Below are 85,679 nucleotides of genomic sequence, written 5' to 3'. Positions count from 1 at the left end.
TCTTTAAAGAATTAATGATTTTTGCGATCTTTTTTAGAAACCAGCGTAATGAGGGAGAAAGTATGCCGTGAGAAAAAGAAGGGGAAGCTTTTTGCTTTTGCAGCCATTGGTCTTGATGTTTGAACGGAAACTGGCAGTGGTAAGGGGAAGGCTACATATTTTTGATGTTTCCGTTTCGCGATAGTTTTTTCCTATTTGAAATGCTTCTGCAATTTTTGTAAGTATATCTCCTGTTTCTAAATGACGATCGCTGAAATTTTCCATATTTCGTACATTTTTATCTTCTAGCACTTGCCATAATTTATCGATTGCTTGAAATCCCTCTGTTGTGTTTTGAATAAGACCAAGGTTTAAAAGGCGATTAATAGATTTGTGAATGTTTTTAGTTTCTGAATTGACAAGTTTGAGGATATCAGAAAAAATTTTAGCACCAAGTATAATAACAGTATAGACAGCGCGTAGTGTCGGTGAGGTCATGGCAAAAATGAGCGAATTATAAGAAAAATGCTTTGGCTGTATTGCACATGGATATCAATAGAATATTATTCGTGCAGAATGTAGCTACCTTACGCTTGTCTATCCCATAATCCTTTAAGCTATGAGACAATTTGCAACGGCGTTTACAGAGCAATCTTTAAAGACCATTTTGAGCTTTTTTGCCGCAGAGTGTGTTACAAAATCATAATTGAGCCATTTATGGCGAAGTGTTTTGCGCACCCTTGTTGTGCCCCCAGTAGCAAAAATTATATGTGACATTGAAGTTCCTTATTTTTTAGTTTGCATAAGGCAAAGGCAAGAAGCAAAGGCGGAGACACCAACAATCATGCAAAAGGTGAAAGCGATGTGATTGTTGAAATGGCTGATGATCCATCCACTTGTCCATGAGCCGGCAGCTTGGCCAATATTTGAAATAACAAGAATATAACTAAAAAGAACACTGGCAGAGAGGGATGAGGTTGTTTTCCTTGCTTGATAGTATATCTCTGGAATCATGACAGATTCATAGACACTGTAGGCAATTAACGCAGTCACAGCGGTAAAGACGCCACCCATAAGGAAAAATGCAGCGAAACTTCCCATAAGCCATAATAGGTAGAAAGTTGATTTATCAGAAAGGCTGAGATGTTTATTGATTATTCCTTGCCAGATACAAATACTGATGCCAACAATTGAAAAGAAAATTCCACTATAAGGGGCGAGATTGCTGTCAAATTTACTGAGAAGTGTTGTGGTGGTGATGAAAATTCCCATGAGGAATGCACAAAGCAAAGCCGTGACCAGCAAATAAGCAATAGAGCGATTATATATTATTGTTTTTAAAGAAGAAAGAAAAGAATTCTTTATTTTTTTGTTCTTTTCAAGAGATAATTTTTTATGGGGGTAGTGATAAACAATTTGAATGGATAAAACACAAAGATACAAACCAATGAGTGCAAAAAAAGCCATCAAAAAAACTGATGCGTTGTATTTTATGGCACTCGTTGCAACAAGAGGGGCGATAACGACAGCAGCATTTTGAAAAAAAGAATAGAGAGTTAATGCGCGCTTAAGAGCATTTTCATTGAGATGTTCTGATAAAATTTCTCTCAAAAATGGCTTTGAAATTGCTTTCGAAAAAGCCATTAAGGTAAAAAAGATCAACCATGCAGAAGGTGTGAGCGATAGGATAATGCACACAAAAGCGCTACTCCTTAAAATAAAGGCGGTAGCCATTAAGAGTTTACGCGAAAATCTTTCTAATAAACCCGTTGTGGTTACCATGAGAATGCTTTCAAGGATTACTGATCCAGCGAGATAAAAAGCGACATTGGCAGCAGTTATGAGAGAAGAGTTTCCAAGCAAAGGGAGTACAAAGAAAAAGGAAAATTCAGAAAGAAAAACTGTGCTATAGATGAAAAAAGTTATTTTATTTTTGCCCATGGAATTTCCATAGAAGTGTCGTTAAATGATCAAATACATTTTGTTGTATCTCTTGAGGAAGTTTTGTCAGCCCTGTTTCTGCTGTGCACATTTCGTTGAAATAGTATCCTTCTTGATTCACCAGCCAGTCCACTGCAAGAATATTGTTTTTTGTTTTTTCTACGATGTTTTTAGAAATATCGAGCATGATTTGGATTGAGCAACAACACTGTGCGCGGATGTCTACGCAACAATCGTAAGATCATTGAGACCTTGATCCTATATCTTCTCCTGATGGTTTTGACTGTTCCTAATCCTATTTGATAACCAATTGACATCCCGCATTCTTGCTTTTCCATTTTAACCTTTATGAAGAGGATGTACTATCCCCCCATAGATTGTCAACATATGAATGGGATGAATGATTTTGTAACCTTTTAATGAATTTATATTTTTTTAGTGGAAGGTTATTCATTCTCTTGAAATAGAGAAGAAAAACGATAGCGTTCGCTAATCATTTTTCAATTCTCTTTTAGCGCATGCGTTGATATTTTCCTCCATGGCGTTGTAAAAAACCTCTCTCAACAAGAGTGCGTCGTAATCGGGCAAAGTCTATCGTAAAGAGGTTGCATATCTTGGAAACTTCCGTTTCGCTATAGATTTTTCCCATTTGAAAGGCTTCACCAATTTTTGATAGCATCTCTTCTGTTTCTAAATGGCGGTCGCTTAAATTTTCCTTCTCCCGCTCATGTTTATTTTCTAGCATTTTCCACACTGTCTCTTCGGCTTGAAATCCTTCTGTTGTGTTGTGAATAAGTCCAAGATTCAAAAGGCGATTGATGGATTTGTGAATGTTTTTGGCATCTGAATCAATATGTTGGAGGATATCAGTAAGATTTTTTGCACCAAGGATAATGGCGGCATAAACAGAGCGCAGGGTAGGAGAGGTCATGGCAGAAATGAGTGAATTGCGTGTGTAGCGTTTGTGAAGTGCTTCTGCTCCCATGGGCAAAAGGTCATTGCGAATGGGCAGTTCATTGATTTCTATGAGTTCTGCTTGGAGCGATTGTGCACGTACAATTTGTTCGGCTGGGGTGCGTTTGCGAATAATCCCCAGACCACCCTGGCGATATTTGTGGTTTTCGGGGAGTGTTAAAGCCTCATAGGAGCCATCAAGCCGATAGAGGAGTTCTTCCCAGATAGGGGTTCTAACGCGTCGAACACGTTGTTCGCTATTGAGAGCAATCGTTGTGGTCATTGTTGGTTCATGCAGACAAAGATAACCACCAGGTGTGATATGTTCCCAAAGGGTTATAACAAATCGTACATCATCTCCTGGCGTTCCAGCATCAATCCAAGCAAAATCTATTGGCACCCAAGATTTGAGAGTTCTTTCATCAAGAGAGAAAAAATTTTCATTGATAAATGTTACAGTATCTTTTTCAATGCCATCTTTAAGAAGTCTTTGCCATGCTTGTTTTGCTTTTTGGAGTGCTCTTGCGATAAAGCGCGTACTATCACCAGCACCGATTTCAATGACTGTACGCGGTCTTGCCATTTGAATGAGTGCATGGATCAGTTGAGCACTATTTTCTGTTCCCATACCAGGTCTTATCAGCTGCATCTTTTTATCCTTATAATTTTATCAATCGTAGCATTCCTGCTTTTACAAGAAACTTTATTGAATCCTCTAGCGGGTGTTGAAGATGCATTGGTGTGGTGGCTTGCTTCAAGAGATGTTTTGTTTTTTCATGAAGCCGGATTGTACGTCCATTAAGTTGATTAATGGCAAGGAACCCAAGAGAAGAATCTATGATAATACATGTTGGCTCTCGTAAAAGAGCGGTTGCATCATTTTTTGAAAAGGCTTTTTGATTTGTTTTAAGGATTGGACAAGGCAGCCTTCACGAAGTGCTTCAAATGTGGGAAAGTCGAATCCGCCAAATGCCGCTCCTTTTGTAGAAATAACGATTGCAGGTTGTATTTGCCGTTTTCCAATTAAAGCTGGTTTATTTCTCGTTATCTGTACGTCCTTTGCCCATTGAACGCGTGATAAAGGATTGAGTTCACGTGGGTAAACGTCAAAAGAATTGATGGCTGTGGGCGGTGTGGTTTTTTGTAAGGCAAGGGTGTGGATGCTTTCATTCAAGTCATGTAGCATATAGTCTGCCAGTTGCCATATATAACCACCTGTTCCATTGTAAAAGTTTAAGCCTATAGGGTCTTGTTGCATGATGTTAAACTGTTTTCTTCTGCTTTAAAATATCAAGTTTTGGCAAGGGTTATTTGCTTGGGTTGTTTGCTCCTCCACACGAGAATGGTTTATCAAAATCACATTGCTTGGTATAGGGTTGCATGGGAGATACAATAATTTGATCAAGTGGTGATTTTTATGCTATTTTTTGGCATGTTTTTTTTTCGAGAGAAAAGATGGTAAAGTTTGCTAGGCATTATCCCATTCCTTTTTTTGCAGAGCGCGGTTTAATGTAAAGCCTAATATGCCTGTGATCATGGTGGCAATGCCGATGATAAGGAGTGTGTATTGGGTGTGATGCACTTTTACAAAACCTGCACTGATAAAACCAATGCACACGGCTGTTTGTATGATAAAGATATAGGCGGGCATTTGACTGTTTCGTTGTTCTTTTTGGATGGCTTTCATCATAAAACTTGCCATTAGTGCATTTTGCACACCGTTGGCACCCCCAAGGATGAAAAATGACAGCATCATCAACCATACAATGTGTGTGAGAGAAAAGCAGAAAATTGCAAATCCAATTATTGTCGCAGCCAGTGATGCTCCAGCAGCATTGCCAAAGCGGTGGAAAAGGCTGGAAAAGCAGAGCGGTCCAACGACGAGCCCTAGACTTATCATACTTGCAATTATCCCGTAGGTTTCAGCGCTTAAATACAGTTCGGTGCGGATGCGGACAATTGATAGGACATTAAGAGCCGAGGTGAGGGTGATGGTAATGATGAGGGGGGCAAGAGCATAGACAACATTTTTTTTACGCAAGAGCCCTCTTAAGTCTAGTCCCTTTTTGGCTTGTTGTACTGCGTTTGTTGTTGGCGTATGCATTTTTAAACTTTTAAAACAGAAGAGAGTGATAAAGGTTGCACAAAGAACCATGATGGATAGTGCAAAGAGCCCTTTTTGCCCGTTTGAAAGACCATATAGTACACCTCCTAACAGTGGTCCTGCAATGTAGCCGAGATTACGGACTGTTTGGATAATGCGGTTGTTACGGTCTAATTGCCGATCATTTTTTGCGAAGTCAGGTACAGCAACAAGGATAGCAGACCAAAAGAGTGAACCAGCACACCCTAGTGCAAAAGAAAGGGTAATATAAAGCCAAAATTGGTTAGCGATTGCGGCTGCGGCTATGAAAAGTGCTTCAAACAATAAAACAATGGGGACTGTTCGCGTTGGTTGGAAGCGATGTAAGAGGCGCGGCGCAATGGGTCCTGCACAAATTGCTCCTATAAGCCCTGCAAAAAGCAGCATTGAAATCGAGGCTGTACTTTCTGCTAAGTGTAAAGCAAATGTGACCTGCGCTGTTTCATCGGCAAAGCTGCTAAGAGCCAAAATAATAAAAAGCCCTATTTGGGCGAAAATCATGGATTTCTTCTTTGTCACAATGCTCCCCAAGATGCCAAAGCTTTTACAGCTTTCAAAATTTCCTGCTGTGCATATTTATATGGGGTATCATTTAATTTTGCTAGATCTAATTTTTTCCTGATAAAAGTTGGGAAAGGAAGCTCTCTAGATGAGATCTATACTCAAAATTGGCGCAATGCCCATTTGCAGCGATAAGGAGTTCTTTTGTTTCCAGTAAGGGCACCCATTGGAGGGTTGTGAGTGGGCGAAGAGTGATTTCATTTTCAATCTCAGAGACGTCAACAAGAGGGCGATCGATGCATAAACGTGAACTTGTATCACAAATTAATTGAGAAACCAGCATATGGCGTTTTAAGGTACCATTTGCGATGGCGGAGTTTAGTGCAGAGTGTTGAAAAGCATTATCAGGGTTTAAATTTGCTCTTCCTGATGCGCGGATATCATGTCGCGTTCGATCATCAAGATGGAGTAAATGCGTGACATAATTTTTATGATGTTGTGCATCGTGTGCTGTTTCCCAAAAGGCAATATTGATATTTGCCGCGATATTTTTTCCAGTTTCAGCAACGTGGAAAGCATCATGGGGAAAGTAGGCAACACGGTCTGTACGGTTTTGCAGCGCAATTGCTGTTGATTTATGCGCTTCATATTCAGGATATTTTAACCCTTGGAGGTCTTCTCGTGTGTTAGGCCATGCAAACATTGTTTTGCCATCCTGTAGAGTAAAACCAAAATTATGAGCGTGATCTACATGGATCCCAACATGGGTAGAAGAATACCGGCCAATGAAGCAGTCAATATCTACACGTCCACCAGGTCTAAAACCTAAAGAATGTGCTAATTGATCTGCAAATTGTTTTGCCGCGTCCCATAGTATAGGAGTTGCAGCGTATAACCCATAATACATGACCGACCATTCTTGCCCTTTAGCATATTGATCAACGCGGGCAGTATATTCTTCTATAGTCCTTTCCGTATCTAAAACAAGAAAGTTTGAAGGAGGGTGTGGAGCTCACACGCCATTAACCACTGTTACTACTTCGGATTTAGGATTAAGTGCTAAGAGTTTATGAGGACGTAGAGCGTATTGTCTTAAAGCATCCAAAACATCCATTTCATTGAAAGGGATGTACGAAATTGACAATTCAGCTCCTTGCTTAGCCCAATTTTTTGAGAAAAGCCCTCTGAAAATAACTGAAACATGCACTTAAATAAGCTTAATTTTTAAAGTTGGATGGATAAGCAGATCTATATCAACAATACATCATTAAACTTCCAGCGAACCGTTCATAACAAGCTTATTTTGATCAATTTGAATATCACTGTGCTTGGTATATTTAATACTTCCCCTTGATTTCATCTCTTTAGCAACCAATTCAATAACCTCTTTTACTTTAATTTAAGTAAAATATTCATATATTCCCTCCTTAATTGATAAAAACACATAATAATTCATATAAAAAATGATCACATTCGCGCATCTTGCATAAATTTTTTGTCAGGCGTTTTTTAGCAATATCATTGAAGAGGGTATTCGCTTTTTTTCTTAACAACAAAGAGATGCATGATTTTTTTGCTCTTTTCTTTGAAGGGATACACTGCATATAATGAAGAGCTCTCTATGTTTTCTTAAAAAGATAGATTGTTCTCTTTGAGGATTTTTGATTTTTTAAGGGCAATGAGTACAATATTCTCTCATCATTTGTGTATTCTGCTTTCAAGTTTGAACTTCGAAAGACTTTGTTTTTTTATGTTGTAAGGTCGTGTATAAGTTGCCATTTACGCAAAAAGCTTTTCAAGCAGGTGCCAAAAAAGCTGTACAGATTGTACAGCTTTTTATTGGTTTTATACTTTCTGAGCCATAAGTATTTAAAGCGTGAAAAAGTCTCTGCGACTTCTGTACCCATAATAGCCAAAAACGCTGGAAATTACGGCACCTATGAGGCTTCCTAAAAAGCCCCACCATCCCATATTGGAGGCTGTTTTTGTGGCTTTAGTTGCAGTGTTTTTTGCTCCCTTGATCGTATCCTCAAGATTGTCTGAGAGTTTTTCAGCCTGTTCTTCAAAGGTTTTGATGGCTTTTTCGGTTTTTCCCTCTGCGCTTTGATAGAGTTGAACGGCATGGTTGGCTGCTGTTTGTGCCTCCGCACGGGTCATGCCATCCTTCATAAGCGCATTGATGATATCGCTTCGATTAAATTTTGTCGTGAGATCTTCTACACGATCAGACAGGCGTTCACCAAGATTTTTTAAAGTGGTGCGATAGTGAGACGGATCATTTTTAAAAGCTGTTATCGCAGAACCAATATCATTGAGTGCAGCTTGATAGGTTTGTTTTAAGCGATTAGCATTGAGAGCAGGAATGTCGCTTTTATTGAGAAGGGTGTGTAACTCATTGCCAAGTTGGTCAAAATTAACTCCATTGTCACTTTTTGTTGTAAAAAACTTTTCAAGATTTTCACTGTTTAAGTTTGACAGTAGGGGGGATATGTTTGTTTTAAAACTATCTACGGTTTGTTGTATCGTAGCAGTGTTTTCTAGAGCGGTTTTAGCCCCTATCTTTGCTGTACTAGAAACCACGTGGATGGCTTGGAGTGTCAGAAGAAGTGTTATGAGAGCCCAGGTTAAGAACCCATGAAGAGCTCCTGCCGTTTCAGCAAAACGTCCGGCGACAAAGCCTCCCAAGGCTAGGCTAATCAGTGTAACGATAACAGAACCCACGCCAAAGGAGAGGAAAGAGCCTTCAAATGGGGATGAAGAAGTGAAATCCATTTGGCTGAAGCCCAAAGCAGAAATGAGGAAAGAGAGGCAGATTGAGGTGGCAAGAGCTGTCACCAGTCCCGCAAAGATTGCGGACCATGAAATGGGTGTGTGAAAGAATGGATACTTTTCTTCTAGAGATGTTTCTCCTAGAAAATTGGTATCGAATGGTGTGTTTTCAGGAATGCGAGTTTCCATGTTTTATCTCCTTGAATATGCTGGAGATACAATGCCTTTTTGCAAATTATGTTCCAAAAGGGAATAGATATGAGCCAAAAAGGAATAGGAAAGATCTAAAGTTAAGATCGAGATCATCATGGTGGGGCATTTTCTTTTGAAACTTTGTTTAAAGCGCGTTCATAGAGAGTTTTTGTTGATCATAAAAAAGGGTGTGAAAACGACAAGGTACGCTTATAGGGCTTTATGAGGTCATAATAATATGGATGCTTTTTTGTTTATATTCTTTCATAAATTTGAATTTTTATCTCATGACAACGTCTTGGTCGATAAACATATGATAAGCGTTACGAATGGGAATATATTTATGTTTCATGAATAAAAGCACACTTTGTATAGAGAGCTCTTTCTTTGTGTTTTCGCTATTGTATTCTTTTGACAAATGCTTTTCTTTTTGATTGTATCAAAAAGTTTAAAGAGAGACCTTGTTAGGATATAAAATGTTTCGTTCAACTTTTTTTAAAAATCGTGAAATCTATGGACCTCTTTGTATTGGCTTTGATCCGAGCCATAAAGTTTTGCAATCGTGGAAACTAAGCTTTGATTATAAAGGTCTAAAAGATTTTTGTGATATTCTCTTAACAGCAGTTGTGGGTAAAGTAGGTATTATAAAGCCGCAAGTCGCATTTTTTGAATTATATGGTGTGGAAGGTCTTCAAGCTCTGAAAGAACTGATTGAAAATGCACACGAACAAGGCATATTGGTTCTGGCGGATGCAAAAAGGGGGGATATTGGCTCTACTGCTGAAGCCTATGGTAAGGCTTGGCTTGGTTCAAGCAGTGCGTTCAAAGCTGATGCCATGACAATTAATCCTTTTTTGGGTTTTGATGCTCTTATTCCTCTGATAAAGGTTGCAGAAGAAACAGGAGCAGGGGTTTTTGTGGTTGTTCAGTCTTCTAATCCAGAGGGGAAACAAATACGAAATGCCCTTATTGGTGATCAGACACTCTCTCTTCATCTTGCACAGTGTATTTGTGATTATAATAGTCAGTCTTCGGTTATTCATCATAATATTGGCCCCATAGGTGCGGTTATAGGAGCGACATTAGGATCTGAATCAAAAAACACAATCGAGCAGTTAAAAAATAGTCTGTTTCTCGTTCCGGGTATTGGCGCTCAAGGTGGAACAATGACACAACTAGCAAATCAATTTCCACAAAGACTTTTGCAGAATGTTATTCCCTCTGTATCACGCTCTATTACAGATGCTGGACGAAATATTGTTGATTTAAAAAATGTTATCAATCATTTTGCAGAACAAGCGCAAAGCACACTGATGTCTTGAGGGTTTTTGCATCTGTAATAAATCTGAAGAATTCTGAGAGGGAGGGGTTTTGAGGGGGATGCTTTCGATTTATCAAGAATCAACTGTCGCTTTGAGGTTTCTTTCAACAAGCACAGATGTCTTTTCATTGAATGTTAAGCGGGCATTTCATGTTGAGCGGGAGGCTATGTTCCTATTGAAAGTACAAATATTTTCAGTAGATTGCCTTAAGGGTAAAGGTTTGCATCTTTTAAAAGCAAAAGCTTATGCATATTGTTACCAGTTTCCAGTTGATAAAGGTATTGCAGCGTTTGTTTCTATAAGATAGACACACGTTATCGGTGAATATATATTGTTGTTAGAGAAAAACATGTCATCAAAACAAGAAAAAACCAAAGCCCGTTTACCCCGTGGGTTTGTTGATCGTACAAGTGCACAGTTGTATGCAACTGAAACAATGATTGCGCAAATTCGTGAAGTTTATGAACTTTACGGTTTTGAAGCGCTAGAAACTCCAATTTTTGAATATACAGATGTGCTGGGTAAGTTTTTACCGGATTCAGATCGTCCAAATGCGGGCGTTTTTTCGCTACAAGATGATGATGAGCAATGGATGTCTTTGCGCTATGATCTTACCGCGCCTCTTGCTCGTTATTTTGCCGAGAATTTTGAAATTTTGCCAAAGCCTTATCGCAGTTATCGTCTTGGCTTTGTTTTTCGCAATGAAAAACCAGGTCCAGGGCGGTTTAGGCAATTTATGCAGTTTGATGCGGATATTGTTGGAACACCAACGGTAGCAGCTGATGCCGAAATTTGTATGATGGCAGCTGATAGTTTGGAAAAACTAGGGTTTCAGCATCATGAATATGCCATTCGTCTGAACAACAGAAAAATTCTCGATTGCGTTTTAGAGAAAATTGGTTTGGGGGGAAATGAGCAGGTTGAAAAGCGCTTAACTGTCTTAAGAGCAATTGATAAACTGGATAAATTTGGTTCTGAAGGGGTGTGTTTGCTTTTGGGAAAAGGGCGTTTGGATGAAAGTGGTGACTTTACAAAAGGGGCGGAGCTTAAGGATAAAGAGATTGAGTGTATTCTTACCTTAACTGCTGCTGGAGCTGAAACAGCAGAAGAAACGCTTGAGGCTCTTAAAGAAGTGGTTGGTGATCATGTTCAAGGGCGTGAGGGAATTCGTGAGCTTGAGGAAATGCAAGCAATTTTTGCCGCAAATGGCTTTCAGAATCGTATCAAGATTGATCCATCGGTGGTGCGTGGACTGGATTATTATACAGGTCCTGTTTTTGAGGCTACGTTGCTGTTTGATGTTCTTAATGATGATGGGCAGAAAGTTGTTTTTGGCTCCGTTGGTGGTGGTGGGCGCTATGATGGATTGGTGGCACGCTTTCGTGGTGAAAACATTCCAGCAACAGGTTTTTCAATCGGGGTCTCGCGCTTGATCGCTGCTTTGCAAAATCTTGAAAAGTTGCCTATGAAGGAGACAACAGGGCCGGTTGTGGTGCTGATGATGGATAAAGAGCCAGAGGCGGTTGCTGGTTATCAAAAAATGGTGATGCAGTTGCGTGGTGCGGGAATTCGTGCTGAGCTCTATTTGGGGGCATCGGGGATAAAAGCGCAGATGAAATATGCAGATCGACGCCAAGCGCCTTGTGTGGTTATCCAAGGCTCACAAGAACGTGAGAGCGGAAAAATACAGATTAAAGATTTGATTGAAGGGGCGCGTTTGTCTCATGAAATTAAGGATAATCAAACATGGCGTGAAAGTCGGCCAGCACAAGTGACGGTTGATGAAGATCAATTGGTCAAAACAGTACAGGATATTTTAGCCGCCCAAAAATGATAATGGTAAAAGTCTTTATCGAAAAGATTACCTGAAATATTCGGAAAAGTTGAGATTCAATTTTTGAAATTTGTGCTTTGCTCGTTTATACGTGCTGGCACACGCGTTCAAAAGCGCGGTTTTGAAGTGTGTGCGGCATAAAAGAGAGATTTTTTAAGAGATAAATAAGCGCTATTTGCTATAAAACGTGCCCTTCTGAGGATGCGATGATAATGCGTTAAAATGTGCAAAAAAAAATAATAACGAACAAAAACTCTGAGAAAATTAAAGGGTTTCACGTAACGCTTCTGCAAAAGTTTATAAAATATTGACAAGTTCATATTGGCTTCATCTTTGAATTCTCATCTATGAGTATCAAATCCTTTGATGTTCTCTTCTTGGACATTACAAAATCTAGCCTTATTGCAAAAGGAGGGAGAACTAGAGCGTTTTATCCTAAAAGACTTTTTAAGCTTCAAAAAACAATGGAATGACTTAAATCGAACAATTTTTTACAGGAGCATGTTTGGATGAATTGTAAGCTGCCATAATGGTAACTTACTGATAATGTGCATTTTTCATAAAGTCAATTCTTTAACGGAGAAATGAAAATGGTCCAATATGATTTTACTCTGCTCTATGAACGAAATCCCTTTATTCTTGAAAGACCTGAGAATATTGGAAAATCATTTAAACTTCCTCTTTCAAATTTCGGACTTGAAGATCTTCCGCAAATTACCTTTTCAGGCGCCTCGTCGTGTCGGCGTATGATTTTTGGGCTATCATTTAGTGGTATGAAAGCATTTTTTGTGATGTTGTGGCAGGTAGGGAAAATGTTAGATGAGGGGGATAATGTGGATTTATGGTTTGATCAGATAACATTGGATCATGATATTCTTGAAGAATTTTTGACTTGCGATCTTTTAATTCAAGAACCAGAATATCTTAATTTTGAAAGTTTTAAAGAAGGTATCAAAGAATTAGAAACAAATAAAATTGTAGCGAAGGGAACAAAAAAAGATTGTTATTTCATCAATCCAGATATTTTTGGTCTTCCTGAATGTGATGAAGATTTTGAGTTCGATGAAGAGGAAGAGATAGAAACACACTTTACGGTAGAATACCCGAATAAACAACTCCTTTAACCGTTTTTCTCTTAGAGAAAAATAAAAGCTTAGAATAAATGGCTATGAGAACAGCAATGAGTCTGTTTAGGGTATGTGAATTGGAATGTTTTCGGGATTTGTTTTGATTTAATATTCTCCATGAATGGTTCTTTATGCAGAGCAGTTTTTATGCCATATTTTCTTCTTTTTATGAGACATAAGTCAATTTGAAGTGTGCACCTCTTCAAACAAATGTTTGATCTGTATTTTCTTTCTTGATACTTTTGTGAACTTTGCAGTCTTGATGTTCATACCTCTTGTATTTTAGAGCCTTTACGAGAGGTATTTTTACTCTTTTTAATCGTTTATTCATATGCCAATCCCACTTGCTAATGAGCAAGAAAATAGTTTTAAGGGATTCAATATAAGAAGGGATAAAATAAAACAATCTTATGATATTCGACTCCTCTCATTCAATATGCAAAATTATAAATTATCTTTATAAATCAAATTATTATTCGACACAAAGTTTTTCTCAGTATGAGAAATTTAGCATTGATCTTGCATATTTCATCAATACGTTAGTCCTTGATGTTTCCGAGAGAGTTTTTGCATGAATTTGCGCCTTTGGCAATTGCATCCCCATTTTTTGATAGCGTGCAACAGCTTTTAACTCTTTGATTTTTTAGCGCTACAACGGGATTTTTCATCGGCAATTTTCCAAGCTTTTGCAAAGCCGTTAAAACATGAAAGATTTATTGAAAAATTATTGTTGGAATATTTTCTCACAGAAGGCGCACAATCAACTTATCGTGTCTGTTTTCACGAATAGAGGTTGCAAAAAGTAAACGACACAAATTCCCTGAGGAAGGAGATTTGTGTCGTAAAATTTTGTTTAAATAGACGATTGGGGAATTAGCTTTTCAAGGCTTTTAAAACATGTTGTGGTGAAGAAACTTCATAAGGATCTGTTGCACAATTATCTGAAAAACCTGCTTCTTCGAACCATTGTTCAACCACACCATCATTAATAACAGCTGCATAGCGCCATGATCGCATGCCGAACCCAACATTGTCTTTTGCAACCAGCATACCCATTTTGCGTGTGAATTCACCAGAGCCATCGGGAATTAATTTCACGTTTTTGATATTTTGTGCTTTTCCCCAAGCATTCATGACAAAAGCATCATTGACGGAAAGGCAATAAATTTCATCAATACCCGCTTGTTTAAATTCATCATAGAGTTTTTCAAAATCAGGCAGCTGAAAGGTTGAGCAAGTAGGGGTAAAAGCTCCAGGAAGAGAAAAAAGAATAACACGCTTTCCTTTAAAGTAAGCATCGCTGTTAACTTCTTGCCACCGATAAGGATTGTCTCCAGCCATTGATTCATCGCGTACGCGTGTGTGGAATGTTACATTGGGAACTGTTTTTTTCATCATCATGATGCTCCTGTATTCTTTTACGAAAATTTTGTTTTAAAACAGCCTTCGTATTTAAAAACATATGGGAAAGATCGTTTTAAATAAAAGGGCTTCTTAAAAAATTCTTACTTCTAACGAGTGTGCAAATATTTCATACTTCCGTCAAGTAGAATTAATGGTCGACTTTGGATACTCTTCACCTTAAAATTATAGGAAAGAATATAAAGGTATTGATATGACCATAAAGACAGTTTTAACCACGGCTTTTGAGGGGCAAAAACCGGGAACGTCTGGTTTGCGCAAAAAAGTGTCTGTTTTTCAACAACCCCATTATGTAGAAAACTTTATACAATCTCTTTTTGATAATATTGGACCTCTTGAAGGAAAAATGTTGATTCTTGGGGGGGATGGGCGCACTTTTAATCGTACTATCCTTCAGATTGTGTTGAAGATGGCGGCGGCGCATGGTGTTTCTTGTATTAAAATGGGAAGGGGCGGTATTCTTTCTACACCTGCTGTTTCGCATCTTATTCGTAAAACTCATGCCCATGGTGGACTTATTCTTTCTGCAAGCCATAATCCTGGTGGTCCAGAGGGAGATTGTGGTATTAAATATAATATTTCTAATGGGGGACCGGCTCCTAATTCTTTATGTGATGCTATTTTTGCAACATCGCAACGTCTTTCTTTTTATAAAATTCTTGAAGCACCAGATATTGATTTAGATAGGCAAGGTACGATCTTTATGGGAGCCATGCGGATTGATATTATTGATCCTGTCGCTGATTATGTTGCTTTGATGCAGGAGCTTTTTGATTTTGACTGTATTGCCAAGGCTGTTGCTCGAGGTCTTACTTTACGGTTTGATGCCATGCATGCGGTAACAGGGCCTTATGCTCATGAAATTTTTGAAAAATGCTTAGGATTTTCTGAAGGGACGGTGGTTAATGGTATTCCTTTGCCAGATTTTGGAGGTGGTCATCCAGATCCCAATTTGGTTTATGCTAAGGCTCTTTATGATTTATTGATGTCAGAGAAAGGACCAGATCTTGGCGCAGCCTCTGATGGTGATGGAGACCGTAACCTCATTATTGGTCGTCAACAATTTGTCTCGCCTTCGGATTCTTTGGCTATTATGGCTGAACATGCACACCTTATTAAAGGATATCGAAAAGGTGTTGTGGGGATAGCACGTTCTATGCCGACGGGGCGTGCTGCTGATCTGGTTGCGGAAAAAAAAGGACTAAACTTTTTTGAAACGCCAACGGGATGGAAGTTTTTTGGAACCCTTTTGGATGCGGGAAAAGTAACCTTTTGTGGTGAAGAAAGCTTTGGAACGGGCTCTCTTCACATCCGTGAAAAAGATGGTTTATGGGCTGTCCTATTTTGGTTAAATCTTTTAGCGGTAACAGAAAAAACTGTCGCACAAATTGTTCAACAGCATTGGTTCACCTATGGGCGTTTTTACACGTTACGGCATGATTATGAAGAAGTCGAAGCAGACAAAGCTTTGGCACTTATAGAGCATTTGCGTGGGCATTTACCACAAGAAGGAACCGAAATTGCTGGATTTTTCGTCAAAAAAGCAGATGATTTTACATATCATGATCCCGTTGATCAGAGCGTTAGTACGCAGCAAGGTATCCGTATTTTTTTCGAGAATGGTGCACGGTTGGTGGTTCGTTTGTCGGGAACAGGGACGCTAGGTGCTACTTTACGACTTTATTTTGAACAATATGAAAGTGATCCGCGCAAACACAACTTTAATCCGCAAGACGTTCTTAAACCTTTGCAACAGGTAGCATTAAAACTGTTAAACATACAACAAGCATTGGGGAGAGATCACCCTGATATTATCACCTAAGATCATTGGAATGTTTTTTTTGTAAAGGTATGATGATTGATCACATGGGTGTGATTTTAGGGGTGTGATTTTATGTGCATAAGGGAGATCTTCCATTTTCAAGCTCGCTTTGTTTTTTTCACCTTTACATATCGATCCGATTCCTAAAACTGCGTGCTTCTTAAAACTGAATGCTGTAGGCAATTATAATCCAGCATAATCGGAGCATTTATGCCCAATGGGTTTGCTCAATGGCTTGATAAAAATTTTTGTTTAATAGGATGATGTTCCTCATGCAAAACAGAACACTGTCGTTATTGCGCATTTCATATGCTTATTTAAAAAGCCTCTCTCAATACACTTACGCCCTTCTTTATGGAATGCTGTTCATGTAGGAGATCACGGTAAATCCTCGTGAAGAATATAATGGTCGATATATATTGGATAATAAATTGATTTATAATAATAATTTAGTATTATTCAATTTGAATGAGAGCTCTCCAATATTGTAAGATTATCTCATCTCAAATCTATTCCATGTTGAATCAATTAAAACCATTCATTTGCACATAACAAGCGGGGAGAGCCGTGTGGATAAAAACTGTACAAAAAAGAACTAAAAACACCTCTTATGAATCAATCATCTTTTGTGCCAAGGGCAGTGACAACATTGAGCACCACCATTTTTATGAGAGAGTAAGCCCAGCTCCATCACACTTATTGATTAGTTCCCAATGTGCATCTTTCCACTTGTAACATGCAAGCGCAAGGCTTTGGTTGCTTCAATAGAAGAGGATTTGAAATAAGAGAATCTTAAAATATTCGGGTGTCCTATTCAACATACAAAACCATTGATGATGATTATAAATCAACATATTCTCTAATATTATAACCGTTATCTTTACTTAACATAAAAGGTCAAGTTAGGGCATCACTTTCTTTTCTCGCAATATTCAATCGTGCTTCGCTCTTTGAGAGAATTTATTAAGAGATGTTCCTTTTTTCATTTTTTATCCATTCGTTAATTTCATTTGTGGCGGATAAGAAAATGATTTTGATTGATTTATAATAGAGAATGAAGGGAGTAAATTTTATGATAGGTAGGGGCTTATTTAAGGTGTACAATGATAAATCATTCTTATAAATTAACGTCTTGTCTGTGGTGATCGCATTGACAAACATAGTTGGCAGATGGGGAATGAAATAAAGGGACGTATTTTTCTAAAATAATGGACAATAAGCATTTCTTGTTTTATGACCGTCATAATGAATGATTTTTCTAAAAAAGGGGAATTTATGACCCAATATCCCAAATGTCCTCGTTGTGATTGTCTTTATACTTATGAAGATGGTGAAAATTTTGTGTGTCCTGAATGCGCACATGAATGGCCACAAAAGAACGATGCCGCTGTTCTTTCCGATACTGTTTATGATGCCAATGGTCAGATTTTGACAAATGGCGATACTGTTATGGTGATAAAAGATCTGAAAGTAAAAGGCGCTTCATCTGTTTTAAAAGGGGGGACGAAGGTAAAGAATATTCGCTTGGTGGATGGAGATCATAATATTGATTGCAAAATTCCAGGGATTGGTCAGATGAGTTTAAAGTCGGAGTTTGTGAAAAAAGTTTAGACGTTTATCCTATTGCAATTGTTTTTGGATTTCGTTGGTTTTCTATTTTTACATTCTTCTCTAATTGGGCATATTTTTCTCCAGTGGCTTCTTTTCTTGTTTCATAGATTACACCAATCAGATAAAAGCAATATGTTTTCCTTTATTGTAAGGCCATGTATAGCAGAGAAATAGCGACTCTGTTTTTTCTTTTAATATGCGGTTATGAGGGGACTGGATGTTGACTCATAAGCAACAATAAAAGTATGCGCTTTATGAGAAGAACAATACCGTAAAGTAGACAAACTTATTCCTGCTGAATTGAAAAAATATTCTCATTTTTTTTATCAGATAATTTCTCAAACAACCATAATAGATCTGGCTTCAATGTATTTATTTTTTATGGGTAGTTACACCTTTTGCGTCATATTTATGGAAATGAGATTGAAAATGATAGAGGAAATTCTTGATTTTAAGAATGGAAAAAGGACGCTATGATCTTGATAAGGTCTTATTGCCATGCATTTTCCAGCTCTTAGTACTGCAACAGTCTCTTATAAAAGTGTACATAAGAGCTATTAAAAATAGTTTTTGTTATTATCCAGTTTGTGCTGTGTAAGCGGACGATTTTGATTGATGCAATAAAAACATAATTGAAATAAGAAGAATGTCAGAATTCTCATTGCAAGTTGCAAAATGTGATCTTTGTCGAGTGGCTGAAACAACATATTGATTTATAATAATAAATTAGCGTTATTCATATTGAATTAGAACCCCGAATAACGTGGGATTCTCTCATTTCAAATCTGTTCCATGTTGAATCAATTAAAATCACTTGCTTGCACACCACACGCGGGGCTGGCGTGTGGGTAAAAATGAGGAAAGAAAGGATTAAAAATGACTCTTATGAATCGTCTTAATGAAAGAGCTGTCGCATCATTAGGGGCTGGCAGATATGATGATGGTGCCGGCTTGCTACAAGAAGTATTTTGCGTGATTTGTCGTTGGAAGCACTGAGAAAGATAGAGCAAATGAGCACTCTATCGTACAATGTTTTCTTTTTTGGGTTTTCTTTTTTTGTAACGAGGTCGTGTTTTCCTCGTTAAAATTGCATGACAAGATTATGAGATAAAATAAATTTAAAGTGCACACCCATACATTGTACTTCTGTGTACGATTGGTTTGTTGAAATAACTTATGCTTCTTAAAGGGGGCTTTGAAATCTTTTTAAGGCATATGTGGAGGTGAAAGGTGAGTGAAGGTATCATTATTGGACAGATTTTTGTAACAGTACTCTATTTTTATGACTGCATGGCTTACTTCGAAAATTTCAGGAATAAAATGACGTAAGATTTTTGCACTCCATGTTTGAGCGCTGTTGAAGAGGGGCAATCGGTGTGGTTATTTTACCTATTGAGGTCAATATTTATTGTGGCATGGCTTCAACGCCTAAAACTTCAGGGATAAAATGACGTAAAAGATTTTCAATACCATGTTTGAGTGTTGCTGTTGAAGAGGGACATCCAGCGCAGGAGCCGCGCATATTGAGATAAACAATACCATTTTCAAATCCGCGAAAAGTAATGTCTCCACCATCGTTGGCAACTGCGGGGCGGATACGTGTTTCAAGGAGCTCTTTAATGGTTAAGACAATATCAGCATCTTTTTCGTCATAAAATTCTTCGTTAAGGGCATGGGTTTGTGCTTGTGTTGTAGCGTTGGTGGTGATCACTGGCTCATTGGATAGAAAATGTTCCATGATTGTGCCTAAAATGACGGGCTTGAGATGTTGCCATTCTCCTTCTTTTTTGCTTACGGTGATAAAATCATAGCCTAAAAAAACACCATTGATATTGGGAATATTAAACAGTTTAGCCGCTAAAGGTGAGTTTTTAGCTGCTTCTTCACGGTCACGAAATTCTAATACGCCCTCAGAAAGAACCACGCGTCCTGGCAGGAATTTAAGTGTTGCAGGGTTTGGGGTGGTTTCAGTTTGAATAAACATAGATTCTCCTTTTATAATGAAGGCTTGGGAAGATCTTACATTGTAGAAAATTATATTTTTTAGGCAATAGATCTAATATCTTCATCGGCAAGATTGCTAGGAATAACAATGACAGGGATTGAAAAAGCTGTCCCTTTATTCCCGATTAATTGAACAAGGGGTCCTGGTCCTTCTGTATGTCCACTGGCTGCTAAAACAATCAGTGCAATCCTTTTATCTTCGTCGATCAGTTTAGAAATCTCATCAATTTTTTTTCCTTCACGCACTACTATTTCTGTTTCAAGCGCATGGGTGGTGCGGACTTCACTGGCAATGTCTCCTAATATTTTATGAGCACTTTGCTTTGATTCTGTACGCATAAGGTTGTTTACACCCAGAAAATGTTGAAATTCTACACTATCAACGACACAAAGTAATACCAATGTTCTACTGGTATTTTGGGCATGCTGTGCGGCAAACGCAACGGCACGCCGACACTCTGGTGTTTCATCGATAATAACTAAGTTTTTTTTCTTTGGTTCTTTTTTCGGATTTTGGGGTTTGGAAATCATGCACTTTCTCTATTTTGTACAAACGATTTTTTTGCTCTCTACAGTTTTTAGTTTTATTATTTTTATGTATCTTGCAAAAATCCAACAATTTCACGAATTTTTTTCATATTTTCTTCTGCGAGCATACTAGCACGTTTAGCGCCATCATGCAAAACAGAGTCGATATAACCGCTTTCTTGATGAAGGCGACGTAATTCTTCTGTTATAGGGGCAAGCTTATGGACAACAAGGTCGGCTAGAGCTGTTTTAAAATGCGAAAATTGTTGACCAGAAAATTCTAAAAGAATCTTTTCTTTGCTAACTTTGGCAAAGGCGGCATAAATACCAAGCAGGTTATCTACTTCTGGTCGTTCTTTTAAAGCGGCAAGGGTATCGGGAAGAGGGGCCGAATCCGTTTTGGCTTTACGTATTTTTTTTGCGATAAGATCAGCATCATCGGTCAAATTAATGCGTGAAAAATCTGAAGGATCTGATTTTGACATTTTTTTCGTCCCATCGCGCAAAGACATAACGCGTGTGGCTGTTGTTCCAATCAGTGCTTCTGGAAGAGGAAAAAAGCCTTGTCTTTTTTCTTCATCCGTTTGCATAGAGACGCCAAAATTTAATTCGGCAATACGCTGTGCATAGTCGTTGTTAAACTTTTGTGCAATATCGCGTGTGAGTTCAACATGCTGTTTTTGATCTTCGCCTACTGGAACATGCGTTGCACGATAGACTAAAATATCAGCAGCCATCAAAGTGGGATAAGCAAAAAGCCCGATGGATGCTTTTTCGCGATCTTTTCCCGCTTTATCTTTAAATTGTGTCATGCGTTGAAGCCAGCCGATACGGGCAACACAATTAAAAATCCAGGCGAGTTCAGCATGTTGAAAAACACGTGATTGGTTAAAAATAATGTGTTTTTGAGGATCAATACCGGCGGCTAAAAAAGCTGCTGTCACTGTTCTGGTGGATTCGTGTAAAGTAAGGGGATCTGGGTTGACTGTGAGCGCATGCATATCCACAACACAATAGAGACAGTGATGAGAGTTTTGCAGTTCAACCCAACGCTGAATGGCTCCAAGATAATTGCCAAGATGTAAATGACCACTCGGTTGTACGCCGGAAAAGACAAGTGGTGTGAAGGTATCCATAGGAGTGCTCTTTCTTCAATTAAGGTTATTCATTTTATTGTTTTTGACAAAGTATAGATATTATGAGCGTTTTTTCAAATTTTTAAGCGTGTGAAAAAAGGAACGGGTGTTGAATAAAAAATAGGTACTAAAATAGATCAAAAATATGCCAATCATGATCCCAGCTAAGGTGATCGCGCGCAAGAAAAAGGATGCTTGTGAGGATAAAGGAAAAGACAAAAAACCAAATACATTCAATCCGTAATAGAGGGCTAGTGCACTCAAAAGAGTTGCCATCATGAGACATAATATTCGCTTTATTAGTTGGAAGTCGTATTTCCAATAACCGCGTTTGATAAGGACACTCCACAGCAACAGGGTGTTGGCCCATCCAGAGGTAATTTCAGCAATAACAATGCCTCGTGCAGATAGAATAGGAAATAATGTTAAGGCGAGACCGATATTGATAAAAACGCAAATACCTGTAAAAATCATCGGTGTTTTGGTATCTTCATGGGCGAAAAAATTAGGAATAAAGACCTTAATAAGAACAAAAGCTGGAAGTCCTAGTCCATAAAGCTCCAGTAATTGTGCAACATGGTGTGTTGATTGACTGGTAAATTGTCCTCGTTCAAAGAGCAAACTGACAATGGGAGTGGAGAGCAGCAAAAAAGCGATGGATGCTGGAAGTGTTAACAACAATGTTAATTCAATAGAGCGGTTTTGTAAATGGTGGGTTTCTTTATGCTTTTTGCTCCGCAAAGCGCGTGTTAATTCTGGTAAAAGAACCGTTGCAACGGCAATGGCGATTACGCCTAAAGGCAATTGATAAAGACGATCCGCATACATTAAAGAAGAAACAGCACCTGATTGACTAGAAGCAATGTTGGTATTAATGAGCAAATTAATTTGCGTGATGCCACCCGTGATGGCTGCTGGAAATGCTAAAGTTAACAGCTTGCGAACATTAGGACTAAAATGGGGCTGGCGGAAGGAAATTTTCATTCCACTTTGACGTAAAGCAAGGGCAATTAAGGTGAGTTGAAGAAGCCCTGCTGCCAACACACCCCAAGAGAGATTTAAACCGATATGCCAAGCGTCAAGTTTATAGATCCAAGCATAGGCAAGCACACCAATCAGAACAATGTTTAAAAAGAGTGGAGCAATGGCGGCAATAAAATAGCGTCGTAGAGCATTAAGCATACCCCCCATCATGGCAGCAAGCGACATGCAGGTTAAATAGGGAAACATGATTGCAGTAAAGTGAATTGTAGCGTTAAATTTTGTTACATCTTCTGTAAAACCTGGAGCAATAATGGTTCGTACCAAAAAAGGCATACTGAGTTCCATCGCAATCGTTAACAGTAAGAGCAGTGAAAAGAGAACGCCAAAGACCTCTTCTGCAAATTTGCATGCCGTTTCGTGGCCTTCTTCAGTGATTTTTTTTGCAAAAAGAGGAATGAAAGCAGCGTTAAAGGCACCTTCAGCAAAAAAACGACGAAATGTATTGGGAAAACGAAAAGCAGCGTTAAAGGCATCAGAAACAGGACCTGTCCCTAGGGCTGCTGCCATAAGCATTTCGCGTACGAAGCCAAAAATACGGCTCATGAGGGTTCCGGAAGCAACTGTCGCAATTTTTTTAATCAATGTCATAAAGATATATCAACTTTGTTGTAAAAGAGAAGCGATGACAGGAGAAATAAACTGTTTTAAATCATAAAAATCTGATCTCTATCCTAATCAAGGAGACTTTTTGAAAGCGTTTTACGACGGTGTTTATCTTTCTGTCAACAATGGTGCTTGAAGACTTTTTTATGCTCCTTTTTTACTGTTGCATTAAAATTTTTATTGTTGCCATAAAATAATTAAAATTTCTTTTTCAAACTGAAATATGCGAGTGATATCATAACAGTTTGAAGGGATATATAATGATCATTTCCCTTTATGGTGTGATATCGTGAATAGTGTAAGCCAATACCGTTCTGTTTTATGTGAGGGGTGTGACCCTATTAAAAGAACGCCAATAAAATAAAAGCGTGGAGCAATGCGCCATTTCCATTATTTATTCATTATTAAGAAAACAGCGCTTTAGATGTTTTAAAAAGTCGTAAGGCTGAGCTAAAAGGTAATGGTAAAGTTGGTGATTGGTTTTCACTTTTACGGCTTTATGTTTTCCCCAAATTTGCCGGCCCTCCCATTTTAGAGATTACATAAACAAGAGGATAGGAAGACATGATCTTTCAACAGCATTTTTCCTGTTCAGGTTTCTTTTCACAGTTGATGAGGATAAAATCTGAGGAAATAAGATAAAAATTACTCTCTCATGGTTTCCATTCTCTTTGAGGTGCGATTGATTTGCCGATGAAGGCAAGGGGGATAAAGGCTATCATTTTTACCAGAGGGGGCGAAAAAGTTAAAGTTTATGAAACTTTTAGACATTCATTGCCATTGCTTTTGCGTGTGCCGTTTTGTGAGGTTGAATATTTTCTTGTCTTTTGGGATTCTGATTGACGTTTTCTGTCATTTTTTGCACTTTAATTGCTTCTTTATCAGGCGTGTTGGAACATTTTTTTTCATTGTTTTTCTTTATAGATTGATGCTGGTTTGGTGCGAAGCGCTCATCGAATTTATGGTTATAAAAATACATGGGTTGTATATGCGGTTCTATCTCTTTTATCTGCTTGATTATTTCCATAATCTCTTTTGCTTTAATGGTTGATGTGCCAAGACTCTTCGCAAGTCTTTCAGGATTATTTTCTTTTATAACTTCATGTTCGTTTGAAGATAAGCGCTCATTGATTTTTTTGATATAAGTCCTTATCTCCCCCCTTAATTCAGGAGAGTTTGATAACATTTCTTGCTGTTGTGCTTTTGACAAGGAAAGGAGATTTTTCATCCAAGCCTTAGGTATTTCTACCGACTGTTCACACCGCCTTTGTTTTACATGATGGGTATGGAGAATGTCTCTTTCTGTTTGTTTAGAAATATTGATATAACGATCAATGGCTTTACAGAGGGGCAAAATATTTGCTTCAGCATGGGCGCGCGCGTTGTTTTTTATGCCAAATACATTGCTACCAGAAAGCTTAGAAATAGATTGGGGGGAGGTGGAAATTTGATAGGAGAGTTGTTCTCCTTCAGTATGATTTTCATGGATCATCTCAATTCTTTCCCGCAAAATATGACGATTGCCATAAATGATTTGGCACAAAGTTTCTATTTCTTTTCTTTTTGCTTGAATGGAAGCGTTGTTTTTTATCCTTGTGGCAATTTCATTGTTGGTAAGGGGGGGTATTGTTTGTGCGGGGATAAGCACTTCTTGCTGGTTTTGAACTTTTGGTGCTGTAAAGGAGAGGGCGTCACCGATTTTTAATGTCTGTATTTGCTCTGGGGTGAGATCTTTTTTATTTCCCAAGATGAAAATTCCGTTGGCATCAAGCATAAAGCCATTGGGTCCACTGCCTCTGTAAAAGCCTTTATAGGTATGACCTTCTTTTGCTGTTATAATAAGATGATGATGAATACTCTCAAGCCCGATATGTTTCATACTGTCCATGAATTCTTTTAAAATAAGTATTTTTTCTGGATTTGAGATATCTTCAAGCAGATGTTTCATTTCTTCTTTATCGTTATGTTTTAGCGATGCAATGCTGGCAAGATTCATACGTTTTTCTGTTACAAGAGAAAAGTCGAGTGTGTGGCCAGCAACTTGCCCAAGTTTTTCAAAAAACATTCGTTGCGTGCGTCCATTACCTTCTCTGAAAGGATGGGTATAGTTGAGCTGTATCAACATTTCAGTGACATATTCAACAAATGTTTCGCGGGTTAAGCCTTTTAAACTATTCGTTTCAGCAAGTATTTTATCTAAATTTTCTAGTCCCTCCTGTATCTGTTTTGCTGAGGCAAAAGAAATACCAGCTTTTTTCATCATTGGCATATAAGCAACGGTACCATCTTCAAATGTAAATGGTTTTTCGCGTGTTTGTCCGGCCCATTCAAAAGTATTTTTAAATAGGGTGTGATGAATATATTGGAGATATGTGGAGGTTAGTTTTTGTGGTGGCGCTTCTTGGCGCAGATGAATGATTGCTTTTGTTGTATCATGGGCACATTGCACTTTTAATTTTCCGTAGTCTTTTATTCCATATTTATTCTTTAAGGTGATACTATTGGGGTAAAAGAAATTACGGTGTATTGTCTTATTTTCTTCGGTTTCAGGTGGTGATGATAATTTCTCCTGTAAGGTGAGAGGGATTGTGTCCGTTTTTCTTGTACCAGTATCCCAGTATGCCATTGCTTTTTTGATAGGCTGTTTTTCTATTTCTGGATGATCAGAGCGTGTTTCCTTTGTCATTTTGACAGATATTGGATCATTTGTCGCTGTATTACTGCTCTGTAAAATATTTTTTTGAAAATCTTTTTGCATTTGCCTCATAGCGGAAGCCGATTGAACAATTGGTTGTGCCATTTGTTCTTTTTCTTGTGCTTGCAAACTTTTGGGCATAACTTCAACGCTGTCATGTAAAACATGAGAGGCAATCCATGGTGAAAAATAAGATTTTCCCTTTTTCTTTGTTTGAATGGATGTTTTGTCTTTGCTCTTTTCAGTTATTTCATCGTTTTTAAGAGTGGCTCTTTTTTCTTCTTTTTCTTCTGGAAGCAATGTTTTTTGCTGGGTTTTTTCTGGGTTTTGAACTTTTTGTGCTGTAAAGGAGAGGGCATCACCGATTTTTAATGTCTGTATTTGCTCTGGGGTGAGATCTTTTTTATTTCCCAAGATGAAAATGCCGTTGGCATCAAGCATGAAGCCATTGGGTCCACTGCCTCTATAGGTACCATGATAGGTTTCTCCTTCTTTTGCAACGACAGCGAGATGATAATTTTTTTCATCTAATCCAAGCTCTCTCATAGAGTTGGTGAATTCTCGTAATAGGAGCAATTTTTCTGGATTTGAGATATCCTCAAGAAGATGCTTCATAGGCTCTGGGTTGCCATGTTCCATGGCAGCGGCGCGGACAAAGTCTTTACGTTTTTTGCTCACAAGAGAAAAGTCTAGCTCATGTCCTGCTGCTTGAGAGAGTTTTTCAACAAACAGTCTCTTTGTGCGCTTATTGCCCTCTCTGAAAGGATGCAAGTGGTGCAAATCTATCATTATACCAGCTGCTTGCTCAACGAATTCTTCGCGAGTTAAGTCTTGTAAATTATTCTTTTCAGCAAGCGTTTTATCTAACTTTTCTAGTCCCTCCTGTATTTTTCTGCCAATCGCAAAAGGTTTTGTAAATTCTTTTCTTTTCAAAATGGGCATAGAAGCAACAGTGCCATCTTCAAATGTAAAAGGCTCTTCGCGCGTTTGTCCGGCCCATTCAAATGTACGAGAAAAGAGGCGTTGATGAAGGTATTTTAGATAAGAGGCATTAAACTGCTCTGGTAGAGGTTCTTGGTGCAGTTTTATCATTTCTTCTTTTACATCATTAGAACAGCGTTCTTTTAATATTTCGTTATCTTTGATGCGGTATTTATTTTTAAGCACTTTGCTATTGGGGTAGAAAAATTTTTGCGCTTCTTCATTGATTTGCTTTGAAATGGCTGCATTAATTGCAGAGTGTTGTTCTTGCAATTCTTCCGGTGTAGAGGAGGCACAATGTTCTGTGTTTTCTTTCATGCATATTTCCTTTCAAATGGTAACATTATTTTTTTAAAATCTTCTTTTTTACATTTTTTGCCTTTTATTATTTTCATAACGTTTTCTTCAAAGAAGAGTGCCTATTTGAATGATTGAAAAAATTGACCTTATTCGCATGGAACCAAGTTAATCATGGAACAAAGTTAAAGTTTGTAATTTTTATGAAGTATTATCGTGAAATTTTATCAATGAATTCTGTAAAATAATGGGGTGCCTTATTCAAAGTTTTCTGTATTTCATACACCGTTTTTGGTGCAATCTTGGCAAGATAATTGCACCAAAGTTTTGTATGAAAAGTCAACGATGATTAGACTATCACGACAAAGCCATTGCTTTTGATGTTTCGGCTCTGCGCGGTCGAACATGCGGTTGATTTTCTTGTCTAGAAGTTTCTGCAACTTCTTGATGTTGCTTTATTGTTGAGCGTTCAGGTAGCTTTGAGGGCTGCGATAAGTTTTGCTGCTGTTGCAATTTTTTATCGAGATCGTTAAGCGGTTGATGACGTTTTTGTTGTTCTGCCTGATGGTTTTGCACAATGGTGTCTCTTAACTGTTTTATCGTATCAGCATAATCCTTAATGGCGGTACAAAGGGTAGGAAGATTTTCTTCAGCAGCTTTTCGTGCTCCGTTTTTTATGCCAAGGACTTGCTTACCAGCAAGCGGAGCAAAATATGTACAATCCTTTTCAATTTGAAATACAATTTCTTCTCCTATCTCTGGAATTTTGTGCATATCTTCTATTCTATATTGCAAAATAAATGGATCCTTATAAACAATTTGGCACCAATATTGGATCTCTCTTTGACCATATTGAACCGATGGATCTTGTTGAACTCTGCGAGCAATTTCCTGATTTGAGAGAGGTTTTATTCTCTTTTCTGAAGTGAGCGGATTTTGTAAATGTTGATTTGTTAGCTCTTCCTCCTGTGCTTGTCGCTGATGTTGTTGTTCCGTGTGAGGACCTTGGGAAATATTTTCACTTTTTGTATATTTTGAAGTATACACATAACCGTTAATAGCAGCACGTAGGGTAGGAAGAGTTTCTTCAGCTTGTTTGCGCGCATGATTTTTTATGCCAAGAACTTTTCTACCAGCAAGCTTAGAAATAAACTTAGGCCGTTCTGTAACATCCCATAAGAGCTGTTCTCCCATATCGGGGTTTTCTTTGATTGCTTCTATTCTTTCACTTAAAATAAGCGGTTCGCCATAAACCTTTTCGCTCAAAAATCGTATTTCTTCTTGATATGCTACGAGCAATAGCTCTCTTTCCATTGTATTAATAGATGGTTTTTGTTCGTGAGACGGTTTTGGTTGTTCAATTGCTGTGTGTGGAGAGGAAGTTTTTGGGACGACAGTATCGCTTTGTTTTCTGTTTTGTATACGGTGCGGTTTTCTTGAAGGCGGGACGGCATATGTTCCACTGTCTTGTGATGATGAACTGCTTTGCTGCCTGACTTTCATATGTGATGATGTTTTGGGTCTAACACTTGGTTCGTGTGTTTCAGGATTTTGAATTTTTGTGCGGTTTTGTGCTCTTTCTCTCATGCGTGGGGGAAGGGGCGGAGCCACTTTTGTCTGTAGAGAAGGGGATTCTTGAGCAGTTGGTTTATTTTGTTCTCTATCTTTTGCACGCGGTGGTCTTTGTGGGGCCATTTTTATGCGCGTGGAGGGGCTTTCTTGAGTTTCATGCTTTTGGATTTTTGCGTCGGCTTGTGTTTTTTCTCTCATACGTGGGGGCGGGGGCGGAGCCATTTTTTTTTGCGGGGAAGGGGACTCTTGAACTGTTGGTTTATGTTGTTGCCTCTCTTTTGCACGTGGAGGTCTTTGTGGAGCTGTTTTTGTGTGCGGAGAGGAGTTTTCTTGGATTTTTGAGTTGTAGATTGTTGTGCTGGTTTGTGTTTTTTCTCTCATGCGTGGAGGAGGGGGTGGAGCCACTTTTGTCTGTAGGAAGGGGGACTCTTGAACTGTCGGTTTATGTTGTTGTCTCTCTTTTACACGCGGAGGTTTTGGCGGAACTGCTTTTTTTTGTGGGGGAGGTGTCTCTTGGTTTTTGGCGTTAGGAGGCATTGTGCTGGTTTGCACTGGGCTTTTCATCCGTGGGGGAGGTGGTGGAGCAACTTTTGGGTGGTGGGATAAATTTTCTGGGCGTTTTTCTACAGTTGCTTTTGGCAAACTTTGAGAAACTTGGGGAGGGGGGGGGCTGGTGGGGGATTGTTCAGCCTGTTGTTGAAATTTTTCCATCATTTCGGTGATAAAAGGGGAGGGATTTCTTTTTTTCATGCATATTCCTTTCAAACTCTTTCAATATTGTTTTTAAATACTATTTAAAAATGTACGTTGGTTTTTATTCTGTTTTATGCTTTTTCACTTACTCTAATATGAAAGAGAATATGAAACTGAGAAGCTTCACAAGATTTGACTCTCATGGTTCAGATCATAATCACTCTCTAAATATTGTTTGATCAATAGCTGAGATTAAGTAGCGGAGGAATGAATTTCCCCATTTCTTGGCGCAAATCACCTCTGCTATGGTTGCGCCAAGACGTTGGATTCAACGTGAAAACTTATGTCTGTTTAACTGGCAAAAGCCATCGCTTTTGGGGCGGCAGTTTTGCGAGGACGAATATCTGTTTCTCTTTGTTGCGTAGAGGTTGTTGCTCCTTTATGCGTTACCGTTGAAAGCTCAACGCGTTGAGCAGACTGTGAGACGCTTTGTTGTTGATGCAAGATTTGCGCTCTCTCAGAAGATGCTTCATTGTGTCCTTGTTTTGTCTGCTGAGTTTTTGAAAGGCTCTCTCTTACTTGTGTTACAGCTGTTGCATAATTGTCAGCGGCGTCAATGAGGTGAGAAAGACCCGCTTCAGCATGTCTGCGTGCTTGATTTTTAAAGCCACAAAAGTTATGACCAGCGTACTTGTGAAAAGATTGAGGATTTCCGACAAGTTGCTGTGCGAGTGCTTCTATTGTTTCAGGGTTTTGGAAAAGCTCTTCTGTTTGTGATTGCAAAATGTTTTCGTTCCCAAAAACAACTTTACACCAATATTGGATTTGGGCGCGGTGTCTTTTGACTTTTGAATGTTGTTGAATTTGGGTAGAAATTTCTGTCTCTGAAAGAGTTTCTTTTTCACGATGATCTGGTTTTTGCAGAAGTTTAGCGACGGCTTCCTTCCCCATTAAGCGTTCATAGTTTTTGAGTTCTTGCTCTGGAGATTGTACGAGGCTCTCTCTTGCCTGTTTTACGGCTTCTGTATAACAATCAATAGTAACGCATAGAGCGGAAAAACTTTCTTCCGCTTGTCTACGCGTTCGATTTTTAAAGCCCAACATGTTGGTTCCGGAAAGTTTAGTGATGCTTTCAGGATGAGCTGCCATGCGCCATGAGAGCTCTTCTCCTGCAGCGGGATTTCTTTGAATTTCCTGCATTTTTTCTTGCAAAATGTTTGGGTTACCATAGGCACTGACGGATAAATGTTGGATTTCTTCTTGATAGGTTCTAATTAATGAATGGTGTGGAAGCAATAGAATGATTTCTTCCTCTGAGAGAACTCTTGTTGTCCTTTGGGTAACTTGTGAAGTAACTGTTGCGTGTGTCGTTTCAGGTTTTCTCTGCCTTTTGGTAGAGCCGCCTCTTGTTAACGAAGCTGTTGGATTTGTTGATGCATATACAGTTTCTTCTCTTAAAAGAGATTGTCTTTCCTCATCTTCTTCCGGTATGGATGACAGTCTTTTGCTTTTTGAAGGCGTTTCTTTAGGAAGGGGGGCTGCTGCGCCTGAGACTTCTGCCGCTGCTTGTTCATAGAGCTTTATAAGTTCTTGTATTGAAGAGGATGGAAAAGGATGAGGGTGGGTTTTTTTCATGCATGTTTCCTTTCAAAAATTGTTTTAGAAAACCTCTTTGGTGCATTCTTGCCTTTTATGCTTGGATCGCTTTGAGACAAAAGAAATATCGAGCTGAATGAGCTTCCAAAGATCTGCGCTATTTGCAATCAGCTTAATGGACATTTGTGTCTTTTATACAGTTTTTTTGTGAAATATTATCAATAAGTTATCAATAGTTATCGTGAATTACAGGCGCCATTTTTAGGACTATTTTTTGTAACATTCTAAAACAATTCTTGGCGCAATCGCAATGAAACGATTTGCGCCAAGAAACTCTCTGAAAAAAAGATTACATGAAAAACAAAAACTATCTGTTTTTATGTCTATGCTCCCTTACATGGCATAAGCCATTCCTTTTTCTCCTTGTCTTTGTCGTTGTGGACTGTGCTCTGGACTATTGTGTTCTTGTTCTCTTGTGTGATGATGATGATGATGATGGTGTCTCTCAACTTGCTGAGAATTTTCTTGATGGCGTCTTTGTTCCGCTAGAGGGGTTTGCAATAGCTGTTCTTTTGCGTTTTCTACAGCTTTCGTATAACCATCAACGGCATCAACGAGCAATCTAAAACCATCTTCAGCTGCTCTTCGTGCTTGGCTTTTTATGCCAAGTGCGGAGCGGCCAGCAAGCCTATGTATAGATTCAGGATCTTCAGCAAGTCGATTTGAAAGGTCTTTTCCTTTACGGGGATCTGTAAGTATGTCTTGCAAGTGTTCTTGGAAAAGCTTGTCATTGCCATAAACGATCTTACCCCAATGCATGATCTCTTCTGCATGTGCTTGGACGTGTGGATTTTTTAAAAGCATGACACTTATTTGTTCCGTTGTGAGGGAAGATGAAGATCTTCCTCTTTGTTGTGGAGAAGCAACCGTTGTATAGTCAGTTTCAGGATCTTCTGTCCTTTGATGTTTACCTCTTGAAGAAGGGGTAACGCTGCTAACTGATGCGTATAGAACATCAGTTTCGTGTCTTGGAGAAGCAACCGTTGTATAGTCGGTTTCAGGATCTTCTGTCCTTTGATGTTTACCTCTTGAAGAAGGGGTAACGCTGCTAACTGATGCGTATAGAACATCAGTTTCATGTCTTGGAGAAGCAACCGTTGTATAGTCGGTTTCAGGATCTTCACTCCTTTGAGCATGATGTCTGTCTCTTGAAAGAAGGGAAGAGGTGCTAACTGATGCGTATAGAACTTCCTCTTCTGGGGTTGGACCGCGCTGGTTTCCTCTGGTTGGTTTATTAACTTTTGCATAGAGGGCTTCTGGATTTGCAGAAGGGCTTGGATGATGTTTTTTCATACATGTTTCCTTTCAATATTTTTAGAAAACCTCTTTGGTGCATTCCCCACTTTTAGTTTTGATAACTTTTATATAAGGAAGATATCCAACCGAATGACCTCCAAAGATTTTGCGCTATTCATATTGATATGTAATGAACATTTATGTCTTTTATACAGTTTTTTTATGAAATTTTATCAATAAGTTATGATAAATTATAGGATTCTTTTTTAGAACTATTTTTTGTAATATTTTAAAACAACTCTTGGCGCAATCCCGATGAAACGATTTGCGCCAAGAAACTCACTGAAAAAAAATTACATGAAAAACAAAAACTATCTGTTTTTACGTTTATGTCCACTTACATGGCAAAAGCCATTCCTTTTTCTCCATGTCTTTGTCGTTGTGGGCTGTACTCTGGACTATTGTATTCTCGTCCTCTTGCGTGATGATGATGGTGGTGATGTCTGTGTTCTGGGTCTCTTTCTGGACTTTCTTGTCTTTGACCTCTTTCTCTTTCCTGCTCCCGTGTAAACTGTTTATGGAGCTTTTGTGTATTATGTATATGTCTCTCAAGAGCTGAGCAAAGAGGACGAAAACCATCTTCAGCTTCTCTGCGGCTTAGAGATTTTACACCAAGTATTTTGTGACCTGCAAGCTTACCAGCGCTTTCAGGATTTTCTGCAAGGCTCCATAAGACTTTTTCTGCATTTTGAGGGTCGTCAAGGATCTTCGCAAGTGGTCCATTCAAAGCATGTTCGTTACCATAAACAACTCTGCACCATTCTTGCGTTTCTCTTACACCATATTGAAAGTCTACGTTTGTTAAAAGCTTTGTTGTAACCACATCTTTTGGGGTTCTGGGAGGGGAGATTCTGCCTCCGCCAACGCCTTGATAGATGGGATTTTCTAGTTGTTCAGACTCTTGCCCGCCTTCAGCTCCCATGCCAACCGTTGCATAGACAGACTCGAGTGGTCTTTGGGGAGAGCGACCACCTTCTGTACCAAATTCAAGCTCTGAATAGAGATGATGTTTTGGTTCTTGGGGATGTCGTCCACCCTGTGCACCTTCACCAACTGTGTCGTAAGGTGTTTGCCAATCTTGCGCTGCCAAATCTGTTATTGAATAGGGGTTTACGAGTCTGTCGGTGCGTCGCCCATCACTTGGTCTTCCACCAAGTCTGTCATAGGGATTTCCTAGTGGCTTTTGGGGAGCATAGACCGTTTTTGGTGGTTGTTGAAGTGTATATTGAGGTGAGGTGCGCTGTTCTTTGGGTGGCTTATTAACCCTTGCGTAGAGGTCTTCTACATTAGAAGCTCCTAGGTTTTGTTGGTCAAGTGGCTTTTGGGGAGCAAAGATCGTTTCTGGTGGTTGTTGAAGTGTATATTGAGGTGAGGTGCGCTGTTCTTTGGGTGGTTTATTAACCTTTGCGTAGAGGTCTTCTACATTAGAAGCACCTAGATTTTGTTGGTCAACTTGTCGTCTTAGTTCCTCTACATTGGTAGAAGGGCTTGGGTGATTTTTTTTCATGGCTGTTTCCTTTCAATATTTTTAGAAAACCTCTTTGGCGCATTTCCCACTTTTTGATATTTTTTAAGACAAAAGAAGAATATCAAACTGAATGGTCTCCAAAGACTTCGCGCTATTCATATTGATATGTAATGGACATTTATGTCTTTTATACAGTTTTTTTTATGAAATATTATCAATAAGTTATAGTAAATTATAGGATTCATTTTTAGGACTATCTTTTGTAAAATTTTAAAACAATAGGTGGGCGCAATGGAGATAAAATGATTGGCGCTAAGAGTTAGTTGGAAGGCAAAAGTTCACGCGTTTTTAGCCGGTAAGAGCAAGCGATGAAGAGCGACTAACTTTCAAGCTGCGGGCTTGACATTGTGCTTCTTGGGTGTTCTTTACAGTATTCGCAATTTCTTTTGCTTTGCTTTCCGATGTCCCAAGGAGGCACGCTAGTCTGGTATGGTCTTTTTCTTGTATGGCTTTACGATCTTCTGAGGATAGACGATTGTGTAGTTGTCGTGAAAAGGTATGGAGTTCTTGTCGCAGTGAACGAGAATGCAATAAAGCTTCCCTTTGTTGTTCTTCTGATAAGGAAAAAAGGTTTTGTAAATTTTTTCCAGGTTTTTCGACAGCGTGACTCAATCGATTTTGTTCTCTTTGGTGTTGCTCTAAAATTTCTTCTTTTGTTTGTTGTGTTATTGTGGCATAATTTTTAAAGGCTTGGCTGAGTTGTGGAACAGTCTGTTCGGCTTGTCTGCGATTTGAACTTTTCATGCCAAGTATTTTACTTCCTGCAAATTTAGAAATTGATTGAGGGTTTTCTAAAATTTCATCGGCAAATTGATTTCCCAAGTTTGGAGCTGCCGTTACGATATCTAATGTTGTCTTTAAGGCGTGGGTTTTACCATAAACGAGCTTTGATAAATTTTCGATTTCTTTTCGGCTTCCTTCAACATAAGCGTCATTTGAAATCCTTTTAAATAACTCTTCATGGGTAAGAGGGGCTAATGTTTCTTTTGGGATCAGTATTTCTTTTAAGTTTTGAATGTTGGTTTTTTGAAAGCAGAGGCGAGCGCCGTTTTGTAATGTTTTGACTTGTTCTGGGGGAAGATCATCTTTGTGTCCGACGACGAAAGCTCCCTCTACTTCCATGACAAAACCTTCTGCTGAAACGCCTCTAAAGATGCCTTCATAGGTTACATCTTCCTTTGCTGCAACAACAACACGATCGTTAATTTCATCCAGTCCAGCTTCTCTCATCTGGGAGATAAATTCTTTTAAAACAAGGGCTTTTTGTGGATGGGTGATATCTTCAAAAAGATCTTTCATCGGTTGGGAATTGCCATATTGCATAGCTTCAATACAAGCTGTTGTCATGCGTCCCTTTGTGATGAAAGAAAAGTCAATGGTATGTCCTGCTGCTTGTCCAAGTTTTTCCATAAACATTCTATTGACGCGCCCATTGCCTTTTCTGAAAGGATGCGCGTGCTCGAGCGCCATAAAAACTTCAGCGGCATTTTCAGCAAATTCTTGGCGCGATAAACCTTTTAAATTGTTCTTCTCATTAAGTGTTTTTTCGAGTTGTATGAGTTCTTTTTTTATCTGTGGACCGATAGCAAAAGGAGCTTCATAACCTTTGGGACGCATTGCCGGCATATGGGCAGTGGTGCCATCTTCAAATGTAAAGGATGTATCGCGGGTGTGGCCCGCCCATTCAAAAGTTTCGTAGAAGAGGCTCCAGTGGATTAGTTTTAGATAGGAAGCATCAAATTTTTGTGGGGGTGGTTCATGGCGAAAATTTACGGCTGCTTTAGTGACGTCATGGGTACTGCGTTCATACAGTTTTTTAGGGTCTTTGATGCCATATTTATTTTTGAGTGTTTTGGTTCCTTTATATAGATAATTTTGCTCTAACATGTAATCTCTCCTAAGTAGGTAGGGTGGTGGTTGATGAGCGTCTTAAACGCTGCCATGTGAAAAATTCCCCTTCGCGTATTCTTTTGAGATTTTGGTTGTTATGAGAGGGAGCATTTTTCCCTCAAGTGCATGGGTTGTATCAATCGTTTTGTGATGCTTTTGAAAAGCTTTTCTGATGTTTCCTGTGTTTATTATCTTGTGCTGTAAAATACTTGGTATTTAGGGTGCTGATATGAAGCTCATGAGTGGCCAGAAAATGGATTTTCTATAAATTGACTTTGGGCAAAATCTTCGTTCTTTGAGGTGTAAGAAAGAGGTCAAAAAGAAAAATGTAGCTTAAAACTGTTTTTTCCTTTAACAAAGTTATTTGCAAGAGCGCTTTGATGAGGGGCGTGGATATAGCGGGTGTAATCGCTCTTGGTTAGCGGATGGTGCTGGTACTTTTCATACACAGCTCTCAGATTGGTGAATCTATGGGCAAAAGCAGTCATCAAAAATTTTTCTCCATTATGTTTTTCTTATTGCTCCATATGAATATTTTGCCATACGGATATCTTTTTTGTGTATTTTTGCAACAAAATGTTTTTTATTTTATATTGTTGCTCTTATTATATTGCGCTGCTCTAAGATCCATGAGAAAGAAAACTCTTTCTTTGGTTGAAAAAAAAGCTTTTTTCAGCGCTTTATCGTTAAAATAGAACACTTTATGATATCGTAAAGGGGGGAAAGCTTGTGTAAGAATGATTTATTCATTTTGATGTATATCTTAAATATTTTTTGGGAAAAAATCGATGTTCTTGAGTGTAGGTGTTTTGAGAGTTCTTGTCTCAAAGATCAATCGTTTGTTTTTCTTAAGCCTTGATATTGGTGATTAGCGTTGTGAAATGTTTTTGGTTGTTTGTAGGGGATAAATTATACACAAAAAGCTTTGTAGGAATGTATTTGCAGGACTTTTCCAAGTGGAGAGGTTGGTTTAGTTATAGATAATTTGAGGGTTTTGGTATTTCTTATAAAGACGATGGGCGCTGGTAAAACGATACACAAAATACAAAAAGGAAAAACACGGATTTTTTTATCATGTTTTCCTTATATGTGTGTGTGGAAGCGGTCAAAAACTTTTTGTTAACGGGTTTTTAAAAAACAGAAATCTATGTTGTTTTTGTGGTTGTTCTTTTCATAGTCAAGATCTCATAATAGAAGGTTAGTTTTTCTTTTGTGGAGCAAAGCGGTTTTTTGCAGCAGCGGCTAACATTTCTTTTCTTCTGAAATAGATGGCGCGGCCACATCGCAAAGGGGGGTGTCCTTGCATAAGAATAATTTGTTCATCTTGACGCATTTCTTGAATTATCTCATGGGGTAAAATGAGAGCTCTTTTTAAAATATTCATATAACCACGAAAATCGACTCCATCTAAGACAAATAAAATAGGCTTTTGTAGCTTTCGTCAGTAGTAATCATGACGTTTAAAAGGAATTAACAATTATCCTGTCCAATTGCTTTGGATATGGTGTATATGCTATGTGCAAAATTGGTGGTAGGGCGTTTAAGTAGTCTGTTTTTTGCATGTATGATAAGAATATTAAAATATCTCTTCCACATAGGTGTTTAAATCAAAAAAACAAAGTTTCATATTTTTTAGTTGGCCATAGCAAGTGTATTTGAACGATTTTGTGTGCGTGTGTAGAATTGGCTATGAGTGTTCCTTGCTTTTTGAACAATGTCGGTAATTTCTCGTGCTTTCTGTTCTGATATACCAATACTTTGTGCAAGTGTTTCATAATCTTTGTTTGTGATCGCACTACATTCGTTTGATGAGAGACGATGTTCTAAACTGTTTATAAAAGTACGGAGCTCTTGGTATAATTGAGGAGATTGAGACAAGATTTCTCTTTGTTTTTCCGGTGATAAAGCAAAAATATTTTGCAAGTTTTGACTGGGATTCTCTACCGCTTTTCCAAGGCGTTCTTGTTTAATTTTATGGTCTCGAGTGACTATATTATAGGTAGCTTCTACAGTATACACATAATTCTCAATTGCAAGAGAGAGCACATCAAGATAATTTCGAGCGTGTACACGTGTCGGATTTTGTAGACCGCATATACTAAAACCTGCAAGAGGAGAAACAGAGTGCGGTGCCTGTTTAATCTGATTAGCAAACTGTCTGCCTAATTCTGGATTTTTAATAATCTCTTCTATCTGTTCGTTTAATACGTTTGCGTCACCATAAACAGTTTTTGCGTAAGTTCGGACTTGCTTTTGAGCTTTGAGAACGTAACTATCTAGCGCAACTGTTTTGGCACATTCACTTTTTGTGAGAGGCGCTAATGTTTCTTTTGGAATAAGCGTGTTTTCAAGCTCTTTGCTGTTGGGGGCGGTAAAGGTAATGATATCACCAGGTTTTAATGTTTTTAATCGTTCTGGTGTGAGATCATCTTTGCTACCAATGATGTAAGTTCCTTGCATATCGAGTATAAAACTTTCTGAATAACAACCTTTATAAGTTCCTATATAGGTTTCTCCTGCCTTTGTTGCCATAACAAGGCGATCATCCACGTTGCGTCCCGTATTGTTTATGTGATCCATAAATTCTTTTAAAAGACGTATTTTGGGGGGATTGGAGATATCCTCAAAAAGATCTTTCAACAGTTGTGTATTGCTATATTGCATTGCTTCGCTACAGGCAGCCATCATACGTTTTTGTGTGACAAGCGAAAAGTCAAGCTTATGTCCTGCAGCTTTGGCAAGATTTTCAAAAAAGACTTGTTCTGTGTGCTCATTGCCATCTATGAATGGGTGGATTTTGTGAAGAGAATAAAATAGACTCGTTGCTTCCTTGACAAATTCTTCGCGTGTTAAGCCTTGCAAATTGTTTTTTTCGGCAAGCGTTTGATCTAATTTTTGTAAGAGTTCAGGGATTTCTTCACCAGTTGCAAAATTATTGCCCCATTCCATTCTTTTCATTTCTGGCATGGCGGCAATGCTATCGTCTGTAAATGCGAAGGGGATATGGCGCAGATGTCCAGCCCATACAAAGGTATTTTTAAACAATTGTTGGTGGATATGGCATAGATAAGTTGAATTAAAATATTCTGGCAGGGGTTCTGCACGCAGATTGATCATGGCTTTTTGCCTATCATGTGAGCATTTTTCCAGAAAGCGTTTTAAATCTGTTTCTCCATATCTATTTTTGAGAATTTGGGTACCAAGATAGATATAATTATGGGGTGAGGGAATTCCTTTTGTTTTTTCTTTTGCTTTTGGCATTGTTACATTCCTTATAATGTTACATTGTCTATGAGAGTGTGTTAAACTTTTTGTTTGAAAATCCCCCACGCATATTGTTTTGAGATGTTGAGACTTGGGTGAGGAAAAAATCCCTCAAATTCGTAGGTGTTTTTGAGTGTATCAATCTTTATCTTGGCACTTTTTTCTTTTACTGAGAGAGAATAGTTCATTTGGGTTGTTTTCATGCATATTGTCTTTTAATTTTTTTGTAGAAAAATTTTCCTATAAAAGCGGTGCCTTCAAAAGTTTTTTGATAGGATTCTCAAGGCATAGATATGATTGGTATTTATTATTTGGAGATGAGGAGAGTGCTTTATAAAGAAAATTGGCATTGGTAAGCACAGGCATAATACCATCATTCAAAGACTTTTCCCTATATTTTTCTTGTTGTATCAAGCGGGAATTCCTTCTTTATAGGCTTTTATGAGATAGAATCTCTGCTTTTATCCTTTGATGTTTTTGTTTTGATGCATGACCTCCATTGGAGGGTGTTTTTTAGTTTTTCTGTGCTTTTGGGGCAAAACGGTTTTTTGCAGCTGCGGCTAACATTTCTTTTCTTCTGAAATAGATGGCGCGACCACATCGCAAAGGGGGTTGTCCTTGCATAAGAATAATTTGTTCATCTTGACGCATTTCTTGAATAATCTCGTGGGGTAAAATGAGAGCTCTTTGTTGGTAATTGATGTTGTAAGAACTTTTTCCTAAAGATAAACCTCTTGATTTGCTCGTTCCGGTGACTTCAACGGTCATTTGACCACAGCGTTCTGAAATGTCTTTAGCTGTTTGAAGGTCTTTAATGGCCGCATAACTGACAAAGGAGCAGCTTTCAAACCATGAACGTGCTCCTGCTTCGCCAAAGTGATTGACCAACTGACCCGTGGATTGATAAAAGAGCATCAAGGATGTGCCGTATTTACGTCCACGATCGCGGGCTTCTTCTAAAATATTCATATAGCCTAGAAGATCAACTTCATCTAAGACGAATAAAACACGCTTTTTATAGTTACCGTCTGCTGTAACCATGGCATTGAGAAAGGCGCCAATAATCACACGTCCAATAGCTGGATAACTGTTTAAAATGCTTGCGGGGAGATTGAGAAAAACATCTGTATTGCCATTGGCAATATCTGAGGAAAAAAAATCATCTCCGCAGACAAGATCTGCATAATTGGATAAAGAAAGCCATTGGGTGTCTTTTGAGGCGGTTGTATAGACTCCTGAAAAGGTTTGTTCTGCCATTTCTGTAAAAATACCCACCATTTCACGAATAAAAGGAGAAGGTGTTGTTTCTTGAATCATGCGTAATTGATTAACAACAGCTGTTTCTGATTGAGAGAGAATACCACGCAATGTTTTTAAATTGCGCTCGCTGTCTTCATATTCATCAGAAAATACAACATGAGCAAGAAGAGCTGTTAATAGGTTATGGGCTTGTGTTGAGAAATATTCCGCTGAAGAATTGTCTGATTTTTTATCTGTAAGAAGCAACTTTGAAAAGCTTACAATATTCGCTTCGCGTTGTGTGCGTGGTACGCTGTCATCTAAAAGCCAATCGATGACATTAAAGTTTTTTGTTAACAATGAGTTGGGATCGAGAACAATGACATTTCTATTTCCCATTTTTTGACGCGCATATTTGACCATTGGGGCAACTTCTGTTGAAGGATCAAGACAAATAATAGACCCTGGATAGGTTAAACACGTAGGAACTACTGTACTTGTTGTTTTATAGCCACCAGAACCAGCAAAAAAGATCATATGAGTTGAACCAAAATCAAGATTAAAGGTTAGCAAAGGGACTGTTCCACCCTTTCCCCATGTTGTTTTATTGCCAGGTGCAAAGGGAATGTTGCACACATTATCTTGATCGACACGATATCTTTCACCCACAACAATTTGCCCATTGGCAGGAAAGATTTTTGCTGCCTCTCTTAAATTCATCCATGATGCTTCACCAAAAACACCTTTTTTTGCACGCTTGACCTTACTTTTAGGTGGAGAGGTTGTTATGAATTGAATGAGGGACAAAAAAACACCAATGATGATGCCAAAGACAACCATGGGATCCATAAATTGAAGAGCGTAGCTCCACGTTATTCCTTGTTGTCCAACATAGGGACTTAAGCGTTTTATTTCACCACCAATATAGTAAAGAGCAGTCATTCCAAAAAAGACAACGGAGACAAAAGTGATTATTCTACGCAGGTGCAGTTTTTGCGAGAGACTATACAACAATGAAACAGTAGCCGTTAGTGCTAGGACTAATAAAGGTTCTGAACGAAGAGTCCAATAAATTTGATCGCTCTTTAGTCCATTTGTTATAAACAACAAAAAGTGAGGGACAAGGAATATTGTTAAAGCACCTAAAGCGATCGGTGTTAAAATGAGTACCATTTGTGTTTTGGTATATTTCATTGTATTTTACTTTCAATTCTGTCAGAATATGTTGCGAAATGCTCTTTTCCAAGTGTGTGATATGAACTCTCATCTCTTTTTGCAAAGGTGCAGATAACACCAGACAGTTTTTGCTTATGAGCCTTTCTCATTAAGGAGAAAGGTTTTATCTATTCTTAGCAGGCCATAGCAAATGCTTGGGAACGATGCATTGTGCATATTTGCGCTCGTTGATGTACTTCTTTGGTTTGCTTAATAATTTGTGTAATTTGCCTAGCTTTACTTTCTGATACACCAATACTTTGAGCCAATGTTTCAGAGTCATTCTTTTGGACTGCTTTATGTTCATTTGGTGAGAGGCGGTTATTGATGCTTTTTGCAAAGTTTGTAAGCTCTTTTTGCAGTGAAGGATTTTTTGCTAAAGCTTCTTGCTGTAATTCTTTTGGCAAGGCGAAGAGATCTTGCAAGCTTTGACTTGGCATTTCTACCGTTTTTGCACGACGACTTTGTTCTGTTGCATGTTCTTGCGTAATTTCCTTTTCAGCATGTTTTACAGCATACGCGAAATTTGCAACGGCAGTACAGAGCATCTCAAGATGATTTTTAGCGTTTGCACGTGTCTGGTTTTGTAGTCCACATAAACTAAAACCGGCAAGATGAGAAATAGAGTGCGGTGCTCTTTCAATCTGGTTAGCGAGCTGTTGGCCTAAGCTTGGATTTTTGATGATTTCTACCATCTGTTTGTTTAATGTTTTTTCGTTACCATAAACAATTTTTGACAATTGCTGAACCTGTTTTAGGCTTGCGTGGACACAAGAATCTTCTGCAACCATTTGGGCCGTTTCATTTTCTGTCAAAGGGGCTAATCTTTCTTCTGGAATGAGAATGCTTTCAAGCTTTTTTGTTTTGGGAACGGTAAAGGTAAATCTATCACCAGGTTTTAATGTTTTGAGTTGTTCTGGCGTGAGCTGTTCTTTATTGCCGATGATGTAGGCGCCTTTCACATTGAAAGCAAAGCTATCATAACCAGCACCCCTATAGGTACCTGTGTAGGTTTCACCTTCTTTTGCAACCATAACAGGACGATCATTAACATTGCGCCCAAGTTCTTTCATGTTGTTCATGAATTCCTTTAAAAGAAGTATTTTATTGGGATTAGAGATATCTTCAAACAGATGTCGCATTGGCTCTAGGTCACCATTTTCTGCTACAGCAACACTGGCGAGCATCATGCGTTCTTTTGTAACAAGTGAAAAGTCAAGCTGATGCCCTGCGGCTTTGGCGAGATTTTCAAAAAAGACCCGTTGTGTACGTCCATTGCCTTCTCTAAAAGGATGAAGTTGGTTAAGGGCGTTAAATAAGCTTATTGCTTCAGCGTTAAATTTCTCACGCGTTAAGCCTTGCAAATTATCTTTTTCGGCAAGCGTTTGATCCAATTTTTGTAAACCGTCTTGGATTTCATCGCCGAGTGCAAAAGGATTTTCCCATCCTGTTCTTTTCATTTCGGGCATGGCGGCTGTGGTACCATCTTCAAATGTAAAGGGGAGATGGCGCAGATATCCAGCCCATTCAAAGGTATTTTTAAATAAGTGGTGATGTATAGAGCATAGATAGGAGCTATCAAACTTTTCTGGTACGGGGGATTCACGCAGATTAACCATCGCTTCTGCTGTATCCTTTGAGCATTTATCCAGAAAGGATTTTAAGTCTTTTATTCCATATTTATTTTTGAGTGTTGTGGTGTTTGGGTAGACATAATGATGGGGAGAAACTGTCTGTATATTTTTTGTCTTTGCTTTTGCTTTTGGCATCGCAGCTTCCTTATAATTTTACGTTGTCCATAAGAGTGTTAAATTTCTCGAGTGAAATATTCCCCTTTGCGTATTCTTCTAAAATTTTGAGTGTTGTAGGATGAAGCGCTATTCCCTCTATCGTATGGGTGCTGATGGCTGCTTCAACGGCTTCACGGCGTTTTTTTAATTCTTCCTCTGTCATCGATAAAAGATTTTCTCTATTTCTGTTTCGTTGGTTTTCATGCATTTTTTCTCTTATTTGCAATTGTTGCTTTAAAAGAGCCTTTGGCAGCCGGTGTGATCTTCTTTTAGTCACCTCCAAAGATGTTTCGTTGTTTGAAGGGATCGTAATAAATTTCTGTGACCTTAAATTTTCCTTCAATCCGTTTGCATTGGATGATGATATCAATCATTGAAATCAACAGTCCTCGAATATCATCACGCTCTAAATCACCACCGCCTTCACTTTCTTTGACCAAAAGGGTCATCTGCTCAAAGGCTGCAAGTGCTGTTGATGCGTGAACCGTCGTAATGGAACCTGGATGGCCTGAATTGACATTGCGGATATAATAAAAGGCTGTACCATCTCGAAGTTCTTGCAAAAGAATACGATCAGGACGCATCCGTAAAGATGATTCAAGCAACTCTTTGGGGCCAACGGAGGCTAAGCCTTGTCCATCTTTTGAATAGAACATTGAGACATGGTTAGGGTGTGGTATCACCAATTCTTGCGTGTCTTCAATGGTGATAATACGCTCTTCTTGAGGGATTTTGGCGATTAATGCTTTTGATAATGTTGTTTTACCCGAACCGGTTTTTCCCGCAATTAAAATATTTTTCTGGCATTCTACAGCTTGATTTAAAAAAGAGACAAAGTCTTTATTACAGTAGGCATTGGCTAAATTATGCTCGATGATTTTGAGTTCGTTAAAACGAGAATGATAGTCATTCAAAGGTGTGAAAGAGACCTGTTCACAAAGCGAGAAGAGGCCTTTCTTGGCGAGTTCTTCGAGAGAAAAACTCTGCGATGATGGTTTACGAATTGTCATACTAATCGTGTCTTTTTCGACAGCCGGCGGAATGACAATTTGAATGCGCTCATTGCCTGGTAGCGTTGCAGATAATATTGGGTTTTTGTCCGATATGTTTTGCTTGGAATAGGAGGCGACAACTTTCGCAATTCCCATAAGCTCATTAAAAGAGAGAGCCGGTGCTTCTATTGTTTTCCATCCATCAAATCCTTCAGTCATGACTTGATAGGGACGATTGATAACAATTTCAAAAAGACTATCATCTTTCAAAAAAGCATTGATGGGTTCAAGTTTTGTGAGAACAATCGCAACGGTTTCATCGCACATGGTATGTAAGTTTGAGTTCATTCTAAAGTTACCGCAGAATTTTTGTAAAAGTTTCTTGAAACAGCTCGATTGATAATTTGTTTTTTGTTTTCGATGACTTTCAATTTATAAACGCTGGAAAAATCTAAATCGCGGGCAACAAAGATATTCACCATTTCCCCTTGGTTTTTGGATAATGTTGGAGGAATATTGGCGTAATTTTCTACGAGAATGTTTGCGATGTTTTGTCCTGAAGAGAGAGTTTCAGTTTCTTCTTTTTCCTGTTTTTTTGATAAACGTTTATTGGCATAGTGTGTTGCATCTTTTATTAGTGAGACAAGAAGCGCAGACCCAATCCTCTCGAGCCAATGGTTATCAATATCTCCATCCATACCAGAACGCCCTAAAGCATCCGTTGCCGGTGAAGCTAAGGATATAATGATACCATTGGGGGTTTTTGCTCTATTCCATAGTACAAAGAGACGTGTTTGGCCTTTTTTCAATCCGGCGCGATATTCACCAACAATTTGGGTGCCTTTATCAAGAAGCACAACACGACCATTGTCTGATAAGATATCTCTGGAGATGATACAACTGGCAAAACCTTGTTGATCACTGTTGATGGCTGTTTCTAAAATACAAGGAATAGAAGTTCCCATCGCGATGATGTAGTTTCGATTGCCAAGGGTTGAAGCACGAATACCTTCAAGCACTGTGGGTTTGAGAAGATGATTAAAACGTTGTGTCGTTTCATCAGATTTACTTTCAAGTTGGTGAGGCAAAGCACCATTATTTGTTTGTGAATCTATTTTGCTTTGTTGTGTACTTGCATAAGCTAATACAGGAGCACGTTGTGCTGCCTCCAGCAGTGAGTCATCAGAATTTAATTGATTGATGTTTGGTGTTGGTAGCTCGACTTTTGGTAATAGAGCGTTATTTCGTTGAGGCTGTTCAAAGGGGGGAGGGGTAGGCTTTGCAGGACGAAAAAGCTCTGTTTGTTTTATAACTTTTCCTTCTTTTGAAGATTCAACCGGTTGCTTTTTGTCTGTAACAAGTGTTGAATAGGCTAAATAAAGACAGACACTGAAAAGAATAATAAGAGCAATAGCTTTCCCTACATTGTTCTGTTGACTTTTCCCTTGAGCATTTTTTATTGTATCGCGATCATTAATGCTTTTTTCATCCACGGTGTTATTCATGGCTGCTTCCTAGGTTCACTTTACGTTGTACAGATGGTGATGTCGTACCTGTTTCAGGGTTAATTCCTTTTGGTACGAACCTTTTGTTAAAGATGCACAATACTTCATTCCCACGTCGTAGCGTGAATTGTGCAGATGTCGCATGGACAATAACCTTGTTGCCTTTAATCGATTTGGGAATAAGGGCTTCTTGCCCATCAGGCGATACAATGTAAATGGCAGGGATTTCAATGTTGCCTAAAAAGGTAAAGGTTGTTGTTTTCCCATTATCATAGACAGAAGCAGGTTCAATGAGGGATGAGCCTTGAGCTTCATAAGCCCAATTGCGTGGTCCAAAATCTTCATGGATATTTAAAATATCATTGACAAAGTTTTCTTCACGTTGTTTTTCTTTTTCTGCTTCGGCTAATTTCTTACGTAAGGCTTCATCTTCTGGATAACGAAACTTTACTAAGAAATACGTCTCATTGCCTGCTGAAACATCGCCTTCACGGACTTGTAGCTCGAATTGATAAGAGCGTTGTGTTCCATCTTGGCGGCTTGTGACAATTTGTAAATTTGTCACAGGCTGGACTTCACGTGGTTTGAGAAAAACAAAGTGTCCAGCCGGTGCAACTTGCCAAGCAACCGAATTTCCAATTCCTACATAGGTTACTTCTTCATCAACGGCAAATTCTAGTTGAACCGAAGAGCGAATGGAGCCAATGATTTGTACGACGTTGTAGGGGTCATAATTGACAAATCTGATGCGGTTATCTTTACGTGCACTGATAGGTGCTGTTTCTGCAAGTGAGAGAACTGTGTGAAAGCTGAGAGTGATCGTAAAAATTAAAGAGATTGTTTGCAAAAGTCTGATCATTTTATCACCTCTGGATCAGATCTATATTCCGATACTTGAAAACCAAGAGGGTTGATAAGACGATCAGACGTTGAAATGTGTGCGTTCACGTAGGAAAAATTTAAGATTGAAATCCAATGGGAAATATTTTCTTTTTCATTCAAGTCTCTGATCGTTTTATAGTAACGAACTTGGATAAGATCTTTACTTATAAAAGAGATTGATTTGATTGTGATCGTAGCAATCATGTTATGATAAATATTTTGCGGACTTTCTGGATTATTGCCCGCGTACCATTTTGCAAAACGGTTTTGTTCTTTTGGAGAAGATAAAAGAGAGACTAAGCGAAAATTGTTTTCTGCTTCTGATGCTTGAAAACCTTCACGAGCGCGAACATATTGGCTGGCAAAATAACGCGTTATAGCTTCATCATAGTCGTTAGGGGATTCTTTTAGGGCGCTTACAGTATCAATAATGCCTGTTGAGTTATCAACGCGGATAACAAAAGGCTCTACCGTTTTCAAAGGTGTCAAAGCTGCGACAGCTAAAGCCAGCGCAATTGTCATCAATCCAAAAAGCACTGTTAAAGCCATGGAGATTTTCATCCGCACGCGCATGCTATGCATGCGATCAATGTCAAATGAGCGCGCTTCTTTTATATATTCTTCAAGGGCATCACTTTTCACGCATAACCTCCACAGTTTTATCAGATCGTGCTTCATGAATAACCGGCTTTAATAAAGCTGAATTGGCTGTTACTTTTTCACTTTCCAAAGTATTGAGAATGATGGGAGTAGTAACAGGCTTTACGCTCTTTTCTGGGTAGACAATGTTTTTATTGTCCCAATTCCACTTATCTTTATTTAAAGCGCGTGTATGTTTGCCATTACAGCGTGGTGGTTTTTTAGGGCCACTCAAAGAGGCACAACCAGTAAGAGCCATTGTTAGGACCATAACAAAAGTTATTTTTTGTTTCATTTTTTAAACTCACAAATATCTTGGAATACAATGCATGAGAGCCTTTGTTCTGAACATTTTTACAAGTTTATGTGATGCAAGATTTCGATTGGTTTTGTTGTTAGACCCAAGGTGTTAGATCTTATCTGGAACAGGATCATGGCGTGTGCACCCTTTGGCGCACACAAGGAAAAAACAAAAATTCTTATTCTTTTAAAGAGGTGCTTTATCTTAAAATCGACCACGTCCACCTCCAGATTTACCTGCTTTTGCGGCCGCCCCTGCCGCACTTCTAACAGCGTTACCAGCAGCTCCTGAGATTTGTGAAGTGGCACTTTTTACTGCATTGCCACTCGCTCTTGCACCATTTGAAAGCATTGTAAAAATCTGTCCTCCTGAAGAGACACCAGCGTTAAAGTATGGTCCGCCAGAGGCCAGCGCTGTTGCAATACCAGGAAGCGCACGGAAGATAATAACTCCTATGATCGAAATGACGATGACAGGGGGAAAAAGAACGTAAATTGATTCATATGAAACTTTGAGAACCTGTAGGATAACTTGACATATAATGGTTCCAAGCATGATTACGAGAACTTGTAAAATGGTAAAATTGATCAAAGTTGTAATCCATGCATCGGAGTATTTTCGCGTTGCATTGAACAAATACAAACTAATAAATAGAGGCCCAAGACCTATAATCATGACGAGTGCAACTTGTGCAAACATTTGCACAATAAAACCACCTATACAAAAAAGAATAACTGCGAGAAGCATGATAGAACCAAGAAGACCCACAATGATCTTTTCAAAAAACCAAGCATTGTATAAGACTTCTTGATAACGCGAACTTGCCTTTAACAAAATATAATCAAAAACATTGGAGCTTGCAGGATTACTGTTAAGCGCATTCCCAATAGCATTGGATAAATCATTAAAGAAAATATCCTTGACATAAGTATTAAATATATCCGCATTCGTTGCCATTGTTGTAACAACAACGATTTTAACAACATTATTGAGAAGACTATGCATGGAAAGCGCAACGCGACCTGTCATAACATTATAGCCATAAAGAAAGATAAAAATGATTGCAGCGAGATTTAAGGGCGCTGAAATAGCAGAAGATAGCCCACTCACCGTTGTGTCCATCACATTATCGAGGGGTTTTAAAATATACCCAGAAACGCTTTCAAAGGGAGAAAAACTAAAGTCTGACATTTGTACTCGTACTTTCAAGTTTTTCTTTTAATTGTTTTTCTTTTTCTTTTAATTGTGCCTCAAGATATTTATGCTTTTGTTGTTCCTTTTCTTCACGTAATTCATCTTTTGTTTTCGTATCTCTTGCTTGAATCATATCAAGAGACTGAAGTTTTAAAGAATTCACTTGAAGATCGGCTTGAAGAAGAGAAAGCTTTACTTGAAGATCTTGTCGAAGGGCTTGCAATTCTTCTGGTTTTGTTTCTGGTTTTGATTTAATATTTTCAAGTTGTTGACTTATTTCTTTGATTTTTTTTGCAGTGTCAGTTGCTGTTTTATAAATAGTTTCAGCTGTTTCTGATTTTGCAGCATTTAATTTTTGTGTGTTCTCGAGTGCTTGTTTATAATATTCATCTACATCGGGTGTCGTTTGTGATATTGCATGAGAAATAAAAGAAAAAGATAACAGTGTAACTAAGCCATATTTTTTCATTGATTTTTTCTCCTTTGATAAAATATGGGCAGCCATTTGTCAGGGTCAGCTCCATATTCGTTGATAATTTCATTCATGAGTTCAATGTTTTTTGTTGTGCCGCTTAAAACGGCGATCTCATCATTCATTCCACGTAAGTTAAGTTCTGCAACGACGGAACTTTGTCCTTGTTTGATGAGAAAACGACGGGATTCTCTGCTTAACTCTGACTGTATCAGTTCAAATTCGCGCTCAGTAAGTTTGAAAGCTTCGACATAATCATTGTAATTTGCTTTTTGATTTGGAAAAAATATTTGGGTGGGGCATTGCTCAATGATTGTGTGCGCGATTGTTGAGTTCAAAGCATCTTTAGGGCTTTGTGTTGCAAAGAGCATCATGCCATTTTGTTTACGAATTGTTTTTAGCCGATCTTGCGCAAAAGCTTTAAATGAATCATCTTCTAAAGCTTTCCAGAATTCATCAATGACGATAATGATACGTCGCCCATCAATCAAATCAAGAATGCGGTGAAAGAGATACATCATTAAGGGGCGCCGAATTTCTTCATTATCTAAGAAATCGGTCATGTCATATCCAATGAACTGCGCATTTAAATTGAGATCATCTTGATCATTATCAAAAACCCATCCTAAATCATTGCCTCTAATCCAACGTTGCAGCCGTATGGCAATCCCTTCTTTGGATGTGTTATCAAAAAACAGTTGAAGGGCACCAAGAGATCGCTGGGTTGGGGGTAAGTTTTCCAAGGAATCAATGGCTTTGGCGATATCTTGTCGCTCTTCTTCTGTTACGATTTGCCCTTCAGCGGTCACCAGCTTTAAGATCCAATTACGAAGAAAGATTTTATTTTTTTCGGTGTATTCCATGCCCTTTAAGGGAGCAATACCCGTGGGCTGCCCATTCTTTAAAGGTTTGTATTTTCCACCTCCAGCCCGTACAAAAATCTCTGCTCCTTGATCTTTATCAAAAAAAACCATAGTTGGATTGTGTTTTTGTAATTGTGCAAGAAGAAAATTAACAATCACTGTTTTACCAGAGCCCGATGGACCACAAACAAATGTGTTTCCAAGATCGCCATAATGAAAATTAAAATAGTAAGGTGAACCGGCCTGTGTTTTTAGCAATGCGACAGCAGCTCCCCAAACATTATCGTTCAGTTTGCCAACAGGGAAAGAATGGAAGGGCGATAAAGCAGCAAAGTTTCTGCTAGTAATGGCGCCTGAACGCGCACGATAGCTAAAGTTTCCAGGAAGTTGTGCCCACCATGCTGCTTCCAATCCTAAATCTTCTCTGGCAATCACGGCTCCCCCATTGGTTAAATGGGAACGTGCTTTTGATAAGTTTTCAGACAATATTTTGGGATGATCAGCAAAAACAGCTAAAGAAATGTGGTGTTCTCCCAAAACAAAACGGTTTGATTCTAAATCATCCAGCGCTTCATCCAATGCATCAATTTGTGAGCTAGCACGGTCAGCTGCATTGATCATTTGATTTTGCTTGCGGCTCATAATCGCACTGGCGGCTGCCTTACTTTTAAAGACAAAGGATTGTGTTAGAATGAATTCAAATGGCACCGTAAGCAGACCATCAGTCATACCTGGGCGTGTTTTAGAAGGATACTCTTTCCATCCAAACATGCCCACAAAGCGTTCATTGCTTTCATGGCGAATTTCGATAATTTCTTTCCCAAAAATAACACGATCCGAGTAAATTGTTGAAGCAATAGTTCCAAATGTGAGAGGAATACGCTCACGTCTTCCTCCCACTAGTTGATGGAGAAATTCACTTTGTTCGGCAAATAAAAGTCCTTCATGTTCATAGATTGATAGTAGACGGACTTCATACTCTTCCAAACCTTGCATAAGATCTTGACTTAACTCTTCGAGTTTACGAATAGCTTCCTCATCGGGTTCAGATTGTGTTTTCTTCGCTTTGCTCAAGCGCTGAAAAAATGAAACCAGCTTTTCTGTTTTATCCGCGGCCGGATTCCAAAGCAGTGAAATAAATAGATCATTTCTATACAGTTCTTGCGAAACCATCTTCTTTTTATATTTTTCATCTAATATTGTTGCAAAAGATGAAAGAAAATGACCTTCTGGGTATATCGTTTCACGGCGGCGGATGATGTGAGAATATAAAGCAAGCCGTTCGTCTGCGATATTTTTTAAAAGGGTGTTTAATTGGTTGTGTAAAGAATTTAATTGATCAATATCCGCAGTGTCAAAATTTATACCCTCAACAGCCATCACAACCATTAAACAGCGTGAATTTAAAGCAACGACATGTTGGTTGATGTAGCGTATATAGGGAATATATTCTTCAGGCAAAGTTTCCCGTTTCATGATTGACATCTGTTTCACCAGTTTCGTTCCTTCAGCTTAGTTCCTTATAAGTGCGGATAAGGCGTAAAGGGGAGGTTGAACCTCCTCCCCATCGGTTGAGGTTTTTTTGTTTTCCTCGGGTATTGAGCCATGCAAATAATACGCGAAATTGGTTGTGATCGTACTTTGTCACTTCTCGCAAAATAAAGTGCATCCCAATCCCAAGACCAAACATGGTAAAATCACTGGTCAAAATGAAAAGAATGGATGTCGCCATAACATTGAGCGCCATCGCTTCCATTGTAACACCAGCAAACATGGCCGGGCGCGTACAGGCAAGGAAAAGAGTATCTTCGTTCATTTATGTTGTGCCCGCTAATTTGCCGACGAGAGTGGGGGCACCAAAAACAATAGCAATCCCCAGAACACAGTAAGCTGCTTTGCGTAAATCAATAAAGCCGTACATCCAGCCAATCCCCACAGCAGCAACACATATAATAGCAATAAGCCTTGCCGTTGGACCCGTCATCATTGTGACAATGTTGTCTAAAACACCATCAAGCTTCCCGAAACCACCTCCATTAGTAGAAGAAGCAGCATAAGAAAGATCTGATACAAGCAATGCTGTAAAAAACAGCATGGTCACGATAAAAATGATGTTTTGGAATCTATTATCTGTCATTTTACCTCTCTTTAACAAATAATATTTGTTCATATATCGACATTCCATCGCCTCTAACAAACTGGAGAGTGTTGTCATTTGATGACAGTTTAATTCTTCTCGTTTGTTTGTTTTAAAAGCCTTGATCGTGGATCTGTTCACTCTCCAGCTCTTCTTCGTAAAGAGACAGAAGTCTTTTCAAATTGAGATTGTGTTATATGAAAATGGCAATTTTAAGTTGTGTATATTGGTAAAAATAACAATATTAAAATAATGAAAGAAAGAATATCATTCTTTACAAAATGTAGTTAATCTGCAACACTTATATTTGGATTTTTTCTTTAAAAACAAGGGGATTTATGATCAATAATCTGACATGATAGGAAAAAAACGAATTTTTTGAGCGAGCGTGTTAAGAGATGCTATTTAAATTGATTGTTATTATTTACATTATGGGGGCCACAGTGTGGGGATTAAGCCAATATAAAGATAAAATGGATTTCAGCATTCTTAAAACATTTGAGACGCAAGATATCCAAGATATTGTCGATCTCTATCGAGAAGAAAAAAAGTTGGGTAGACCTATCGCTAAACAGCAATTAGAAAAAAATGAACCAGCTCTCGATTTGCAGAAGAGTGTTTCATTAAATGATGTTGCAAATAATGCTGTTGTTTTTCATGGTAAGGCTTCTGTTACAAGTGGGGTTACATTTAAATTACTGACGCCTGCTGCACAATCTTGGCGCTCACATATCTCCCGTGATATTCATCTTTATGGTGTGGACACATGTGCACCCCGTCAAAAAGCAAGATTAAATGATCAAGAATGGCCCTGTGGTGTGGTTACAATGGCTTGGCTTGTCACCAAAACACTTGGGCAGGATTTATCCTGTAAACAGGCTTTGATGCACAATGGTGTTTATTATGCGCAATGTTTTGTTCAAGGGGTTGATTTAGCTGAGGCAGGTCTTACAGAAGGTATGTTGGTACTCTCAAAAGAGGGGAAAAATCCTATTCCAGTCCAGTATCATCATGCGGAAGAAAAAGCACGTGGCAACAAGATTGGTCTTTGGTCGAGTGATTTCACTGAACCTTTAAAATGGCGGCGAGATAATGGATCCTATAACCCCTTTGCTAGTCCATGATTGGTTTTAACGAACATATTTACTTAAATTTTTATAGAGAAAACTTTATCAATAAAATTGTACCAAATCGTAGAGCAAGTTTGAATAAACGGTGAGATTATTTTCGTTTTTGAAGTAAATGGATGATACATTCATGTTGAAGAGAGATTTGCTCTTAAAATAGCTTCTCTTATTGATGTGTTTTATAAAAGCAGGAAAATGTCATTGTTGGTGGCAAAGCATTTTTGAGTATTTGTGTTTGAAGGAGAAAGTGAGGCGATAAAAAACGCTCAAGAAACGGATTTCTAGAGCGGTGTTGATGAAAGTAAAAAATAAACAGATCTCCAAATGGTGTAACGTTTGATATAATGGATAAAATCTTTCACAATGCCTTAAAAGAATTCATAGAAAAAGTTTTTTCATCGGAATTTTGTCTTCAGGATTGGATCACGTTTTTTACTTCTTTAAAAGTGATCAATCTGTTGCATTCCTTGAAAAGCTTTCATAATTATCTGCTTTTAAATTCAGACTTCCAAATGATGGATGGATTTCAAATAGACTCTACACGAAGAAATCTTCGTAAAAATAATTTGCATTGCTGATTGTTTTCTATATATCACAAAACGTTTCTATTTAGGCCTTCGATGGGGAACAATGACCAAAATATAAATAGGTAAAAGAAGGGGCTCGTACTTTTTTATTATGGCCTCATAGTTCATTGATCGCAATACTAACCATTATAATGTTCATAGATTATCCTACTGGATAGGGATAATTTTTATCACAGTCTCTATATTTGAAATTAGTTGGACAAAAGCTTTAGTCCGTTTTCTGATTTTATCATTTGTGGTCAGTTTTGGCTTTTTCCTTCTCATGGTATTTATGACAAATTCATACAATGGTTGTCGTGAGCTCTTCTTGCGTTATTTTACTCAGAGTATTTGCTGTGAAAGCAAGCAAGTAATAGTAAGGCTGTATTCTCATACAGTGTGAAAATTAAAAATCCATTTAGGGGATGATGTTAACAAATAAGCTCTTTAAAGAGGGGTAAAATGAAAAAAATTATTTTATTATGCATGGCTCTATTATTCGTTGTGGGATGTGAAAAAACTTATAGTGTGGAAGATTTTAAGAAAGATGCAAAATTAAGAGAAGAATGGGGAAAGAAATGTTTTCTTTCAGGACTAGCTGTTCAGGAATCTAAAAATTGTCAAAATGTTCTCCAAGCAGATAATGAACTATTTTTCTCGCCAAAGCTTGATTCTACAGGTCGTGAACACGGCTTTTAATAGAAATATACACTCTACAATAAATTTTGATATATTAATGTCTCAATAAAGAAGTTACTATTCAAAGAATAATTGCTTCTTTAATTTTTATAGGTAGTAATCGTTATCATTTTTTAGATAATTGCCTCAAATTGTATTGGTCATTATGTTGTTTGTTTCAACTTTGTAAAATTGAGGATTATTCTCACGAGAGTATAGGATCGCGTTGTCTTATGATGGCATTGGTATCGCATTGAGACTTTAGAGGAAAGAATATGCTTTTAGGAATGTATAATGATACCAAGTCTTTATACAATAAATTCATTTATAATGATAATTTACTGTTTTGTATGTTGAGTGAGAGTCCCGAATATCGTAAGATTCTCTCATTTCAAACCTGTTTATGTTGAAGCAATCAAAATCACTTTCTTGCATATCACAAGCGGGGTGAGTATGTGGATAGAATTTGTATAAGAAAGGACTAAAAATAGTTCTTATGAATCGTCTTAAGTGCCAAGAGCTGTTGCAACATTGGGAGCTGGCAAAGTTTGTGATGGTGCCGGGTTGCTTCCCCACAAGCGTAAAGATGGGGGTGCTCAATGAATTTACCATTATACCATTCATGGGCATTGTCGCGAAGTGGGCTTGGGTACTTTAAGAGATGTTTTTTTAAACAAGTCTATGAATTGGAAATTGGGTGGCGTTCTATTTTACGTGAGGGTTGTTACCCCATTAAAGAACGCGATAAACAAAAGCGTGAGGCAATAAGCAATCTGTATTATTTAAAAGATATTGCTTTGGGTATTTTTGAAAGCCGTAAAGCTGAATTAAAAGGAGATGGGAAAGATGGTAAATGGTTTTCACCTTTATGCCTTTATAAGCAGGCATCTTACGAAAGTATATTAAATGCACATCGTTTAAAATTAATGGAGTGTCCACAGCGAAGAGGGCGCTACCCTTTATACGTATGAATGCTTGTCCTATTGTGCTGTAAAACACTATTGTTTGCGGTATGGTGATGTAAGACACAAAAATTTATGCATAGGCTGTTTTGATAAGAGAGTGTGATGAATATTCAAGGGAGGGCTTGTTTATATAATTTTGTGAAAGGAATCCTATGAAATTGGAAGCTGAGAAGGAGTTATTTTTGAGAAGGCGGATCGTTTATCAACCGGTTTGAGGAGGGAGCGTCCCTTGAGGTGTGGGGAGAAAGCCAAGAATAGGGCGTGTAGCACTTTATAGCTATGCTTTTAAAGCGTTTTAATTTTGATCACAAATTAAGTTTAAAATCGCTTTCTGCTTGACAGATGTGAGGACTCTAAAACTTTTTAAAAGCAAATATTCCTCTTTGCTCGAGGCGATTTCATCATAATGGTACGGGGTGTTGTCTTTTTTGATGATATCAGTGTAAAAAAAGGCAAGTGGAACATTCAAAATATCGGAAATTTCCTTTAAACGTCCTGCGCTCACGCGATTTAAGCCTTTTTCATATTTCCGGATTTGTTGGAAAGTGACACCTAAATGATGCCCTAATGTTTTTTGAGACATTTTTAGCACTTTTCGCCTAAAGCGAACTTTTTTGCCTACAAAAAGATCAATATTAAGATTTTGAGCTTGCATTTTCCCCCTCCAGGCGCGAGCGCCCTCGCATTGGTATTCCGGGAGCTTGAAAACACTGAACCCTAGTCAGCATTTTGCTTTTAGTGCTTGGAGCACCTGGACATAGCAAAATCTCCCGGAATTCCGGGATACCCACATAGTGGGTTTATTTTTACGCTAGGGTTTCGGGTTTTCAAGACCCCTTTTGATCGTTACGTATGCGATCAAAACATTTTTCGATTCATAAAGTAATTTTAGGAGATTGGCAATAAAAATAGTTTTTCTTGAGACGGATAGATTTTTTTAAATAGGAGGTTGTTTGCCTTTCAAAGTTTTAAGGTTTGCTTACTCAACTCATGACATCAGATATGCATTTTACGAAGGTAAACCTTGGTTTTTAAGCTCAAGTCACCGCTTACGGTGCTGTCCTTAACCAATAATCAAAATGACTTGTTTTGATGCGTCTGAGATATCATGATGATAGGGGAAAGCTTTTATGAGTAAAGAGCCCTCATGCAAAATAAACTCAAAACATTATAGATCTTATTGTTGTATATTCACATGTTTGTTTTAGAAGATATTTCTCAATGTTAGCGCCTATTTTACAATGGCGCTTCGTAAAGTATATAGCGTAAAAGCCTCTATGAATGGGATAAAAGCTATATTGAAAAAAAGATGCTCGGACGGCACATACTCTCTGCCAGTTCAAAATATTACGACAGTTTTTGCCTTGAAAGGGAGCATAAGAGCTATTTTTTCTTTCTTCACGTGTTTTTATCTGTACGCTCTCTGCTTATAATGTGTAAGCGAATAGGTTTTGATTGACTCAATATAAACAAATTTGAAATGAGAAAATATATTGGGCTTTCTCATGATGCATGTTTTTAAGAGGGGGATACGTTTATTTTCTCAGTGAAGAATTTGAGTATTTTAGATAAAAAACTCTATCAACGTCGTTGTTGTTAGAATTAAAATTTTTATGAGAAAAATGAGCATTGGGGAATGATAAGCTTTTGCTATCAAGCATTTTAGAATTTTGCACAACTTAATGATAACTTAGTTATTTTATCATTTCTTATGATCTCTATAGACGATAAAAAGTTGGGATATGGTTTGAGAAAGCAGATGACACAAGTATTATCTTTCGGTAAGTAGTTTTGAAGTAAAAGACAGCTTTAAATGACAAATAGAGATAGGTGCTCCATGAATGAACTTACCCATATTGAGACTATTATAGCGCATTATGATGCTGTTTTTTGTGATGTGTGGGGTGTTGTGCATAACGGTGTACATGCATTTGAACCAGCGTTGAAGGCGTTGTATAAAATCCGACAAATGGGAAAAACTGTCATTTTATTAACTAATTCTCCTCGGCTACGGGAAGATGTTGCTGCTCAATTACAAAGCATGAATGTTCATAGCGACTATTATGATGCCATTATCACTTCAGGGGATGTAACGCGCGATCTCATTCAGACTGCTCCACGTAAAGTTTTTTTCATTGGTTCACAACGTGATTTGGTGCTGTTTGAAGGGTTAGAGTGTGAATTTGTTGAAGAATGGGAGGCTTCTGTTGTCGTCTGTAGCGGTTTTCTTGAAGATTTTGACGAAGAACCCTCTGCTTATGAGGAGATGTTTCGTCGCATGCGGTCGCGGAATTTACCTTTTATTTGTGCGAACCCAGATGTGATTGTCCATTATGGAAATAAAGAATTTTGGTGCGCTGGTGCATTGGCTCGTCTTTATCAACAATTAGGGGGGGAAGTGCGCATTGCTGGAAAACCTCACGCGCCTATTTATGAATGTGCCTTTGAAAAACTTCAAAAAATACGGGGAACAGTAGAAAAAAGTAAAGTTTTAGCTATTGGTGATGGTCTTTTAACGGATATTAAGGGGGCGGCTCACTTTGGTCTTGATGCCCTTTATATTATGGGGGGGATTCATCATTATGATTATACGCAAAAGGGTGTGGTTGATAAGCAAGCTTTGCATTCTTTTCTTGAACATCATGGTTATAAACCACAAGCAATCATGTGGGCACTTCAGTAATGACTAATTTTTTGCGTCTTCAGGGAATTCATATGTTTCCCTCGGCTTGGCGGGGAGCAGTGTTGGCACTTGGAAATTTTGATGGTGTTCATTGTGGGCATCAGGTGGTGTTGCAAAAAGCACTTGATTTCGCGCGTATAAAAAAGAAACCAGCTGTTGTTTTAACTTTTGAACCCCATCCAAGAAGTTTTTTTCAACATTCAGCTCCTGTCTATCGTTTGACAGAGGCAGCTGAAAAAGCTGAAATTTTTAAAACCCTTGGCTTTAATGGTGTGATTGAACAGCCCTTTGATGCACAGTTTGCCGCTCTTTCAGCGGACGAATTTATTAAGTCGTTTTTAAAGGAAGTTTTTGATGTTTCAGTTGTGGTGACAGGCGAAAATTTTCAATTTGGTCATCAGAAAAGTGGAAATGTACATCTTCTTTGCCAAAGGGGAGAGAAATATGGATTTGAGGTTGTGCAAGTTCCTTGCGTTGCTCGTCCTCAAGAATCACAATCTTTGATTATTTCCTCAAGTTTTATTCGGCAACTTCTCTCACAAGGGGAAGTGGACAAAGCAGCCCATTTGTTAGGGTATCACTATCGGATACGCTCCAATATTATTCAAGGTGAAAAACTTGGACGTCTTTTGGGATTTCCTACCGCTAATCAAATGTTGCCTCCCCAAGTTCGTTTGGCACATGGTGTTTATGCGGTACGTTTGCGTCGTGCGAACGGTGTTTTGTATGATGGTGTTGCAAGCTTTGGTTGTCGTCCAACGGTTGTTAAGGATGGGGCGCCCCTTTTGGAAACCTATTTGTTTGACTTTAACGACGACCTTTATGGGGAAAGCTGTACCGTTTCTTTTTTTCAATTTTTGCGCGGACAAGAAAAATTTGATGGGCTTGAACCTTTGATTGCACAAATGCACCGTGATGAAAAGAAAGCAAAAGAAATTTTAAAGACAGTACAACCATTATCAACGTTGGACAGACTGCTTACTTTTAAAAATATGTCCTAAACTGATCTGAAAAAGAGAGAAGAGCCGTAAAAATAGCACTTAAAGTGATTATAATCACAAAGATATATTCCAAAACGTCGTGGAATATATGTTTTTTCCGTTGTTGAGAGGGAGAATCGAATATCTGAAGATCTGATTTAGGCATTATCTTTTTCAAAGTTAATTTTATGGCTTTTGTTATCATTCAAAGGTTTACTGCTTGTTTCTTTCTGATTCGTTAAAATCCATGATGCAAGATGTAGTAAATGAATAAGTACCAAGAGTATTGGGCAATGATAATAAATATGAAAAGGGAGAAATGCTGTTTTTAAAATTTCTTGCTATTTTAAGCTTATAGTTTGATAAAATTTAATTGATGACTTTTTTTATTTTAAAAGTTTATTGTTTCTTTTTTCTAATTTGTTTTATTATGTCATTTATGCCGTATCATCGTTTATGATGAGAGGTGGTTCGTGTAACCTTACGCATGTGATATTTTGTATTATGTAATGAATATTTTTACAAAAGTTTTGTTTGTCGAGTCTTGTGAAGAAGATTAGTGGTCAGCAGCGGCTTTCGTGTTAACCAATCGCGTCAATGAGAATGAAGCCGATGAGAAAGGCTTTAAGTCTCGTTTCTCTCATATGTTGTGATAGGGAATACACATTCAGGAGACCGCGATTGATTACAGACAAAAGAAATCATTGCGAGAAAGCAGGTATATTTGTTTCAAAATTTCTAATGCTTTTGATGGATAAAGGTACAATTTTGTTGTCGTAATATGTCAATCTTTTAGATTCTCAAGCTAAGAACTATCCATATATTTCCTTTGTCCTTCACAAAGGTAAGGCCTATAATGCAAAGGAAAGACAGTCTTGTAAGGATATGAAAACACAAAGCCAATAATGTTTTGTTGTTTTTTGGTAGAAGTATTGGATAAAAGTTAGAACATCTTTCCAGTCTATGTTCGGTCTATTCATGACTTTATCGTATTATTTTTCTCATAAAACTTTTTCTTTAGCGATCCCCAATGCAGCAATATGTTTGAGATAAAAATTAAGGCGCTTTAATGCTCTTTCTACTGTTACAGCTTTTGTATGCTAGATGAGGAGAGCTCTATTGCATTATCCATTTGCGTAATCTCTGAAATCGGTTTACAGCCTTATTGGAAAAAAAATATAAAGTTATCAAGGGAAAATCAGTCCAGATGACTGTCTTTTTTAAATTTGGCTTTGCTACTTTCAAAAGTGTCCAGAGCAATATCTCTTAAATCATGAAAATAACAGCTTCAGGCTTTTGTTGTTCTTTGAATAGGATATCAGATCCCACAGGTAAAATAAAATGCTGGAATGTCCTTGTTTTACTAATTTATGCGCTTCTTTTAAAGAAATATCTCTCAACGCTTCTCATATTCATTTTCATGATGGCTCTCATGAATGGTATCATGCAAGTTTCGTTGAGCGCTATCATCTTTATGCCTAATAAAAGAGAATCCGACATCATCAGTTATATTGACAAGCCTTTAGTGTTGTACAGTCTTAGCTATTTGAGAGCGTTTATGAGAGTTTGTTCTTAACTCGTTTTATTTCACACGAATATTTCTTGCTTGTGACATGCAAGAAACACGCTTTTGATTGATTCACTATAAATAGACTTGAGAGAATCTTACGGTATTAGGATTTATCACTCAACGTGCAAAATAATTAATTGTTATAAATCAATATGTTGTAGTTAACCATAGATTATGGCTTACGACTTTTTTTATAAAATACTCTGCACGCCTTTTATTCGGAATATAGGGTTTTCTTAGTGGTTTTACTGTCATTTTAGGTGTCTGTGGCGTACGAATGAGTTCGTATTGGTAAAGGAAGAGAAAAAGAAGGTGGAGCAGTGATAAAAAGTGAGGTGAAAATAATTTTCTTTGATCATCATATGAATTTTCATGCATTTTTATGGCTTCGGGTGTGCATGCTTGTTGTATATTGAGGAGCAAAGCTTGCTCAGAGAGTTTTATGAAATGTGAAGCCTGAGTGGAAAGGTGCAAGACAAAGATTATTGACTGATTATTTTTTTACAGATCGATGTATATTTAAGAATCTTCGTCTTTTAAGGCGAGGCGGAAGTGTGCAACCCCTCTGTTTAAAGACGCGCTAAACGATAAAGATGCAGCGAGCGTGATCCGTGATGACAATAGGCAAGAAGAGGCAGAGAGGCTGTTTTTAAAATTGTTTGCATGGCTTCAACAGCTGACTTTTCTATAGTTGGAGGAGAAATGGGAATGTGATAGGCTTTTATGCCATATTCATTTGCGACCGTTTTAATGCTAGAAAAGTCAGGTTGATGGAGCTCTTCGTGATCGGGGCGGTTACAGATAATTGTTTTAAAACCAGCTTGTGCCAATGTTTTGATATTTTCTATGCTAAGTTGGGCGCTGATAAAAATATCAGGTTCAATTTGTTGTAAATTCATTTTTATTTATTCTCAATTGCACGATCTTCACGATACCCTCTAGTCTAATATATAGAAAGAACATAATGAAGGTAAGTTTTTCACTGGCATCTTAACAAAAATATTCTTTTTGTCGAGAAGATCTATTTGGGAAAAATGAGCTGTAAGATGCAAAATATCTCATTCCGCAACATGTTCGTTATGCGATCTTATAAAAGACGGATGTTTGGTCTTTATGGATAATCTATAGTGTTTACTCAGCATAGACATTTCATTGTGTTGTTTGTTTACGCGCTTGCTAGAGGTACCCTTATTTCTCTTAAGCCCATTTTACTCTGTCGAGCGTCAAAGAGTATAAAATTCATGGATCACCACCCTTTTTACGCTTATGAAGAAGGAAGTCGGTACCATTGTTATATTTGCCAACCTCCAATATTGTAATAGTTCTTGGTACTTGGAGATTCTGCATAAGAAGCATTTTAAATCCTTTCTTGTACAGTTTTTACCCACACGCCAGCCCTGATTGTACGTACAAGAGATATGATTTTGATTAATTTAATATAAGAGGCATGAAATGAGAGAATCTTCCTGATTTCGGCTCTCTCATTCAACGTGCAAAACAATGAATTCTCCTTATAGTTTGTTGTATATTCAGAGTGGAGCTTGTTTGTAGAGTTGCATTAAGTGGATTGCATGAAGGGAGAATCCCAAAAGGCCGGTGCAAAATAAGAAGCTGGATCATTTACAGAGCATTGTTTACAGATCGACATGGATTTAAAAATCTTTGTTTTAGGGTGGGGAAGAAGAGCGTGTTTCGTGTTTAAATTTTTCTTATCCTCAAGAATATTATTTTTATAATATTTCGCTCAATGCTAAAAGTTAAAAGAATATTATAAAGATAAAATTGGGTGGTGTCGTTTTTATCCTAAAAATGGGAGAAGTAGTTGTTTTTCATGTGTTGAATGCTTGCTTCTTTTGTTATTTTCAGTATTATCGTAAAAACGATAATACTGAAAGGCGTAATGGATGATCATTGGACTTTTGAATCAAAAGGGAGGTGTCGGAAAAACGACGTTGAGTGTTAATCTTGCCGCCAGTTTTGCACGTACTGGTGCACGTGTATTGCTTATTGATGTTGATCCACAGGGAAGCGCATTGGATTGGGCTGCTGCGCGTGAAGATGCACCTTTGTTTTCGGTTATTGGTTTACCGCGTGCAACGGTTCACAAAGAGATTACACAGATTGGTCATGGTTATGATCATATTATTATCGATGGCCCTCCGCGTGTAACTGATCTTGCTCGTAGTGCTCTTATGGCTTCGGATTTGGTGCTTATCCCTGTTTTGCCTAGTCCCTATGATATTTGGGCAGCGGATGGAATTGTAAAGCTGATTGATGAAGCACGTGTTTATAAAGAAAATCTTAAATCTGCTTTTGTCATTAATCGTAAAATCGTCAATACAGCGATAGGGCGTGATGTGAACGAAGCTCTTGGCATATACCACGTGCATGTTCTTTCTTCTAGTGTTGCGCAGCGCGTGATTTTTGCAGAAGCAGCAGCACAGGGGAAGGCCGTTTATGAAGTTGATAAGCAAGGACCCGCAGCGGCAGAGATTGAAGCGGTTGCAGCGGAAATCAAGGAGTTAGCACGATGAGTAAAAAAATTAAAATTGGCACAAAACCAACCAATAAATCAATTCCTTTAACAGCGGATGCATGGATAGGAAGCCACAAAGGGAGCATGAGTGGAGGTATGAAGCGCCTCACGATTGATATACCAGAAAGTTTGCATCGGTTGATTAAGGTCAGTTGTGCAAGTCGTGGAACTAAAATCGCTGATGAGGTCCGCGAATTGCTTTCACAAAAATACGGAAAAGTGTAAAAAATGATACGATAATTTCGTTGGTTTGAGTGCTTTTTCTAGAGATGATATCGATTGTTTTTATACGAAGTTAATAATAAAAGCGCTCTTCCTTTTTCACGATGGTTGCTTCATTTAAGTTGTTTTTCATAAGGTTCTGTATCATCTTATGAAAGAGCTATGTGTTTGCGAAAAATTCTCCATTTCAAACTTTTCCCTATAAATGTGATAATCATCATACTACTTATTATCTTATATCTCTAGATGAATAGATAAGTTTATTCTTCCATAAAAATTATCTTGATAATGATTTTAAACATCAGGTTATTTTTGTTTATTTTACTTAATACATGGGTAAATAATGTAATAATGTAATTAAGAGTAGCGTTGATTATTTTTTTCTGTTATGCAGCAATACATTTTATTAAATTATATTCATGTTTATAAAGGGGGGGGATAAAAATAAGTAAAATTTACTGATATTGACGCGCTATAATTTTTCCTAATAAACAAAAGAAGTCATTGAGTATACTATAGACAATATTTCTTACATTTATATGATTTTATAGTCTTAAATAGTTAATGCCATTCGTCATGATATGCAAGGCAATAGGCTTTTTTCTTCAATTGGAATGTATAAGATTGCTTTTTTAGCATTTCTATTGGCTTTTAAAAAGTGCAGGGGGGGACTTAAAGCTTTCTTTTCCGGTGGTTTAGAAATGATAAGAGCGCAATTAGTTGATTAAAAGGTGTATTCTTTCGTTTGCAGGGAATTTGCAATGGGTATAGGCATAACGAATTTTGGGTAAGATATTCGTACTGTTCTCGTTACCAAGAGGTTCTTGAAGGAAAAGAAATGATTAAAAAGCTTTTTGAGAATGTCAAGATATCAGAATTTTTGCTGAAGTTTTAACACTTCAAATACAAAGAGCAGCCGTGCAGATAATGTTACAAATGCAAGTCTGATAAATGAAAGCAGTTTTCATGATTTAATATGTTTGCGTTGGAAGTGTACGTATTTGCAAAGGAAAGTTAGACGCAAGGTCACAATATAGGAGGGGATGTGAACCCAAAGATATTGTTAATAAAATATAAAACAAAGAGAGGGGTTAAATCATGAACAAGATCATTATAACAGCGCTACTGCTTTGCGTGGGATTTGTCGTTGCTGGTTGTGAAAAAACTTATAGCGTAGCAGAGTTTAAGAAAGATCCCAAATTACTCAATCAGTGGTTAGAGAAATGTTTTATTGCAGGAAGTTTTGATTCAAAAAATTGTAAAAACGCAGAACAAGCTGAATTAGAAACTCGTAAAAAATGGGGAATTTTCGGCTCTGGAAAGGACGACCAAGAAAAAACTGAAGATAAAAAAGAAGGGAATTAAATCATGAATAAAGTCATTATTACAGCATTGCTGCTTTGTACTGGACTTGCTGTTACTGGTTGTGAAAAAACTTATAGTGTAAAAGAATTTAAAACAAATGAAAAATTATACGAGGAATGGGCAAAGAAATGTGAGAACGATGATTCACCGCTCAAATCCTCTCAAAATTGTAAAAACCTTCGACAAGCATATGTAGAACTTTTTTTAAGGCCCTAAATTGTGTCCTAAACTTTGTAAATTTGAAAAAGGGGAATTTATTGATGAATAAAGCCATTATTACAGCATTGCTGGTTTGTACTGGACTTGTTGTTTCTGGTTGTGAAAAAACTTATAGCGTAGCGGAATTTAAGAAAGATAAAACATTACTCGAAGAGTGGGCAAAAAAATGTGAAAAGCTGGATCAATCTTCTATGGAGAAATCTAAAAATTGCCAACATGTCAGACAAGCATATATGGAACTTATGTTTGGCATTAATTAAAAACATACAGTTCAATAAATAAAGAATTGTTTAGTTATTGATTCTATTGCGTTTTCAGGCTATCTCTAACTTTTAGAGAGTCTTTTTATGGCTTCAAGAATTAGTCTTTTACGCTTAGTACTCTTTGTATAAACGGATGCTATACTGTCATTGTTAAGCCCAAAAGTGCTTTCAATTGTAGATAGTATTGCCTCCCAATGAGTTGTTACGTGTTACTGCTAATTTTTTAATGTTTTGGTTACATGTATTTAAAATATGAGATTAAATTTATCTTTGGGGTGTTTTTTTGCGTTTATCACAAATAAATGTTTCATAACACTAAGATCGTCTTTAAGCGTTGCGGCTAATTTCGGAAAAATTCGGAGGAAACATTTGTTTGGAAATTACTTTTCTCTGTTTTAATAAAGAGAAAAACATTCTGAATGGAATTATTATCGTTTCATACTCAAATGTTTTTCTCAAACTATTTTAAAAAAATTGCTTTTGATTTGAGAATATTATAACATTAGTTAAGTTGTGAGGCTGTTTTGCTAGGACGGTTTTGCCGGATGTGTGAGGAATTGAGCGCTCTCCACATCTTTTCATTTTTCTCCTCTCTTTTCTGAGTTTGCAAGGTCTTTCCTTATTATTTTTTTATCTTAATTGTGTCGTTATATTATCATGTTGAGCAGTGGAGCTCATATAAAACTTTACGTATGAGGTGTTTTTTGTTCTTGAGTGTGTGATAAATGTTTTTATAAATAACACTTTGATTTATAAAAATAACTTAATTATTATTATGTTAAATAAGGATCTCGAATAACGTAAGCTTCTCTTATTCCAAATCTGTTCTCGATTGAATTAATTAAAACCATCTTCTTGCATGGTACAAGCATGGAGAGCCGTGTAGATAAAAACTGTTGGAGAAAGAAGTAAAAATGCCTCTTATAAACGATCTCAAGTGCTAAAGGTTGTTGCAACATTTGGGGCTGGAAAAGTGTTTGATGCTGCTGGTTTATTTTCTCATAAGGGTAAAGATGGTGTTCAATGGATTTATCATAAGCTTCATGAAATATTATCCTTTAGGATTGTGATATGCCCTGAAGGGGGGAAGAAAAGGGAACTTACTCAATAAGGAGACAAATTATTTACAGATCGGATCTGGTAGAAAATTTCGTTTTTTAAGCTGGGAATGAAGTTGAGATTCAAGATAGCGTGAAAAGACGGACAATGATGGTTAAAAATGCATACAAAAAGCAGAGTTTACCCTCAAATAGTTGCAAGCGATGTTTGAAGTTGGGTGTGTGGTTTATCTGTAGAATTAAAATTTTGCTTTGCTCTTATGTGAAATTAAGATGCTCATTTGCACAGATTATAAAAAGCCAAGAGAGTATTAGTATATTTCTATTACGAGAATTAAAATAACAACAAAAGCATTGATGGTGATAATCAAGGTTGAATAAAGCATAGCGGCTTTTACGAGATCAGCCATAAAAACCTCTTTCTGTTCTTTTTGAGGTGATTTTATGAATAACAATATGTTACAATCTGTAATATATGCTGATACAACATATTCGGCAAGCTTAAAATTGTTCCTTTTTTTATAAAAGCTTAAGGAGTTGGAGTATTGTGAATACTAAAAAAGAAAGCTTTAAAAGGACTATTGATTGATTTTGTAAGTTTTGTGTTTCTGGAAACTTTTTTTATCCTGTTATGCTATAAAGCACTGTCATTTATAACGGTAATATAAGACATATAAGTTTTCTTGGAACGTTTAAGTATTTTTTAGTGTACGATGAATATTCGTAGGTTTATTTGTTGAGCCTTTCGTTTAAGTGAATCAGATGAGGGGAAAGTCAAGAGAAGAGCGTTTGACAAAAATTCGGACTGCGTACAGAGCCGATTGAGTTAAGATCTTGGTTCTTTAAGGTGAGCGGCGGAAGACAAAAATGTTTTCTGATCGTTTATCTCATAGCAAGATTGGTTAATGCTGCTCTAATGGGGCATATTTTGCACAAAAGTAAAGAACGCTCCAAACGAAATATACTTATGTTGTATATTTGTATTGCATATTTATGTACTTGTTTTAAAGAAACATCTCTCAACGCACACGACAGACATTTTACGATGACACTCGTAAATGGTATAACGGTAAATGTGAATAGTATAACAGTAAAGCTCTCGTGAAATAATATAAAATTTGAATAATATAAAAATTTATAGAATGCTATCATTTTTATACTTATGAAAGAGCAAGTCACAATTATCGTATGCTTGCTTCCAATGTTTATTATAGTTCTGGGCATTTGCTAAGGTTCATAAGAGGCATTTTTCTTTCAGCGTATTTTATCAACACATCAAGGCGTTGTTTGTGATGTGCAAGCAAGTGATTTTAATTTATTCAACATGGAATAGATTTGAAATGTGATGATTATGAAAGAGAAGAGCTGCATTTAAAAGGTTGAAAACGAGAGAAAGATCGTAAACAAAAATTGTACCTTGATTATAAAATGATTGTTTCTCTGTTTTTATACCAGTAGCACATGTAAAGTCGCGATATTAAGAGCAAACTGTGTTATGGAATGAAATAATCTGTAAGAAGATGCTGTGAAAATTCTGAAAATATCAATGGGGGGAGCGTTAAGCATTATGCATTGGATAATATTTTGATTTATAGATGATAATCTATCGTTATTCAACTTGAATTAGATCCCTGAATACTGGAATTTTTTTTATTCCAAATCTGTTTCGTGGTGAATTAACCAAAACAACGTCTTTTGCAGTTACAAGCAGGGAGCGCCCATGCGCAGAGAAATTATACAAGAAAGGCCACGCTTTATGAACCGTCTCAAGTGCCAAGGGTATCAGAACATAAGGGGTTAGAAAAATATGTGATGGTGCTGGCTTGCTTCTTTTATTAAGCGTAAAGATGGAAAGTGCTCAATGGATTTTATACATGTCATGGAAGATTTATCATTGTACCATTCATGGGCCGCGGTGCTAAATAGGCTTGGGTGCACTTAAGAGATATTTCTTTAAAACAAGCGCGTGAATATGCGATTGAAGACGTATCGAACTGATTGGCTAAGAAACTCTTGAAAAGGTTCAAAAAATCTTATATAGTCGTTTATTGCAAAGAAAAGCGAATGATAATTTAAAAAAGGAAGATTGATGGCTGTTTAGCTATTTTAAGGTGTCTTTTTTTATATTGCTGTATGGCTGATCTGTTCAAAAGAGCATTCTTTTTGTGTTTTATGCAAAATACTGCATGTGTGCAGAAAGAGTATGGGAGAGGGGGGTGTCCTTTTGAATGGGTGCAAACTGATCTTGTCGGGCGCCATCTTATGGGGTGCCAGAAGGTGTACAAGTTTAAGTGCAGAGAGAGCCATGAGGTTATGGAGGGTAAAGTGCTTCTATCAGTAAAATGCTGAAATTTTTGATGGGCTTAAGTCTTTATATGCTGCAAGATAGACTGCGGTTTTTTGTCGGCAGATATTTTTGTGGCTGAAGTTCTCGTGGTGGCTGAAGTTCTCGTGAAAGCATTGTTATTTTCTAGCATTGTTATTTTCTATTGAAGATGAGCTCGTGATAAAATCGGCAAAGATAAAATCGGCAAGGCGAAATAGACAGAGCAAATATGGAAGTTTCGATATTGCTGTAAGGTTTGAGTTTATAGCGTTTTGATGGATTAGTATAGCCACAATGATGGTTTTGGAGCAAAGAAAAAATATTTGAGAGAACGCGTTAAAAGTTGAAGTGGTATACACTTTGAAGGATTGTCGTGCTGTTGTAGCAATGTTCGATTACGAGCTTGGTTGAGTGTATCAGCATTGAAGAGAACCTGTTTAATCTCCCTCATTTGAAAGTAAGATTGAACAATAGTGTTGAAGGGGAAGTAAAAATGTCTGTAGTGCAATATGGTGATGATAGTTTTGCGGCAAAAGCAAAAGTTCTTGATAACAACCTTATTGATCGTGATTGGGCGATGACAAAATTTGTTGCTGCTGTTAAAGGATTAGCTCAAGTTGTTGATTATGAAAGCAATATGCTAGAGAGCAGTGGTGTTCCAGATTACGAAGAAATAAATTTGCGTAAAATACGTGGTTTGCGTGATCTTAATAAATCCATGAGTGATGTGAAGCGCTACATGAATCAAGATATTGAGCATGAGGTTGAAAGTTTGTTGTCTGATTTACAAGAAAAATTACAGCGTAATAGTGAATTACTTCAAACACATTTAAATGCAGTTAATGATCTTTCTAAAGCTATACAACTATCTGGACGTGCAAAAGAAATAGAGGAATAAATTCAAATCTGATTAATACGGGCTGTTCTAACTAATGACAATGATTAGGTGGGGCAGTTGATTTGGATAAATAGTGCGTTTAGTGAATAGACTTGTTTTAAGCGCATTTTGGTATTTAAATTATTATCCTGATGTACTGTAAAACGCTGTTCTTAAAACAGTATTTTTAAAGGTATCGTGATGTGAACCGCATGCGGTGAGAAGCTGGCCGGAAGAGAACTCAGAGAAGGCGGATTATTTACAGAGCATTGTTTGCAGACTGAGTTAATAGGGAGCTTCATTTTTTAGTTTAGGGGGAGAGAGGCGATCAAGAGAATATTTAGACCAGCCTGTGATGCCTTAAAAACAGCTTCCTTGGGGCTGTGGTAATGTAAGGTTTATACATTGGTCTTTTGCATGCATTTAGCAGATCTGGCGGCGACTTACTCTCCCTTGCCTTAAGGTAAAATATTATCAGCGCTGGAGCGTTTCACGGCCGAGTTCGTGATGGGATCGGGTGCGTTCACTCTGCTATAACCACCAAGTCAGCAAAAAGCATGAATGATGAAGAGTATGTGATGAATATTGCCTAAGCTTCATGAAGTATTGTCCTTTGAAGTGTGGTGATATGAAGCGGTTAGTTGCTTAAATCTATATGTTTGAGACAAAAATTAAAGCGGTTTAATATTCTCTTCTGCTGTTTTTAGTTTTTGTATACCAGATTGGAGAGAGCATCCAGATTTGAGTGAATATAGTGCGATACCTTTGTTGGCGTAATATTTGAAATGGGGAGGTGATCTTATTGGGAAAGAATAAAGAGGGTAGAAATCAGCTTCCCTTTGTACCACTGTCCTTTAATTTAGCTTATGTCTTTCAAAAGTATCTAAAGCACTATCTGTTAAATAATGAAGATTACACATTGTTTCACGCTTTTTTTATTGTGTTTTTTACTGGGGGGATGGCTTTCATACTCAACAAAATACTCAAAATAGAATGGATTTGTTATTCCTAATTCACGGCCTTGTTTTAAAGAGATATCTAAGCTCTCAAGTCTATTTCGTGATGGTGTTTGTGGGGCAGTGCAACGACATCTTTGATGCAACGGTGCTTGTGAATGGTATAATAAGAAAGTTCCCATGGAAATAATATAAAATCTATAGGGCGCGACCATCTTTATGCTTAATAAAAGAGCAAGTTGATATTGTTATATTTTTCAACACTGTCATATTTTTTGTTTGATCCCAATGTTGCTACAGCCCTTGGCACTTGAGATAGTTCATTAGAGGCATTTTTAATCTTTTCTTAATAGTTTTTTATCCCCATGGCTCTTCCCTCTTGTCACTTGTAAGAAATATGGTTTTTGTTGCTTCAACATGGAACAGGTCTAAAATGAAAGAATCTAACGATATTCTGGTTTCTCATTTAACATGGAAAACAATTAATTGTCTTTATAAATCAATATCTTGTCTTATAATGGAGCTGCTGTAGCATTGAGATTTTAGAGGAAAAACATGCCTTTAAGAATTTATACCAGATACTAGTCTTTATAGCAGGTATATTAAATGCACATCATCTAAAATAAATGGAGCGTCTACAGCGAAGAAGGTGCTGACTTTTTTAAAATCCGCATGAATGCTTATTCTGTTGTGCTATAAAAACATTATCGCTTGAGGTGTGGTCATAATATAAGACATAAAAATTTTATGCGTGGGGTATTTTGATGAGAGATTGTTATGGTATTCAGTTTTTTATTCAATACGCAAAAGAAATATTATAAGTCAAAATCTTCTTTGATGTGATAATGATTTTTGAGAATTAAAAAATGTATAAATTTAAATAAAAAAGCAGCACTTTGTGCTGCCCTTTTATTTAAGTTAAAATTAACTTCTGCTTTAGAAACGATAACGTATCCCGCCAGAAAAATTGGTGCCAGATACACCGGCTTTTTGCAGTTTTTGCCGATAGCTGATATCGGCGTTTAGTACGATATTTTGAGAAAGATATGCATTCACCCCCATGCCTCCCTCAACTGAAGAGCCGGTAGGATCAACATGAAAGGTATCAGCAATTTTTATTGTTTTACCATCGCCAAAAGTTCTGATAACATTCATTTTACCATAGAAGGAAACAGCCTTGTTTTCTTCAACAGCCATTATCGTTTTTGTTAAACGTCCACCAAAACGGATCAACCATTGATGTGGATTGCCCATGTCTACTTTTAAGCCATTGGTATCTGAGAAAATATCAAATATGAGATTTTGATAAATGAATTGAGCTTGTGGTTCAAAGACCAGCCCTTTTGTATCGGTTGCTAATTTCTGACCAATGGTTGCAGATATATTAAGCATCTCGGTACCATCTAATTTTGCGGCATTCCCAACAAGAGCTGTGGTAATATTTCCTTTTAAGGTTCCGTAAGAAAGAAGAGCGTTGACATATATACCATTGCTATGCTGGATGCCGCTATAAGCGGTAAGTGACCATTTATCAAGCGTTGTCTTTTCAGAATCTTGCATCTCTTTTGGCGTAAAGGCAAGCTTTCCGTACGTTCCTAAAAGACCAAAATATGCGCTTATGTCTTTGCTTTCTAAGGCGGCTAATATGCCTCCTAATTGTAAGGCAGTATAGTTTACATCAGCACCATAACCATAGTGCAGTGGATCGCGGTTGGAAGATAGGGTGACCTTCTCGCCGTAGGAAGAGAAAAAGATACCATTCTTTTTATTGTCTTTTGCCCCAAATACTGTTGTGCGCATATTGTCTAACAACGTGTTTTGATTGTTTACATCAGTAAATCCAGCAGAAAATAAAGTATTAGATATGGTTAAATAGTTTGCTACCTGTGGTAAAAGGGCTCGAACTTTTTTGTCTTTATCAATGTAGGCATTCTGTAAGCGGAAATCCCAAAAATCATGATTATTTTTGCCAAAAAGATTTTGGCTCTCATGAGATGTTCCTGGTTTATAGCCTGTGAGTACATATTTATAAGGTTGTTCACCTATTGTCGTATAGTTTCCTGCTAACGTGAAGGAATTTTCATTTGCTTGTCCGGAAACTTGAATGATTGAAATCCCATGTGTCCCTAAAGGAAGTGACGCCATGCGTTCTTCCCAAATAGCAGAGCTATCGGTTTGGAGATTGATGTGAACAACAGTACTCCCTGAGACATCGCCATTAATCACAACGCGATCAGTTTGTTGTTCCGTGATAGGAGAATGTTTATCCCATTGAGTGTTTACATAAATCTCTGCAAGACCCGCTGTACTATAAACCGCTGCTGTGTGAGTTGTTTCGTCTTCTTGCGAAAGATTAGGTCCTATAAACAGAGTTTGATAATGTCCCTCCACTGGCTTGTCAAACATAATGACACTGTTTGTAAGGTGCAATTCAGAAAGATTAGAGTATGATTTTTCATCAACACCAAACTGTCTATAGTCATTTAAAATATTATCATTATTTGTGACATTTTTATTCGCCTTTAAAAGCCATTTCGTCCTCTCTTTTAGATCAAAAACTGTTCTATTATCTTCAGAAGTTCTTACCCGACCTTCTAAAGAAGAGTGGTTTGCAACTAATGTAATGGTGTTTGTGGAGGCACTTTCATTCTTGATATTTTTTAATAAAATATCGGCATGAACTTCTGAATTTTTAAGGTTGACTTCTCCGTTTACGCCTGTTCCATAAAGGTTGATACCGCTACCATGTTCAACGAAAAGCTTTGTATTCTCTAGGGTTACTTTATCAGCAATATTGGCTACATCTTGTTCTTGAACGGCATTGATGTTCCTTTCAGCATTGCGTGTATATCGTTTTCTAGAGGCATTATACGGATTGTTGCGGAAAATAATACCGTCTGCTTCATAATTTCCCGTGACATGGACGCTTGAATCCTTAAGTTTGATTGTGCCCTCCATGTTTACCAAACCAGCTGTTTCTGCTGTTACAGTAATGCCTGTAGCATCAACTTCTCCACCATCTGATACGCTTAGTGCAACAAAACGCGCATCAACTGTTCCCCCTATCATGTTGACTTTTGAATTATTTCCCTCTGCATGTACAGCAAAACTATTGTCTTGAATTTTTTTGTTATGTAACGTTATGGTCTTACCGTTTTTAGCTTCAACTCCAGCGCTTATATCCTCAATTTGTGTAGACTTTTCATATTGTTTTATTGGTGATATTGGTTTTTCAATCTCTGGTTTTTCAGACATTTTTTGTGCAGATGAAGATTGCACTGGCGCTGGTTTTACAGATTTTGGTGGTACCTGTAATGCTGGTTTTCCAGTTTCTATTCTTAAAGATGTTTGCTGTATGCGTTCTAACTCTTTAGGCACTGGTGATTGTTCTGCTGTTGGTCTTGTAATGCCCGCCTCTGTAGATTCAGAGTTTCCAGATACCTTTTGGGCAGATGTGGGTTGTGTGGGCGTTGGTCGTACAGATTCTGGTGATCGTGATGATGTTGGCTGTGTGAGTTCTGGTTCTTTAGACGTTGGTGATAGCTCTGTTGCTGGTTTTGTAGATTCCGCTCTTGTAGATTCAGAGTTTGCAGGTGTTGGTTGTAAATTGGGTGCAGATTGTGTCGCTTCTGATTGTGAAGAGACAGCAGAACTTGGAGGCGTCTTTTCGCTGGAAGAATCTGTAGAAGAGGTGGTGGCTCCTGAACGCCTTCTCGATTTTGCTTCCATTCCTGTTGTTGAAGCTGTTCCTTTTGTTAAAACTATCCTTGTTGTTGCAGTTTCTTCTCTCGTTGGAGCTATTTCTGTCGATGGTGATTGTGTAATATCGCTTTGTGTGGCTGTAAGGCTAGACTGTAAACTTTCTGTCGTTTTAGTTTTTGATGTTTGTATACTTTCTCGAGCATGCCTAGGCTTTTGTTTTGAGGAAGAAGTTGTATTTTCAATGGTTACATTTGGGAATGTCGTTTTTCCTTTAGAATTTTGAGAAGAAGCCTTGGACGTTTCTGTGTTTTTAGGGGGTGTTTCAGGTTGTGTAATTGTTCCAGGTTCAGAAGATTCTGTGGAGGTTTTAGGCTTTGTAGGGTGTTCAGATGATTGGGGGTGTGTTGAAGAATGTGTCGTTTCTCCATATGAAGAGCGTGTATATCTCCTTAATTTTTCTCCAAGTTGCATGTGAGGAACGACAGTGCTTGTAGGAGTAGACTTTGTAGGTTCATTTCCGGTAGGATGAGGGGGGATGATCGTTCTTTTGGAGTCAGATGTTGTCGGGGGAGAAGAGAGATCTATCGTTGGAGTCATAGCATGAATAGCATAAGACAAACTGCTGGAAGAATAAAACAGAACTCCGGAAACTGTGTATAGTAAGAAGCTTTTTTTCATATGGATGTATTCCTAAAATATTTCCCCCTCTCTCATAAAAAGTAAAACTTTGACCTCATTATGTCTCTTTTGTAAGAGACAAAACGAAACATAATGAGATCTCTTCATATTTCAAGATAAGGAATACAAGTATTTTTAAAAGTGATAGCGCATTCCAGCGGAAATATTTATTGCAGAGATGCCAGCTTTTTTGAATTTATGTTGATAGCTGAGATCACTATGAAGCTGAATATTTTGTGATAAGTGTGTGTGAATACCAAAACCACCTTCGATTAAAGATCCCATAGCTGCAAGCTGAAAATTTTTACTAAAAGTTTTGATCATGTTCAGTTTGCCGTAGAAAGAAACAGCATGTCCTTTGTTTTGCGTTAAACGTCCGCCAATACGGAGCAGCCATTGATAAGGATTACTTATGTCTATTTTAGAGTTATCGTCATCTGAGAAAGAGCTCCTATCTGATAAAGAACCAAGCATGAGACGTTGATAAACAAGTTGTGCTTGCGGTTCTAGGATTACACCTTCCAAACTGGTTGACAGTTTTTGACCAACAGTTGCAGCGGCTCCTAATGTTTTACTATTCTTCACTTTTGAGGTATGTTTGATGAGAGTTGTAGCGTGATTTTCTTTGAAAATTCCGTAAGAGAGAAAGGCACTTGCATAGATGCCACTGTCATGCTGAATATTTCCATATGCGGTGAGTGACCATTTATCAAACATATTTTTTTGAAAGCTCTCCTTGTTTTTAGGAGTAAAAGACAGTTTCCCATATGTTCCGAAAAGACCAAAGTTGCTGCTGATATTTTGATCTTTTAGCGCTATTAGTGTTGCTCCTGCTTGCAATGCAGCATAGCGAATATCTGCTTGGATACCATCTTGTTTTGCTTGAACCTTAGAAGAAAAGGTGCTTTTATTGCCATAAGAGGATAAGAAAACGCCTCTCTCTGGATGATCTTTGGGTTCAAACATTGTTATTTGCATATTGTCTAACAAGATATTTTGATTATTGACATCACTAAACCCAACGGCAAACATCGCAATAGGCATGGTTAAAGAACTTTCTCCTTGTGGTGTAAGAGTTGTGCTTTTTTCTGTTCCATCAAGAGAAGTAGAAGCTGCGGTTGCTTTATCATCATCTGTAAGTTTAGAGGAGCTCTCTGTCGCAGCGGTAGCGGTATTCTCAACCTTTGGGAGCAATTTCATATGCGCTTTTTCTGATGTATTAAGAGTCGTTTTTGATTCCGAGGAAGTGGTGTTTGTTTGGGGATCAATATCAGATTGCGAATTTTCATTTATTTTAGGCTGTCTCATTCCATGATCTGTTCTTGTGAATGAATTGTCCTTGTGTTGGGCAGCAACGTGAGCGGGTGGTAATTTATCACTAGCGCGTCTTTGTCTTGTGCTGGAGTCAATAAGAGGTTGTTTATTCTCTTCAGATGCAGGAGGGGTTGGTTCTTCTTTTTTCTTCACGTTGGTTATTCCATCGTTGTTCAAAGTCTCTAATACTGCTTTGCGTAAAGTATTGGAAAGTTCCTTGTTTTGTCCTTGTAAAGCACTATCCAATTGTACTGCTTTATGTAATATTTCTGCTTTATTTTGCAGTTCAGAGCAATTACGATTGTCTTGGCTCATCCATTCTTGGCGCGCAGCATTAACACGCCGTTGGTTATTGGCATTAAGTGCTTGATTGAAGTGCGAATTATCCTCCATCATGGCGCCAGAGGCTATCTTTTCAAGATTTTTTTCTGCTTGTGTTGGTGTGTTTATTAAATCAATGGCATGGCGATATTGTTCAGGTAATTTCATAATCCCTTCAATGGCATGGCGTTCCTGGGGGCTTAGAGCAGAGGCGGTGCTGGTAGATGTGAAATTAAAAGAAGAAAAAAATAAAGCACAAGCGGCTGTACATAACAAAAGATTCTTATGCATAGAGATGTTCCTTAAGATATTTTCTTTATTTTGCTAAAAATGAACCACTTTTTGACACATTACGGTTTTTTGTAATGTAGTTAAGCAGCACTGTTTTCATCTCAGCGCTGCTTATGTATCAAAAGAGAAAACTAAAACTGTTTAAAAGCGATAACGCATTCCTCCGGAAAAATTAATTCCAGAGAACCCAGCTTTTTGAAGTTTATGTTGGTAATTAACGTCAGCATGAAGTGCGATATTTTTAGAAAGTTGCGCGTTAATGCCAAGCCCACCTTCAAGGGAAGAGCCCATAGAATCGAGATGGAAAGAATCAACAATATCAATTGTATTTTTCTCACCAAAAGCTTTAATGACGTTCAATTTACCATAAAAAGAAAGAACACGATCTTTTTCAATAGGAAGTATTGTTTTTGTTAAACGACCTCCAATACGGACCAACCATTGATGAGGGGTCTTTATATTAACTTGGAAGCCATCAATATCTGAAAGAGTGCCAAAGGCAATATGTTGATAAATAAGTTGTACTTGTGGTTCAAAGGACACCCCTTCAACACCAGTTGCTAGTTTTTGTCCAACGGTAGCTGATATATTTAATGTATCCGTATTGTTTAATTCTGTGGTGTTGCCGATAAGGGCTGTTGTAATATGTCCGTTTAAAATGCCGTAAGAGAACAGTGCATTAATATAGAGACCATTGTCATGGTGGAGATTTCCATATGCCGTAAAGGACCATTTATCCAGTATGCTTTTGTCAGAACCTTCCATGTCCTTTGGCGTAAAAGCGAGCTTTCCATATGTGCCTAAAAGACCAAGATTCGCGGTTATATTTTGATTTTCTAACGTTGTTAATGTCATGCCTGCTTGTATAGCAGCATAGTGAACATTAGCACCATAACCATATTCCAATGGACTACGGCTGGAAGATAACGTCATCTTGTTGCCATAAGTCGATAAAAATATCCCTTTTTGTTTATGACCTTCTAATCCAAAAACTGTTGAATGCATATTATCTAACAGTGTATTTTGATTGTTTATATCAGCCAAGCCAGAGGAGAATACTGCATTATGCATAACCAAATAGCTTGCCATTTGAGGAACAAGAGCTTTGATTTTTCCTTCATCATCAAGAGTCGCATTTTGTAGACGGAAATCCCAAAACTCTTCACTTTCTTGCAAAAGACTTTGCTGTTTGTCAGCTCTCCCACGGCTGGATGTTGGTCCATAGCCATTTAATACATATTTATAGGGTAACCCATCCATTGTAGTGTAGCCATTTACCAGCGTGAAGGCGGCTTCCTCTGCTTTTCCAGACACCTGAACAAGTGAGAGACCACGCGCATTCAAAGGAATGGAAACTTCATCATCATCGAATGGTTCTGCACGCTTTGAAAGATTGTTGAAATAGATCGTTGTGGTGCCTGAGACATTACCATGAACGAGAACACGGTCAGTTTTTTGTTGTTCTTTTATAAGACCATTACTCCATTCGGTATTAAAGTAAATCCTTGCGTTGCCCAATGCATTGTAAACCGTTGTTGCATCGAAGCTTCTGTTTTGCTCTGCTTTTGCAGCTTCAGCTGTTGGCTGTTTTCCCACATGCAAGGTTTGATACTGATTGTCTGCTAGTTTATGCGGCGCATTAAATATAATAGAGCTATTATTAAGGTTCAATACTGAGACAATAGACTGTGCACGTTGTTTAATATCAGTGAGCAAGTATCCTTTAGACCTGTCAAATTCTTTGTCTACTTCAAATTGACTAATCTTTAGGGACCACTTGCTGTTATTGTTGAGAGTAAAAATCGTTGTATTTTGAGGTAAAGTCTTTGCTCGTCCTTCTATAATCGAATTGTCAGCGCTTAATATAAAAGTGCGAGGATCGATATCTTTTGAGTTTTCTGGGATTTTATTTTTTAATAATATATCAGAACGAATTTCTGAACTTTTAAGTTCTACCTCAGCAACAGATTTTGCATAATCTGGTCCTAGAATACCAATACCATTTTCAACAAGAAGTTTTGTGTTGGTAAGAATTGCTTTATTGATAACTTTTTCGCCCTCTTTTACTTGGGAACTTGGGATGTAATCAAAAAGGATACCACGACTTTTGTGATGTCCGGAAACATTAATGATTGAATCTTCAATATGGATGATGCCGTTTGAAATTTCTAAACCACGGGAATTTGATTTTCCTACAGTTTTTTTAGCATGAATACGTCCACCTGTTGTTGCGGTAAATAAATTTGAGTCTGAACGCATTGTTGAATTTGTAATGGTGATAAAGGCTTTGTCATCAGCAACCACTGTTGTATATGCGCTGCGGATAAAAACGTTATTAAAGGTTTTTTCTTCTCCTGCTTTATCCGCACGAGCCATAACCATTGTAGGAGCTGATGTATTTGCATAAGTTGAACCGAAATGAGAAAAAATCAAAGTTCCAGCAATTGTACATAACAAAAAATTTTTCTTATAAATATATTTCTTACACATAGATATGCCTTTAGTATTTGGTATGCTTTGATGCTTACTTCATTCCCCTGATGGCGCAAGTACCCAGACAGTTTCTATATCATTATGTTTTTATTGTAAACAACAAAACGAAATATTGCGTCCTGTTCTTTATCGTTTAAAAAATGATCTTAGAAGAGTTTTTAAAATAGAAATTGCAGTGAGCAACTATGAATTGCAGAAAAGCTAGATTGATAAGTATTCCGTTTAAAAGTGTTAAGAAACAAAATATTTTGCAAGGATGTTTGTTGCTTAAGGCTGTTGTTATGAAAACTCTACAAAGTTTTTGGAGAAGCTATTGTTGTGCGCTTACAAAAAGCTTTTAATTGATTTTCTTACACAGAAAATTATTTATTACGTGTTTTAAAATACAAAAAAATTTATTAAAAACATTTGATTTTTATAAATCAAAAAGGCAGCTCTCTTGAGAATCCAGTATTCATTTAGAGATAACAGATTTTGTTACATTTGGTTTGAGTGAGATTAATTGGCTCAAGAAAGGTGGTAGAAAGATCGTTATTGACGGTTCGTTCCGATAGATTGTAAAAAGGCAGCTCATTTGTACTGCCTTTTATTAAAATGAATAGAATATAAATTATTTTTTGCTTTTTCTTAAAACTGATAGCGTATTCCGCCTGAAAAGCTTGCTCCAGATATACCTGTTTTTTGAAGCTTATATTGATAGTTAACATCAGCATGAAGTGCGATATTTTGTGATAATTGTGCATTTACACCAAGTCCACCTTCAAGGGCAGCTCCCATAGAATCAAGGTGGAATGATTCACCAATCTGTATCGTACCATTGTTAGAAAAAGCTTTAACAATATTCAATTTACCATAGAAAGAAAGAATATCGCCGTTTTCAATAGAAAGCTTCGTTTGCGTTAAGCGTCCACCAACACGCACTAAGTATTGATAAGGATTTCCCATATCCACATCAAAACCATCGACATCTGAGAGTGTGCCAAGCATGAGACGTTGATAAACAAGTTGTGCTTGTGGTTCAAAGACCAATCCGTTCCTACTGGTTTCGAATTTTTGTCCAATGGTTGCTGATGCACTGAATGTATCAGCATTTTTCAATTCTGCAGTCTTTCCTATGAGAGCTGTGGTGATATCTCCCTTGAGCATTCCATAGGAGAAGAGTGCATGGATGTATATCCCATTATTATGGTGCAGCCCACTATATGCAGCAATTGACCATTTATTGAGTGTACTCTTGTCAGCACCTTCCATGTCTTTAGGGGTGAAAGCTAATTTCCCATATGTCCCTAAAAGACCAAAATTGGTGGTCATGTTTTGATCTTCTAGAGCTGCTAATGTAATGCCTGCCTGTAAAGCTGCATAGTGAATATCGGCACCATAGCCATATTGTAATGGCGTACGGTGAGAGGATAATGTCATCTTATTTCCATAAGTCGAGAATAAGATTCCTTTGTTTTTATGATCTTTTGTCTCAAAGGTGTTTTCCTGCATCGAGTTGAGTAAAGTGTTTTGATTGTTTATATCAGCCAGTCCAGCTGAGAATAGTGCGTTAGGCATGGACAAATAGCTTGCCACTTGAGGAACGAGAGCTTTGATCTTTCCCTCATTATCGAGAGTCTCATTTTGCAAGCGAAAATCCCAGAAATTTTGATTTTTTTCCAAAATGTTTTGTGTGTTGTTTGCTCGTCCAAGGGATGATGAACCGGTATTTTGCGCTTCTTTCTCTTTTGGTGAAACGCCTTCAATCATTTTTCCTGATTCTGATATCGTATAGATTGTGTAGTCTTTGAGGGTATTTTCTTTTGATTCTTGTGATATTCCGCTAAAATGACTTTGTGTGCTATCGGCTGTCCCATGGCTGGATGTTGGACCATAGGCTTTGAGTATATATTTATAGGGCAATCCCTCCATTGTGGTGTAGCCGTGTGCAAGTTTGAAGGAATCTTCATTTGCATTTCCAGAAACTTGAATGACTGAAAGACCACGCATATTCGAGGAAACAGAATCTTCAGCTTTTAATATCTCACCTTTCGCAAGGTTCTTGATATGGACTGTTGTGCTGCCTGATACATCACCATGAATAAGGAGGCGGTCAGCTTTTTGCTGTTCTTTTACTAGACCATCACTCCATTCAATATTAAAATAAATTTTTGCATTGCCTGTGGCATTGTAAACTGTATTATAAGTGCTTTCTATATCGGGGATTGTACTTCCCTCAGGTCTACGAACCTCAGCTGTTCGCCCTACATGCAAGGTATGATAATGATCTTTTTCCCGCCCTTGCGGTACCTTAAATATGATAGAACTATTATTAAGATTCAGTACTGAAACGGTAGAAAGGGCTCGTTGTTTAATATCACTGAGCTCATAGTTAAACGTATTAAAGTCAGTATCGACTTCCTCTTGAGAGGTCTTTAAGTACCATTTGCTCTTGTTATTCAGAGTCAAAACCGTTGTATTGACTTTTAAAGTTCTTGCTCGTCCCTCTATTGTTGAATTATCAGCGGTTAATGCTAAAGTTACAGGAAGAGTATCGTTATCATAATATTTACGTTTCGTTTTATTTCTCAATAATACGTCAGATCGAATTTCTGAGTCTTTAAGTTGAACTTCAGCAACGGCTTTTGAGCAGTAGGGACCAAGAATACCGGTACCGTTTTTCACAAGAAGTTTTGTATTGCTAAGAACAATCTTATTGACAACTTTTTCTCCACTTTTCAGTGAAGAATCTTTTGTTTCATAAAAAACGATACCACCGGCACCTCCTCGTTGGACGGTTATGGTTGAATCTTCGACGTCGATTATACCATTCTTTGTTTCTAAACCTTTATACACTGTATTGACTTCAATTTCTTTAGCACGAATGCGTCCACCTGCTGATACAGAAAGTGCAGACATTTCCGTGTGTATTGTTGATTTTACAATTGTGATAGCTGCTTTATCATGCGCTAATATTCCAGGTCCTTTATCGCGGACAAGAACATTATTTAAAGTCTTTTCTTCTCCCTTATTTAATTCAATCTTCCCAAAAATTCCAGGAGTTTCAGGAGCCGATGTATTTGCATAAGTTGAACCGAAATGAGAAAAAATCAAAGTTCCAGCAATTGTACATAACAAAAAATTTTTCTTATAAATATATTTCTTACACATAGATATGCCTTTAGTATTTGGTATGCTTTGATGCTTACTTCATTCCCCTGATGGCGCAAGTACCCAGACAGTTTCTATATCATTATGTTTTTATTGTAAATAACAAAACGAATTATATTGATGGTGTTCTCTATGGTTTGAAGTTTTGCTTCAGAAAAACTTTTTTCATGATCATAAAAAGTTGAGAAAAGTGGATTTCATAAAACCTCGCTTGGTTAAGCTTATGCTAAAAGCACTATGAAGTATGATATTTAAAAATTGTCTATTAAAGATAATCGCTATAAAAGCTCTATAGTGTTGAGATGTATTATTTGATGCACTAACCAAAACGATCAGCAAATTTTTTCTGCTATAAGAAGAAGAGATGAGGGAGGCTATTCACAGGCTTTCTTTAAGGAGGCTAAGGGTAGCAAAGCCTATTTTTCTAAGGAAGCACAGCCCATTTCGCGACGGTGTTCATGAATGCTATAACGCTAAAGCCGTAGAGTTCCATCATATTTACGCTTACGAAGGAGCAAGCCGATACCTTTACGCTTAATAAAAGAGCAAGCCCGTCACACATTTTGCTAGCTCTCAATATTTGTGATAAGCCCTTGGCACTTGAGACAGTTCATTATAGGACTTCTCAGGCTTTTCTTATATAACTTTGCTTCACACGCCAGCCCTGCTTGTAATGTGCAAGTGAATGATTTTGATTAGTTCAACATGGAACAGGTTTTAAATGAGAGAGATTACGATATTCAAGATTTTAATTCAATATGAGTAATGATAAATTATCATTATAAATCAATATTTTGAATATTCAATTTAAAACATCTTTTATTGATATAAAAAGAACTTTATTGAGTGATTTCATTTTATAAATGAAAAAATTAGCTTTCTTGAGCATTTTGTATATGAAAGATAAAGCGCTTGTTGTTAGATTTTCTTTTCATGCATTAATTTTCTCAAAACTGTTTGTTTAGAAGAACCAGCAATGGAAGTGTAAATAAATCTTTATAGATAGCGACAACACATCGTAAAGAAAGAAATTATTTTATTGCTATAATAGATTGTAAATAAAAAAAATACAGTCCGTTTTTTTGTTAATAGTAAACGGATTAATATGCTTATTTTTTTATAATTTTTATATTAAAATTGGTAGCGTATTCTATCAGAAAAACTTGTCTCGGCTACACGTCTTTTAAAATTTTTTCTGATAGTTTACATCAATATAGAGAGTTAAATTGTGAGATAATTGTGTATTGTGCTAAACGCACCTTTAACGGCAGAATCTATCGGATTAAGGTAAAAATGAATACCAATCTGTTTAGTATCATCAATATCAAAGTTTTTTAAGGAAGTTCACTTTCTCATATAAGGATGGGGTACGGTCTTCTACGGTCCTAACAATAGTTTTTGTTAGATACCTACTTATCCGGACTAACTGGGGTGGCTGTCTGATTTAATTTTAAGATTATCAATATGTTAAAAGTCGTTAAAAATCAAATCATTAGCACACAAATTATGTTTGTGGTTCAAACGGTTAGTTCTCTGATTATTTTTTGCAAATTTTTGACAAATGATTGTTGAGGCAATTAACATTTTTACAGCATAACTTTAATAGTATTTTTATAGAAGTTTTAGAGATATTTGCTGTCTAGATATCATAAGGGAAGAGTGTAGCCATATGAAAACACTGTTATGCTCTTATATTATAAGCTATGATTGATTATTTATCCGGTATGTTTTTTTCATTTTCTATATCCTTTGGAATAAATGAGAGTGGCTGTAGGTTTCCTATCTGTTTTAAATGTGCAGTGGTTAACTTTTCATTTTTCTAATATCATCTTTGCTTGGACAGCTCCATGGTGCATATTTGCACCATATCTATCTTCAAAGAAGAGCATAATTGAACGGTAAAGTTGTTGTACTTCCATAAGTGAAAAAGCAAGAAATCTTCTATTTTTTAAGATTTATTCTTAATGCTGTTATCTTTATATTATCTAGAAATACACTTTGCTTAGCTTTATGGGAAAATTCGATGATGAATAGCTGCGCAATCCATGTGAAGAGGAAGAAAAGCGTATTTAAGTAGAAAAGAAAACACTTCAGGAAAAAATGGATTTCATGTACGAAAAGGCAGCATACTTTGTGACATATTCTAGATAAAAATACCTTATCTTTTATCTTGATAAAAATGGTATAATATACTGATTTATAATGATAATTTAGCGTTACTTTCATTGAGTTAGAGTTCTGAATAACGTAAGATTCTCTCATTTTAAACCTGTTTGTCTTAAATCAAGAAAAACCATTCTCTTGCATACCACAAGCGGGGCTGGGCGTGTGGGTAAAAAATGTATAAGAAAGGACTAAAATGGCTCTTATGAATCGTCTCAAGAGCCAAGGGCTTTAGCAACACCCACGAGCTGGAAAATATAATGATGGTGCCGGATTGCTCTTTCACAAACGTAAAGATGGGGGTACTCAATGGATTTACCGTTATACCATTCATATACCATTCATGGGCGCTGTCACTAAATGGACTTGGGTGCTTTGAGAGATGTCTCTTTAAAACAAGCTCGTGAATTGGCAAACCCAATAGCGTTCTGTTCTTCGTGATGGTCATGATCCCATTAAAAAACGTGAGAAACGAAAACGTGAGGCAATGCGTAATCTCCATTACTTAAAAAACATTGCCCTAGATGCTTTTGAAAGTCGTAAAGCTGAATTAAAAAATGATGGTAAAGATGGAAACTGGTTTTCACCTTTAAAACTCCATATTCTCCCCAAATTAGGCTGTCTGCCTATTTCAGAGATTACACAAATAGAACCTCGCTCCCATCTGTCATACAAAAGCTGGAGATGCTAATACAGCACTGATGCGTCTCAAGCTTTGTTTCAAACATGCTGCGGCGTTGGGTGTGAATGTTGATTTACAGGCAGTAGAAAAAGCAAGGGCTCTCTTAAGGAGGGATAGTGTAGTGTTATTAGGATTTATAAAGCGAAAAGGCAACACGATGTGCTGCCTTTTTTGTTAAATTAAATAGAATGAATAGGCTGTTTTGACAGTTTTGTTTTAAAACTGATAGCGTATTCCTCCTGAAAAGCTTGCACCAGATATACCAGTTTTTTGAAGCTTTTGTTGATAGCTTACATCACCATGAAGGGAGAAATTGTGAGACAGTTGCGCATTGATGCCAACGCCGCCTTCAATTGCAGGTCCCATAGGATCAAGGTCAAAATCTCTGCCAATCCGGATGGTACCATCATCACCAAAGGTTTTGATCAAGTTTACTTTTCCATAGAAAGACATAGGACGAT

General features: G+C 37.6%; 58 protein-coding genes, 1 rRNA gene and 4 pseudogenes. 20 read left to right on the top strand and 43 right to left on the bottom strand.

Features of this window, described 5'->3' with window-relative positions:
• Positions 1 to 33: 33 nt before the first annotated feature.
• The 9 genes from ACFIN0_RS05780 to ACFIN0_RS05740 form a co-directional block, all read right to left on the bottom strand.
• Positions 34 to 477 carry a hypothetical protein gene (locus tag ACFIN0_RS05780; protein ID WP_375702111.1) on the bottom strand — a complete coding sequence of 148 codons (444 nt, stop codon included), beginning with the start codon at positions 475 to 477 and terminating at the stop codon, positions 34 to 36.
• Between the two features lie 114 nt (positions 478 to 591).
• Positions 592 to 756 carry a hypothetical protein gene (locus ACFIN0_RS05775; RefSeq protein WP_375610627.1) on the bottom strand — a complete coding sequence of 55 codons (165 nt, stop codon included), beginning with the start codon at positions 754 to 756 and terminating at the stop codon, positions 592 to 594.
• Between the two features lie 9 nt (positions 757 to 765).
• Positions 766 to 1,920: an MFS transporter gene (locus ACFIN0_RS05770; RefSeq protein ID WP_375610626.1), complete on the bottom strand. Its 1,155-nt coding sequence runs from the start codon at positions 1,918 to 1,920 to the stop codon at positions 766 to 768.
• Between the two features lie 511 nt (positions 1,921 to 2,431).
• Positions 2,432 to 3,523, bottom strand: coding sequence for a DUF2087 domain-containing protein (locus ACFIN0_RS05765; protein WP_375702110.1), 1,092 nt, complete (start codon positions 3,521 to 3,523; stop codon positions 2,432 to 2,434).
• A gap of 186 nt (positions 3,524 to 3,709) precedes the next feature.
• Complete coding sequence (locus ACFIN0_RS05760) at positions 3,710 to 4,132, bottom strand: hypothetical protein (protein ID WP_375702109.1); 423 nt, start codon at positions 4,130 to 4,132, stop codon at positions 3,710 to 3,712.
• A 210-nt stretch (positions 4,133 to 4,342) separates the two neighbouring features.
• Positions 4,343 to 5,536, bottom strand: coding sequence for an MFS transporter (locus tag ACFIN0_RS05755; protein WP_375702108.1), 1,194 nt, complete (start codon positions 5,534 to 5,536; stop codon positions 4,343 to 4,345).
• 88 nt (positions 5,537 to 5,624) lie between these two features.
• Positions 5,625 to 6,425 (bottom strand): hypothetical protein, encoded by an 801-nt coding sequence (locus tag ACFIN0_RS05750; protein WP_375614793.1) that lies wholly within the window; start codon positions 6,423 to 6,425, stop codon positions 5,625 to 5,627.
• 105 nt (positions 6,426 to 6,530) lie between these two features.
• On the bottom strand, positions 6,531 to 6,662 hold the full coding sequence (locus tag ACFIN0_RS05745) for a hypothetical protein (RefSeq protein WP_375610621.1): 132 nt from the start codon (positions 6,660 to 6,662) through the stop codon (positions 6,531 to 6,533).
• Positions 6,663 to 7,387: 725 nt separating this feature from the next.
• Positions 7,388 to 8,476 carry a DUF3792 domain-containing protein gene (locus ACFIN0_RS05740; RefSeq protein WP_375702107.1) on the bottom strand — a complete coding sequence of 363 codons (1,089 nt, stop codon included), beginning with the start codon at positions 8,474 to 8,476 and terminating at the stop codon, positions 7,388 to 7,390.
• Positions 8,477 to 8,955: 479 nt separating this feature from the next.
• Between ACFIN0_RS05740 and pyrF the strand changes: the two genes are divergently transcribed.
• The 4 genes from pyrF (at position 8,956) to ACFIN0_RS05720 (ending at position 12,759) form a co-directional block, all read left to right on the top strand.
• Entirely contained in the window at positions 8,956 to 9,801 is an 846-nt protein-coding gene (pyrF, locus tag ACFIN0_RS05735; RefSeq protein ID WP_375702106.1) for an orotidine-5'-phosphate decarboxylase, read from the top strand.
• A 58-nt stretch (positions 9,802 to 9,859) separates the two neighbouring features.
• On the top strand, positions 9,860 to 10,108 hold the full coding sequence (locus ACFIN0_RS05730; RefSeq protein ID WP_375702105.1) for a hypothetical protein: 249 nt from the start codon (positions 9,860 to 9,862) through the stop codon (positions 10,106 to 10,108).
• A 42-nt stretch (positions 10,109 to 10,150) separates the two neighbouring features.
• Entirely contained in the window at positions 10,151 to 11,635 is a 1,485-nt protein-coding gene (hisS, locus tag ACFIN0_RS05725) for a histidine--tRNA ligase (RefSeq protein ID WP_375702104.1), read from the top strand.
• A gap of 590 nt (positions 11,636 to 12,225) precedes the next feature.
• Positions 12,226 to 12,759 (top strand): replication protein, encoded by a 534-nt coding sequence (locus ACFIN0_RS05720; protein ID WP_375702103.1) that lies wholly within the window; start codon positions 12,226 to 12,228, stop codon positions 12,757 to 12,759.
• A gap of 876 nt (positions 12,760 to 13,635) precedes the next feature.
• Here the strand turns inward: ACFIN0_RS05720 and ACFIN0_RS05715 are convergent.
• The gene (locus ACFIN0_RS05715; protein ID WP_375621555.1) at positions 13,636 to 14,160 is read right to left on the bottom strand and encodes a peroxiredoxin; all 525 of its coding nucleotides are present in this window, start codon (positions 14,158 to 14,160) and stop codon (positions 13,636 to 13,638) included.
• Positions 14,161 to 14,377: 217 nt separating this feature from the next.
• Between ACFIN0_RS05715 and ACFIN0_RS05710 the strand changes: the two genes are divergently transcribed.
• From ACFIN0_RS05710 to ACFIN0_RS05700, 3 genes and pseudogenes are all read left to right on the top strand, one after another.
• On the top strand, positions 14,378 to 16,006 hold the full coding sequence (locus ACFIN0_RS05710) for an alpha-D-glucose phosphate-specific phosphoglucomutase (RefSeq protein WP_375702102.1): 1,629 nt from the start codon (positions 14,378 to 14,380) through the stop codon (positions 16,004 to 16,006).
• A gap of 1,275 nt (positions 16,007 to 17,281) precedes the next feature.
• Positions 17,282 to 17,617 carry a zinc ribbon domain-containing protein YjdM gene (locus ACFIN0_RS05705; RefSeq protein WP_375607236.1) on the top strand — a complete coding sequence of 112 codons (336 nt, stop codon included), beginning with the start codon at positions 17,282 to 17,284 and terminating at the stop codon, positions 17,615 to 17,617.
• An 876-nt stretch (positions 17,618 to 18,493) separates the two neighbouring features.
• A pseudogene (locus tag ACFIN0_RS05700) lies at positions 18,494 to 18,574 on the top strand (DUF4102 domain-containing protein); the annotation flags it as partial.
• Between the two features lie 448 nt (positions 18,575 to 19,022).
• Here ACFIN0_RS05700 and ACFIN0_RS05695 read toward each other — a convergent pair.
• The 25 genes and pseudogenes from ACFIN0_RS05695 to ACFIN0_RS05575 form a co-directional block, all read right to left on the bottom strand.
• On the bottom strand, positions 19,023 to 19,601 hold the full coding sequence (locus ACFIN0_RS05695; protein ID WP_375612176.1) for a NifU family protein: 579 nt from the start codon (positions 19,599 to 19,601) through the stop codon (positions 19,023 to 19,025).
• 59 nt (positions 19,602 to 19,660) lie between these two features.
• Entirely contained in the window at positions 19,661 to 20,152 is a 492-nt protein-coding gene (locus ACFIN0_RS05690) for a universal stress protein (protein WP_375607238.1), read from the bottom strand.
• A 62-nt stretch (positions 20,153 to 20,214) separates the two neighbouring features.
• The gene (trpS, locus tag ACFIN0_RS05685) at positions 20,215 to 21,285 is read right to left on the bottom strand and encodes a tryptophan--tRNA ligase (protein WP_375702101.1); all 1,071 of its coding nucleotides are present in this window, start codon (positions 21,283 to 21,285) and stop codon (positions 20,215 to 20,217) included.
• A 60-nt stretch (positions 21,286 to 21,345) separates the two neighbouring features.
• Entirely contained in the window at positions 21,346 to 22,917 is a 1,572-nt protein-coding gene (murJ, locus tag ACFIN0_RS05680) for a murein biosynthesis integral membrane protein MurJ (protein ID WP_375607240.1), read from the bottom strand.
• 778 nt (positions 22,918 to 23,695) lie between these two features.
• Complete coding sequence (locus ACFIN0_RS05675; protein WP_375702100.1) at positions 23,696 to 26,926, bottom strand: BID domain-containing T4SS effector; 3,231 nt, start codon at positions 26,924 to 26,926, stop codon at positions 23,696 to 23,698.
• 336 nt (positions 26,927 to 27,262) lie between these two features.
• Positions 27,263 to 29,227, bottom strand: a complete 1,965-nt coding sequence (locus ACFIN0_RS05670; protein WP_375702099.1) for a BID domain-containing T4SS effector — start codon at positions 29,225 to 29,227, stop codon at positions 27,263 to 27,265.
• Between the two features lie 294 nt (positions 29,228 to 29,521).
• On the bottom strand, positions 29,522 to 30,805 hold the full coding sequence (locus ACFIN0_RS05665; RefSeq protein WP_375702098.1) for a BID domain-containing T4SS effector: 1,284 nt from the start codon (positions 30,803 to 30,805) through the stop codon (positions 29,522 to 29,524).
• A 354-nt stretch (positions 30,806 to 31,159) separates the two neighbouring features.
• Positions 31,160 to 32,119: a BID domain-containing T4SS effector gene (locus tag ACFIN0_RS05660; RefSeq protein ID WP_375702097.1), complete on the bottom strand. Its 960-nt coding sequence runs from the start codon at positions 32,117 to 32,119 to the stop codon at positions 31,160 to 31,162.
• Positions 32,120 to 32,459: 340 nt separating this feature from the next.
• A complete protein-coding gene (locus ACFIN0_RS05655) occupies positions 32,460 to 33,629 on the bottom strand; it encodes a BID domain-containing T4SS effector (RefSeq protein WP_375702096.1) in 1,170 nt (389 codons plus the stop codon).
• Between the two features lie 309 nt (positions 33,630 to 33,938).
• Complete coding sequence (locus ACFIN0_RS05650; protein ID WP_375702095.1) at positions 33,939 to 35,537, bottom strand: BID domain-containing T4SS effector; 1,599 nt, start codon at positions 35,535 to 35,537, stop codon at positions 33,939 to 33,941.
• Positions 35,538 to 36,738: 1,201 nt separating this feature from the next.
• Positions 36,739 to 36,924: pseudogene (locus tag ACFIN0_RS05645) on the bottom strand (type IV secretory system conjugative DNA transfer family protein); the annotation flags it as partial.
• A gap of 248 nt (positions 36,925 to 37,172) precedes the next feature.
• Positions 37,173 to 38,801 (bottom strand): BID domain-containing T4SS effector, encoded by a 1,629-nt coding sequence (locus ACFIN0_RS05640; RefSeq protein WP_375702094.1) that lies wholly within the window; start codon positions 38,799 to 38,801, stop codon positions 37,173 to 37,175.
• A 516-nt stretch (positions 38,802 to 39,317) separates the two neighbouring features.
• Positions 39,318 to 41,237: a Ti-type conjugative transfer system protein TraG gene (gene traG / locus ACFIN0_RS05635; RefSeq protein WP_375614697.1), complete on the bottom strand. Its 1,920-nt coding sequence runs from the start codon at positions 41,235 to 41,237 to the stop codon at positions 39,318 to 39,320.
• A 155-nt stretch (positions 41,238 to 41,392) separates the two neighbouring features.
• Entirely contained in the window at positions 41,393 to 43,027 is a 1,635-nt protein-coding gene (locus tag ACFIN0_RS05630) for a BID domain-containing T4SS effector (RefSeq protein ID WP_375702093.1), read from the bottom strand.
• A 10-nt stretch (positions 43,028 to 43,037) separates the two neighbouring features.
• Positions 43,038 to 43,256 (bottom strand): antitoxin VbhA family protein, encoded by a 219-nt coding sequence (locus ACFIN0_RS05625; protein WP_375607250.1) that lies wholly within the window; start codon positions 43,254 to 43,256, stop codon positions 43,038 to 43,040.
• Between the two features lie 61 nt (positions 43,257 to 43,317).
• Positions 43,318 to 44,388, bottom strand: coding sequence for a P-type DNA transfer ATPase VirB11 (virB11, locus tag ACFIN0_RS05620; RefSeq protein WP_375607251.1), 1,071 nt, complete (start codon positions 44,386 to 44,388; stop codon positions 43,318 to 43,320).
• A complete protein-coding gene (gene virB10, locus ACFIN0_RS05615; protein WP_375614694.1) occupies positions 44,385 to 45,545 on the bottom strand; it encodes a type IV secretion system protein VirB10 in 1,161 nt (386 codons plus the stop codon). Before virB10 ends, virB11 begins: the two co-directional genes overlap by 4 nt.
• Complete coding sequence (gene virB9, locus ACFIN0_RS05610) at positions 45,538 to 46,404, bottom strand: P-type conjugative transfer protein VirB9 (RefSeq protein ID WP_375607253.1); 867 nt, start codon at positions 46,402 to 46,404, stop codon at positions 45,538 to 45,540. The genes virB10 and virB9 overlap by 8 nt, the downstream gene beginning before the upstream one ends.
• Complete coding sequence (locus tag ACFIN0_RS05605; RefSeq protein WP_375610599.1) at positions 46,401 to 47,105, bottom strand: virB8 family protein; 705 nt, start codon at positions 47,103 to 47,105, stop codon at positions 46,401 to 46,403. Before ACFIN0_RS05605 ends, virB9 begins: the two co-directional genes overlap by 4 nt.
• Positions 47,059 to 47,361, bottom strand: coding sequence for a type IV secretion system protein VirB7 (locus ACFIN0_RS05600; RefSeq protein ID WP_375614692.1), 303 nt, complete (start codon positions 47,359 to 47,361; stop codon positions 47,059 to 47,061). Before ACFIN0_RS05600 ends, ACFIN0_RS05605 begins: the two co-directional genes overlap by 47 nt.
• 210 nt (positions 47,362 to 47,571) lie before the next feature.
• Entirely contained in the window at positions 47,572 to 48,558 is a 987-nt protein-coding gene (locus ACFIN0_RS05595) for a type IV secretion system protein (protein ID WP_375607256.1), read from the bottom strand.
• The gene (locus ACFIN0_RS05590) at positions 48,545 to 49,030 is read right to left on the bottom strand and encodes a type IV secretion system protein VirB5 (protein ID WP_375615252.1); all 486 of its coding nucleotides are present in this window, start codon (positions 49,028 to 49,030) and stop codon (positions 48,545 to 48,547) included. Before ACFIN0_RS05590 ends, ACFIN0_RS05595 begins: the two co-directional genes overlap by 14 nt.
• The gene (locus ACFIN0_RS05585; RefSeq protein ID WP_375702112.1) at positions 49,027 to 51,381 is read right to left on the bottom strand and encodes a VirB4 family type IV secretion/conjugal transfer ATPase; all 2,355 of its coding nucleotides are present in this window, start codon (positions 51,379 to 51,381) and stop codon (positions 49,027 to 49,029) included. Before ACFIN0_RS05585 ends, ACFIN0_RS05590 begins: the two co-directional genes overlap by 4 nt.
• 22 nt (positions 51,382 to 51,403) lie before the next feature.
• On the bottom strand, positions 51,404 to 51,712 hold the full coding sequence (locus ACFIN0_RS05580) for a type IV secretion system protein VirB3 (protein WP_212112790.1): 309 nt from the start codon (positions 51,710 to 51,712) through the stop codon (positions 51,404 to 51,406).
• Entirely contained in the window at positions 51,713 to 52,033 is a 321-nt protein-coding gene (locus tag ACFIN0_RS05575; RefSeq protein ID WP_375696961.1) for a TrbC/VirB2 family protein, read from the bottom strand. It lies immediately after the preceding gene.
• Between the two features lie 398 nt (positions 52,034 to 52,431).
• Between ACFIN0_RS05575 and ACFIN0_RS05570 the strand changes: the two genes are divergently transcribed.
• The 3 genes and pseudogenes from ACFIN0_RS05570 to ACFIN0_RS05560 form a co-directional block, all read left to right on the top strand.
• The gene (locus tag ACFIN0_RS05570; protein ID WP_375695838.1) at positions 52,432 to 53,157 is read left to right on the top strand and encodes a hypothetical protein; all 726 of its coding nucleotides are present in this window, start codon (positions 52,432 to 52,434) and stop codon (positions 53,155 to 53,157) included.
• 1,031 nt (positions 53,158 to 54,188) lie between these two features.
• Positions 54,189 to 54,425, top strand: a complete 237-nt coding sequence (locus ACFIN0_RS05565) for an EexN family lipoprotein (RefSeq protein WP_375607261.1) — start codon at positions 54,189 to 54,191, stop codon at positions 54,423 to 54,425.
• A gap of 466 nt (positions 54,426 to 54,891) precedes the next feature.
• A pseudogene (locus ACFIN0_RS05560) lies at positions 54,892 to 55,282 on the top strand (integrase); the annotation flags it as partial.
• A 382-nt stretch (positions 55,283 to 55,664) separates the two neighbouring features.
• Here ACFIN0_RS05560 and ACFIN0_RS05555 read toward each other — a convergent pair.
• Positions 55,665 to 56,024: a helix-turn-helix domain-containing protein gene (locus ACFIN0_RS05555; protein ID WP_375702092.1), complete on the bottom strand. Its 360-nt coding sequence runs from the start codon at positions 56,022 to 56,024 to the stop codon at positions 55,665 to 55,667.
• Between the two features lie 1,182 nt (positions 56,025 to 57,206).
• On the opposite strand from ACFIN0_RS05555, the gene ACFIN0_RS05550 reads away from it, so the two are divergent.
• Together ACFIN0_RS05550 and ACFIN0_RS05545 are read left to right on the top strand one after the other, a co-directional pair.
• A complete protein-coding gene (locus ACFIN0_RS05550) occupies positions 57,207 to 58,052 on the top strand; it encodes a TIGR01459 family HAD-type hydrolase (protein WP_375632877.1) in 846 nt (281 codons plus the stop codon).
• Positions 58,052 to 59,053 carry a bifunctional riboflavin kinase/FAD synthetase gene (locus ACFIN0_RS05545; RefSeq protein WP_375702091.1) on the top strand — a complete coding sequence of 334 codons (1,002 nt, stop codon included), beginning with the start codon at positions 58,052 to 58,054 and terminating at the stop codon, positions 59,051 to 59,053. Before ACFIN0_RS05550 ends, ACFIN0_RS05545 begins: the two co-directional genes overlap by 1 nt.
• A gap of 2,118 nt (positions 59,054 to 61,171) precedes the next feature.
• On the opposite strand, the gene ACFIN0_RS05540 is transcribed toward ACFIN0_RS05545, so the two are convergent.
• Entirely contained in the window at positions 61,172 to 61,501 is a 330-nt protein-coding gene (locus ACFIN0_RS05540; RefSeq protein ID WP_375610590.1) for a TIGR01244 family sulfur transferase, read from the bottom strand.
• A gap of 1,005 nt (positions 61,502 to 62,506) precedes the next feature.
• On the opposite strand from ACFIN0_RS05540, the gene parA reads away from it, so the two are divergent.
• The 7 genes from parA (at position 62,507) to ACFIN0_RS05505 (ending at position 69,489) form a co-directional block, all read left to right on the top strand.
• Positions 62,507 to 63,136, top strand: coding sequence for a ParA family partition ATPase (parA, locus tag ACFIN0_RS05535; protein ID WP_375702090.1), 630 nt, complete (start codon positions 62,507 to 62,509; stop codon positions 63,134 to 63,136).
• Positions 63,133 to 63,363, top strand: coding sequence for a plasmid partition protein ParG (locus ACFIN0_RS05530; RefSeq protein ID WP_375613561.1), 231 nt, complete (start codon positions 63,133 to 63,135; stop codon positions 63,361 to 63,363). Before parA ends, ACFIN0_RS05530 begins: the two co-directional genes overlap by 4 nt.
• A gap of 1,095 nt (positions 63,364 to 64,458) precedes the next feature.
• Complete coding sequence (locus ACFIN0_RS05525; protein WP_375607268.1) at positions 64,459 to 64,725, top strand: EexN family lipoprotein; 267 nt, start codon at positions 64,459 to 64,461, stop codon at positions 64,723 to 64,725.
• 3 nt (positions 64,726 to 64,728) lie between these two features.
• Entirely contained in the window at positions 64,729 to 64,941 is a 213-nt protein-coding gene (locus tag ACFIN0_RS05520) for an EexN family lipoprotein (protein WP_375621543.1), read from the top strand.
• 44 nt (positions 64,942 to 64,985) lie between these two features.
• On the top strand, positions 64,986 to 65,204 hold the full coding sequence (locus ACFIN0_RS05515) for an EexN family lipoprotein (protein ID WP_375702089.1): 219 nt from the start codon (positions 64,986 to 64,988) through the stop codon (positions 65,202 to 65,204).
• 940 nt (positions 65,205 to 66,144) lie between these two features.
• Positions 66,145 to 66,318, top strand: a complete 174-nt coding sequence (locus ACFIN0_RS05510) for a hypothetical protein (protein ID WP_375702088.1) — start codon at positions 66,145 to 66,147, stop codon at positions 66,316 to 66,318.
• 2,766 nt (positions 66,319 to 69,084) lie between these two features.
• Complete coding sequence (locus ACFIN0_RS05505) at positions 69,085 to 69,489, top strand: flagellar protein FlgN (protein ID WP_375607272.1); 405 nt, start codon at positions 69,085 to 69,087, stop codon at positions 69,487 to 69,489.
• A 409-nt stretch (positions 69,490 to 69,898) separates the two neighbouring features.
• Here the strand turns inward: ACFIN0_RS05505 and rrf are convergent.
• From rrf to ACFIN0_RS05480, 5 genes are all read right to left on the bottom strand, one after another.
• Positions 69,899 to 70,013: ribosomal RNA gene (rrf, locus tag ACFIN0_RS05500) — 5S ribosomal RNA — on the bottom strand.
• A 1,347-nt stretch (positions 70,014 to 71,360) separates the two neighbouring features.
• A complete protein-coding gene (locus tag ACFIN0_RS05495; RefSeq protein ID WP_375702087.1) occupies positions 71,361 to 74,804 on the bottom strand; it encodes an autotransporter outer membrane beta-barrel domain-containing protein in 3,444 nt (1,147 codons plus the stop codon).
• A gap of 135 nt (positions 74,805 to 74,939) precedes the next feature.
• A complete protein-coding gene (locus tag ACFIN0_RS05490; protein WP_375702086.1) occupies positions 74,940 to 76,730 on the bottom strand; it encodes an autotransporter outer membrane beta-barrel domain-containing protein in 1,791 nt (596 codons plus the stop codon).
• A 141-nt stretch (positions 76,731 to 76,871) separates the two neighbouring features.
• Positions 76,872 to 79,220 (bottom strand): autotransporter outer membrane beta-barrel domain-containing protein, encoded by a 2,349-nt coding sequence (locus tag ACFIN0_RS05485; RefSeq protein ID WP_375702085.1) that lies wholly within the window; start codon positions 79,218 to 79,220, stop codon positions 76,872 to 76,874.
• A 630-nt stretch (positions 79,221 to 79,850) separates the two neighbouring features.
• A complete protein-coding gene (locus ACFIN0_RS05480; RefSeq protein ID WP_375702084.1) occupies positions 79,851 to 82,373 on the bottom strand; it encodes an autotransporter outer membrane beta-barrel domain-containing protein in 2,523 nt (840 codons plus the stop codon).
• Between the two features lie 2,359 nt (positions 82,374 to 84,732).
• Here ACFIN0_RS05480 and ACFIN0_RS05475 point away from each other — a divergent pair.
• A pseudogene (locus ACFIN0_RS05475) lies at positions 84,733 to 85,324 on the top strand (integrase arm-type DNA-binding domain-containing protein); the annotation flags it as partial.
• Positions 85,325 to 85,434: 110 nt separating this feature from the next.
• Here ACFIN0_RS05475 and ACFIN0_RS05470 read toward each other — a convergent pair.
• A partial coding sequence (locus tag ACFIN0_RS05470; RefSeq protein WP_375702083.1) for an autotransporter outer membrane beta-barrel domain-containing protein occupies positions 85,435 to 85,679 on the bottom strand: 245 nt, incomplete at its 5' end.

The organism is Bartonella sp. AA89HNZF (assembly GCF_042196905.1).
Lineage (GTDB): Bacteria > Pseudomonadota > Alphaproteobacteria > Rhizobiales > Rhizobiaceae > Bartonella.
The sequence above is the reverse complement of the archived record's forward strand: the minus strand, read 5'-3'. Positions and strand labels throughout refer to the sequence as shown.

Coding starts and splice junctions, on each gene's coding strand:
- ACFIN0_RS05780 (WP_375702111.1), bottom strand. CDS start 477: ATGACCTCACCGACACTACGCGCTGTCTATACTGTTATTATACTTGGT.
- ACFIN0_RS05775 (WP_375610627.1), bottom strand. CDS start 756: ATGTCACATATAATTTTTGCTACTGGGGGCACAACAAGGGTGCGCAAA.
- ACFIN0_RS05770 (WP_375610626.1), bottom strand. CDS start 1,920: ATGGGCAAAAATAAAATAACTTTTTTCATCTATAGCACAGTTTTTCTT.
- ACFIN0_RS05765 (WP_375702110.1), bottom strand. CDS start 3,523: ATGCAGCTGATAAGACCTGGTATGGGAACAGAAAATAGTGCTCAACTG.
- ACFIN0_RS05760 (WP_375702109.1), bottom strand. CDS start 4,132: ATGCAACAAGACCCTATAGGCTTAAACTTTTACAATGGAACAGGTGGT.
- ACFIN0_RS05750 (WP_375614793.1), bottom strand. CDS start 6,425: ATGTATTATGGGTTATACGCTGCAACTCCTATACTATGGGACGCGGCA.
- ACFIN0_RS05740 (WP_375702107.1), bottom strand. CDS start 8,476: ATGGAAACTCGCATTCCTGAAAACACACCATTCGATACCAATTTTCTA.
- pyrF (WP_375702106.1), top strand. CDS start 8,956: ATGTTTCGTTCAACTTTTTTTAAAAATCGTGAAATCTATGGACCTCTT.
- ACFIN0_RS05730 (WP_375702105.1), top strand. CDS start 9,860: ATGCTTTCGATTTATCAAGAATCAACTGTCGCTTTGAGGTTTCTTTCA.
- hisS (WP_375702104.1), top strand. CDS start 10,151: ATGTCATCAAAACAAGAAAAAACCAAAGCCCGTTTACCCCGTGGGTTT.
- ACFIN0_RS05720 (WP_375702103.1), top strand. CDS start 12,226: ATGGTCCAATATGATTTTACTCTGCTCTATGAACGAAATCCCTTTATT.
- ACFIN0_RS05715 (WP_375621555.1), bottom strand. CDS start 14,160: ATGATGAAAAAAACAGTTCCCAATGTAACATTCCACACACGCGTACGC.
- ACFIN0_RS05710 (WP_375702102.1), top strand. CDS start 14,378: ATGACCATAAAGACAGTTTTAACCACGGCTTTTGAGGGGCAAAAACCG.
- ACFIN0_RS05705 (WP_375607236.1), top strand. CDS start 17,282: ATGACCCAATATCCCAAATGTCCTCGTTGTGATTGTCTTTATACTTAT.
- ACFIN0_RS05695 (WP_375612176.1), bottom strand. CDS start 19,601: ATGTTTATTCAAACTGAAACCACCCCAAACCCTGCAACACTTAAATTC.
- ACFIN0_RS05690 (WP_375607238.1), bottom strand. CDS start 20,152: ATGATTTCCAAACCCCAAAATCCGAAAAAAGAACCAAAGAAAAAAAAC.
- trpS (WP_375702101.1), bottom strand. CDS start 21,285: ATGGATACCTTCACACCACTTGTCTTTTCCGGCGTACAACCGAGTGGT.
- murJ (WP_375607240.1), bottom strand. CDS start 22,917: ATGACATTGATTAAAAAAATTGCGACAGTTGCTTCCGGAACCCTCATG.
- ACFIN0_RS05675 (WP_375702100.1), bottom strand. CDS start 26,926: ATGAAAGAAAACACAGAACATTGTGCCTCCTCTACACCGGAAGAATTG.
- ACFIN0_RS05670 (WP_375702099.1), bottom strand. CDS start 29,227: ATGAAAAAAAGAAATCCCTCCCCTTTTATCACCGAAATGATGGAAAAA.
- ACFIN0_RS05665 (WP_375702098.1), bottom strand. CDS start 30,805: ATGAAAAAAACCCACCCTCATCCTTTTCCATCCTCTTCAATACAAGAA.
- ACFIN0_RS05660 (WP_375702097.1), bottom strand. CDS start 32,119: ATGAAAAAACATCATCCAAGCCCTTCTGCAAATCCAGAAGCCCTCTAT.
- ACFIN0_RS05655 (WP_375702096.1), bottom strand. CDS start 33,629: ATGAAAAAAAATCACCCAAGCCCTTCTACCAATGTAGAGGAACTAAGA.
- ACFIN0_RS05650 (WP_375702095.1), bottom strand. CDS start 35,537: ATGTTAGAGCAAAATTATCTATATAAAGGAACCAAAACACTCAAAAAT.
- ACFIN0_RS05640 (WP_375702094.1), bottom strand. CDS start 38,801: ATGCCAAAAGCAAAAGAAAAAACAAAAGGAATTCCCTCACCCCATAAT.
- traG (WP_375614697.1), bottom strand. CDS start 41,237: ATGAAATATACCAAAACACAAATGGTACTCATTTTAACACCGATCGCT.
- ACFIN0_RS05630 (WP_375702093.1), bottom strand. CDS start 43,027: ATGCCAAAAGCAAAAGCAAAGACAAAAAATATACAGACAGTTTCTCCC.
- ACFIN0_RS05625 (WP_375607250.1), bottom strand. CDS start 43,256: ATGCATGAAAACCAACGAAACAGAAATAGAGAAAATCTTTTATCGATG.
- virB11 (WP_375607251.1), bottom strand. CDS start 44,388: ATGAACTCAAACTTACATACCATGTGCGATGAAACCGTTGCGATTGTT.
- virB10 (WP_375614694.1), bottom strand. CDS start 45,545: ATGAATAACACCGTGGATGAAAAAAGCATTAATGATCGCGATACAATA.
- virB9 (WP_375607253.1), bottom strand. CDS start 46,404: ATGATCAGACTTTTGCAAACAATCTCTTTAATTTTTACGATCACTCTC.
- ACFIN0_RS05605 (WP_375610599.1), bottom strand. CDS start 47,105: ATGAAGCACGATCTGATAAAACTGTGGAGGTTATGCGTGAAAAGTGAT.
- ACFIN0_RS05600 (WP_375614692.1), bottom strand. CDS start 47,361: ATGAAACAAAAAATAACTTTTGTTATGGTCCTAACAATGGCTCTTACT.
- ACFIN0_RS05595 (WP_375607256.1), bottom strand. CDS start 48,558: ATGTCAGACTTTAGTTTTTCTCCCTTTGAAAGCGTTTCTGGGTATATT.
- ACFIN0_RS05590 (WP_375615252.1), bottom strand. CDS start 49,030: ATGAAAAAATATGGCTTAGTTACACTGTTATCTTTTTCTTTTATTTCT.
- ACFIN0_RS05585 (WP_375702112.1), bottom strand. CDS start 51,381: ATGTCAATCATGAAACGGGAAACTTTGCCTGAAGAATATATTCCCTAT.
- ACFIN0_RS05580 (WP_212112790.1), bottom strand. CDS start 51,712: ATGAACGAAGATACTCTTTTCCTTGCCTGTACGCGCCCGGCCATGTTT.
- ACFIN0_RS05575 (WP_375696961.1), bottom strand. CDS start 52,033: ATGACAGATAATAGATTCCAAAACATCATTTTTATCGTGACCATGCTG.
- ACFIN0_RS05570 (WP_375695838.1), top strand. CDS start 52,432: ATGCTATTTAAATTGATTGTTATTATTTACATTATGGGGGCCACAGTG.
- ACFIN0_RS05565 (WP_375607261.1), top strand. CDS start 54,189: ATGAAAAAAATTATTTTATTATGCATGGCTCTATTATTCGTTGTGGGA.
- ACFIN0_RS05555 (WP_375702092.1), bottom strand. CDS start 56,024: ATGCAAGCTCAAAATCTTAATATTGATCTTTTTGTAGGCAAAAAAGTT.
- ACFIN0_RS05550 (WP_375632877.1), top strand. CDS start 57,207: ATGAATGAACTTACCCATATTGAGACTATTATAGCGCATTATGATGCT.
- ACFIN0_RS05545 (WP_375702091.1), top strand. CDS start 58,052: ATGACTAATTTTTTGCGTCTTCAGGGAATTCATATGTTTCCCTCGGCT.
- ACFIN0_RS05540 (WP_375610590.1), bottom strand. CDS start 61,501: ATGAATTTACAACAAATTGAACCTGATATTTTTATCAGCGCCCAACTT.
- parA (WP_375702090.1), top strand. CDS start 62,507: ATGATCATTGGACTTTTGAATCAAAAGGGAGGTGTCGGAAAAACGACG.
- ACFIN0_RS05530 (WP_375613561.1), top strand. CDS start 63,133: ATGAGTAAAAAAATTAAAATTGGCACAAAACCAACCAATAAATCAATT.
- ACFIN0_RS05525 (WP_375607268.1), top strand. CDS start 64,459: ATGAACAAGATCATTATAACAGCGCTACTGCTTTGCGTGGGATTTGTC.
- ACFIN0_RS05520 (WP_375621543.1), top strand. CDS start 64,729: ATGAATAAAGTCATTATTACAGCATTGCTGCTTTGTACTGGACTTGCT.
- ACFIN0_RS05515 (WP_375702089.1), top strand. CDS start 64,986: ATGAATAAAGCCATTATTACAGCATTGCTGGTTTGTACTGGACTTGTT.
- ACFIN0_RS05505 (WP_375607272.1), top strand. CDS start 69,085: ATGTCTGTAGTGCAATATGGTGATGATAGTTTTGCGGCAAAAGCAAAA.
- ACFIN0_RS05495 (WP_375702087.1), bottom strand. CDS start 74,804: ATGAAAAAAAGCTTCTTACTATACACAGTTTCCGGAGTTCTGTTTTAT.
- ACFIN0_RS05490 (WP_375702086.1), bottom strand. CDS start 76,730: ATGCATAAGAATCTTTTGTTATGTACAGCCGCTTGTGCTTTATTTTTT.
- ACFIN0_RS05485 (WP_375702085.1), bottom strand. CDS start 79,220: ATGTGTAAGAAATATATTTATAAGAAAAATTTTTTGTTATGTACAATT.
- ACFIN0_RS05480 (WP_375702084.1), bottom strand. CDS start 82,373: ATGTGTAAGAAATATATTTATAAGAAAAATTTTTTGTTATGTACAATT.